The following is a 110,839-nucleotide window of genomic DNA, read 5'->3' as shown; positions in this document are numbered from 1 at the left end:
GCCCGCCCTGGTCCGCGCCGCCGCCATCGAGCAGAGCACGGTCGAGGTCATCGGCGTGCGGGACCCGCAGCTCGGCGCCCAGCTCGCCGTCGCCGACCAATTCGGCTTGTTCAAGGAGCAGGGGCTGGAGGTCACCATCCGCTGGACGCAGTCGGCGGCCGACACGCTGACGATCATGGGTGGCGGCTCGGCCGCGATCGGCGTCGGCGGCAGCTTCACCCAGGTGGTGTTCGGCGGCCAGAAGCTGCCCATCCGCACCATCACCGCGCTGGCCGACATCGCCGAGACCCAGGGCTTCGTCCTCAGCCCCGGCGTCAAGCTGGCCTCGCCGAAGGAGCTGGAAGGCAAGAGGCTCGCCTTCACCCAGGGCAATTCCCAGGTGGTGCTGCTGGCCAAGCTCGCCGACATGTTCGGCTTCGACCAGTCGAAGATCACGCTGGTGAACATGAACCAGTCGGAAGGCGTGGTCGCCGCCAGCAAGGGCGATGTGCATGGGCTCCTCGGCTGGCAGCCCAACCTGTTCCGCCTCGTCGCCATGGGCGGGACGATGTACTGCACCGGCGGCACGCTCTACACCACCGGCGCCCCGCAGGTGATGCCGGAGGACAGGAAGCCGCTCTACAACCACTCCACGCTGATGGCGACGAATGAGTGGATTGAAGGCAAACCGAACACCCTGGCCGCGCTGCTGCGCGCCCTGCTGAAGGCAACCAGCATCATCAACGATGACCGCGCCCGGGCGATGACGGCACTGCAGCGCGTGCTCCGCGTCGATGCCGAGGCGCTGACGGTGATGGTGAACGCCAACAAGTATGCGCTCGGCATCACCCCCTCGCTCGTCGCCAGCCACAAATTCCAGAGCGAATGGGCGATGAACATCAAGCGCATCCCGGCCGCGCCGGCACCCGAGGACTGCTTCGCCACCAGGATCCTCGAGCTGGTCGACCCCGCCCTCGTCACCTGGAAGCCCGCCGTATGAGCATCACCCGCCGCCTGCTGCTCGCCGCCCCGGCCCTCATCATCCCGCCGACGCTGGCCCATGCCGCGCCGGAGGAGAAGGAGTTCGAATTCCTCGGCGTGCGGGACCCGCAACTCGGCATGCAGCTGGCCGTCGCCGAGCATTTCGGCCTGTTCCGGGAGGAGGGCATCAACCTCACCTTCCGCTGGCAGCCCTCGGGCGGCGACGTGCTGACGGTGATGGGCAGCGGCTTCCCCATCGGCGTCGGCAGCCAGTTCGGCCAGATCGCGCTGGCGGCGCAGGGCGTGCCGGTGAAGATCCTCTGCGGCCTGGCCGACATCTCGGACACGCAGGGCATCGTGCTCGGCCCGAACACCAAGGTCGGCGCCGACCTCAAGGCGCTGGAGGGCCGGCGCGTCGCCTTTACCCAGGGCAACAACAGCCCGCTGATGTTCATGAAGCTGGCCCAGCGCTTCGGCTTCGACCACACGAAGATCCAGATGATCAACATGAACCCGAGCGAGGGCGTCATCGCCGCCTCGAAAGGCGATGTCGACATCCTGCTCGCCTGGCAGCCCTTCCTCTACCGCCTCACCACCATGGGTGGCAGCCTCTTCGCCACCGGCGGCGCCACCTACTTCACCGGCAGCAAGGTCGCGCTGCCGGAGGACGAGAAGCTGCTCTACTCCCACTCCGTCATCCTGGCGCATCAGAGCTGGATCGACGGCAAGCCGAACACCCTTGCCGCGCTGCTGCGGGCGCTGATCAAGGCCGATGCCCGCTTCAAGGCGGACCGGGCCGGCGCCATGGTCGCGCTGCAGCGGGTGCTGCGGATCGAGCCGGAGCCGCTCAAGGTGATGACCGAGGCCAACCGCTACGGCGTGCGGATCGACCAGCCGCTGGTGAACAGCTACCGCTTCACCAATGACTGGGCCGTCGGCATCAAGCGCATCCCCGCCGCGCAGAAACCCGAGGAGGGCATCAACCCCGCCATCCTCGACCAGGTGGACCGCAGCCTGGTGACCTGGAGGGCCGGCGCATGAGCGCGACCACCCTGACCCCGGACATGGCCGCCGCCGAACGGCCGCCCTCGCCCTGGCCGCGGCGCCTGGCCGATGCGGGCATGCGCTGCCTCGCCATCCTGATCTTTATCGCGATCTGGTCGGTGGTCAGCCTGGGCAACCAGTATCTCTGGAAATTCTTCAACCCGCTGCTGCTGCCGACGCCGATCGACGTGGTCCGCGCCGGCATCGAGGCGGTGCAGACCGGCGAGCTGCAGGCCAACATCGTCGCCAGCATGCGGCGCGTCATCCAGGGCTTCGGCATCGCCGCCATTGCCGGCATCGTGGTCGGCCTCGCGGTCGGCACCTGGCGGCCGCTCGAGAAGCTGGTCGAGCCGATGATCGAGCTGCTGCGCCCGATCCCGCCGCTCGCCTTCCTGCCGATGATGGTGCTCTGGTTCGGCATCGGCGAGATGTCGAAGATCGCCTTCATCGCCTATGCCGCCTTCTTCCCGGTCTTCACCACCACGGTCGAGGGCATCAAATTCGTCGATCCGGTGCTGGTCCGCGCCGCCTCCAGCCTCGGCGCCAGCCGGATGGACCTGTTCCGCCATGTCATCCTGCCGGCGGCCACACCCTCCATCATCACCGGCCTCCGCCTCGGCTTCGGCCTCTCCTTCTTCGTCATCGTCGCCGCCGAGTTCATCGCTGCCGATAGCGGCCTCGGCTACATGATCAACGATGCACGGACCTTCTTCCTCGTCTCGCAGATGCTGCTCGGCGCCGTCGTCATCGGGCTGATCGGCTTCGTGGTGAACATCCTGCTGCGCGGCGTCGAAGGCTGGCTGCTGCGCTGGCGCGTGGCGACGCGGGGTTGAAGGCGATGGATCATCCCATGCTAGTCACCGCACCCTCCGCCACGGCGTCCCGACCCAAGGTCAGCATCCGCGGTGCCGCCAAGCAGTTCGGCAAGATGGTCGCGCTGCAGGGCGTCGACCTGGAATTGCAGGAGAACAGCTTCACCTGCCTGCTCGGCCCCTCGGGCTGCGGCAAGTCGACGCTGCTCAACATGATCGCCGGCTTCGCCGAGCCGAGCGCCGGCCAGGTGTTGGTCGATGGCCTGCCCGTGAAGGGTCCCTCGGCCGATCGCGGCGTGGTCTTCCAGGAATATGCCCTGTTTCCCTGGCGCACCGCGCTCGACAACGTCGCCTTCGGCCCGATGCTGAAGGGGCGCGGCAAGGCGGAGCAGCAGGAGATCGCCCGCCGCTACCTCGCCCTGGTCGGCCTCGCCGGGCATGAGGCGAAATACCCGGGCAACCTCTCCGGCGGCATGAAGCAGCGCGTCGCCATCGCCCGGGCGCTGGCCAACGACCCCTCCGTGCTGCTGATGGACGAGCCCTTCGGGGCGCTGGACGCCCAGACCCGCGAGACCTTGCAGGAGGAGCTGCTGCGGATCTGGGAGCAGGATCGCAAGACCGTGGTCTTCGTCACCCACTCCATCTCGGAGGCCATCTTCCTCGCCGACCGGATCGTCGTCATGGCGACGCGGCCCGGGGCGGTGAAGGAGGTCTTCGACGTCGAGATCCCCCGGCCGCGCGAGCGGAGCGACCCGGAATTCGTCCGGCTCGAACGCGAGATCAAGCTGCTGGTCCGTGCCGAGGTGCAGAAGCTCGGCGTGATCTAGCGGCCCGGGGTCAGGCCAGGGGGTTAGGGCAGGGGCGCGGTCCGGTACAGCGAGACGCGCAATCCGCCATGCGGCACCGGTGGGCCGGGCGGCAGGAAGGGCAGCCCGGTCGCATGGGCCAGCCGGGACTCGCTGGCGACGAGGCCGACGCGCCAGCCGCCGAAACGGCCCAGCAGCCGCTGCCCGAGGGCCCGGTACAGCGGCGACAGCGCCGCCCTGTCGCCGATGCGGGTGCCGTAGGGCGGGTTGACGATGACGAGCCCTGGCGGCCCATCTGGTGGCCCCTGGGGCGGCTCGATCTCGCTGATGGTGCAGCGGCGGAACTCGGTGGCCTCGGCGAGGCCGGCGCGCTCGGCATTGGCGCGGCTCATCTCGATCGCCCCGGCATCGCGGTCGCTGCCGAAGCAGCGGGCGGCCGGGACGCGCTGGCTCTTCACCTCGCGCATGCGCTGCCAAGCCTCCGCATCGAAGGTGGCGAGCTGCTCGAAGGCGAAGTGGCGTGCCCGGCCCGGGTTGAGCCGGGCCGCGATCTCCGCCGCCTCGATCACGAAGGTGCCCGCGCCGCACATCGGGTCGAGCACCGGCTCGCCACCGTCATAGCCACATTGCAGCAGGAAGAGGGAGGCCATGGTCTCCCGCATCGGCGCCGGGTTGACGGCCTGCTTGTAGCCGCGCTTGTGCAGCGGCTCGCCGGAGGTGTCGACGCTGAGGGTGCAGAGGTCGTCCTCGATCCGGGCCCGCACGAGGATGCCGGCCTCCGCCGAGTGCGGCGCGCCGAGCGTCTCGCGGATGGCGGTCGCGATCCGCTCGGCCGCGGCGCCGCTGTGGTAGATGCGCGAGCCGGTGCAGGCGGCCTCGACCCGGAAAGGCACGTCCGGGCGCAGCACGCGGTCCCAGGCCACGCGCCGCGCCCGGATGTCGAGCTGCGCCAGATGGACGGCGTGGAAGGCGTCGATGCGGGCCAGGACGCGCCCTGCGCCGCGGATCCACAGATTTGCCCGCCAGACCTCGGGCCAGCCGCCCCGGATGACGACCCCGCCCGGCACCGGCCGCGGCTGCCGGAAGCCCTTGCCACGCACCTCGGCGCAGAGCGCGGCCTCCAGGCCCGGGGCCGTCGCCAGGAAGATCTCGAAGGTGTCCGGGTTGTCCGCGCGGCGGGGGGCAGGGTCCATGGCGCTCCGTGTGCCTGCCCGGTGCCGCGCTGGCAATCCGCGCGAGGATCAGGCCGGCGTCACGCCGGGCCCCTCATACCGGCACCGGCCGCGGCCGCAGGGCCTCGGGCGTGGGGATGGCCTCGAGGGCCAGCCGCCGTCGCGCCAGCCAATCGAAGAAGCCGCCGGTCGCCGCTTGCCGCGCCTGCCAGTCCCGCAGCATGGGCAGGGCGAATTCCGGCAGGCTGTCCCGCCCGGCCAGCGCCGCCTCCTCCATCCGGGCCCGGGCGGCGCGCAGCCGGCGGTGCCAGGCCTCCTGCAACCCGTGCGGCATCGCCCGCCAGCTCGCCTCCTCGGCGACGGTGATGCGGTCACCCAGGCGGCGGACGAGCAGGGGATGGATCCGCTCCAGCCCGACCGGCAGGCGGAAGCCCCCGGCCGCCGACGCCTCGACGAAGCGTCCGCGGAGGGCGTGCAGCGTGCCGTGCAACCGCCCGCCGCGCCGCAGCCGGGCGCGGAGCGCGGCGGCCTGCCGGCCCTGCGAGGGCAGGGCGGTCGCCGCCTCCGCCACCGGGTCGGCGGCCAGGGCGGCCGCCAGCGACCGCAGCGCCTCCCGCCCGATCAGCGCATGGTCCTCGATGAAGGCATGCATCGCCGCCCTTGGGCTGAGGGCATGGACATACTGGTTCCAGGCATTCGCCCGGTCGCCCTGCGCCAGCGCATAGAGGCGGAGGCCGGGCAGGGCGCCGCCGGCCCGCACCGCCCGCGCCGCCTCCGCCGCATCCCCGCCACGCAGCAGCACCGTCACCCGCACGTCCTGCGCTTCGGTGGCCTGCTGGATGGCGGCGAGGCAGCGGGCCAGGCGCAGGGCCTCGCCCCGGCTGAACAGGACGATGCTCCAGTCACAGGCATCGGCGGGGGTGGTCATCAGGTGCTCCAGGTCACGACGGTCCCTATCCTGCCACGCGAATATTGGCGAATTGCGACCAACCCAGGGCGAGGGCGGGATGCCCGGATGGCGAGGCCCCGCTGCATCTTCGCCTGCGGCACCCTATCTCTGGTGCCAAGAACGAGGAGAAACAGGATGAGCGGAACCGCAACGGAACTGGCCACCCTGGGCGGCGGATGCTTCTGGTGCCTGGACGCGGTCTATCGCGACCTCAACGGCGTCTCCAAGGTCGTGTCCGGCTATGCCGGCGGCCATGTCGAGAACCCCAGCTATGAGGAGGTCTGCGGCAAGAAGACCGGCCATGCCGAGGTGGTGCAGATCACCTTCGATCCGACCGTGATCTCCTATGCCGATCTGCTGCGGGTCTTCTTCACCATCCACGACCCGACCACGAAGGACAGGCAGGGCGCCGATGTCGGGCCGCAATACCGCTCGATCATCCTGACCCATTCGCCGGAGCAGGCGCAGGTCGCCGGCGAGGTGATGGCCGAGGTCACCGCCAACCGGATCTGGGACGCCCCGCTGGTCACCGAGGTGGAGAAGCTGGAGCGGTTCTGGCCGGGCGAGGCGGAGCACCAGGACTATTTCGCCCGCACCCCCTGGAGCGGCTATTGCCGCGTGGTGATCGCCCCGAAGGTCGCCAAATTCCGCAAATCCTATGCCGACCGCCTGAAGCGCCCGGCCGCCTGAGGAGCCCGACCATGTCCCTGTTCCGCAAGGAAACCGCCCCCGAGGCCGACTACCCCGTGCAGAAGACCGCCGCCGAATGGCGCGCCAGCCTCGCCCCCGAGGCCTATCGCGTGCTGCGCGAGCATGGCACGGAGCGCCCGGGCACCAGCCCGCTGAATGCCGAGAAGCGCCAGGGCACCTTCGCCTGCGCCGGCTGCGGCACGCCCCTCTTCGAATCGGGCACCAAATTCGAGAGCGGCACCGGCTGGCCAAGCTTCTTCGCCCCGATCGAGGGCGGTGTCGGCACCACCACCGACCGCAGCTTCTTCATGACCCGGACCGAGGTGCATTGCGCCCGTTGCGGCGGCCATCTCGGCCATGTCTTCCCGGACGGCCCGCCCCCGACCGGCCTCCGCTACTGCATGAATGGCGCGGCGATGCGGTTCGAGCCTGTTACGAAAGAGGGCTGAACCACTATCAACTTGCCATTTAGCGCGCCGCGCTGAATTCCTGGGCGTCCAGTCCTGTAAGGCGTCCCCGAATGCGGCACTTGCCCGCTGTCCTGTTCCTTGCCCTCGCCCTGCCATGCATCACCTCGGCAGGGCCCGCCCGGGCGAACCTGATCTATGTGCTGAATTCCGCGGATGCCTCCATCAGCCTGGTGGACAGCATCTCGCGGGAGGAGGTGCGGCGCATCCCGGTCCTGCGCGAGGTTCACCACCTGCTCCTCACCCCCGACCGCAAGGAGCTCATGGTCGGCGATTCGGGCGGCAACGAGCTGATCTTCATCGATCCGGCCACGGCCGAAGTCACCCGGCGCGAGCGCTTCAGCAATCCCTACCACATGGAATACAGCCCGGACGGGCAGTACCTCGTGGTCACCAGCCTGCGGCGCGACCAGGTCGACATCTACGAGGCGGCGACGCGCACCCTGCTCGCCCGGCTCAAGGTGCCGGACAAGCCGAGCCACCTGGCCTTCTCGCCCGACAGCCGCTTCGCCTATGTCACCCTCCAGGGCGCCCGGAAGCTGATGGCGATCGACCTCGCCGAGCGCAAGCCGGTCTGGTTCGCCGAGGTCGGCTCGCAGCCGGCCGGCGTCATCTGGCACAACGGCCGCCTGCTGGTCGGCATCATGGGGTCCGACCACATCGCGGTGGTGAACCCGGCCGAGGCCAGGGTGGAGCGCACCGTCTTCATCGGCCGCGGCGCCCATACCATCTTCCCGGCGCCGGATGGCCGCGCGCTCTACGTCACCAGCCGGGTGGACAGCCGCATCACCGTGCTCGACCCGGCGACGCTGGAGCCGAAGGCGCGCTGGGACATTCCCGGCGGGCCGGACTGCATCGCCTTCGACCCGGATGGCAAGCTCTGGGTCACGCTGCGCTGGGTCGCCCGGATCGCCATGGTCGATACGGCGACGGGGGCGGCGGAGACCATCCCGGTCGGCCGCTCGCCGCATGGCATCTTCGTCCAGCCGCGGCGTGAGCCGATGGCGCCCCTGCCCAGCGCGGCCGGGCCGCAGCCCCCCCGGCCAGCCACCGCAGCGAGCGAGCCGGAGGACCTCCAGGCCGAGCGCCCGATCCAGCCGGCCCGCGCCACGGCAGCCTCGTCCCCGGCGCTGGCCCCCACCCTGGCTCCGGCTGCCGCCACCCGCCCGGCTGAGCCGCCGGCCGAGGCCTCGCCCTGGTGGCGCCAATGGCTGCGCCGATGAGGCGTCGCCTGCTGCTCGGCGGGCTCGCCGGGTTGCCTGCCGCCGCCCGTGCCCAACAACCCGCCTGTCGCGGCACCGTCTACCTCACCATCGACACCGGCTGGAGCCGCGAGGCGGAGGAGATCGCCGCCATCCTCCGCCGGCGCGGGGTGCGCGCCACGCTGTTCATCGCCGACGAGCCGACCTGGCGCGGCGACCGCACGCTGGATGACAGCTGGGCACCCTTCTGGCGCGCCCGCGCCGCCGAGGGCCATACCTTCGCCAGCCATACCTGGCGCCACTGGTATTTCCGCGGCGACCCGGCACCGGGTCAGGTGCGCTACGTCAACCGCGGCGGCCAGGGCGGCGAGGTGCTCGACGGCCGCGCCCTCTGTGCCGAGTTGGAACGCCCGATCGCCCGCCTCCGCCAGATGGTCCCCGATGCGCAGGTGCTGCCGCTCTGGCGCGCGCCGGGCGGCATCACCACGCCGAACGCCATCGCGCTCGCCGCCGCCTGCGGCCTCCGCCACCAGGGCTGGACCGCCCATGGCTTCTGGGGCGATGAGCTGGACAGCGCCGCCCATCCCAATGCCACGCTCGCCCGCCGCGCCATCGCCAATACGCGGGATGGCGAGGTGGTGGTGATGCACTGGGGCATCCGCAGCCGGCGCGATCCCTTCGCCCATGTGCTGGAGGAGGTCATCACCGGCCTCCAGGCCCGGGGCTTCTGCTTCGCCACCCTGCCGCCGCAAGGCCGAGCCTGATCCATGGATGCCTTCACCACTGCCTGGGCCACCGCCACAGGCTGGCTTTTCGAGACCCTGGTGCAGCCCGCCTTCTACGCCCTCGGACTCATGGACTGGGCCGAGGACGCCTATGACTGGCTGGATTTCGGCCTCTACGGCCTGCTGACCATCGCCGTGGTCTATCTGGTCTGCCGCCCGCTCGAGGCCTGGCGGCCAGTGGAGGCGGTGGCGGACCGCCGGGCCGTGCGGACGGACATGGTCTATACCTTCCTCACGCGCCTTGGCCTGCTGCCGCTGATCGCCTTCGTCCTGCTGGCCTCGCTGCAATCCCGCTGGGAGGGCTGGCTGACCGAGACGGGCCTGCTGCCACCGACGCTGGAGGAGTTGTTCCCACCACTCCGCGCCTCGCCGCTGCTCGCCTTCCTCGTCTATGTCGTGGTGCTGGATTTCGGCGAGTACTGGCGCCACCGGGCACAACACGGCTTCCGCTGGTGGTGGGCGCTGCATGCCATCCACCACGCCCAGCGGCAGATGACCTTCTGGACCGATGACCGAAACCATGTGCTGGACGATGTGCTGGCCGCCCTCTGGTTCGGCGGCATCGCCCTGGTGATCGGCGTGCCGCCCGGCCAGTTCCCCATCATCCTCCTGGTGCTGCGGCTGGCCGAGAGCCTGAGCCATGCCAATGTCCGGCTCGACTACGGCCGGGTCGGGGAGCGGCTGCTGGTCTCGCCTCGCTTCCACCGGCTGCACCATGGCGTGCTCTCGGCGGGTGTCACAGGCAAGAATTACGCCGTGCTGCTGCCGGTCTGGGACTGGATCTTCGGCACCGCCGACTGGAACCGGGGCGCCTATCCCCGCACCGGCGCCCCTGGAACGGAGGAGGCGATGGCCACCGGCGGCTGGCTGCGCCAGCAATGGACCGGCTTCCGCCGCATGGCCCAGGCCCTCGCCGGCAGGACTGACCAATCCTGACTGGTCAAGTCGGGAATGGGCGAGCCGGATCACAAATGCCTGTGCCGATACATTGCGCTAGAGCCATGCGGCTACCAACACGGTTTATTGTCCACTTTACCTGACAAGGAGGCAGCGCCCTGAACGACCCAGTGCCCCGTGCGCCCGGCCTGCCGAGTTGGGTGCGCCCGGGCGTGGCATCGGTCATGCTCATCCTGTTCTTCGGCGCGGCTCTGCTCCCGGGGATCGGCATGGCCGCGCGCATGCTTCTCCTTCTGGTTTCGGTCGTGATGGGGGCGGCTGGCTTCGGCCTCTCCACCGGCCTCGCCGCGGCGACACTCGGCTTCGCGCTGATCCTGTGGCAGGCGATCAGGACTCCCACAGGCCTCACCCTGGAAGCGGCGATCGATGGCTTCCTCTGGTTCGCCGTCGCCAAGCTCACCGCTGCCCTGATCGCGCTGCAGCGCCGCCAGCTGCTCCGCCAAGGCATGGCGCGGCAGCAGGCGGAGCTGGCGGCCAAGCAACAGGGCCTCCTGCTCGATGAGATGTCCCACCGTATCCGCAACGACATGCAGCGGCTGATCGGTCTGCTGCAGGCCCAGGCCCGGAGCGAGCCCTCGGCCGCCCAGGCGTTGCAGCGCGCGGCCGGGCGGGTTCAGGTGCTCGGCCGGCTGCACCAGCGCCTGTCCCGCCGGGCGGAGACGGCAGTGGTCGACAGCCGCGTCTTCCTTGAGGGGCTGGTGGAGGATCTCCGTATCGGCATCGAGCCGGGGCGGCCGGTCGCCCTCACGGTGAATACCGAATCCCACCTGCTGCCGATCGCCATGGCGGCCGATCTCGGCCTGGTGGTGAATGAGCTCGTCACCAATGCGTTGAAGCACGGCTTCCCCGGCAACCGCGCCGGCGTGATCCGCGTCGCCTTCGGCCGCGATGACGGGCTCTACACCCTCGTCGTCGCCGATACCGGCATCGGCCTCGCCGCAGAGGATTCCAAGGGCGGTTCCGGCCAGCGGCTGATCCAGGCGCTGGCCGGGCAACTCGGTGGCCGCGTGGCGGCGGCACGAGGCGAGGTCGGCGGCACCCAATTCACCCTTTCCTTCCCCGTGCAGCGGACGGAGGCCGGCATCACCCTGCCGCCGGACCAGGCACCTCCCCCGCCGCTCGCCGCGACCGGCACGGATGGCCCGCCCGGCCGCTGACCGGCTGGCGCCCTGCCGCTATGCTGGCCACCTGATCCCGTCGGAGTGCCCGATGTACCGCCGCAGCCTGCCGACCCTGGCCACCAGCCCTGCCGTCCTGTCACCGGCGGCGCGGTGACCGGCGGGGCTATGCGGGGTGCAGTCCACGAAGCCTCCACCCTCACCTGAGCAACGTCCATTTGAGCAACATTCATTTGAGCAACTTCGACGCCATCATCCTCGGCGCCGGCGCTGCCGGGCTGATGGCCGCGATCAGCGCCGGGCGGCGCGGCCGGCGGGTGCTGGTGCTCGACCATGCGCCGGAGGCGGGGCGGAAGATCCTCATCTCCGGCGGCGGGCGCTGCAACTTCACCAACCTGCATTGCGCGCCGGACCGCTTTCTCTCCGCCAACCCGCATTTCGCCCGCTCGGCCCTCTCCCGCTACACTCAGGGCGACTTCATTGCCCTGGTGCGGAAGCATGGCATCGCCTTCCACGAGAAGACGCTGGGTCAGCTCTTCTGCGACGGTTCGGCCCGTGCGGTGGTGGCGATGCTGCTGGCGGAATGCGCGGCGGCCGGCGTCGAGCTTCGGCTCGGGGAGCACATCACGGCAGTGGAGCGGCCGGATGGCTTCCGCGTCTCGACCGGGCGCGGCGATGTGGCGGCGCCCGCCCTGGTGCTGGCGACGGGCGGCCTCTCCATCCCCAAGATGGGCGCGACCGGCCTCGCCCACGACATCGCCCGCCGCTTCGGCCTGCCGCTCGTCTCCCCCCGCCCTGGCCTGGTGCCGCTGACCTTCCAGGGCGCGCCGCTGGAACTCATGCGCCCGCTCTCCGGCGTCGCCCTGCCGGCCATCGCCCGCTGCGGCAAGCGGGCCTTCCCGGAGGCGCTGCTCTTCACCCATCGCGGCCTCTCCGGACCGGCCATCCTGCAGATCTCCTCCTATTGGCAGGAGGGCGCGCCGATCACCCTCGACCTGTTGCCGGGCATGGATGCGCCGGCGGTGCTGCGCGAGCGGAAGCGCGCCCGCCCCCGGGCGGAACCGAAGACCGTGCTCGCCGAGCTGCTGCCCGGGCGCCTCGCCGCCGCCCTGGCCGAGGCGCATCTGCCGACCAAGCCCATGGCCGAGCTGCCCGACCGCGCCCTCGACGCGCTCGCCCTCCAGCTCAAGCGGTGGGAGCTGCTGCCGGCCGGGACCGAGGGCTATGCCAAGGCCGAGGTGACGCTGGGCGGCGTCGACACCGCCGCGCTCTCCTCCCGCAGCATGGAGGCGAAATCGGTCCCGGGCCTCTTCGTCATCGGCGAGGCGGTGGACGTCACCGGCTGGCTCGGCGGCTACAATTTCCAATGGGCCTGGTCGAGCGGTTGGGTGGCTGGCGAGGCGCTGTGAGTGGTGCCGGATGGGCGAATTCGCCCGCGGCAGCCAGCGGTAGATGACCGATTCCGCCCGGTCCTGTCGAAGAAAGCCGGCTGAGACGCTGCGCCGCCGCTGATCCAGTACTCGCGGCGAGGAAGGCACGGCCATGATGGGCGAGCGGCAGGTCCAGCAGGAGGCGCCGGCCCATGGCTTCAGCCTGGAGGGGCAGGTTCCCGCCGACACCTCGGCACGCCAGCCTCGCCCGGCTTCGCGGAATGACCTTGGCGACGCGGCCGGTGCGGATCACGGGGCTGGAGTCCTGCAAGCGCCCGACGCGCAGCAACATCCTGCTTCCACTCGCATATCCGGCACTGCAACGGCACAGGTGGATGTCCCGGGTGAAGCGACCGCGGCCCTGGCTGAAAGCCGGCCGGCACCGAGCCGCCGCTATCGGGTTCGACCCGGATGCGGGACTCACCGCAGCTCAGGGCATGGCGATGGTACCTGAGCGCAAGGCCTCGACGCGGGTGTTTCCGAGCCTGTCGATCCCCCCTCCGCGCCGGTGCCGCAACCAGCTCGGCTTTCAAGGCTTGAGCCTGGCATCGAGAGGAGGCACGGATGGACAAACGGAGGACTGGCCCTGTGGCGTCGGGTGGCATGATGAACGGCCTTTGGGGGGCGTTCGGCATCGGCGTCCTGTCCGGGCTTCGCAGCATGTCGGGGGTGGCCGCCCTGAGCTGGGCCGCCTCGCTCGGGCGCATCCGGACCGGATGGCTTCCGCTCGGCCCTGAGGCGCGCGGCCTTGCGACGATGGCCGCTCTCGCCGAGATGGCCGGCGACAAGATGTGGTTCGCGCCCGACCGCCGCATCGCGCCATCCTTCCTGGTACGCCTCGTCCTTGGCGCAGCCGGTGGCGCGGCGCTGGCCGGGCACGGCGTATCGAGGATGGAGGGCGCCGTGACCGGCGTCGGCGGGGCTGTCGCGGGCACGCTGCTCGGCCGCGCGGCGCGGGGCGCCACAACCCGGTCCGGCCGCGACTGGGCACGCGCGCTCACCGAGGACGCCCTGGCGGCCGGCCTCGCCGTGGCGCTTGTCCGCTCCACGATGGGCCCAGGCAGGCCCTAGGTCGAGGCGGTACCCTTCGATGGCAGGTGGCGCCGTGTGGAGGACCAATCGGTGACGGTTAAGGCGCCCGAATTCAGCGTGGCGCCGCAGGGTGCCGGTGATGACGCGCCCGGGGCGACGGCTGCCTTCCCCTATGACCGCATGACCGTGGAGCGCTTCCGCGAGGCCTTCCCGCGGGCACGCTGGCGCGACGACCTGGGGGCCTGGTTCGTACCGGGTGCGCGGGCGGAACGGCGCCTGACAGCATGGATGGGCCGCGAATGGTCGGGTGTGCTGGCCTATGCCGACCAGCGTGGCCGCGACGCCTTTGCGTTCGAGCCGATGTCCAGCCCCTATCTGGAGGTCGCCGACGGCTTCGTGGTCAGGACGCCGTATTCCCGGGCGGTCATCGCCGAGTTGCGAGCCGTGCCCTGGGCCCAATGGGACCCGGCGCTGAAGGCCTGGCGCGTGCCCTTCCGCTCCGTCGAGGAGTTGCGCAGGCGCTGGCCCGCCATCGAGGAGGCAGCCCGGCTGGCCGAGCCCGAGGAGCGCCGGAAGCGGGAGGAGAGCCGCAAGGCCTCTCCGGAGCACGCGGAGAGGCGAGCCGAGGCCGCCGAGCGCCGCCGCCGGCGCTATCCCGTGCCCGAGGACGCGCAGCCGCCGCTCGGCCGCGTGCTGATGACCCATGCGGGATGCGTGATGTTCGAGGCCATCAACGGCGAGCTTGCCGAACCGGAGGTCGCCGCACGCTTCTACCCCGGTGTCACGGCCGGATCCGCCGTGCTGATCTGGGCAGCCTGGCGCAGGCCGAGCCATGCCGAGTTGGTCCAGGCCTGGCCCGCGCACACACCGCCCAGCCCGTCCGACTTGGCGCGCGGCTGGTGGCAGCCGACGATCGAAGTGCTGCGGGAGGAACGCCGCAGGGCTGCATCCCTGGAGCGTGCGAAGGCGACGCTTCGCGCCAGGCAGCAGTAAGCTCGGCCTGAAACATCACCCATCGGCCGAAGACACCGACCCTTTACGAAGCGGCCCGGCTCCGCCGGGTTGAGTGCTCCGGATTCCCGGTACGCAGCATGCAGAGCGTCCTGGCTGCCGCGTCCCGCCCTCCTCGGTCAGAAGGCTTGGGTGCGCCCTGTCCGCCTTCAGGACGTCGGTCACACTCAGCCGACGGCCAGGAAGGCCGCCAACCGCCCATCCCGAGGGGCGGCCAGCCTCATCCGCCAAATCCCGACAGCAGCCAGTCCGCCGCCGGCTTCAGCACCAGCCCCGCCAGGGCGGTCAGCCCCAGCGTCTTCACCACCCCGAGCTTCATCCGGAACAGCGCCACCGCCGCCAGCAGGGCGAGCAGCAGGGCCAGGGAATCGAGGCTCGCCGGGACCGGCACCTCGAGCCGCATCGGCCCGACCGGCACCTCGAGGATCACGCCGAACAGCACGCGCAGCCCGAACCACAGCGCGAGGTTGGCGATGACGCCCACCACCGCCGCCGTCACCGCCGCCAGCGCGCCCTTCAACCGCGCCACGTCGTGCAGCCGCTCGACATAGGGTGCGCCGAGGAAGATCCAGGCGAAGCAGGGCGCGAAGGTAGCCCACACCACCAGCAGCGCCCCCGGCACGCCGGCCGCCAGGTAGCCGACGAATTGCAGCACCAGGATCAGCGGCCCGGGCGTCGTCTCGGCCAGCCCGAGACCCGCCAGCATCTGGTCGGCCGAGAGCCAGCGGTAATGCTCCACCGCCTCCTGCGCCACATAGGCAAGTACCGCATAAGCCCCGCCGAAGGTGACGATCGCCATCTTGGAGAAGAACCAGGCGAGGTCACCATACAGGCCGCCCGCATTCATCAGCAGCGCGACCGGCCAGACCCAGAGCGCCAGCGCGATCAGCCCGGCCCGCCGCGCGGCGCCGCCCAGGCGCATAATGCGGTCCGGCTCCGCCGCGAGCAGCGCATCGAGCAGGGCAGGGGGGCCATCCTGCGGCCGGCCATGCCCACCCCCGGCGAAGGCCGCCGGCATCGCCAGCCCGATCAGCGCCGCGCCGAGCACCACGACGGGAAAGGGCAGGCCGAACAGGAACAGCGCCGCGAAGGCCGCCACCGCCAGGGCCCAGGCCACGGCACCCTGCAAGGCCCGCCGCGCCACGCGCAACAGCGCCTCCACCACGATCACCAGCACCGCGCATTTCAGTCCGAAGAACAGCGCGGCGATCAGCGGCACCTCGCCGAAGCCGACATAGATCGCCGAGAGCGCCAGCATCACCAGGGCGCCGGGCAGGATGAAGAGCAGCCCCGCAGCCACCCCGCCGCGCACGCCATGCATCAGCCAACCGAGATAGGTGGCGAGCTGCTGCGCCTCCGGCCCCGGCAGCAGCGTGCAGAAATTCAGGGCATGCAGGAAGCGTGCATCGGAGATCCAGCGCCGCTCCTCCACCACCTCCCGGTGCAGCAGCGCGATCTGCCCGGCCGGACCGCCGAAGGAGAGGCAGCCGATGCGGAACCAGACGCGCAAGGCTTCGGCAAAGCTGGGGAAGGGGAGGGAGGTCATGCGGCCGTTTAACAGGCCGGCTTCCCAACGAGAACCGGGGAAGGCACCGCCTTCCCCGGACCTCATCCGCCAGGCCATAGCCCAGCCTGGGCGGGTCTTTCTAGGCGACGCTCGGGGTGCCGTCGGCCAGCGGGTCGTTGGCCGCCGGGGAGGAGGCCATGACCTGCTCGGTCTGCGCGCCGCCATCCGGCCGCGGCGGCGCGAGCATCGGCTCGCCACCCAGCGGCTCGGACTTCATCGGCTTGAACTGACTCTTGCCGTCGAGCGAGGCCCCCTCGGTCCAGCGCCCGGCCGGCACCTGCCCGTCGATGCGATGGCCGAAATAGGCGTAGGAGAACTGCTGCGCCTCCTGCTCCTGCGGGAAGCTGTTCGGGATCGGCAGCTGCTCCTGCATGCCGCCCAGCTCCTCGATCACCGCCAGCCATTGCTGCTGGTGCATGGTGTCGCGGGCGATGAGGAAGGAGAGCATGTCCTTCATCCCCGCATCGTCGGTCATGTTGTAGAGCCGCGTCGCCAGCGCCCGCCCGGTCGCCTCGGCCGCGACGTTGGCATACATGTCGGCGGCGATGTTGCCGCTGGCATAGACATGGCTCGCATTGAACGGCACGCCGTTGCAATTCTCAGGCGTCGCGGCGAGGCCGGTCGAGAGGATGTGGCGCAGGTTCATCCCGCCCAGCACCGCGCCGGCCATCGGGTCGGCCGCAGCCTCCTCCTGGAAGGAAAGCGGCGCGCCCTCGAGGTTCAGCGCGACGGCGGTGGAGAGCATCTCGATATGGCCGATCTCCTCCGTGCCGGTGTTGATCAGCATGTCACGGTACTTCTTCGGCCCGCGGCTGCCCCAGCCCTGGAACAGGTACTGCATCATCACGCGGATCTCGCCCTCGACACCGCCGATCGCCTGCTGCAGGGCACGGGCGAATTGCGGGTTGGGGCGCTCGACGCGAACAGGGTATTGCAGCTTGCCATCGGTATAGAACATGCAGGGACCTCCAGGTGGGTGGTCCCTGTCGAACCGGTGGCACCGTCCCGGGTTCGGGCCGAAGCCGGCAACGAGCCCCGATACTCCACAATCCGTGAAGCCGTGCCGGGTACTGTACGGTTTGAGTCTATCGCCTGGCTTGCAAAGGATATCCCCGATGACGAAGGACGAGTTGACCGCCTGGGCGATGGCCAATGGCTGGGTGATGATCGCCGGCAACCCCAGCCTGACGAAGCCCTCCTCACCGAAGGAGGCCATCGTGCGGATGGTGATGAAGGCCACCGTCGTGCATATCGAGGTGAAGAAGCCCGCCGGCAAATGGGAGAAATTCACCGGCGAGAGCTACGGCAAGGTCACCGCGGATGCCGAGACCGGCATGCCCCTCGGCCTCGGCCTAGACACCATCCCCGGCTTCCGCATGCTGATGCAGGAGAACCGGGACCGCGCCGTCTTCGCCCGGATGACGGGGAAGGGGTAGGCGCTATTCCGCGCTCGCCGCATCCAGCGCAGCGACCTGCGCCGGGCTGAGGCTGAGCGACGCGGCCTTCACCAGCTCCTCCAGCTGGTCGAGGCTGGTGGCGCTGGCGATCGGCGCCGTCACCACCGGCTTCGCCAGCAACCAGGCAATGGCCACCTGGGCGGGCGTGCTGGCGGTCTCTCCCGCCACGGCGTCCAGCGCATCGAGCACCCGGAGCCCGCGTGACGTCAGGTACTTGCCCATATTGGCGCCGCGCTTGCTCTTCCCGTAATCCGCCTCGGAGCGGTACTTGCCGCTGAGGAAGCCGGCGGCGAGGGCGTAGTAGTTGATCACGCCGATCCCTTCCGCCTGGCAGAGCGGGCCGAGCGCCTCCTCGAAGACCTTGCGGTCCATCAGGTTGTAGAGCGGCTGCAGCGTCTCGTAGCGCGGCAGTCCGAGCTTCGCGCTCGTCTCGAGCGCCAGCTTCAGCCGCGGCGCGGTGTAGTTGGAGGCGCCGATCGCCCGCACCTTGCCCGCCTGGACGAGATCGGCGAAGGCGCCGAGCGTCTCCTCCAGCGGCACCGTCTCGTCATCCTTGTGCGCCTGGTAGAGGTCGATCACGTCGGTCTGCAGGCGGCGGAGGCTGGCATCGACCTCCCGCATGATCCAGTCGCGGGACAGGCCCTGATCGCCCGAGCCCATCTTCATCCCGACCTTGGTGGCGATGACGACCTGGCTGCGCTTGCCGCCTGCCTTCAGCCATTCGCCGATGATCGTCTCGCTCTCGCCACCCTGATGGCCCGGCGCCCAGGCGGAATAGACATCCGCCGTGTCGATGGCGTTGAGCCCGACCTCCACCAGCCGGTCGAGCAGCCGGTGGGACTGGGCCTTGTCGATGGTCCAGCCGAAGACATTGCCGCCGAACATCAGCGGCGGGGCCTTGATGCCGGACCGCCCGAGGCTGCGCTGCTCCATCACCCGTCTCCCGTATTCCAGGAGGAGAGGATGGGCGCGCCCGGGCGCCCCGGCAATCTCAGCCCTTCATCAGCCCGGCCGCCGTCAGCGCCTTGCGGATCACCCCGTTCGGGTCGATCGAGTCGAGCCGGACGCCGCCGAGGGTGAAGGGCTCCTCGGCCTCGGGCGCCTGATGGGCGTCGGGAACCGGCCGTCCGTCCGGGTCGATCGTCGCCCGTAGCTTCGGCACCGGCAGCCCGAAGAACTCGGCGATGGCCCGGGTGGAGGAGACCCCGGTCGCCAGGAAATAGGGTCCGGCCCGGCCGATGCCGTCCGAGCCCAGCGGCACGCCATGCGCCATGCCGGCGACGGTGTGGTGCTCCAGCACGACCTGCCCGCGGGCGTCGCTCCAGGCGAGCGCCCGGTGCGCCCCGCTGCCCGATGTCACCGGCGCCCCCGTGGTGCCGTGCACCGCCGACCATTGCCGGACGAGCTGCTCGGCAACCGCCGGGCGTACCGTGGTATCCGCATCGCCCTGCCAGATGGAGACGCGCGGCCAGGGCCCGCGATGCGGCGAGGCGGCCCTCACCAGCGCCGCCCAGTCCGCCGCCGGGCGGGGCTTGCCGGTGGCCATCGCCTCGAAGGCCTCCGGCATGCTGGTCGCCGCGCCATAGGGCAGGCCGGCGATGATGGCACCGGCCGCGAAATCCTCCGGATAGGTGGCGAGCAGGTTGGCCGCCATCCCACCGCCGGCCGAGAGGCCGGTGACGAAGACCCGCCGCTGGTCGATCCCCCGCGTCGCCACCATATGCGTGATGGCGGAATGGATGGAGGCCACCTCGCCCTGGCCGCGCGTGCTGTCGCCCGGCTCGAACCAGTTGAAGCAGCGGTTCGGGTTGTTGGCCTGGCGCTGCTCCGGCAGCAGCACGGCGAAGCCACCCTCGGCGGCGAGCGCGGTCCAGCCGCTGCCCGCGGCATAGCCGGCAGCGGATTGGGTGCAGCCATGCAGGGCGACCACCAGCGGCGCCCCCTGCGGCAGGTTGTCCGGCAGATAGGCCCACATGCGGAGCGCGCCGGGATCGGCGCCGAAGCCGGCCAGCTCGACCAGCTCGCCCGCCTCCGTGGAGGCTTCGGCGGCGGCATTCATCCGGGACCGCTGCTGGCGCACCAGATCGGACAGGCGGCTGTGTATCTGGTTCAAGGCGGTTCCTTTCGGGAGGGGAAGCGGATAGGTCCGCTCCCGTTGCAGACCCAAGCGTGCCGAGGCATCCGGGGTTTCGCTGCACTGCAACATAAGGTCCGAAAGGGTCCCATTCCAGGCCGGAACGCGAGATGGTCATGAACGTTAAGGGAACACCAACCAGGGGACTTCCCATGACAGACAACCCGAAGACCGATCCCGAGCCCGGTTCCAACACCATCAAGGACCCGGATGACTGGACGACGGGCGACGAGGCGATGACCGGCGCCCAGGCCAGCTACCTCAAGACCCTCAGCGAGGAAGCAGGCGAGGAATTCGATCCGGAGATGACCAAGGCCGACGCCTCCCGCCGCATCGACGAGCTCCAGGCCAAGACCGGCCGCGGCAAGTAGCCTCCCCTGCTTGTCCCGAGGCATCCCCCCATGCTTAAGCAGGGGGGATGACCCCGGACAGGCCCCCGACCAGCCGATGACCCCGCTGAATGCGCGACGGCTGGCGAATTTCCGCGCGAACCGGCGCGGCTGGTGGTCCCTCTGGATCTTCGCCGCGCTCTTCCTTGTCACCCTCTTCGCCGAATTCATCGCCAACGACCGGCCGCTGGTCGCGCATGTCGATGGCCATTGGTTCGTCCCCGTCCTCACCGACTATGCCGAGAGCGATATCCTCCCCGACGGCCTCCCCACCGAGGCCGACTGGCACGACCCGGAGCTGGTGCGGGGGATCGCGGGGCGCGGCGGCTGGATGCTCTGGCCGGCCATCCCCTATTCCTATGCCACGGTGGTGCGCGACCTCGGCCAGCCCGCGCCTTCGCCACCCTCCGCCCGCAACTGGCTCGGCACCGATGACCAAGCGCGCGACGTGCTGGCCCGCGTCATCTACGGCTTCCGCATCTCGGTGCTGTTCGGCTTCACCCTGACCATCGCCGGCTCCGTCCTCGGCATCGCCGCCGGCGCGGTGCAGGGCTTCTATGGCGGGGCCGTCGACCTGCTCTTCCAGCGCTTCATCGAGATCTGGTCGGGGATGCCGCAACTCTTCCTGCTGATCATCCTCGCCAGCATCATCCAGCCGAGCTTCTGGATCCTGCTCGCCTTCCTCCTCGCCTTCTCCTGGATGGGGCTCACCGGCGTGGTGCGGGCCGAATTCCTGCGCGGCCGCAACCTCGACTATGTCCGCGCCGCCCGCGCCTTGGGCGTGTCGGATACGCGTCTCATGGCCCGCCATATCCTGCCGAATGCGATGGTGGCGACGCTCACCTTCCTGCCCTTCACCCTCTCCGGCAGCGTCACCATCCTCGCCAGCCTCGACTTCCTCGGCTTCGGCCTGCCGCCCGGCTCGCCCTCGCTCGGCGAGCTGCTGAGCCAGGGCAAGAACAACCTCCAGGCGCCCTGGCTTGCCTTCACCGGCTTCGTCGTCCTCGGCGGCGTGCTGACCCTGCTGATCTTCGTCGGCGAGGCGGTGCGGGATGCGCTCGACCCCCGCAAGCTGCCGGGGGGCGGGCGATGACGGCGCCGCTGCTCTCGGTCGAGAACCTCTCCATCGCCTTCGGCCCGCGCCTCGTGGTGCGCGACGTCTCCTTCGCCCTGCATCCGGGCGAGACCTTGGCCCTGGTCGGGGAGAGCGGCAGCGGCAAGTCGCTCTCGGCCCTTGCGGCGCTCCGCCTGCTGCCAGCGGCAGCCAGGATCACCGGCGGCCGCATCACCCTCGACGGCACCGATGTGCTGGCGGCCAAGGAGGCGGCGCTGCAGCGCCTGCGGGGCGGCGTCGCCGGCATGGTCTTCCAGGAGCCGATGACCTCGCTCAACCCCCTGCACGGCATCGGCCGCCAGGTGGGCGAGGCGATCACCCTGCACCAGCCCCTCGCTGGCGCCGCGCTCCATGCGCGCGTGCTGGAGCTGCTGCGCCAGGCCGGCCTGCCCCGTGCGGAGGAACGGCTGGGCGCCTATCCCCACCAGCTCTCCGGCGGCCAGCGCCAGCGGGTGATGATCGCCGCCGCGCTCGCCAACAACCCCAAGCTCCTCATCGCCGATGAGCCGACCACCGCGCTCGACGTCACCATCCAGGCGCAGATCCTGGAACTGCTGGCCGACCTCAAGGCGCGGCTCGGCATGGCCATGCTGCTCATCACTCATGACCTCGCCATAGTCCGCCGCCATGCCGACCACGTGGTGGTGATGCGCGACGGCGAGGCGGTGGAGCAGAACACCGCCGCCGCCCTCTTCGACGCCCCGCAGCACCCCTATACGCGCATGCTGCTGGCGACCCAGCCGGGCGGCCGCCCCGCGCCCGTCCCCGCCGCCGCTCCGGTGGTGGCGGAGGTGGAGGATCTCCGCGTCCACTTCCCGATCCGCCGCGGCCTGCTGCGGCGCGTGGTGGGCCATGTGAAAGCCGTCGATGGCGTCTCGCTGGCCGTACGGGAGGGCGAGACGCTCGGCCTGGTGGGCGAGAGCGGCAGCGGCAAGACGACGCTCGGCCTTGCCCTGCTGCGGCTCGAGGGCAGCCAGGGCGCCATCCGCTTCGAGGGGCGGGAGCTCCAGCCGCTCTCCGGCCGTGCCCTCCGCCCGCTGCGCCGGCGGATGCAGGTCGTCTTCCAGGACCCCTATGGCTCGCTGTCGCCCCGCCTCTCCGCCGGCGAGATCATCGGCGAGGGGCTGGAGGTGCATGAGCCCGGCCTCACCCGCGCCGCCCGCGACATGGCCGTCGCCAGCGCACTGGAGGAGGTGGGGCTCGACCCCGCCATGGCCGCCCGCTACCCGCATGAGTTCAGCGGCGGCCAGCGCCAGCGGATCGCCATCGCCCGCGCCCTGGTGCTGAAACCCCGCCTCGTCGTGCTCGACGAGCCGACCAGCGCGCTCGACGTCACCGTCCAGGCCCAGGTGGTGGAGCTGCTGCGCGCGCTGCAGGCGCGGCACCGCCTGGCCTATCTCTTCATCAGCCACGACCTGCGCGTGGTGCGCGCCCTTGCCCATCGCATCATGGTGCTGAAGGACGGAAGGGTGGTCGAGCAGGGCGAGGCGGAGCAACTGGCCACCGCCCCGCGCGAGCCCTATACCCGCGCGCTGATGGCCGCGGCGTTCGATTTGCGCGCCTCCGGCACGACCGACTTACGCGCCGAGGCAGGGGCATGACGGATCTTCAGAAGCTGCAATCCCTGCTCGATGCGGGGCAGGTGAAGCTTGGCGTGCATATCCGCCGGATGAACTCGCCGGGCAGCCCGGTCTATCGCGCGATGGAGAATGTGGCGCCGGCCGCCATCATCCTCATCCTCTCCTTCGGCAGCACCATGCTGGTGCATTTCTATCTCGGCGCCGTGGTGCTCGCCATCGGCTGCTGGTGGTGGCTGATGAGGCACCTGCCACGGGTGAAGGACGGGGTCTTCGACCGCACCGCCGCCTTCGTCCTCGCCGAGGAGCGCAATTTCGACTTCTGGTGGTCGCAGGGCGTGCTCAGCCTCTATGCCCGCCTGCCGGGCGGCGAGGAACGTGCCGCCACCATGCGCCAGGACTGGCGCGCCTGGATCCGCGCCCTGCCCGGGACGCTCGAAACCCTACCCCCCGATCGCCGCAAGGACGGAGACTGAGACATGGCCGTGCTGCTCTCGACCAAGGCCTCCACCATGGAGGATTGGCGCGATGCCCTGCTCGAGGTCGACCCAAGCCTCGAGATCCGCCTCTTTCCGGAGGCCGGCAACCCGGCCGAGATCGAGGCCGCCGTCTGCTGGACGGCGCATGACCTTGGCGAGCTGCGCCGCTACCCCAATCTGAAGCTGCTCGTCTCCATGGGCGCGGGCGTCGACCACCTGATGCGACCGCCAGGGCCGCCGCCGGGCGTGCCGGTGGCGCGGCTGGTCGACGAACGGCTGACCCAGGGCATGACCGAATGGGTGCTGCTCAACGTGCTGCGCTTCCACCGGCAGGACCCGGAATACCGGGCGCAACAAGCCGCGCGGGTCTGGAACGAATTGCCGGCGCCGGACACCGCGCGCCGCCGCATCGGCATCCTCGGCCTCGGCGCGCTGGGCGGGGATGCAGCGCGGGCGCTGGTGGCGCTCGGCTTCCCGGTGATGGGCTGGTCGCGCCGGCCGAAGCAGGTGCCGGGCGTCGAGGCCTTCCATGGCGAGGATGGCCTCGCCGCCATGCTGGCCCGCAGCGACATCCTTGTCTGCCTGCTGCCGCTGACGCCCGAGACGCGCGGCCTGCTGAATGCCGATCGCCTCGCACTGCTGCCCCGTGGGGCCTACCTGCTGAACTCGGCCCGCGGCGGCCACATGGTCGCGGCGGATGTCCTCGCCGCGCTCGATAGCGGGCACCTCGCCGGCGCCGCCCTCGATGTTTTCGAGCCGGAGCCGCTGCCGCCCGAGCATCGCCTCTGGGCCCACCCCCAGGTCGTGCTCACGCCGCATGCGGCCAGCATCACCATCCCACGTAGCGCGGCGCCTCAGGTCGTCGAGAACATCCATCGGGCGCGCGCGGGCCTCGCGCCCAACAATCAGGTCGACCTCACCGCCGGCTACTGAGCCGGCGCGCCGTCAGCCGGCCTTGCGATTCTCGCGGGCCGGCTCGGCATTGGCGGCCTCGTTGGCGGCCGGCATCTCATGCGTCTGGGTCTCGGCCTCGGACATGATCTGGCGCATGTCACGCAGGAAGGCGGTGCCCTTCAGGGTGCGCTGCACGATCACGCTGCGGCGGTCCATCGGATCCACCTTGCGGCGGGCCAGGTCGAGTTCGCCGAGGCGGTCGAGCGCCCGGGTGATCGCCGGCTTCGAGACATTGAGCTCGGCCGCCAGACCACGGACCGTGTGCGGGCCGTCCGTCAGGTAGACCGTCAGAAACACGCCGAGCTGACGCGCCGAAAGATCGGGGCCGTCGCGCCGGACCAGGGCGACAACCGTGTCCCGCAGAATGCCGACCAACTGGTCGGGGTTGCTCTGTACCGCCATTGCTCCAATCCCCTTGCCCATCATGGGCCTTTGAACACTGCCGGCGAGGAGGCCGTAACCTGCCGAACCGGAGCAGACACTCGAAGAAGCACTACGAATTCGATAACGCTTTCCCGCTCATGTATCAGAGCGGATGAACCTTGAAAGTTTCCCCATCATCTCGTTTTCGTTACCGGCCCAGCCCCCTTTGCATGGCCGAACAGAGCCGAGATCCCGCCTGCCAAGGCTCGTAAAGCCTGAGCTTCCCCCCCTTCCGGCCGTCCGGGGCGGTTTGCGTCGTTCCATCCGTAGAGGTCCAGATGGACCCAGCGGATGCCCTTTGGCACGAAACGCTGCAGAAACAATGCAGCAACGATGGCCCCGGCCATTGGCCGCGATGAGACGTTACTGATGTCCGCTATCGTACTGTCGAGCCATGAATCGTAAACAGCGTGCAAAGGCATCCGCCACAACGGATCGTGTGCGGATAGCCCTGCAGCCAGTAGCGTTTCCGCGAGCGCATCATCCGCGGTGAAGAGAGCCGGCAGATCAGGCCCCAGCGCGGCCCGCGCGGCGCCCGTCAGCGTCGCGCAATCGACCAGCAGGTCTGGCTCCCGCTCAGCCGCGAAGGCCAGCAGGTCGGCCAGCACCAGCCGCCCCTCGGCATCCGTGTTGCCGACCTCGACGCTGATGCCGGCACGGGTGCGCAGCACGTCCATCGGCCGGAAGGCGGTGCCGGAGACGGCGTTCTCCACCGCGCCGACCAGCACCAGCAGCCGCACCGGCAGGCGGGCGCGCATCACCATCTCGGCGACGCCCAGCACCACGGCGGCGCCGCCCATATCCTTCTTCATCCGCAGCATGCCGCTCGGTGGCTTCAGGTCGAGCCCGCCGGTGTCGAAGCAGACGCCCTTGCCGCAAAGCGCCACCAGCGGCGCGCCCGGCTCGCCCCATTCCAGCATGGCGACTCGGGGCGACCTTGGGCTGCCCTCGCCGACCGCGGCGAGGGCGGGGAAGCCTTCGGCCAGCGCGGGGCCCTCGACGATGGTGCAGGCCGCGCCATGCGCCCCCGCCAGGGACTGCACCGCCTCGGCAAGCTCCGCCGGGCCGAGCAGGTTGGCCGGCATGTTGATGAGGTCCCGCACCCGGATGCTTGCCTCGGCGGTGGCGATGGCGCCCTCCGTCCCGTCAGGCGGCACCAGCCGGGCCGGCGCCCGCTTCGGCGCCTTGAACCGGCTGAAGCGATAGGCGCCGAGGCACCAGCCGAGCACGGCCTCCTCGGCCATGCCCGCCGGCTCCGCCAGCCTCCAGGTGCTTCCGGCCGGCAGGGCCTGGGCAAGCCCGCCGAAGGACCAAGGCGTCACCGGCCCGTCGCCCAGGCCGAGCACTGCGCCTGCGATCCCGCCCTCGCCGGGCAGCAGGACCACCTCCTGCGCCCGGGCAGCGAAGCCCGAGGCCCGGAGGAAACCACTCGCCGCCGTTGGCAACCGCTCGAGCAATGCGCCGAGCCCGGATGGCCCAACGCAATGCAACAGCATCGCATTCACATCTGGCACTGCGAGGCAGTCCTGCATCGATCAGCGGCTCTCCCGAGGGGGGGCGACACGTCTGGCGCGAAATCCTGCAACCCCGGCGTGTAGCCCGGCGCTAAGGTGCCCCGCTTATCGAGCCATGTCCAGTAAGTCGCGACAGGTGAGTAACGACATTGGTTTCGACCGGTCAAGGTTGCGTCGCAAGCGCCGCCAGCTGCGCGCGAATGACGTCCGGCGGGCAGGGCGCCTCGGCCGGCACCAGCGCCGCCCAGTCGGCGACGCCCGGCAGCCGGCCGGGGTTGCGCCGGATCAGCTCGGTCTTGAGGAAAGGGTAGCCGAGGCACCGGATCAGCGCCGCCCAGAGATGATGCGTCGGGTTGAGCGGCTGCTCCGCCAGCAGGGCCGCGCGCTCCTCCGGCGCCATCGCCTCCAGCCCACGCAGCAGCGGGTGCGAGGCGGCCAGCAGCGCCCGCTCCGCCGGATCGGCCAGCACGGCGCCGACCAGCCGCCGGTAGCCGAACAGCGCCGCGACGCGATGGCCGCGCCCGCGCATCCAGCGGGCGAAGCGCAGCTCCCCGCGCTGTACGACCAGCCATTTCGAATGGCTGATCCGCATCATGCCGAGGAAATGCTGCAGGTCGGCCACCGCCGCCTCGCCGCGCGAGAGCAGGAAATAGCTCTGCAGATGCGGCCCGCCCTGGATGCTCTCGGTCATCCCGAACACCCCGGCACCGCCCGCGCGCATCGCCGCCAGCACCGGCCCGAGTGGGCGAATCGGCCCCAGCACGCTGTCATTCGCCAGCAGCACCTCCTCGGCGGCCGGCCAGCGCCGCGCTGCCTCCGGCGCCAGGTCGCGCCAGGCACCGAAATCGAGGCCGAAATTCCGCCGCTGCGCCACCAGCGCCGCCCGCGCCCGCACCGCCTGCCAGTCCGCCTCCGGCACCGCGGCGGCCATGGTGACGAAGACCACGGCGAAGCCCTCCGCTGCCAGCGCCGCCACCTGCCGCAGCACCATCTCCGAAACCCGGCCGGAGGCAGCGTAGTGGACATAGAGCGCGACGCTCCGCGCCCCCGGCCGCGCATCCTCGCCCGGCTCCAGCCGCAGCAGCGGCGGCGGGCCCGGCCGCCAGCCGCGCCAGGCATCGCGCGGCAGGCTGCGCGCCACCTCGAACCCCACCTCCGCCACCCGCCATGCCAGCCGCCGCCAGGTGCCGGCGGTGCTGTAGCCATGGATGGCGCGGCGGAGACCGGGGGGCTGCTCGCTGAGATCCGTCAGCCGGTAGGGCTCGATGGGCATGAAGTCGGGCAAATCCTGAAGGAGGCGGCACCGGGCCTTGGACGGGCCGTGGCCCGGTGCCAAGAAGGCGCCGTTTCGCACGCTTCGCCTCGAAGGACCACGGAATGCCCCAGCTCCCCCTGCACGCCTTGCGGCGCCTCTGGCGCCGGCTGTGGGGGATGTTGCCGGCCTCGGCCCTGCCGTTCCGCCTCCGTCTCAGCGGCCTGGTGCGGCGGGGGCTGCGGCTGGCCCCCTGGCTGGCTCGCGATATCTTGCACGACCCGGATGACCCGGTGACCTACCGCGCCTGGCTGGCGCGCCACCATCCGCCGCCGGACCGCGCGGCCATCGCCGCCCATATCGCCGCCCTGCCGGCGCGGCCGCTGATCTCGGTCGTGATGCCCGTCTACAACGCCCCGGCGGCGCATCTGCGGGAGGCGATCGAGTCGGTCCGCGCCCAGCTCTATCCGCACTGGGAGCTGTGCATCGCCGACGACGCCTCGCCGGCCCCGCATGTCGCCCGCCTGCTCGCCGAGGCGGCGGCCGGGGACGCGCGCATCCGCTGGGTCCGGCGCGAGCGGAACGGCCATATCTCCGCCGCCACCAACACCGCGCTCGGCCTCGCCGGCGGCGAGTTCGTCGCCCTGATGGACCATGACGACCGGCTGCCGGAGCATGCCCTCTATGCCGTCGCGGCCGAACTCGCCGCCCATCCGGATGCGGTGCTGGTCTATTCCGACGAGGACAAGCTCGATGCCCGGGGCGAGCGCTACGGCCCCTATTTCAAGCCGGATTTCGACCCGGACCTGCTGCTGCAGCAGAACCTCGTCTCCCATCTCGGGGTCTTCCGGCGCGACGTGCTGATGGCGGTCGGCGGCCTGCGCGAAGGGTTCGAGGGCAGCCAGGACCACGACCTCGCCCTCCGTATCGCGGCGGCCTGCGGCCCGGCCCGCATCCGCCACATCCCGCACATCCTCTATCACTGGCGCCAGGCGGCCGGGGCGGAGAGCTTCTCCCAGACCGCGCTCGACCGCTGCGCCCGGGCCAGCCACCGCGCCATCACCGAGGCGCTGGAACAGGGCCGCCAGGGGCAGGCCCCCCTGCCGCGGCTCGAGCCTGCGCTGCCCGGCACCAGCTACTGGCGCTTGGTCTGGCCGCTGCCGGAACCGGCGCCGCTGGTCTCCGTCATCATCCCGACGCGGGATGGCGCGGCGTTGCTGGAGGCCTGCGTCGCCGGCCTGCTCGGCCGCACCGACTATCCGGCGATCGAGGTGCTGATCGTCGACAATGGCAGCACGGCGCCCGAGACCTTCGCCCTGTTCGACCGGCTGCGCGGCGATGGGCGGGTGCGCATCCTGCCCGCGCCCGGCCCCTTCAACTACTCGGCCCTGAACAACCGCGCCGCGGCCGAGGCGCGCGGCAGCGTCCTGCTCCTCCTCAATAATGATGTCGAGGTGATCGGCCCCGGCTGGCTGCGGGAGATGGTCTCGCAGCTGCTGCGGCCGGGGGTGGGCGCGGTCGGGGCCCGGCTGCTCTATGCCGATGGAAGGCTGCAGCATGGCGGGGTCGTGGTCGGCCAGGGCAGCGTCGCCGGCCATTACCTGCCGCTGGCGGAACGCGACGCCACCGGCCATGTCGGCTCGCTGATCCTGGCGCGGGAGGTCTCGGCCGCGACCGCCGCCTGCCTTGCCGTGCGGCGGGAGGCCTTCGCGGCGGTCGGCGGGCTGGACGAGGCGGCCCTGCCCGTCGCCTTCAACGACATCGATCTCTGCCTGCGCCTGGGCGAGGCCGGCTGGCGCCTGCTCTGGACGCCCTTCGCCGAACTCTACCACCGCGAATCGGCGACGCGGGGCGAGGACGTCACCCTTGCGAAGGCCCGGCGCTTCGCCGGCGAAATCGGCCACATGCAGCAGCGCTGGGGCGCGCGGCTGCACCGCGACCCTTTCGCCAACCCCAATCTCGACTTCAGCCGCCCGATGCCGGTGCTGGCGGCCAGCCCGCCCCGCTTCAGCCCCTGGATGGGCTGAATTCGCCACCCGTCGCCGCGAGCCACTCGGCGACGGCGGCGACCGAGGGCAGCACCAGCGTCCCGGCCGGCGCCCGCGCCGCCTCCGCCGCATCCACCGTCGCCAGGATGCGGGTGCCGATGCCGGCGGCGAGCGCCGCCTGCATGTCGCTCGCCTTGTCCCCCAGCATGAGCGAGGTGCCGAGCGCGATCCCATGCGCCGCCGCCGCGTCGAGCAGCATCCCGGGCCCCGGCTTCCGCCGCGCCGAGTCGCGCCGGTAGGGGCCGAGCCCGTGCCCGGGATGGTCGGGGCAGAATTCCACCGCGTGCAGCGGCGCGCCCTGACGGGCGAACTCATCGCCCATCCACCGCATCAGCCGGTGGAAATCGGCCTCGTCATAGAAGCCCCGGCCGATGCCCGACTGGTTGGTGGCAACCACCAGCAGCAGGTCCCGCGCCACCGCCAGCCGGGCGAGGGCGAAGATGCCGGGGACGAACTCGACCTGCTCCGGCCGGTGCACGTAGCCATGGTCGACATTGATGATGCCGTCGCGGTCGAGGAACAGCGCGCGGCGCATGGTCAGGCGGCGGCGGGCGCGCCGAGAACCTCGTCGACGGTGCCGTCCTGCGCGATGCGGCCGGAATCCAGCCGGATGACGCGGGTGCACCACTCGCGGACGATGCTCATGTCATGGCTGGCGAGGACGAGGATCTCCGCCTTGCTGACCAGGGCCTCGAGCTTGGCCCGGGCGCGCTGCATGAATTCGGCGTCGCCGGCGAGGAACCACTCGTCCATCAGCAGCACCTCCGGGTCCATGACCGTCGCCATGGCGAAGGAGAGGCGGACCGCCATGCCGGCCGAATAGGTCCGCACCGGCACGTCGAGAAATTCGGCGAGACCGGAGAATTCGCCCACCTCCTCGGCCAGCGTGCTGCTCTCGGCCTCGCTCAGCCCGCGGAACAGGCCGCGCAGCACGATGTTCTCGCGGCCCGTGGCATTGGGGTCCATCCCGGCGCTCGGGTCGATCAGCGCGCCGATGGAGCCGGCGACCTCGAGCCGGCCGGCGACGGGCTCGTAGACCCCGGCCAGCGTCCGCAGCAGGGTGGTCTTGCCCGCGCCGTTATGGCCGATGAGGGCGACCCGCTCGCCCGGCTGGATGCGGAAGCTGAGGTCGCGCAGCGCCGAGACCACGATGCGGCTGGCCTCGTCCTGGCGCAGCCGCAGCGGCGAATTGGCGAGGATGCGCTTCTTCAGGGAGCGGGCGCCCAGATGGTAGAGCGGGAACTCGATGGTCACCGCCTCGGCATGGATATGGGGCATCGGAGGTCAGACCCAGAAGGCGATGCGGCCGCGGAAGCGGATGAAGAAGGCCAGCGCGATGCCGGCCATCGCCGCGGTGTAGACCACCGCCGCCACCCAGACGGTGGCCGAGGCGCCGCCCTCGACCAGCGGCCCCCGCACCGTCTCCATCACCGCATAGAAGGGGTTGAGTGGCAGCCAGGCGGCGCGGGAGGGCTCCAGCAACTCCGGCTTCCAGATCACCGGCGAGAGGAAGAAGGCGAGCTGCATCACGCTGCCGACGATCGGCGGGATGTCGCGGAAGCGGGCGCAGAGCATGCCGAGGAACAGCGCCAGGGCGCAGGCATTGATCCCGAGCAGCGCAAGCCCCGGCAGGGCCTGCCAGGCCTCCCAGCCCGGCCAGGCCCCGGTGGCGAGGAAGACCGCCAGGATGATCGGCAGGTTATGGGCGGCGATGACCGCGTTGCGCCAGACGCAGCGCAGCACATGCACCGTATAGGGCAGGGGCAGCTGGCGGATGATGCCCTCGGCGCTGGTCAGGCTGGTGCAGGCATCGGTGACGATGGCGTTGATGGTGTTCCAGACGATCAGGCTGACCGCGATGAAGGGCAGGTACTCCGCCAGCGACATCTTGAAGAGCGAGGAGTAGAGCAGGCCGAGGCCGCCCACCATCGCCGCCGTCGACAGCGTCAGCCAGAAGGGGCCGAGCACCGAGCCGCGGTAGCGGTTGCGGATGTCGAGCGAGGCGAGCGCCACCGACAGGCGCACGCGCCGGAGGCCCGTGGCGATGTCGCCGAGCGCCGCCGCGATGCGCCGCGGGCGGCTGGCATCAAACACATACAGGGCCCCGGGCTGCGGCCCGGATATGGCGGATCCATCTGGCATGGTGGGGCCTATAGACCGGATATCCCGCCCACCGCCAGCACGACACCCGCTCAGTCGCCCTTTGAAACAAGCAAGCCCCGGCTTGTGCACAGTATTGCGATGGCAAAGCGGTCTTGCCTGCGGGCCGGACGAACGTGTAGGGCTAGTTTTCCAGGACGCTAGTCGTCCGCCAGGTCTTCGGGGCAAGCCTGGGGTCCATGCCGTGGGGACGGCAGGGGTCCGTGGGGGGCAGGCTTCGGGTACCCGGTGGTCCCAGACCCGGTGGAGCGAATGGGGATGCCCAAGGGGAACAGGACATCGCGCGGGATCGGCTGCGGCGAGGCAGGGCGCATGATGCGCCTGGCCCGGCCGGCCCTGACCCTCTCGATGTTGGCCATGCTGGCCGCATGCGGTCAGCAACAGACGACGACCAAGCCGACGACCGGCCATGTGGCGGTCACGCATGGCAGTTACAACCGCCCTTCGACCTATAATCCGCCCGGCCCGCCGGGCGACCCGTGGGGGCCCTATATCCGCCAGGCCGCGCGGCGCTTCGACGTGCCGGAGCGCTGGATCCGCGAGGTGATGCGCCAGGAATCCGGCGGCCGCACCGGTGCCACCAGCCCGGTCGGCGCCATGGGGCTGATGCAGGTCATGCCCGGCACCTATCGCGAATTGCAGGCGCGCTACGGGCTCGGCGACGACCCGTACCACCCCTATGACAGCGTCATGGCCGGCACCGCCTATATCCGGGAGATGTACGACCTCTACGGCTCGCCCGCCTTTCTCGCCGCCTATAATGCAGGGCCGCGGCGGCTCGAGGACTATCTCTGGAACAGCAAGGGCCTGCCGGCCGAGACGCGCAACTACGTCGCCCGCATCGGCCCCAACATCGTTGCCCATCACCCGAGCCGCCGCGTGGCGCCGGAGATTTACGCCGCGGCCGAGATCCCGCTCCACATCCCGGCCGGCCCGCGCCGCATGGACCAGGCGACGATGCTGGCGCTGCGCGAGCAGCGGCAGTCGGTCGATCCGGGCGTGCAGCTGGCGCGGCTGCCCTCCGGCCCGGTCGTCCGGATGGAGCCGATCCCGGATGGCAGCACCTATGCGCAGGCGCCTGCGCCGGCGCCCGTCCAGCTCGCCTCGCTCGACAACAGCGCGGTCGTCCGGATGGAGCCCATTCCGGACGGTTCGACCGCCGAGGGCGCGGCCCGGCTGGCGGAGTCCGAGTCGCGCGCCGCGGCGGCGGAGCCGTTCCCGATACAGGCCGCCCTGCCGGCCCCGCCCAGCGCGCCGCGTGAGATGATGGCGGCGCCCATGCCGCGCCCGCCGGCCACGGCGCCGCAGCGCCCGGCTTTCCTCGCCGCGGCCAATGCCGCCCCGGCGCCCCGGGCCGCGGCGCCCAGCGCGCCCCCGCCAAACCAGCCGATGCTGGTCCGCGGCTTCGGCGGCCTGGTATCGACGGCGAATGCCAGCCCGCTGCCGGTCTCGCTCCGGCCTGGCGCCATCCGCCCGGCACCGGTACCCGGCGCCTGGGCCGTGCAGGTCGGCGCCTTCGCCAGCGAGAACCTGGCCCGCAGCGCTGCCAATGCGGCCCGCGAAACCGGCGGCGGCCGCGCCCAGGTGCAGCCTGTTGCGTCCGGGCGCAACAAGCTCTACCGCGCCCGCGTCACCGGCCTGTCCCAGTCCTCGGCGCAGGCGGTCTGCGAGCGCCTGCGGCGCAACGGCGCCTGCATGGTGCTCTCGCCCGATGCCCAGAGCTGACGCGCAGGGCTGACGCCGGAGATGAAGTGAAACCCGGCCGGCCTGGCCGGGTTGACCGCGTTGGCCCTGACGGCCGGAGGCTCCGGCCGCCCGGCTTTGGGAGGTCACGCATGCCAAGCCCCGATCCCGAATTCCTCTCCCTCCTGGCCACCGGGCTGCCGCCCGGCGACGGCCCCGACGACGACGACGACGACGACGACGACGACGAGGATGACGAGGACGAATTCGACGAGGACGAGGACGAGGAAGACGAGGACGAATTCGACGACGAGGATGACGAGGACCTCGACGACGAGGACGACGAGGATGACGACGAATTCGACGAGGATGACGACGAGGCCTGACCGCCGCTGACCGGCCCCCCTTGCCGTTCCCGCCTGCCTCGCTCAGGCTGCGGGCAACTCGGTACCAAGGGGGAAAGTTCGGGAATGTCTGCAGCTGTCGCCGCGCCGTCGGCGCTTTCGGGCTTCGCCTCCCTCGATCCCCTGGTGCGGCCCCGCTCCGTCGCCCTGATCGGTGCCTCGGACGAGCCGGCCCGCATCGGCGGCCGGCCCATCGCCTATATGAAGGAGCGTGGCTTCGCCGGCGCGATCTACCCGGTGAACCCGAAGCGCACGACCGTCCAGGGCCTGCCCGCCTTCGCCTCCATCGCCGACCTGCCCGAGGCGCCCGACGTCGCCATCATCGCCGTGCCCTCGGCGCTGGCCATCCCGGCGCTCGAGGAGCTCGGCGCCAAGGGCTGCCGCGCCGTCATCTGCTTCACCGCCGGCTTTGCCGAGATGGACGAGAAGGGCGCCGTGGAGCAGCAGCGGATGACCGAGGTCGCCCGCCGGCACGGCATCCGCCTGCTCGGGCCCAACTGCCTCGGCGTCTTCAACGACGCCATCCGCTTCTACGGCACCTTCACCGCGAGCTTCGAGAAGGGCTGGCCCATCCCCGGGCGCATCGGCATCGCCTCGCAGTCCGGGGCCTACGGCACGCATATCTTCTCGGCGGCGCTCGACCGCGGCATCGGCACCCAGGTCTGCATCACCACGGGCAACGAGGCCGAGGTCTCGCTCGGCGATGCGCTGGGCTGGATGGCCCAGGCGCCCGAGGTGGACGTGATCTGCGCCTATGCCGAGGGCATCCGCGACCGCGACCAGTTCCTCGCCGCACTCGACCTGGCGCGGCGCAACCGCAAGCCGATCGTGATGATGAAGGTCGGCCGCAGCCAACTCGGCGGCGCCGCAGCCCAGTCCCACACCGCCTCCATCGCCGGCGACGACGCGGTGACCCAGGCGGTGCTCGACGAGTTCGGCGTGGTCCGGGCGCGGACGACGGAGGAGATGCTCGACATCGCCTATGCCGCGACGCGCCGCATCTACCCGGCCCGCAACACCCTCGGCGTGCTGACCGTCTCGGGCGGCGCCGGCGTGCTGATCTCGGACGCCGCCGAGGCCGCCGGCCTGCCCATGCCGCCCATGCCGGAGGAGGCGCAGGCCAGGCTCCGCGCCCTCATCCCCTTCTGCGCCCCGCGCAACCCGGTCGACTGCACCGCCCAGGTGACCAACGACCTGAAGCTCATTTCCACCTTCGCCGAGAGTGTCGCCGTCGATGGCGGCTACGCCTCCATCCTCTCCTTCTGGTCGCAGACCGCCGCCGGCCGCAGCCTCGGGCCCAAGCTGCACCAGGAGATGCGCGCCGTCCGCGAGGCCCACCCGGACCGGCTCTGGGTGATGTCCATGCTCGCGCCCAACAAGGTGCGGGACTACGAGGCGGATGGCTGGCTCTGCTTCGAGGACCCGTCGCGCGCCGTCGTCGCCATCGAGGCGATGGGCCGCTTCGGCGCCGCCTTCGCCAAGGCCGAGGCCTCCTCGCCCGAGATCCCGCTGCCCCAAGTCGAGCTGCCCGCCACCACGCCGAGCGAGGCGGTGGCCAAGTCGCTGCTCGCCGGCGCCGGCATCCCCGCCGTCCCCGAGCATGCGGCGCCCGACAGCGAGGCCGCCGTCGCCGCGGCCGAGAGCATCGGCTACCCGGTGGTGCTGAAGATCCTCAGCCCCGACATCATCCACAAGAGCGAGATGGGCGGCGTGCTGCTCGACATCGCCGATGCCGGCCAGGTGCGCCAGGGCTTCGCCACCCTGCTCGACCGCGCCCGCCACCACGCCCCGGCGGCGCGGATCGAGGGCGTGCTGGTAGCGAAGCAGATCAAGGGAGCCGTCGAGATGGCGCTCGGCGTCTTCCGCGACCCGGTCTTCGGCCCGGTGGCGATGGTCGGCCTCGGCGGCATCTTCATCGAGGTGCTGAAGGACGTCGCCTTCCGCCGCTGCCCCTTCGACACAACGGAGGCGGAGCGGCTGATCCGCTCGCTGCGCGGCTTCCCGCTGCTGGACGGCGCACGCGGCCGGCCGAAGGCGGATGTCGCGGCGCTCGCGGGGGCGCTCTCGGCCCTCTCCGCCTTCGCCGTCGCCGCCGGGCCGCGCCTCGCGGGGGTGGATGTGAACCCGATGCTGGTCCTGCCGGCGGGGCAGGGCTGCTACGCCGCCGATGCGGTCATCGAGCTTCAAGGGGGGAGCCACTGAGATGCCAATCAACTACGACCAGCTGATGAACTACCCCATCCCGGAGGTCCGCCAGACCCTCCGCTGGCAGGATGTCGCGCTCTATAATTTCTCCATCGGCCTCGGGCAGGACCCGATGGACGAGCAGCAGCTCGACTTCGTCTATGAGTCGCGGCTGAAGGTGATGCCCTCCATGCCGGTGGTGCTCGCCTCCCCCGGCTTCTGGGCCCGCAATGCGGATACCGGCCTTGTCTGGCAGCAGATCCTGCATGGCGAGCAGGGCCTTATCCTGCACAAGCCGCTGCCGACCGAGGGCGAGCTGATCGGCCGCTCCCGCATCACCGGCATCGTCGATCGCGGCGAGGGCAAGGGCGCCCTGATGTATTCCGAGCGCGAGATCCTGGATGGGAAGACGGGCGAGCGGCTCGCCACCACCACCTCCACCAGCTTCCTCCGTGGCAATGGCGGCTTCGGCGGCCCGTCCGGCCCGGTGAAGCAGCCGCATCCGGAGCCCCAGAGGGCGCCCGACATCACCCTCGACATGACGACGCGACCGGAGCAGGCGCTGGTCTACCGCCTCAACGCCGACCTCAACCCTCTGCATATCGACCCGGAGGTGGCGAAGCAGGCCGGCTTCCCCCGGCCGATCCTGCATGGGCTCTGCACCTTCGGCACGGTCTGCCACGCCCTGCTGCGGGCGATGTGCGGCTACGACACCACGAAATTCGGCGCGATGGACCTGCGCTTCTCCTCGCCCGTCTTCCCCGGCGAGACCATCCGCACCGAGATCTGGCAGGAGGAGGGTGGCGCCGCCTTCCGCGCCCGCGTGGTGGAGCGGGACAAGCAGGTGATCAGCAACGGGCGCTTCCGCTTCGCCGCATGATGGGGGCATGGGAAGGCGGGCCGGTGGTGGTCTTCGATACCGAGACCACGGGCTGCACCAATGGCGACCGGGTGGTCTCGCTCGGCGCCGTCCGGCTGGATGCGGCGCTGGAGCCGGAGGCGACGCTGCACCTCGCCTTCGCCCCCGGCATGCCCTGCCATTGGGGCGCGATCCGCGTGCATGGCATGTCGGATGCCTTCCTCGCCGCCCACCCGCCCTTCGCCGAGCACGCCGCGGAGGTCGCCGGTTTCTTCGGCGGTGCCGCCGGCTGCGCCCATAACCTCGCCTTCGACCGCCGCATGCTGGGCGGCGAGTTCGAGCGGCTGGGCCTGCCACGGCCCTGGGCGGGCGAGTTCTGCACCATGCGCGGCTGGCGGCGGGCCTTCCCCGGCCATCGCGCCGGCCTCGCCCAGGCCAGTGAGACCTGCGGCCTCGGGCGCGAAGGCAGCCTGCACGGCGCGCTGGAGGATGCCTGGCTGGCGGTGCAGCTGCTGCGCCACCTGCACGGGCTGGCGCCGGTGCCGATGCGGCTGCACGGCATCACCAACAGCCCCTGCCTGGACGCCCTGGCCGCGGAATGAGCCGCCACCGGGGGCTGGACCGCCGGCCCCGGTGGCGGTAGTCCAATCCACCCCCGGGAGGGACAGGGATGATCAACAAGATCGTGCAGTCGGTGGCCGAAGCTCTGGCCGGCGTGAAGGATGGCTCCACCGTGCTGATCGGTGGCTTCGGCAGCGTCGGCCAGCCCGATGTGCTGATCGAGGGCCTGATCGAGCAGGGCGCGAAGGACCTCACCATCGTGCTGAACAATGCCGGCTCGGGCCGCATCGGCGTGGCCAAGCTGATGGACCAGGGCCAGGTGCGGAAGATCATCTGCTCCTTCCCGCGCAGCAAGGACCCGGTGGTGTTCGAGACCCTCTACCGCGAGGGCAAGATCGAGCTGGAACTGGTCCCGCAGGGGACGCTCGCCGAGCGCATCCGCGCCGCCGGCGCCGGCATCCCCGCCTTCTTCACCGCGACGGCGGCCGGCACCCTGCTGGCCCGCGGCAAGGAGAGCCGGGAGTTCGACGGCAAGACCTACGTCATGGAACGCGCCCTCAAGGCCGATCTCGCCCTGGTCGAGGCCTGGGAGGCGGATCGCTGGGGCAACCTCGTCTATCGGGGCTCGGGGGCCAATTTCAACCCGATCATGGCCATGGCCGCCGAGCTGACCGTCGCCCAGGTGCAGCACATCCGCGAGCTTGGCGAGCTGCATCCGCATATGATCGGCACGCCCGGCGTCTATGTGAACCGCGTGGTCCAGGTGGACCGCGGCGGCGACTGGCTGAAGCCCGAGCAGGTCTGAGGAGGAAGCGATGCCCTTCAACCGCGACCAGATGGCCGCCCGCCTTGCCGATGACGTGCCGGAAGGCTGGTGCGTCAACCTCGGCATCGGCATGCCGACCATGGTGGCCAACCATGTCCCGCCGACGCGGGAGGTGATCTTCCAGTCGGAGAACGGCGTCATCGGCATGGGCCCGGCGCCGAAGGAGGGCCAGGAGGATCCCTGGCTCATCAATGCCGGCAAGCAGCTCATTACCCTCGCCAAGGGTGCGAGCTTCGTCGGCCATGCCGACAGCTTCGCCATGATCCGCGGCGGGCATATCGACCTCTGCGTCCTCGGCGGCTTCGAGGTGGCGGAGAACGGCGACCTCGCCAACTGGGCGACCAGCGAGAACGACACCGCGCCCGCCGTTGGCGGCGCCATGGACCTCGCGGCCGGTGCGAAGCGCCTCTGGGTCATCATGGAGCACACGACGAAGGACGGCCGTCCGAAGATCGTCGAGCGCTGCGGCTACCCGCTGACCGGCCTCGCCTGCGTCAACAGGGTCTACACCAACCTCGCCGTGCTCGACGTGGTGGAAGGAAAGGGCTTCGTAGTGCGCGACCTGGCGCCGGGCGTGACGCTCGAGGAGGTGCAGGCCAAGACCGGCGCCACGCTGCACACCCAATGAGCGCGGCGCTCAGCGGCGAGGACCGCGCCGAATCCATCCGCATGATCCGGGACAGCGCCGCCGCGGTGGCGCCCCCAGGTGGCGACATGAAGCGCGTGCGCGACCTCCGCTTCCAGACCCCAGGGTTCGACCCGGCGGTGCTGCGGCAGATGGGCGAGATGGGCTGGATCGGCCTCCGCCTGCCGGAAGCCGCCGGCGGCGCCGGCCTCGGCCTCGGCGAGGCCTGCGCGCTGGCCGAGGAGCTGGGTGCCGCCCTGGTGCCGGAGCCGCTGATCCCGGCGATGCTCACTGGCTCGCTGCTCGCCGCCGTCGGCGCCGGCCCGCTGGATCGGGTGCTCTCCGGCGAGGCGCTGGTGCTGACCGCCTGGCAGGAGCGGCCCGATACGCTCGATGTGCCCGGCAGCCCCGATGCGCCCCGCCGCTTCCTGCCCATGGCGGCCGGCGCCGCCTCCTTCCTGCTGCCGGTCCGCGAGGGCGGCCGCATCGCCCTCTACGAGCAGCAGGCCGGCGCCGGGCTGACGACCGAGCAGACCCAGGATGGCGGCCATCTCGGCACGCTGGAGCCCAGCCTCGCCACGGCCACCCGCATCGCCGACGACATCGGCGAGGCGCTGTCGCTCGCCCTCGACGAGGCCGCGCTGCTGACCAGCGCCTACCTCCTCGGCGGCATGGACCGCGCCTTCGCCATGACGCTCGACTACCTGAAGACGCGCCAGCAATTCGGCAGGATCATCGGCACCTTCCAGGCCCTGCAGCACAAGGCCGCCGATGTGCGGATGCAGATCGCGCTGACCCGCGCCAGCATCGAGGCCGCGGCCGCGACGCTCGATGACGGCGCCACCGGCGATGCCCGCCGCGCCGTCATCTCCCGCGCCAAGGCCCGCGCCGCCGCCTCCTCCATGCTGGTGACGCGCGAATGCATCCAGCTCCATGGCGGCATCGGCTACACCGACCAGTACGATGTCGGCCTCTATTTGCGGAAGGCGATGGTGATGGCCAACCTCTACGGCAGCGCCGCGCTCCACCGCCGCCGCTTCATGGCCGTGAGCCCGGAGGTCGAGGAATGAGCGAGCCCATCATGCGGGTCGTCTCGGAGCGCGAGGGCGGCGTCCTCGTCCTGACGCTCGACCAGCCGGCGCGGCGCAACGCGCTCGCCATGCCGCTCCGCGTGCAGATGATCGAGGCGCTGCGCGCCGCCCAGGGCGACAAGGCGACCCGCGCCATCGTCGTCACCGGCGCCGGCGGGCATTTCTGCTCGGGTGGCGACATTTCCGGCATGGACGTGAACTCGGCCATGGAAGGGCGCGAGCGCATGCGCCTCTCGCATGAGCTGATCCGGCTGATGGTGCTCGGCAGCGTCCCCGTCGTCGCCGCCATCGAGGGCTATTGCGTCGGCGCCGGCCTCTCCATCGCCTGCGCCTCCGACACCGTCGTCGCTGCCGAGGACGCCCGTCTCGCCGCTGGCTTCGGCAAGATCGGGCTGATGGCCGATCTCGGCCTCCCCCACACCCTGCCGCTGCGGGTAGGGCAGGGGAAGGCCCGCCAGATCCTGCTCTACCACAACCAGATGACGGCGACCGAGGCCGAGCGCATCGGCCTCGTCGATCATGTCGTGCCCAAGGGCCATGCCCTTGCCACCGCCATGGAGCGGGCCCGCTTCCTCGCCGAGCAGGCGCCGGCGCCGATGGCGCTGACCAAGCAGATGCTGGGCGAGGGCCTCGACCGCGCGCTGGAGCAGGAACGCCACTTCCAGTCGACGCTGTTCCTCACCAAGGATTTCGCCGAAGGCCGCGCTGCCTTCCTCGGCAAGCGCACGCCCGCCTTCAAGGGAGACTGAGCCGATGGACGCCATCCGCATCCCCGCCCCGGCCGAGCTCGACGCGCTCGAGGACGAGCATTTCCGCCAGGTGGTCCGCGCCTTCCTGCACGAGAACTACCCCGACGACCTGCGCAACCCGCCGAAGCGCCTCCATTGGGACGAGAACCGCCCCTGGTACATGAAGCTCGCCGAGCGCGGCTGGCTCTGCCCGGGCTGGCCGAAGGAGCATGGCGGCCTCGGCCTCTCGCCCGCCAAGCAGATCATCCTCACCGAGGAGTATGAGCGCTACGGCGTCGCCCGCACCAACGACCATGGCATCGTCATGCTCGGCCCGCTGGTCATCAAGTACGGCACGGAGGAGCAGAAGGGGCGCTTCCTGCCGAAGATCCTGACCGGCGAGCATATCTGGTGCCAGGGCTACTCCGAGCCCAATGCCGGCTCCGACCTCGCCGCGCTGCGCACCGAGGCGGTGCTCGACGGCGACGAGTATGTCGTCAACGGCCAGAAGATCTGGACCACCCTGGCGACCGACGCCAACTGGATCTTCCTCCTCGTCCGCACCGACAAGCAGGCGAAGAAGCAGGAGGGCATCTCCTTCCTCCTCGTCGACATGAAGACGCCCGGCATCACCGTCCGGCCGATCATCAACCTCGAGATGCATGACGAGTTCTGCGAGGTCTTCTTCGACAATGTCCGCGTGCCGAAGGAGAACCTGGTCGGCCAGCTCAACAAGGGCTGGGACATGGCGAAGGCGCTGCTGGGCTTCGAGCGCATCTTCCTCGGCTCCCCGCGCCAGTCCGGCTATGCCCTCTCGCGCCTCAAGATCCTCGCCGAGCGCATGGGCGTCTGGGAGGATGCCGAGTTCCAGGACCGCTACGCCCGCCTCCGCCTCGAATTCGAGGACCTGAAGGCGCTCTACGGCACCTTCGTCGAGAAGCTGAAGCGCGGCGAGAGCCTCGGCGCGGATGTCTCCATGCTGAAGATCCTCCAGACCGAGCTGTTCCAGGCCATCACCGACACCATGCTCGAGATCGCCGGCGAGAATGCCGGCCTGCTGGAGCCGATGGAGGGCAACCGCGACCTCAATATCGGCGGCCTCTTCATCCAGGCCCGGCCGGCCACGATCTATGGCGGCTCGAACGAGATCCAGCGCAACATCCTGGCGAAGAACGTGCTCGGCCTGCCCGGCTAGAGCAAACTCCGATCAGGTGGAATCACCTGATCGGAGTAATTTGCTCGACCAAACAATGAGCTGGAGCATGATCCACGATCATGCTCCAGGCTTGGAAAGCCGGATCGTTTCAACTAGAGACATGGCGGTCCAGATGACAGGATCGCCATGTCCGCGCCCCTCGATCGCCGCCCGCTGCCCCTGCTGCCCGCCCTTGTCTTCGGCTCCCGCTGGCTGCAGCTGCCGCTCTACCTGGGCCTGATCGTCGCCCAGGTCGTCTACGTCCTGCTCTTCATGAAGGAGCTGTGGCACCTGGTCAGCCACGCCCACAGCTTCGGTGAGCAGGACATCATGCTGATCGTCCTCGGCCTGATCGACGTGGTGATGATCTCCAACCTGCTCATCATGGTGATCGTCGGCGGCTACGAGACCTTCGTCTCCCGCCTCAACCTGGAGGGCCACCCGGACGAGCCGGAATGGCTCAGCCACGTCAATGCCGGGGTGCTGAAGATCAAGCTGGCGATGGCGATCATCGGCATCTCCTCCATCCACCTGCTGCGCACCTTCATCGCCGCCAGCAATCTGGGCACGGAGCGCAGCACGACGACGGAGGCCGGCATCATGTGGCAGGCCATCATCCATGCATTGTTCATCCTCTCGGCGATCGGCATCGCCGCCGTGGAACGGCTGTCGCATATGACGGCCGCCCGGGAGCATCACTGAACCTCGCCGGCGGGATCCGGGCCGAACCGGGTGCCTCAAAGCCCGAAAGGAAAGGTCTCCGCCCCACCGCCCGCCGGCACCGGGGCCAGCGGCGTCACCGCGCTGGTCTCGGCGAACCAGAGGAAGGCGTCGAACTGGTCGGGCAGCACGGCATTGAAGTAGTGGCTGCGCCGCTCCGTCTCCGGCCGGTAGATCACGCCGATCGCCCGCTCCAGCCGGGGCTCGTGCAGCGCCTCGCGCAGGGCGGTAGCGCGGAGGTCGAGCAGGGCCCGCGCCGGCAGCCCGGCCTCGCGCAGCAGCGCCTCATGGCTGCCGGCCAGGGCGGGGCGCACGGCCTTCACCCGCATCGGCCCGCCCCAGTCATCCGCGGCGGCAACCGTGCCGCGATCCGTGCCGAAGCCGATCAGCGCCGCCTCCGTGCCGAAGGCGGTGCGGCAGAGCTCGCCGATATTGAACTCGCCCTGCCAGCCCATCTCGGTCGCGGCCGCATTGCCGATATGGCTGTTATGCGCCCAGACCACGGCCTTCGCCCCCGGCCCGCCATGGTCGAGCAGCGCGCGCAGCGTCTCGAACATGTGCCGGTCGCGCAGATTCCAGCTTTCCGTGCCGCTGCGGTACATCAGCCGGTAGTACTGCTCGGCTGACCGCACCACCCGGGCATTCTGCCGGGCATCGAACAGCGCCTCCGGATCGTCGCGGCCGAGCCGTTCCTCCAGCAGCGCGTTGAGCTGGGCGAGGACCGCCGCCTCGCAGGGGTCGCGGTCGCTGAAGAGCACAGCGCGGCCATAATCCTCCGGCTCCGCCTGCCAGGGGCTGAGGCAGCCATAGCGCCGTCGCGCCGCTCGCGCCGCCTCCGGGTCGTGCTGGTCGAGATAGGCCAGCACCCCCTCGATCGAGCCACTCAGCGAGTAGATGTCGAGCCCACGGAAGGCCACGCGGCCTTCGGGCGGCAGGGCGGCGTTGTGGGCGCGAAGCCAGGTGGCGAAGTCCCGCATCTCGGCATTGCGCCACATCCAGCTGGGGAAGCGGGCGAAGGGCGCACCATCGGCCGGTGGGCCGGGCCGGTCCCGCACCCAGCGGTCGAGCTGCGCCGCATCCGGCCAATCCGCTTCGACCGCGACGATGGTGAAGCCATGCCGCTCGATCAGGCGGCGAGTGATGGCGGCGCGGGCGCGGTAGAACTCACTGCTGCCATGCGTCGCCTCGCCCAGCAGCACCACGCGCGCCGCCGCGAAGCGGTCGATGCAGGCGCCGAAGCCGGCATCCTCGATCGGCGGCAGGGGCTCCGCCGCCGCGGCCAGGGCGGAGGTTTCGGTCTCCGCCATGGCGCTCAGGGTTCCTGGTTGCTGCGGCCGCTGGCGCCGCCGGTCACGCCGCCCGCGCCGCCGGCCCCGCCACCGCCCATGGCACCGTCATTGGTGGTGTCAGGGTCCCAGTCGGGCGGTCCGCCCTCGGCGAAGCTTGGCACGTGGCCCTTCACCGTCTCGGTCGCCGGCTTGACGGTCTCGTCCGGCACCTTCTTGCCTTCGTCCTGCGCCATCTTGTCCCCTCTGGCCGTGTTCATTCAGGTGAACAGGCGAAGGGCCCGCCCGGTTCAGGGCGGGAGGCGCAACATACGGGCGGTTATTGCACCTCGCGCCAGGCGCTCTTCAGGTCGCCGAGGAAGCGGGCATATTCCCGCGCCTTGCTCTCCGGGTCCGGCAGGCGGAGCAGGTAGGAGGGATGGACGGTCGGGAAGACCGGCAGCCCGTCCTCGCTCTTCACCACCTCGCCCCGCACCTTGGTGATGGCGAGCGGCTTCCCCGTCAGCGCGCGCAGCGCCGTGGCGCCGAGCGAGACCACCAGCCGTGGCCCGACGATCTCGATCTCCCTGCGCAGGAAGGGCCGGTAATGGGCGATGTCACCCGCATCCGGGCTCTGGTGCAGGCGACGGCGCCCCGTCGGCTTGAATTTGAAATGCTTCACTGCGTTGGTGACATAGGCCTCGGCACGGGGGATCCCCGCCTCCTCAAGCGCCCGGTTGAACATCCGCCCGGCCGGCCCGACGAAGGGGCGGCCGGCGATATCCTCCTCATCCCCCGGCTGCTCGCCGACGAACAGGAGCGCAGCGCCGATCGGCCCCTCGCCGAACACCGCCTGGGTGGCGTGCTCGGCCAGCGGCCCGCGATCGGCCAGAACCTCGGCGCGGAGGGCGGCGAGGGCGGCGGTGGGGTCCTGGGTGAACAGATCGGCTGGCATGGGCGCCTCAACGTCCGCCGCCAGCACCCGTTGCCGCCGCGGGGCCGGTGGCGTCGCCCCGCGCGCCACCATCTCGGCGACGCGGCGCGGGGCTTCCGCCATGAGGCGGGGGATGTCCCGCGCCTCGGGCAGGTTGCGCCAGTACCGCACCGGCATCTCCGCCCGCATGGCAGCGGGCTTGAGGCGGGCGGGGTTGAAGATGCTGGCGAAATAGGCCCGCCAGAGATCCTCCTTCGCATCCTCGGCCGGCGCATCGGTGCGGCGCCCGCCAGGGCCGATGCGCAATTCCTCGCCATCCCAATGGGCACTCGCCTCCGGCGTGAGGATGGACCAGCGCATCCCGGCGAAGCGGCGGATGAAGAAGCCCGCCTCGGCTTCCAGGATGTGGTGCTCCGGCTCGAACCAGGCGACGAAGCGGGGGCCGTCCTCGCCGGCCAATTCGCGGAAGCGGACGAAGGCGTGCATCTTGTGGGCATCCCGCCGCACCGCCTTGGCCATGGCATGGGCGCGGAGGACATCCGGGTCCACCGCCACCTGCATCAGCCCGGCCTCGCCCCCGGCGATCCGCCAGAGGATGCGGTAGAGCAGGGCGAAGCGCTCCGGGTCGCGGTGGCGGATCGCCACCTCCGCCAGCTCCGGGAAGGCCCGCGGCACGGTGATGCCGTCCCGCCGCGGCGATGGCGCCGGCGCCGCCTCATCGGCGAAGAGGCCGGCCGATTCGCCCCGGAGATGCCAGGCGACACGCTCCGGCGGCACCTCGGCCGCCAGCAGCCGCCGCGCCTCGGCCCGCCAGGCCTCGAAATCGGCCGGGCCAGGGAGGGCGATGCCGATCACAGCAGGGCCAGCTGCACCGGCCGGGCCGCCCGGGCGAAGCCGGTCCGCGGCGCCACCAGCGCCCGCAGGTCGAGCTGGTCCGTCACCCGGGGCCGGTGGTCCTCGGTGACGAGGAAGGGCAGCAGCTTCGCCAGCGGCAGCCGCAGCCGCGCCAGGTCCTCGCTGCGGATGCTCCGGTGCCGCCGCGCTGTCAGCAGCCGATCGACCGTCTTCGCGCCGAGGCCGGGGACGCGCAGCAGCCGGTCCCGCGGCGCCCGGTTCACATCCACCGGGAATTCACCCCGGTGCCGCAGCGCCCAGGCGAGCTTCGGGTCGATGCCGAGGTCGAGCATGCCGCCCTCGCCACCCGCCATGATCTCCTCGAGGGTGAAGCCGTAGAAGCGCAGCAGCCAGTCCGCCTGATACAGCCGGTGCTCCCGCACCAGCGGCGGGGCCACCGGCGGCAGCAGGCGCGAGGCATCGGGGATCGGCGAATAGGCCGAGAAATAGACCCGCTTCAGCCCGTAGCTGCCGTAGAGGTTGGCCGTAGTCCCGAGCACCGCCCGGTCATCCGAGGCATCGGCGCCGACGATCATCTGGGTGCTCTGCCCGGCCGGGGCGAAGCGCGGCGCCGGCGCCCGGCGCTCGGTCTTCCGCGCCTCCTTCGCCTCCTCGATGCGCAGCCGCATGCGGCCCATCGCGCGGCGGATCTCGGACAGATCCTTCTCCGGGGCGAGCGCCTTCAGCGCCCCCTCCTGCGGCAGCTCGATATTGATGGAGAGCCGGTCGGCATGCCGCCCCGCCTCGGCCAGCAGCTCGGGCGAGGCATCGGGGATGGTCTTCAGGTGGATGTAGCCGCGGAAGCCATGCTCCTCCCGCAGGATGCGCGCGACATCGACCAGCCGCTCCATCGTGTAGTCGGGCGAGCGGATGATGCCGGAGGAGAGGAACAGCCCCTCGATGTAATTCCGCCGGTAGAAGTCGAGGGTCAAATCGACCAGCTCCCGCACCGTGAAGCGGGCGCGGGGGACGTTGCTGGTCGCGCGGTTGATGCAGTAGGCGCAGTCATAGATGCAGGCATTGGTCAGCAGCACCTTGAGCAGCGAGATGCAGCGACCGTCCGGCGCATAGGCATGGCAGATGCCCATGCCCTCCGTGCTGCCGAGGCCACCCTCCCGGCTGTCCCGCTTCTCGCTGCCGGAGGAAGCGCAGGAGGCGTCATACTTCGCCGCATCGGCGAGAATCTCGAGCTTGCGGCGCAATTCCATGGCGAATCTCCCGTTCGATATATGTTCCGGAATTGCTGCGTCGCAAGCGCCGAATGAACCTTTCCGGGTCCGCGCGGTTAAACCGCCGATGATGCACGCCCTCCGCCCCGCCCTGCTCGTCCTCGTCCTGCTCGGCGCCCCCGCGGGCTTCCATCCCGCCATGGCCCAGCCGGCCGCCTTCCTCACCCCGGACCAGCTCGCCACCGTGCTCCGCGCCCGCGGCTTCAGCGACCTCGAGGGGGTGGAGCGGGAGGACGATACCTTCCGCATCGCCCGCGCCATGCGCTATGGCGAGCGGGTCGAGAATCTCCGCATCGACGCCGCGACCGGCCTGCCGCGCGAGCAGCCGCCGCTGACCGAGAACCAGGCCCGCGAGCTGCTCCGCGCCCGTGGCTTCAACGAGGTGACGGAGCTCGGCCGCGAGGGGGATGCCATCCGCCTCCGTGGCGTGCGGGAGGGCACCCCCAGCGAATTGACCGTCGATGCGCGGACCGGGGCGGTGCGGCAATAGCGCGCCACCCCATCTCCCGCCTGTGACACAGGCCTTCATCAACCGCATCGGCACGGCAGTTCCGCGGCACGAGGTGCATGAGGCGTTCCGCCTCTTCGCCGGCCGGCAGATCACCGAACCCCGCATCCGCACCGCCTTCGCCCGCCTCGCCGAGCGCTCGCAGATCGAGACGCGGCATTCGGTGCTGGAGGCGGAGGCGGATGCCAGCGGCACGGTGGACGGTTTCTACCGGCTCGATGCCTTCCCCGGCACCGCCGCCCGCATGGCCCGCTACGAGGCGGAGGCGCCGGCCCTGGCCGAGGCCGCCTGCGAGGCGATGGGCCTCGCGGAGGAGGGGCCGCGCATCACCCATCTCGTCACCGCCACCTGCACCGGCTTCGCGGCGCCCGGCCTCGACCACTGGCTGATCCGCCGCTACGGCCTGCCGGGCCATGTGGAGCGGAGCATGGTCGGCTTCATGGGCTGCCAGGCCGCAATCAACGCCTTGAAGCTCGCCCACCACATCGTCCGCAGCGAGCCCCGGGCACGGGTACTGGTGCTGAACCTCGAACTCTGCACGCTGCACCTGCAGCCTTCGAGCGAGATCGAGCAGCTGCTCTGCTTCCTGCTCTTCGCCGACGGCGCCAGCGCCGCGCTGGTGACGGCGGAGCCGCAAGGCATCGGCATGGATGGCTTCCACGCCGCCCTCATCCCCGAGGCCGCCGACCAGATCACCTGGCGCATCGGCGATGGCGGCTTCGACATGACGCTCTCGGGTTTCGTGCCGCTCACCCTGGCCCGTGCCCTGCCAGAGGAGGCCGCCGCCATCCTGGCCGGCGAGGCGGTGGATGCCTTCGACCTCTGGGCCGTGCATCCCGGCGGGCGCAGCGTGCTGGATGCCGTCATCCATGGGCTGAACCTGCCGGACCATGCGCTCGATGTCAGCCGCGCGGTGCTGCGCGAGCATGGCAACATGTCCTCCGCCACCGTCATGTTCGTGCTGCAGCGGATGATGGCGGCACCGCGCGGCCAGCGCGGCTGCGCGCTCGCCTTCGGCCCCGGCCTCTCGGCCGAGACCATGCGCTTCCGCATCGCCTGATGCGCGAGCGCAGCGCCGCCGCCGAATGGATGGACGACGCGGCGGCGACCGAGGCCGAATTCGCCTCCGCCCTGCGCGACCTCGCCCGCATCAACCGGATGAGCCTCGCCTACCGCCCGACGCTGCGCTGGCTCGACGCGTTGGTGGCCGAGACAGGCACGCGGCAGCTTTCCGTGCTCGATATCGGCTTCGGCGGCGGCGACATGCTGGCCGCCATCGCCCGCTGGGGCGAGCGGCGCGGCGTGGCGGTGGAACTCGTGGGCCTCGACCGCAGCCCCTGGGCCGCCCGCTATGCGGGCGCGGCCGGCATCCCGGCCCGCTTCATCACCGCGGACCTCTTCGACCTGCCGGAGGCGGAGCGGTTCGATGTGGTGCTGTGCAGCCTCTTCACCCATCACCTGCGGGATGCGGAGCTGGTGCGCTTCCTGCGCTGGCTGCCCGGCCGGGCGCGGCGGGGCTGGCTGATCTCCGACCTGCACCGGCACTGGCTGCCCTGGGGCTTCGTCTGGGGCGCCGTCCGGGCGCTCAGGATGGACCCGATGGTGGTGCATGACAGCACCGTCTCCATCGCCCGCGGCTTCACCCGCGCCGATTGGCAGCGGCTGCTGGCGGAAGCCGGCGTCGCGGCGGAGATCGCCTGGGCCTTTCCCTTCCGCTGGATCGTCTCCGGCCGTGGCTGAGATCGCCGTCATCGGCGCCGGGCCGGCCGGCTGCGCCGCGGCGATCGCGCTGCGCCGGGCAGGGCGGGAGGTGGTGCTGCTGGAGCGCAGCGCCGCCCCGCGCGAGAGCGTCTGCGGCGAATTCTTCGGCCCCGACGCCGCGGCGGCCCTCGCCACGCTCGGCATCGACCCGGCCGCGCTCGGCGCCATCCCGCTGCGGCACCTCCGCATCGGCCATGGCGCGCGGGAGAGCACGGCTGCGCTGCCCTTCGACGCCTGGGGCCTGGCCCGGCGGCGGCTGGATGGCGCCTTGCAGTCGGCGGCCGGCCCGGCGCTGCGACGGGGCGTCACCGTGCTGGGCGCCCAGGCCGAGGGCGGGGGCTGGCGCCTCCGCACCAGCGCGGGCGAGGTCTCCGCGCGCCGGGTGGTGCTGGCGACCGGCAAGCACGCGCTGCGCGGCTTCCCCCGCCCGGCCTCGCCCTGGATGGGGCTCAAGCTGCATCTGGCCGATGTCCCGATCGAGGCCGCGGTCGCCCTGCTGCCCTGCGCCGGCGGCTATGCCGGGCTGCAGCCGAGCGAGGCGGGCGGCGCCAATCTCTGCGCCGCGCTGCGCCAGGCGCCCGGCGACCTGCTCGCCACCATCCGCGCCGGCTCCGCCCTCGCCGCCCGGCTGCTGCGCGATGCCCGGCCGCTCTGGGCGCGGCCCCTGGCGGTGGCGGGCGTGCCCTATGGCTGGCGCCATGCCGGGGAGGGGCCGCCCGGTTTCTACCGCATCGGCGACCAGGCGGCCGTGATCCCGAGCTTCACGGGGGAGGGGATGGCGCTGGCCCTGCAATCGGGCCTCGCCGCGGCGGAGGCGATCCTGGCGGGGCGGGAGGCGGCGGAATTCGGGGCCGCCTGGCGCCGCCGCCATGCCCGTCCGGTGCTGCTCGCCGGGCTCGGCGCCCGGGTGCTGCAGGGCTGGCCGGCGGGCTTCGCCGCCGCCGCCCCGCTGCTCGGCCCGGCCTTCGCGCGGGCGACGCGGCTGTGAGGCAGCGCCTGCAGGCGCTGCCCCCTGCGGCGCCTCAGTCGATGCTGAGCTTCAGCCGGCCCACCGTGTCCCGCTCATAGGCCACCCGCTCGCGGGCGAAGGCGAGGTACTCGCGCGGGCCGAGATACTCGTTCGGCAGCTCCCACCGCTTCATGATCGCCTGGCTGGCCTCATCCTCGAAGGCCTTCTTCAGCGTGCGGTGGAGGATGTCGACCACCTCCGGCTCCATCCCCTTCGGCCCGGCGAGGCCGTAGGGCGAGGTCACGCTCATCCCGTAGCCGAGCTCCTTCAGGGTCGGCACCTCGGGGAAGCTCGGCAGCCGGTCCGGCGTCCAGGCGGCCAGCAGGCGGAGCTCGCCGGTCTCGACCTGGGGCCGCCAGGACTGGCTGTCGGCGACGATGTCGATCTGCCGGCCGAGCAGGGCGGTGACGCCCTCCTGGCTGCCGCGCATCGGCACATGCGTCATCTCGGCCCGCTCGCGGGCGAGAATGTCCTCCATCGCCAGGTGGTTGGTGGTGGCGATGCCGCTGGTCGAGAAGGTGAGGCGGCCCGGGGCGCGGCGGGCGGCCTCCATCAGCTCGGCATGCGTCCGCCACGGGCTGTCGCCACGCACCGCGGTGCCGAAGACGAAGCCGGTGAGCTGCATGATGTAGGTGAAATCCGTGACCGGATCCCAGGTCGCCTGCCGCGTCAGGAAGGGGTGGCGGAGGATCGACAGGTGGTGGTGGGCGATGGTGTAGCCATCCGGCCGGGCCTGCTGGATCAGGAACATCGCGGCGCGGGTGCCGCGCGCGCCGGCCATGTTCTCGATGATGATGGGCTGGCCGAGATCCTTCACCGCGATCTCGAACATCTGCCGGTGCAGCGCATCGAGCGAGCCGCCCGGCGGCCAGGGGATAAGGCAGCGGATCTGCCGGTTGGGGAAGCGCCCCTGGCCGAGCGCCGGGGCGGCCAGCAGGCCGCTCGCCGCGCCCAGCAGGGCGCGGCGGGTGGATGCTATTGTCATTGTTTCCTCCCTCCGTCCCTGCTCAGCCGTCGAGCGAGAGGTTCAGCCGCTTGACCATCATCTTCTCGTACTCGACGCGCCTGGCGACGAAGTCGCGGTAGTCCGCGGTGTTCCGGTAGACCAGGGGCATGTCGAACTGGGTGCGGATGCGCTCGTTCTCGGGGTCGAAGAGGGCGGCCTTGAAGGCATCGTGCAGCACCCGCACCACGCCCTCATCCATCCCCTTCGGCCCGCTGACCCCATAGGGTGAGGTGACCTCCATGTCGTAGCCGAGCTCCTTCAGCGTCGGCACGGAGGGGAAGCGCGCCGCCCGCTCGGCGGTCCAGACCGAGAGGGCGCGCATGGAGCCGGCCTCGACGAAGGGGGCCCAGGCGCTGCTGTCGCAGACCATGTCCACCTGCCCGGCCAGCGCCGCCGTCACCCCCTCGTTGGAGCCGCGGAAGGGCACATGGGTGATCTCGACCTTCTCCTGCTCCAGGATGGTCTCCATCGCCAGGTGGTTGCTGGTGCCGATGCCGCTGGTGGAATAGGTCAGCTTGCCCGGGTTGGCGCGGGCATAGCCAATCATCTCGGCCCAGGTCTCGAAGCGGCTATCGGCCTTGATGGCGGTGCCGAAGAGCCAGCCGGTGAGGCCGATGATATGGGTGAAATCCTTCACCGGGTCCCAGAGCGGGGTCTTCATCATCCAGGGCCGCCGCAGCACCGAGAGGTGCATCTGGGTCAGCGTATAGCCATCCGGCCGGGATTGCTGGGCGACCGTCATCGGGCCGAGCGTCCCGCCCGCCCCCGGCTTGTTCTCGATCACCACCGGCTGGCCAAGCGCCTTGCTGGCGATCTCCCCCATGGAGCGGAGCTGCGCATCGGCCGAGCCACCCGCCGGCCAGGGGATGACGAGGCGCAGCGGCCGGTCCGGGAAACGTCCCTGGGCGAGCGCGGGGGTGGCAAGTCTCGGGGCGGCGAGGCTGGCCGCGGCGAGCGTCAGCGCCCCGCGGCGGGTGATGGATGGCATTCCTGGTGCTTCTCCCGGTGGTCTTGCTTCAGTCGATCCGCAGCTTCAGCCGCTGCGCCATGGTCTTCTCGTACTCGGCCCGGCGGGCGATGAAGCTGCGGTAGTCCTCAGTATCGTAATACTCGAGCGGCATGTCGAACTGCGCCCGGACCGTTGCATTGGCCGGGTCGAAGAGCGCCGCCTTGCAGGCATCATGCAACACGCGGACGACGCCCGGGTCCATCCCCCTCGGCCCGGCCAGGCCATAGGGGGAGGTCACGACCATGTCGTAGCCCAGCTCCTTCAGGGTCGGCGCCTCGGGGAAGCGGGGCGACCGCTCGGCCGTCCAGACGCAGATCAGCCGAAGCTGCCCGCCATCCACCAGCGGCGCCCAGGCGGAGCTGTCGGCGACGCTCATCACCTCGCCGGACGCGACCGCGACCGCCGCCTCGTTGGAGGCACGGTAGGGGACGTGCACCAGCTCCAGCTTCTCGCGCGATGCCAGCTCCTCCATCGTCAGGTGGTTGGTCGTGGCGATGCCGGAGGTGGTGTAGGTCAGCCGCCCGGGGTTGGCACGGGCATAGGCGAGGTAGTCCGCCCAGGTCTTGATCGGCCCATCCGCCTTCACCGCGATGCCGAACATCCAGCCGCACAGGCCGATGATATGGGTGAAGTCGTTCACCGGATCCCAGGGCGGGGTGCGGGTGATGAAGGGCCGCCGCACGATCGACAGGTGCATCTGGCTGATCGTGTAGCCGTCAGGCCGCGCCTGGGTCGTCAGATGCATGGCGCCCATGGTGCCGGAGGCGCCGGGGCGGTTCTCCACCACCACCGACTGGCCGAGCGCCCGGCCGGCGATCTCCGCCAGCGAGCGGAGCTGCGCATCCGCCGAGCCACCCGGCGGCCAGGGGATGATGAGGCGGATGGGGCGGTCAGGAAATCGCCCCTGGCCGGATGTTCCCTGGCCCAGGGCCGGCGCCGCCAGCGCTGCTCCGCCCAACGCCATCCCACCCAGGGCCAGCGCATCGCGCCGGCCGAGCCGTGTCCCTTCGAATCCCATGGTCGTCGTCTCCCGTCCGTGCGGGCCGGTTATGCCTCCGGCCCCTTTTCGTTGCCGCTTGAGTGTGACGGGTGGGCGCGGGCAGGGGAAGCGCTTTGCCACAGCGGCCAGCCGCCACGTTGCGGGGGCGAAGGAGTGCCTCATGGATGCCGGAACGATCGCCGCCCCCTTCGACGCGGCTGCCGACCGGCGCCGGAGGATCCTCGCCTTCATCGGCGCGCAGCCCCTCTTCGGCGCCCTCTCGGACCGCATCGGGCGGCGCGGCATGCTGCTCGCCTTCGGCGCGCTCGGGGCGCTGATAACCGTGCTGCTGCTGACGGCCATCGGCCGGGCCGGCTCGCCGCTCACAGCGGGGCTGCTGGTGCTCCCCTGCTACACCTCGATCAGCGGGCTGGTGAAGGCGGAGCTCCTCGGCGAGGTCCGGGCGCTCGGCGTCGGCCCGCCCTATGCGGTCGCCAACGCGCTGTTCGGCGGCACGGCGGAGTATGTCGGCCTCTGGTTCAAGTCGGCCGGGGCCGAGAGCGGCTTCTTCGCCCTTGCCCTGGTGACGGCCTGGTTCATGCCGGAGACCCGGGTGGAGAGCCACCTGGCGCGGGAGCACGGCCGGGCCTGACCGCCCCGGCAGGCACCCGCGCGGTGTGAAGGGACGGACCGTGCCGGGCTGCCCCGCGCCGCCGCGACTTGCACTGCGGCCCGCCCCGGGCCAGTTTCCGCCCCGAATTCCCGGCCCGAGGACCCCCTATGCCCGACAGCTTCGACCTCATCGTCATCGGCTCCGGCCCCGGCGGCTATGTCTGCGCCATCCGCGCCGCCCAGCTCGGGCTGAAGACGGCCTGCGTGGAGAAGCGGGCGACGCTCGGCGGCACCTGCCTCAATATCGGCTGCATCCCCTCGAAGGCCCTGCTCCAGAGCAGCGAGAATTTCGAGGAGGCCGCCCATAAGCTGGCCGACCACGGGGTGATCGTCGACGGGGTGAAGCTCGACCTCGCCAAGATGCAGGCGAGGAAGGGCGAGGTGGTCTCGGCCAACGTCAAGGGCGTCGAGTTCCTGTTCCGCAAGAACAAGGTCACCTGGCTGAAGGGCGCGGGCAGGATCACCGCCCCCGGCCAGGTCGAGGTCAATGGCGAGACCTATTCCACCAAGGCCATCGTCATCGCGACCGGCAGCGACAGCACCCCGCTGCGCGGCGTCGAGGTGGATGAGAAGCGCGTCGTTACCTCGACCGGCGCGCTGGAGCTGGACAAGGTCCCCGGCCATCTCGTCGTCATCGGCGGCGGCGTCATCGGCCTCGAGCTCGGCTCGGTCTGGAAGCGCCTCGGCGCCCAGGTGACGGTGATCGAGTTCCTCGACCGGCTCATCCCCGGCATGGATGCCGAGCTCGCCAAGCAGGCGGAGCGGACCTTCGGCAAGCAGGGAATGAAGTTCCGGCTGAAGTCGAAGGTGACGGCGGCCAGGCAGGATGCCGATGGCGTCACCCTGACCGTCGAGCCCGCCGCCGGCGGCACCGCCGAGGAGATCAAGGCCGATGTGGTGCTGCTCGCCATCGGCCGGCGCCCCTATATCGAAGGGCTCGGGCTGCAGGAGGTGGGCGTCGCGCTCGACGAGCGCGGCCGCGTCGTCACCGACGGGCACTTCGCCACCAACATCCCCGGCATCTACGCCATCGGCGACTGCATCGCCGGCGCCATGCTGGCCCACAAGGCCGAGGAGGAGGGCGTCGCCGTCGCCGAGATCCTCGCCGGCCAGGCCGGCCACGTGAATTACGGCGCCATCCCGGGCGTCGTCTACACCTGGCCCGAGATCGCCTCGGTCGGTGCCACCGAGGAGGAGCTGAAGGCCCAGGGCATCGCCTACAAGGTCGGGAAATTCCCCTTCACCGCCAATGGCCGCGCCCGGGCGATGAACGACACGGAAGGCTTCGTGAAGATCCTGGCCGATGCAAAGTCGGACAAGGTGCTGGGCGCCCATATCATCGGCCCGGATGCCGGCACGCTGATCGCCGAGATGGCGCTGGCCATCGAGTTCGGCGCCAGCGCCGAGGATGTGGCCCGCACCAGCCATGCCCATCCCACGCTGAACGAGGCGGTGAAGGAGGCGGCGCTGGCCGCCGACGGACGGGCGCTGCATATCTGATCCTTGCATGGGTGATGCCGGTGCGCCGCTGATCGGCTACCCTCCCCCCAAAGGGAGGGTAGGCCATGGCCGTGAAGCAGCGCACCGGAGCCCAGGACGCCTTCATGCGATGGGCCCTGGCCCGCATCCTCGGCACGCCGGGGCACCCGCTCGAATTCCTGGTCGATCCAACGACCAAGGACTGGCATTCCCGTCTCGGCTCCCGCCACCGGAAGGCCCTGAGGAACGAGCATGTCCCGCCCGTCCAGGCCGGCCACCTGGTCAGCTTCCATGGGCTGGAGGAGGCCGCCCATGAGCGGCTGGCCCTGCAGGATGCCGACGACAACCAGGAGCAGAACTACACCATCGAGACCGGCGGCCGCCGCGGCATCGTCTTCGCCACCGCGGTCGAGATCGGTGGCGTGCCAGTGGAGCTGCGCACCGCCCGGATGTGGGAGAATGTCGGCGTGCTGAAGCCGCCCGGCACCGTCGCCGCGGCCTCGCCGCATCCGGGCTGGGCGCTGTCCGGGTGAGGCGGCGCGCCGCTTGCCCCGAATCGCCGCGCCGGCCGATCCTCAGCCAGTGATCAAGTATATCGGCTCCAAGCGGGCGCTGCTGACGCAGATCCTCTCGGCCATCGGCGCGGCCGTGCCGGCGGGCGCGACGGTGGCCGACCTCTTCTCCGGCACCGCCCGGGTCGGCCATGCGCTGAAGGGGGCCGGCTACCGGGTGCTGGCGAATGACCACAACGCCTATGCCCACACACTCGCCATCTGCTACGTCCAGGCCGATGCCGAGCGCTGGGCGGAACCCGCCACCCGGCTGCTGGCCGAGCTGCAGCGCCTGCCGCCGCGCGCCGGCTGGTTCACCGAGACCTATTGCGTCGCCGCCCGCTACTTCCACCCCGACAACGGCGCCCGCATCGAGGCGATCCGCGAGGCGATCGCCGGCCTCGGCGCCGAGCCGGAGCTGGAGGCCATCCTGCTCACCTCCCTGCTCGAGGCCGCCGACCGGGTGGACAGCACCGCCGGGCTGCAGATGGCCTATATGAAGCAATGGGCTGCCCGCGCCCGGAACCCGCTGGCCCTCCGCCTGCCCGCTCTGCAGCCCCGCCCGGCGGCGGGCCCCTGCGCCGCCTTCTGCGAGGATGCCGAGGCGGTGGCGGCGCGGCTCGATTGCGACCTCGCCTATCTCGACCCGCCCTACAACCAGCATTCCTACCTGCGGAACTACCATGTCTGGGAAACGCTGGTGCGCTGGGATCAGCCGGAGGTCTATGGCATCGCCAACAAGCGCACCGATTGCCGCACGCGGCGCTCCGCCTTCAACAGCCGCCCGGGCATCGGCCCGGCGCTCAATCGGACCATCGCCGCGCTGCGCTGCCCGACCGTCGTCGTCTCCTTCAACGACGAGGGCTACCTCGGCCGCGCCGCGCTGGAGGCGATGCTGCGCCCGCGCGGCCCGCTGCGGGTGATCGAGATCCCCTATGGGCGCTATGTCGGCGCCAAGATCGGCATCCACAATCCGAAGGGCGAGAAGGTCGGCACGGTCGGGCGGCTGACCAATACCGAATACCTCTTCGTCTCCGGCGAGCTGGCCCTCGCCCTGCCGCCGCAGGCTGCCTGATGGCCCGCTGGCGGCAGAATCCCACACCGTCCGGGCAGCAGAGGCCCGTGCCCTCCTGGCGACGCAAGGTGGCAGGCTTTTCCCTACTGACGCTCGGCGTCGCCGGGATGGTGTTGCCGATCCTGCAAGGGATGCTCTTCCTCGCGCTGGGCCTCTTCGTGCTGCGCGACCAGTATTCCTGGGCGCGGCGCGGCATGGAGAAGCTCTCTAGCCGCTGGCCCCGCCAGGTAGGGCAGGTGGAAGCGCTGGAAGGCCGGCTGATCGGCTGGAGCGAGCGCCAGGGCGAGAGGTTGCGGCGGCTGCTGCCCCGCTGACGAGGCAACGGCCGGACGAATTCCCGGCCTGTTCGCTTGGCGCGGCCCTCAACCTGGCCGAGAAGCCTGCATGGCGAATTTCCGGACCGACTCGCGCTTCGTGGCCATCCTGCTCGGCATCGGGCAGACCCTGGCCTGGGCCACCAGCTACTATCTCCCCGCGCTCCTGGCGCCGGTGGTGGTCGCCGACCTGCAGGCCGACCCGGTCCTGGTCTACGGCGCCTTCTCGCTCGCCCTGCTGATCTCGGGCTTCATCGCCCCACGGGTCGGACGGACCATCGAGCGGCTTGGCGGAAGGCCGGTCCTGCTCGCCTCCTCCCTCACCATCGGCACGGGGCTTGCGCTGCTCGGCCTGCTGCCGGGGCTGGCGGGCTGGTTCCTGGCCTGGGTCGTGCTCGGCATCGGCATGGCACTCGGCCTCTACGAGGCGGCCTTCGCCACGCTCGGCATGCTCTATGGCCGGGCGGCGCGGCGGGCGATCACGCTGGTGACGCTGTTCGGCGGCTTCGCCAGCACCATCGGCTGGCCCGTGACCGCGGCGCTGCTGCCGGCACTCGGCTGGCGCGGCACCTGCTTCGCCTATGCCGCGGTGAACCTGCTGCTGGTGCTGCCGGTCTATGCCCTGCTGCCGCGCACCGGCTCGGCGGCGGAGGGGCCGGCGGCGGCGGCCGATGCGGGCGAGATCCCGCTGCCCGCCGATTGGGTGCGGCGCAGCTTCCTGTTCCTCGCCGCCTTCTTCACCCTGCGGGCGCTGATCAGCACCACCATGTCGGTGCAGCTGCCGGCCGTCCTCGCTGGGCTCGGCCTGCCGATCGCCGCGGCGGTCGGGGCGGCGGCGCTGATGGGGCCGGCCCAGGTAGGGGGGCGGCTGCTGGAATTCACCCTCGGCAAATCGGTGCATCCGCTGCGCGTCGCCTGGCTCGGCGGCGGGCTGCTGCCGCTCGGGGCGCTGCTGCTGGTGGTCGCCGGGCCGGCGGCGGCGGTGCCCTTCGTGCTGCTCTATGGCGCGAGCAACGGCATCATCACCATCTGCCGGGGCGCGGTGCCGCTGGCGCTGTTCGGGCCGCGCGGCTACCCGGTGCTGATGGGCAAGCTGGCGACACCCGTCCTGCTGGCGCAGGCGGCGGCGCCGATGCTCACCGCCCCGCTGGTTGCCAGCCTCCCGGCCACCACCGTGCTGGGCCTCGCCGGCCTGGTCGGGCTGGCCGCCATGGCCTGCCTGCTGCCGCTGCGCGCAGCCCCGCCGCGGAGCCTCGCGGGCCTGCAGGCGCCGGGGGGCTGACGGCCCACAACCAGGCCTGGACGGCGCCAATGCTTATGTTACCTAAGGTACCGGAGGACCGGCCGGATGCCCGAGAGTTTCGACGAGTATGTTTCGCTCGGCAGCGACTGCGAGGTCGGGTTCCAGATACGTCGTATCCTTGGCCGGGACAGTTCCACCTTCTGCAACTGGAACGTCACCAGCGTCTCGACGCTGGAGCGCCTGCTGGCCAACCGCTTCGACGGCGTGCTGCAGGACGGCAACATCGATGTCCACGGCGACGGCTTCATGCTGCTCGACCGCGGCTATGACTACAAATTCCATTCGCCCTTCGAGGGCTACGACTTCCGGGCGGACCCGGACTACGATACCAAATGGGCCGACTACCTGGACAAGGCCCGGTACCTCATCGACAAATTCCTCCGCCTCCGCCCGGCGGAGCATCGCACCGCCTATTTCTACAAGGTGGAGCCCGTCGAGGAGCTTGCCACGGTCCGCCGGCTACTGCCGTTGGTCCGCCACCATCTGGGCGAGATCCACGGGGCGTCCCATTTCGAACTGATTGCTGTGATGGCACAGGACCGCGCTGAGGCGCCCTGGGGCGAGGAGCGCATCCACAACCGCTATGTCCGTCGCATCGCGCCATGGGACGATGCGACGGATGGGCACGTCTCCTCCTGGGACCGGATCTTCCGGGAATTCCCCCACAAGGAGGCGATGCGCCTATCCGGCTACTGAGCCGCGGCGAACCGCCTCCGCCTTGCCCTCGGGCCGCCGGGCGCGACCGAGCGCGATCCAGGCTCCCGCGCAGCCGACCAGCGTGGTGGAAAGCAGGCCCCAGGCCAGCAGGATTCCGAGCGTCTGCCATAACCACGCCGTACCCATCTGCCCGAACCAGCCGAGGGTCGTCAGCACAAGGGTCGGGACGGCTTGGCCAAGCATGGGGGGTGCTCCTGGCGTTTCTCCGGCCCCATTGGTATATTGCACGCGAAGTCGTGACAAGTATTGCTGCATATTACAAGGCGTCCATTCCGCCTGCGGCTCGGCCTTCGCCGGGCGTGACCCCGAAGGCTGCCCGGAAGGCCGCGCCGAAGGCCGGGGCGCTGGCATAGCCGACCGCCGCCGCCGCACGGGCCGGCGGCACCCCGCGCGCGAGCAGCACCGCCGCCTCCGCCAGGCGCAGCATCTGCCGCCAGCGGCCGAAGCTCATCCCCGTCTCCTCGCGGAACAGGCGGGTGAGGGTGCGCGGGCTGGCGCCGCAATGCCGCGCCCAGTCCTCGAGCCCGAGCGGCTGCGCCGGCTCCGCCTGCAGGGCCGCGGCCAGGCGGCGCAGCCGTGCATCCCGCAGCACCGGCAGGCCGAGCGGCAGGCGCGGGGCACGGGCGATCTCATCGAGGATCAGCGCCGCGAGATGGCCGCCGCGCCCGGCGGGGTCCCATTCCAGCGGCTCGGCGCAGGCGGCCAGCACCAGCTCCCGCAGCAGGGGGGAGACGGCCATCACCGTCACCGTCCCCGGCCCCGCCAGGGCCGCATCGGCGCGCAGGAAGAGCGCCCGCATGGCGACCGGCCCCTGCATCGCCGTGACATGGGGGACGGCGGCCGGCATCCACAGCGCCCGGCCGGGCGGCAGCACGAAGGCCGTGGTGTCGGTCGAGATCCGCATGACCCCGCGCGTCGCATAGAGCAACTGGGCCCGGGCATGGGCATGGCGCGGCACGCTCTCGCCGTCGCGGTAATCCCGGGTGAAGCCGGCGAGCGGCCGGTCCACCGCATCCTGCGGCAGGTCGCGCCGGGGCGCTTCCGGGAATTGGCCGGATTTCGACAGGAATTGGCCAGCCATCGTCATCCGGCCAGGGTAATTGGCCAGGACGGTCCAGGAAACGGAAAACCGCCATGCATGACCCCGCCGCACGGCAGATCGCCTTCGTCAACATCGCGCATGTCTTCACCCATTACGGCCTGCTGATCCTGGCGACCGCCGTGCTCGGCATGGTGGACCAGGCGCCGGCCGCCTTCGGGCAGGAATACGGGCCGATCCTGGCGCTCGGCACCGGCATGTTCGTGCTCTATGGCCTCGGCTCGCTGCCGATGGGCTGGCTCGCCGCCCGCTTTGGCCGGAAGGCCATGATGACCGGCTTCTTCCTCGGCACCGGCGGGGCGATGATGCTGGCCGGCCTCGCCGACCGGCCGCTGACCCTTGGCCTGGCGCTGGCGCTGATGGGCGCCTTCTCCGCCATCTACCATCCCATCGGCACGGCGATGCTGGTGGAGGCCGCCGCCGCCGCGCCAGGCGGCAAGGTCGGCCGCGCGGTCGGCATCAACGGCGCCTTCGGCAATATGGGCGTGGCGCTGGCCCCGGTGGTGACGGCGCTGGTCGCCGCCCGGCTGGGCTGGCACTGGGCCTTCGTGCTGCCGGGTGCGCTTTCCGTCCTGGTCGGCCTCGCCTGGCTGCGCGAGCCGGCCTTCGATGCCGCCCGCGCCGCGGCCGGCGCCAAGCCCTTCCCCGAGATCCCGGCCGCCGTGGTGCGCCGCGCCGTCACCGTGCTGCTGACCATCGCCGCCATCTCCGGCCTCGTCTTCAATGCCTTCACCCTGCTGATCCCGAAGCTGATGGAGGAGCGGCTGGCGGACTCGCCGGACCTGCTGCCGGTGGTCGGCATGCTGGCCTTCCTGGCGACCCTCTGCGGCGGGGTCACGCAGTTCACCGTCGGGCGGATGATCGACCGCTACACGCTGAAGCGCGTGTTCCTCCCCCTCGCCCTGGTGCAGCTGCCCTGCCTGGCACTGCTCTCGGTGGTGCAGGGCTGGCTGGTGCTGCCGCTGGCCGGGCTGATGGCCGCCTCCATCTTCGGCCAGGTAACGGTGAACGAGACGATGACGGCGCGCTACGTGGCGCCGGCGCTGCGGGTGAAGCTCTATTCCATCCGCTTCACCATCGGCTTCCTCGGCGCCGCCGCGGCCTCGCCCCTGATCGGCCTGCTGCACGAGGCAACGGGCGGGCTGGCGGCGGCCCTGCTGGTGCTGGCCGGATTCGGCGCCGTGACCTTCCTCTGCGCGCTCGCCTTCCCCGACCGGCCGGAGGAGCTGCAGCCGGAGCTCTGGGCCCAACCCCAAGCCCAGGCCGGGCTGGCCCCGGCCGAATAGGCGCATTTGCTTGAGACGGCGGGGCGCATCAGCTAGCGTCCGCCCGTTGTCGATAACGAAGGCGTGATGATTTGCGCCCTGCGGAGTACCCGATGTCCGAATCCCCGCCCGAAGCCTGGATCCGTGCCGTTGTTCCCGGCCAGAGCTTCGTCGATATCGGCGGCATCGGCGAGTGGTCCTGCAACGAGCGCGTCAGCGGCGCCATCAATGCCGGCGCCGGCCATGTGGCGATGGCCGATATCCAGCCCTTCACCTCAGACTACTGGACCTTCTTCCACAACAAGATGGCCGGCATCGGCATCGACCGCAGCCAGTACGACTGCCACGAGCGGGTGGACATCACCCGCTCCGACCTGCCGGAGCAGCTGCCGCGCTTCGACGTGCTGCACTCCACCGGCATCCTCTACCACGTGGCCGATCCGGTGACGGCGCTCTACAACCTGACGCGCATCACCGGGCAGTGGCTCATCACCAACACCGTCATCATGCCGGCAAGGGTGGAGAACGAGTTCGGCACCATCGAATGCCCGGACGGCATGGCCTTCCTGCTGCCCGCCATGTCCGAGCCGCAGCGCGACATCATGCGCCAGCACTACAAGACCAAATTCGGCTGGAGCATCGACGACACCGCGCCACGCCCCCAGCAGACCGGCGCGATGATGCCGCACCGCACCGAGCAGGGGCTGAGCTGCTGGCCCTATTGGTGGCTGCTCAGCATCCCCGCCTTCCGTGCCCTGGTGAACGTCATGGGCTTCGCCGTCCGCGACGAATACACCTGGGAGGACCACGCCCATTTCCTGCTCTGCGAGCGCGTGGACCCCATCAAGGACTGAGGCCCCTCAAGGACCGGAGGTTGACCGCCGCCCACGCGGCGGCGACCCTTGGGGCATGACCATCCTCAGCGGCCCCATCCTCTCCGGCAAAGCCCGCCTTGCCGGGATCCTCGGCTGGCCCGTCGCCCATTCCCGCTCACCCCGCCTGCACGGGCTCTGGCTTCGCCGCCATGGCATCGACGGCGCCTACCTGCCGTTGCCGGTGCGGCCGGAGCGCTTCGCGGATTCGGTGCGGGCGCTGGCCGATCTCGGCTTCCGCGGCGCCAATGTCACCATCCCGCACAAGGAGGCCGCCTTCGCCGTCTGCGACATGGTCGAGCCTTCGGCGCACCGCGCGGGCGCGGTGAACACGCTGGTCTTCGAGGATGGGCGCATCCGCGGCTCCAACACCGATGGCTATGGCTTCCTCGCCAATCTGCGGGAGGCGGTGCCGGGCTGGCGGGCGGAGGCGGGCCCGGCCGTCCTGCTCGGCGCCGGCGGCTCGGCCCGCGCCATCGCCGCCGCCCTGCTCGATGCCGGCTGCCCCCGGCTCACCCTGGTCAACCGCACGCCCGCCCGCGCCGAGGCCCTGGCCCGGACGCTCGGCGGGCCGATCGAGATCGCCGACGGTGTCCCGCCCGGGGATGCGCTGCTGCTGGTCAACACCACATCCCTCGGCATGCAAGGCCAGCCGCCCCTCGAACTCGACCTCGCCCCGCTGCCGGCGGGCGCCGTGGTCGCCGACATCGTCTATGTCCCGCGCGAGACGGGGCTGCTCGCCGCCGCCCGGGCACGCGGCCTCGCCGCCGTCGATGGGCTCGGCATGCTGCTCCACCAGGCCCGCCCCGGCTTCGCCGCCTGGTTCGGCACGGAGCCGGTGGTGGATGACGAGTTGCGCGCCTTCGTCGGCGGGGACATCCCGGCGCGATGAAGGTCCTCGGCCTCACCGGCAGCATCGGCATGGGCAAGTCCACGGCCGCCAACACCTTCCGCCGCCTCCATGTCCCCGTCTTCGACGCGGATGCCGCCGTCCACGCGCTGCAGGCGCGTGGCGGCCGCGCCGTCGCCCCGATCGGCGCCGCCTTCCCCGGCACGGTGCGGGACGGCCGGGTGGACCGCGAGGCGCTGCGCCGCGCCGTGCTCGGCAACGGCCCGGCACTCACCCGGCTCGAGCGCATCGTCCACCCGCTGGTCCGCGATGCCGAGCGGCGCTTCCTCGCCGCCGCGCGGCGGCGGGCCGAACCCCTGGTCGTCCTCGACATCCCGCTGCTCTACGAGACGCGCGGAGAGGGGCGCTGCGACCTGGTGGTGGTGGTCTCCGCCCCCGCCGCGGTGCAGCGCATCCGCGTCCTCCGCCGCCCCGGCATGACGGAGGAGCGGCTGGCCGCCATCCTCGCCCGGCAGATGCCGGACCGTGAGAAGCGCCGCCGCGCCGACCGGGTGGTGGAAACCGGCCTCTCGCGCCACTTCGCCCAACGGGCCATCCAGGCCCTTGTCCGGGAGATCCGCGCCGCATGAGGCAGCTCGTCCTCGATACCGAGACCACCGGCCTCGACCCCGCCACCGGCGACCGCGTCATCGAGATCGCGGCGATCGAGCTGGTGAACCTGATGCCCACCGGCGCCACCTACCACACCCTGCTCGACCCCGAGCGGGACGTGCCGCCCGAGAGCACCAAGGTCCACGGCTTCACCGCCGAGATGCTGCGGGGCAAGCCGAAATTCGCCGAGGTGCTGGAGGGCTTCCTCGGCTTCCTCGGCGACTCCCCGATCGTCGCCCACAACGCGCCCTTCGATTTCGGCTTCCTCGATGCCGAGCTGGTCCGCGCCGGCCGGAAGCCGCTCGACCGGGCGCGGATGGTCGACAGCCTGGCGCTCGCCAAGCAGCGCTATCCCGGCATGCCGAACAGCCTGGATGCGCTCTGCCGCCGGCTGAACGTCGATAACTCCATGCGCACCAGCCACAATGCACTGCTCGACGTGAAGCTGCTGGCCCAGGTCTATCTGGAGCTGATGGGCGGCCGCCAGCCGGGCTTCGTGCTGGCGCTGAACATCGGCGGCGGCACCAGGGCGCTGGAGGGGCTGAACCGCCCCCGCACGCCCCGCCTCGTCACCCCGACCGAGGCGGAGCTCGCCGCCCATGCGGAATTCCTGAAGAAGGTGAAGGAGCCGCTCTGGCTCCAGCCGCCCTTCGCCGCCGGAACCTAGCGAGGCCGCGCGGCGTCTTCCTGGCTTCAGCGCCAGCCGGAGAGGCCGCCCATGCCCGCGATCCCGAACGCCGTCACCGTCATCACCGGCGCCTCCTCCGGCATCGGCAAGGCGACGGCGCTCGCCTTCGCCCGCGAGGGTGCCCGGCTGGTGCTGGCCGCCCGCCGGCCTGAGGCGCTGGAGGACACCGCCCGCGCCTGCCAGGCCCTTGGCGCCGAAGCCATCGCCATACCGACCGATGTCAGCGACGAGGCACAGGTCGAGGCCCTGGCCCGCGCCGCCATCGAGCGCTTCGGCCGCATCGATGTCTGGTTCAACAATGTCGGCACCGGCGTCTTCGGCCCCTATTGGGAGGCGGCCTCCGGCCTGCAGCGCAAGGTCGTCGAGATCAACCTGATCGGCACCATGCAGGGCAGCGCCGCCGCCCTGCCGCATTTTCTCCGCCAAGGGGGCGGGGTGCTGATCAACATGTGCTCCATGGGCGGCTGGTCGCCGACGCCCTTCGCCGCCTCCTACGCCGCCAGCAAATTCGGCATCCGCGGCTTCAGCGCCAGCCTCAGGCAGGAGCTGACGGGCCATCCCGGCATCCATGTCTGCGCCGTCTTCCCCGCCCTGGTCGATACGCCCGGCCTCTCCCGCGCCGCCAATGTCTCCGGCCGGGCGCTCGATCCGAAGGCGCTCTACCTCACGCCGGAGGCGGTGGCCGAGGTGGTGCTGCGCCTCGTCCGCCGCCCGCGGGCCGAGGTCTCCGTCGGCTGGCCGGCCTCGGCCGCGCGCCTCGCCTATGGGCTGGCGCCGGGCCTGACCGAGACGGCGACGGGCGCCCTGATCCGCGCCGCCCTGCGCCGCGCCCGCCGCGTGCCGCGGACCGAGGGTGCGGTCGCCCGGCCGATCGCCAAGGGCACCGGTACGCGCAGCGGCAAGCCCGTTCCCCATGCCCGCGGCCCGAGCCTCGGCAGCCTCACGCTCGGCGGCCTCGGCCTGCTGCTCGGGGCGGAATTGTTGAGCCTGGCCCTGGCGCGCCGCAGCTAGGGGGTTAACCTTCCTCCCGGGACGAAACGGGAGGACATGAATGGCCCAGCTCCAAGGCAAGGTCGCGCTCGTCACCGGCGCGGCCGCCGGCATCGGCGCCGCCTGCGCGGCGACCCTGGCGCGGGAGGGGGCGCGGGTCCTCCTCACCGATCTCGACGATGCCCGTGGCGAGGCCATGGCCGGCCGCATCCGCGAGGCCGGGGGCGAGGCCCACTACCTTCACCAGGACGTCACCGACGAGGCCCGCTGGGCCGAGGTGGTGAAGGAGGCCGAGACCCGCTTCGGCCGGCTCGACGTGCTGGTCGCCAATGCCGGCATCGCCATCCTGAAGCCGCTGCTCGAGATGTCGCTCGAGGAATGGCGGCGGCAGATGGCGGTGAATGTCGACGGCGTGTTCCTGTCGGTGAAATACGCCATCCCGGCGATGAAGCGCGCCGGAGGCGGGTCGATCATCCTGCTGTCCTCGGTCGCCGGCATCCGCGGCTCGGCGGGGCTCGCGGGCTACTCGGCCAGCAAGGGCGCGGTGCGGCTCTTCGCCAAATCGGTGGCGCTGGAATGCGCGCGGGACAACATCCGCTGCAACAGCGTCCATCCCGGCATCATCGATACCGAGATCTGGGACAAGATGCCGATCGGCCCCGGCGGCCGGAACGCCCCGCTCGATGCCCGCGCCATCGCCGCCGCCAGCGTGCCGACCGGCAAGCTCGGCACGCCGCAGGACATCGCCAATGGCGTGCTCTTCCTCGCCTCGGACCAGTCCAGCTACATCAACGGCTCGGAGCTGGTGATCGATTCCGCCCAGACGGCGGGGCGCGTCGGCAGCCTCAGCCCGAACTAGCCTGCGCGATATGGCGGAGGCGCCCGACGCCCTCCGCCACCGCGGCCTGCAGCAGCCATGCATCGCCGCCCCAGGCCAGCAGGCGGAAGCCGTCCTGCCAGGCGCGCTCCGCCTCCGCCGCCCCGGTCACCAGCCGGCCGAGGCCCTTGCCGTGCCGCTGCGCCGCTGCGCAGACGCGCCGCGTCGCCTCGCGGAAGGCCGGGTGGTCGAACTCACCCGGGATGCCGAGCGAGGCGGAGAGGTCGAAATGGCCGACCCAGAGTGCATCGACGCCGTCGAGCGCGGCGATCGCCTCCGCCTGCTCCACCCCCTCGGCGGTCTCGATCATCAGCACCAGCACGGTGCGCTCGTTGGCCGCCGCCAGCTTCGCCGCCGCCGGCCCGGCGCGGTAGTTGTCATGCGCGATCTGCAAGGCGACGCCGCGCCGGCCCTGCGGCGGGTATTTCAGCGCGGCGACGGCCGCCTGCGCCACCTCCAGGCTGCCGACCAGCGGCAGCATCACCCCCTCCGCCCCCACATCGGCGATCCGGGCGATGTCATGCGCCTCGCGCGAGGGCACCCGCACCAGCGTCGGGATGCCGCCCGCCTCCAGGTAGCGCAGCGCGGACTTCACTGTCTCGGTCGAGAAGCCGCTATGCTCCATGTCGAGGAAGGCGAAGTCGCATCCGGCCCCGGCCAGGATATGGCCGATCCCCGGCGTGACGAATTCGACGAGGAAGGTTCCGGCGGCGAGCCGGCCCGACTGCACCAGGGACTTCAGGCTTTGCGGCATGGACTTCTCCTCCCGGTTTGCCCAGAACGGGCCCGCGTGGCTTACTGACATTTCAGGGTAGTGTCCTGCCCGTGAAGCCCGTGGATCTACCCACGGGCTTCACGGACGAGCAGGCCACTGGAAACAATGGCTAGTGGCCTGAGATCGAGATCCAGCGGATTTCGAGATCAGGACAATAGGGGAGAAGGCCAGTCTATGCCCGAAGCGCCGATGCCGCTGGCGACGGAGAGGCCCGACCGGGCGGTGGACTACTCGCCCCCCGTCGGCGATGAGGTGAAGACCACCACCTGCTACATGTGCGCCTGCCGCTGCGGCATCCGCGTCCACCTCAAGGACGGCCGCATCCGCTATATCGAGGGCAACCCGGACCACCCGGTCAACAAGGGCGTGCTCTGCGGCAAGGGCAGCGCCGGCATCATGACGCAGTACTCGCCCGCCCGGCTGCGCGCACCGCTGAAGCGCGTCGGCCCGCGCGGCTCCGGCGAGTTCGCCGAGATCTCCTGGGAGGAGGCGCTCGAGACCGCCACCGGCTGGCTGCGCCATGTCCGCGCCACCGATCCGCGCGGGCTCGCCTTCTTCACCGGCCGCGACCAGTCGCAGAGCCTGACGGGCTTCTGGGCCGCGCAATTCGGCACGCCGAATTTCGCCGCGCATGGCGGCTTCTGCTCGGTGAACATGGCGGCCGCCGGCCTCTACTCCATCGGCGGCAGCTTCTGGGAATTCGGCGAGCCGGACTGGGACCGCGCCAAGTACTTCCTGATGTTCGGCGTGGCCGAGGACCATGACAGCAACCCGATCAAGATGGGCCTCGCCAAGCTGAAGGGCAGGGGGGCGAGGTTCGTCTCCATCAACCCGGTCCGCACCGGCTACTCCGCCATCGCCGACGAGTGGGTCGGCCTCCGCCCCGGCACCGACGGGCTCTTCGCGCTCGCTATCGCGCATGAGCTGCTGCGCACCGACAACATCGACCTCGACTTCCTCGCCCGCTACACCAACGCCTCCTGGCTCGTCATCCGCAACCCGGGCGGCGAGGATGACGGCCTCTTCGCCCGCGACGAGAACGGCAAGCCGCTCGCCTGGGACCGCGAGCGCGGCGCCATCGACGCCTCGCTGGTGGACCTCTCCGCCGTCATGGCCGGCGAGTTCACCCTGCCCGATGGCCGTCGCGCGCAGCCCGTCTTCCACCTCCTGGCCGAGCGCTACCTCGCCCCCGAATACGCGCCCGAGGCTGTGGCCGAGCGTTGCGGCATCGACGCCGCGCGCATCCGCCGCATCGCCGCCGAGATCGCGGATGTCGCCTTCAACCAGGCGATCACCCTCGACCAGCCCTGGACCGATGTCTGGGGCCGCCGGCACGAGACGATGACGGGCCGCCCCGTCGCCTTCCACGCCATGCGGGGCATCTCCGCGCACAGCAACGGCTTCCACAGCTGCCGCGCGCTGCACCTGCTGCAGATGCTGCTCGGCGCCGTCGATACCCCCGGCTCCTGGCGCTACAAGTCACCCTTCCCGCGGCCGATCCCGCCCGGCCCTGGCCCCGCCGGCCGCGGCGCGAAGCCGAACACGCCGCTCGCCGGCAACATCCTCTCCTTCCCGCACGGGCCGGATGACCTGCTGGTCGATGACGCGGGCAACCCGCTGCGCATCGACAAGGCCTTCTCCTGGGACGCGCCGCTCGCCCTGCACGGGATGATGCACACCGTCATCGGCAATGCCGGCCTGGGCGACCCGTACAAGATCGACACGCTCTTCATGTTCATGGCCAACATGGCCTGGAACAGCGCGATGAACCCCGGCGAGGTCATCCGCATCCTCACCGAGACGCAGGCGGATGGCAGCTACACCATCCCCCATGTCATCTACTCGGACGCCTATTTCTCCGAGACCGTGCCCTATGCCGACCTGATCCTGCCCGACACCACCTATCTCGAGCGCTGGGACTGCATCTCCATCCTCGACCGGCCGATCGGCAGCGCCCATGGCGCGGGCGATGCCATCCGCCAGCCGGTGATCAAGCCCGACCGCGACGTGCGCCCCTTCCAGGATGTGCTGATCGAGCTCGGCGCCCGCCTCGGCCTGCCCGCCTTCACCAGGCCGGACGGCACGGCGAAGTTCAAGGACTACCCCGACTACATCGTGAACCATGAGCGCATGCCCGGCGTCGGCCCGCTCGCCGGCTTCCGCGGCACGGATGGCAGCAAGAAGGGCGTCGGCGAGCCCAACCCCGACCAACTCCAGCGCTACATCGAGAATGGCTGTTTCTGGCGCGACCACCTGCCGCCGGAGCAGGGCTACTACAAGCACGCCAACAAGGCCTATCTCGAGCAGTCGAAGGCCATGGGGCTGATGGGCAAGTCGGACCAGATCGTCATGCAGATCTGGTCGGAGCCCCTGCAGAAATTCCGCCTCGCCGCCGAGGGCCATGGCGCGAAGCAGCCCCCCGACCGCCTCCGCGAGCGCATCCGCACCTATTGCGACCCGTTGCCCATCTGGTACCCGGCACTGGAGCATGAGGGCCAGGACCTGAACCGCTTCGACCTCTCCGCCATCACCCAGCGGCCGATGGCGATGTACCATTCCTGGGGCTCGATGAATGCCTGGCTGCGGCAGATCCTCGGCGCCAACAAGCTCTACATGGCCCGCAGCCGCGGCACCGCGCTCGGCCTCGCCCAGGATGACTGGGTCTGGGTCGAGAGCCGCGCCGGCCGCCTCAAATGCCAGGTCTCGCTGATGGAGGGCGTGAACCCCGACACGGTCTGGACCTGGAACGCCATCGGCAAGCGCGCCGGCGCCTGGAACCTGGAGGAGGGCAGCCCGGAATCGACCCGCGGCTTCCTGCTCAACCACGTCATCAGCGAGTGGCTGCCGGCCCAGGGCGGCTTCCGCCAGTCCAACGCCGACCCGGTCACCGGCCAGGCCGCCTGGTACGACCTCCGCGTCTCGGTGACGAAATGCGCCCCGGGCGAGGAGGGCATCACCAGCCCGCACCCGGACGCGCCCGCCCTGCCGCCGCATATGCCGGCCCGCCCCGACATCCTCCGCTATTCGACGAAGGCAACCCCGTGACCTGCCTGCCCGAGATCACCCCAGGCCAGAAGCAGCTTGGCCTCGTCATCGACCTCGACACCTGCGTCGGCTGCCAGGCCTGCGCGACGAACTGCAAGGAGTGGAACGCCTCCGGCCATAGCGGCCCGCTGCCGGACCTGAAGCCCTATTCGGCCGGTGCCGAGGGCGTCTGGTTCAACCGCGTCCACAGCTACGAGGCAGGCGAGGGGGAGGCGGGCCGCACCGTCCACTTCCCCCGCTCCTGCCTGCATTGCGAGACGCCGGATTGCGTCACCGTCTGCCCGACCGGCGCCTCCTACAAGCGCATCGAGGACGGCATCGTCCTCATCGACCACGACATCTGCATCGGCTGCGGCCTCTGCGCCTGGGCCTGCCCCTATGGCGCGCGCGAGATGGACGAGGACGAGGGGGTGATGAAGAAATGCACCCTCTGCATCGACCGCATCTACAACGAGACCATCCCCGAGGCGCAGCGCCAGCCCGCCTGCGTGCTGACCTGCCCGACCAGCGCCCGCCATTTCGGCGACCTGGGCGACCCGGAGAGCAAGGTCAGCAAGCTCGTCGCCGAGCGCGGCGGCCAGCCGCTGATGCCGGAGCTCGGCTACAAGCCGGTCAACAGCTACCTGCCGCCGCGCAACCGCAGCAGCGCCGCGGCGCAGCCCGAGGAAGCCTCGCCGACGCCGATGGACATCAAGAACCCGCTGCTGCGCTGGATGGACAAGGTGCTCACCCGGTGAATCCCGCCCCCTCCATCGTCTTCTTCACCACCGCCTCAGGCGCGGGCTACGGCCTGCTCTTCTGGCTCGGCCTGCTGCGCCCGCTGGGGCTGGTCGCGATGAGCCCCATGGCGGCGCTGGTCGCGCTGGTGCTGGCGCTGGTGCTGATCACCGCTGGCCTGCTCTCCTCGACGCTGCATCTCGGCAACCCGAAGCGTGCCTGGCGGGCCGTCTCGCAATGGCGCTCCTCCTGGCTGTCGCGCGAGGGCGTGGCGGCGATCCTCACCTACATCCCAGCGCTGCTGCTCGGCCTCGGCCTCTGGGTCGATGCGCCGGCACTCGCCCTCATCGCCGGGCTGCTCGCGGCCGCCGGCGCCTTCGCCACCGTCTATTGCACGGGGATGATCTACGCCTCGCTGAAGCCCATCCGGCAATGGCACCACCCGCTGGTCGTCCCCGGCTACCTGGCGCTATCGGCCTTCAGCGGCGCCGTGCTGCTGGCGATGCTGGCCGCCTTCTCCGGCAGCGGCGCGGTGCCGGCGCTGCTCGCCATCCTCACCGGTGCTGCCGCGCTGCTGCTGAAGCGCGCCTACTGGCAGGCGATCGACACGGCCCCGCCCATAGCCACCATCGAGAGCGCGACGACGCTCGGCTTCATCGGCAAGACCCGCCCGCTCGATCCGCCGCATACCGAGCAGAACTACCTGCTGCGGGAGATGGGCTTCCGCATCGCCCGCAAGCACGCCACGAAGCTGCGCCTCATCGCCCAGCTCGGCGGCTTCGCCCTGCCGGCGCTGCTGGCGCTGCTGGCGCTGCTGGCCGGCGGCACCGCGGCCGCCCTGGCGCTGACCCTCGGCGCCATCCTTGCCCTGGCCGGGCTGCTGGTGGAGCGCTGGCTGATGTTCGCCGAGGCCACGCATACGGTGACGCTGTACTACCGGGGGAGCTGAGCCTCACCCGGCGGTCTCGCCGATCATCCGGCGGAAGCGCAGCAGGGCGAAGGCGAAGAGGGCCGCCGCGATCGCCAGCAGCGCGGCGAATTGTGGCCAGACCACAGGGAGGCCCGCGCCCCGGTACAGGATGGCCTGGGCCAGTGCGACGAAATGCGTCGTCGGCGCCAGCTGCATCACCCATTGCACGCCCGCCGGCATGCTCTCGAAGGGCGTCATCCCGCCCGAGAGCATCATCAGCGGCAGCAGGATGAGGATCAGCAGCAGGCCGAATTGCGGCATGGACCGGGTGACGGTGCCGAGCACGATGCCAAGGGAGGTGGTGGCGAGCAGGTGCAGCGCCGCACCCGCCAGGAAGAGCGGCACAGAGCCGCCGACCGGCACCGCCAGCAGCCCCTGCACCACCAGGAACAGCGAGGCGGTGGCGGCGGCGAAGACCACCAGCCCCATCGCCCAGATCTTGCCGATCATGATCTCGAAGGGCGTGACCGGCATGACGAGCAGGTGCTCGATCGTGCCATGCTCGCGCTCGCGGATCAGCGCCGCGCCGGTCAGCACGATGGACAGCATGGTGATGTTGTTGATCAGCTGGATGATGGCGCCGAACCAGCTCTTCTCCAGCTGCGGATTGAAGCGGGCGCGCAGCACGAGATCGACCGGCGGCACCTCCCCGCCGCGATAGCGCTGCGCGAAGGCCTGCACCTCCTGCATCACCATGGTCTGGACATAGCCGCTGCCGGAGAAGGCCTGGGTCATCCGCGTCGCATCCACGTTGAGCTGGATGGCGGGGTTGCGGCCGGCGAGGAGGTCGCGCTGGAAATTGGGCGGGATGTCGAGGGCGAAGGTGTCGAGGCCCGCATCCATCCGCGCATCCATCTGCGCCTGGGTGATCATCACCGGCGGCAGGAAGGTGGGCGGGTAGAAGGCGGCGGCGATCCGTGCCGAGAGCGGCGAGCGGTCCTCGTCCACGATGGCGATGGTGGCGCGGTTCACGGCGGAGGGCATGGCGGCCGCGCCGGTATAGATGGCAAGGGTGAAGGCATGGCCGATCAGCACCAGCATGATCGGGTCGCGCAGCAGGCTGCGCAGCTCCTTCACCCCGAGATGCAGCGCATTGGCGAGGGTCGCGGGCAGGCGCATCCTCACCGCTCCTGCTTGCGGAGCAGCAGGGTGCTGAGGCCGAGCAGCACCACCACGGAGATCGCCAGGGGCAGGAAGGCCGGTTGCAGCTCGGCGAAGCCAAGCGCCTTGGAGAAGGTGCCGCGCGCGACGGTGACGTAGAAGGCGGTGGGGAAGACCTGCCCGATGAGCGCCCCGGCACCCTCCAGCGAGGAAACCGGGTCGATCACGCCGGAGAATTGCATCGCCGGCAGGATGGTGAGGATGGCTGTCCCGAAGACCGCGGCGATCTGGCTGCGCATGAAGCTCGAGATCAGCAGCCCGATCGCCGTCGACGCCCCGACATAGAGGAAGGTCGCGGCGGCGAGCGCCGGGAAGCTGCCGGTGAGCGGCACGCCGAACAGGGTGACGGCCAGCAGCACGAGCAGCAGGAAATTCACCATCGCCAGCGCGACATAGGGGATCTGCTTGCCAAGGAGGAATTCCAGCCGGGTAACGGGGCTGACATAGAGGTTGACGATCGACCCCAGCTCCTTCTCCCGCACCACGCTGAGCGCGGTGAGGATGGCCGGGATCAGCATCAGCAGCATGGGGATGATGGCCGGCACCATGGCGACCAGGCTGCGGATGCCCGGATTGTAGCGGAAGCGCGTCTCGACCGTGGCGAGGCTCGCCGTGCCGTTGCGGCCCGGCGCCTCGGCCGCCTTCACCTGCAGCCAGTGCTGGTGGATGCCCTGCACATAGCCGCGCACCGTCTCGCCCCGTGCCGGCATGGCCCCGTCGATCCAGGCGCCGACCTGCACCGGCCGGCCGCGCGCGATGTCGCGGGCGAAGCCGGAGGGGATCTCGACCGCCAGGCTCAATTGGCCGGCGCGCATGCGGCGGTCGAGATCCGCATAGTCGAGGATCGGTGCCCTCTCCCGGAAATAGGGCGAGCCGGCGAGGTGGAGCGCGTAATTCTGGCTTGTCACGGTCTGGTCGCGGTCGAGCACGGCGAAGGAGAGGTTCTCCACATCCATGTTGATGCCGTAGCCCATGACGAGCATCAGCAGGATGCTGCCGAGCAGCGCGAGGGTGGCGCGCACCGGGTCCCGCTGCAGCTCCAGCGCCTCGCGCCGGGAATAGCTCAGCAGCCGCCGCAGATCGAAGCGCCGGTGCCGGGCGGGCATGGCGGGCCCGGTGGGGGGAGGGACCGCGGCAGGCCCGGGCAGGGCGGCGGGCGCCCCGCCCTTGGCCGCCGCCTCCTCGAGATAGCCGATGAAGGCCTCCTCCAGCGTCGCCGCCCCGCGATCGGCGCGGATCCGCTCCGGCGTGTCGCTGACCAGCACGCGCCCGGCATGCATGAGCGAGATGCGGTCGCAGCGCTGCGCCTCGTTCATGAAATGGGTGGAGATGAAGATCGTCACCCGGTCCTCGCGCGACAGCGCGACGATGCTGCGCCAGAAGGCATCGCGCGCCACCGGATCGACGCCCGAGGTGGGTTCGTCGAGGATCAGCATCTCCGGCCGGTGGATCATGGCGACCGCGAGCGACAGGCGCTGGCGCTGGCCGAGCGGCAGGGCATCCGGCAGGGCATCGAGGATCGCGCTCAACTCGAAGCGCTCGGCCATGTCCCGCACGCGGCCCGGGATCTCGGCCGGCGGCAGCCGGAACAGGCGGGCATGCAGCTCGAGATTCTGTCGGACGGTCAGCTCCGCATAGAGCGAGAAATTCTGCGACATGTAGCCGACCCGGCGGCGCGTCTCCATGTTCCGCGGGTCGACCGCCTCGCCGAACAGCCGGGCCTCGCCCTCGGTGGCGGGCAGCAACCCGGTCAGCATCTTCATCGTCGTCGTCTTGCCGCAGCCATTGGAGCCGAGGAAGCCGAAGATCTCGCCACGCGGGATGCGGAAGCTCACCTGGTCGACGGCGGTGAAGCCGCCGAAGCGCATGGTGAGGCCGCGCGCCTCGATCGCCGCCGCATCCTCGCCCGCATCGCGGCGCGGCGGCACGGTGACGGGCTGGTGGCCCGCCCGCGCCGCCTCCGGCAGCAGGCGGATGAAGGCCGTCTCCAGGCTCTCGCTGCCGGTGCGCTCCAGCAGCGCCCGCGGCGCGCCGGCATCGAGCACGCGGCCGGCATGCATCGCTGCCAGCCAGTCGAAGCCTGCCGCCTCCTCCATATAGGCGGTGGCGACCAGCACGCTCATGCCCGGCCGGCCGGCGCGGATGCCGCCGATCAGGTCCCAGAACTGCCGGCGCGAGAGCGGGTCCACGCCGGTGGTCGGCTCGTCGAGGATCAGCAGGTCCGGGTCGTGGATGAGCGAGCAGCAGAGGCTGAGCTTCTGCTTCATGCCGCCGGAGAGCTTGCCGGCCGGCCGGTCGAGGAAGGGGGCGAGGCCGGTGCTCTCGGTCAGCAGCGCGATGCGCCGGCGCCGCGCCGCGCGGTCATGCCCGAAGAGCCGGCCGAAGAAGTCGATGTTCTCGGCCACCGACAGGGTCGGGTAGAGGTTCCGCCCGAGCCCCTGGGGCATATAGGCGATGCGCGGCCCCGCCACCTCGCGGTGGCGCGCCGCGGCCATGTCGCCGCCGAGCGCCGTCACCCGCCCCGCCTGCACCGCGCGGGCGCCCGCGATCAGCGACAGCACGCTCGACTTGCCGACGCCGTCCGGCCCGATCAGCCCGGCCATGCAGCCGCCGGGGATGTCGAGCGAGACGGCATCGAGGGCAATGCGCCGGCCGTAGCGGAGGCTCACCCCCTCCAGCCGCGCAACGGGTGCCCCCATCGGCTCGCCCATCGGCCCACCGGCAGCGGCCAGGCTCATTGCGGCACCCGGACCTGCAGGGAGTCGGGCCAGGCCGCCCCGGGGTCCGTCCGCACATAGGCCATGCCGGGCAGCCCGGTCTTCACGTCGCGGATGTGCCGGCGCAGCAGCTCCGGGCTGATCCGCGCCCGGATGCGGAACATCAGCTTCTGTCGCTCCTCGGCGGTCTCCACCGTCTTCGGCGTGAACTGCGCCACATCGGCGACGAAGGAGGCTGCGGCCGGGATGACGAACTGCGGCACGGCATCCAGCACCAGCCGCACCTCCGTCCCCATGCGGACGCGGCCGGCGGATTCCGTCGGCAGGAAGAAGGTCATGTAGACGTCGCCGAGATCGACGAGGTTCAGCACCCGCCCCCCGGCCTGCACCACCTCACCCGGCTGCGCCACGCGGTACTGCACCCGCCCCTCCCGCGGCGAGCGCAGCGTGCTGTCGTCGATATCCACCTGGATGCGCTCGATCGAGGCGCGGACCGCCTCGACCTCGGATTCGGCGCCGACCACCTGGGAGCGGGCGGCGCTGATCGCCGCCTCCGCCCCGGCGATCTGCGCCCGCGCCGCGTTAATGGCGGCCTGGCCGCCCTGGAAGGCCGCGCGGTCGTCATCCAGCCGCTGCTGCGGCGCCGCACCGCGCGGGGCGAGTTCCAGCGAGCGGTCCAGCCGGTGCCGGGTGGCGTCCAACTCGGCCTCCCGCTGGGCGAGCAGGGCCTGGGCGGTCGCCCGCTCGGCCTCGCGCTGGGTGACCAGGCTCCGCGCCGTCTCGATGGCGATCTGCGCACGCCGCAGCTGGGCCTCCGCCTCGCGCCGCTGCGCCTGCAGCACATCGGTGTTCATGACGGCGAGCACCTGGCCGACCTGGACGAAATCGCCCTCGTTCACGCGGATCTCGGCGATGCGGCCGGCGGTCTTCGCCGCCACGTCGATCTCCACCGCCTCGATGCGGCCATTGCCGCTGGCGATGCCGGCGGGAAGCCCCGCGGGGCGCAGGGCCTGCCAGGCCAGGTAGCCGCCGCCGGCCAGCGCCAGCACGAGGATGGCGATGAGGAACCGCTTCAGTGCCCTGACTCCATCATGGTGGCGCCGAGGTCTATAGACCAACCGGTCGGTCGATCTTGATCCCGATCAAGCAGGTGGATCAATCTGGGAGACGGCCGTCGCCGAGCTTTCCCCAGCCGATCTCCCCAGCCGGCCATCGCCCAGGATGGAGCCTTGGACAACCAGACCCGATCGCGCCGGACCCGGGCCCTCGTGCTGGAGGCGGCGCTGGCCGTCATCCAGCGGGACGGGCCCGGCCGCCTGACCCTCGATGCGGTCGCCCGTGAAAGCGGGCTGAGCAAGGGCGGCCTGATGCACCAGTTCCGCACCAAGGAGGCGGTGGTGCGCGCCCTGCTCGACCATCAGATCGCGTATTTCGAGGCCTTCGGGCGCGACCTCCTGCTGGAGGCCGGAGCCGATATGCCGGAGCCCAGGCTCGCCGCCGAGATCGCCACGGCCCGCGAGACGGCCGGCATGCGGCGCCCGGTCGCCCTCGCCATCCTGGGCGCCTCGGCCAGCGACCCGGCCCTGCTCTCCGCCGTGCGCGACAAGGCGGCGCAGAAGCTCGAGACCCTGCGTGCCGAGGCGGCGGACCCGGATCTCGCCACGATCCGCTGGCTGGCGGCGCGCGGCCTCGCCCTCTCGGTCCTGCTCGGCATCTGCCCCATGGCCCCCGAGGAGCGGGAGCGGCTGTTCGCGCGCCTGCTCGACCCGGGCCGCTGGCAGGCCCCGCCCGCCCCGTGACGCCGGGCCGGGCTCGGCGTCAGGCCCAGCGTCCCTCCCGCCGCAGCACCTCGACGACATGGCGGGCGACCATCCCCTCCTCATCCGTCGGGATGACATGGACGGGCAGCCGGCTGCCATCGGCGCTGATGCGCGGCGCATGGGCCGCGTTCCGCGCCTCGTCCAGCACGACGCCGAGCCAGGCGCAGCGCGCCGCGATCATGGCGCGGACCGGCGCGGCATTCTCGCCGACCCCGGCGGTGAAGACGATGCCGTCCAGCCCGCCCATCGCCGCCGCCAGGGCGCCGAAGGCCTGCGCCGTGCGGTCGGCGAAGTAGTCGAGGGCGAGGCGCGCGCCCGGCGCCGGGCTGGCCAGCAGCTCCCGCACATCCGCGCTGATGCCGGACAGGCCAAGCAGCCCGCACCGGTGGTAGAGCAGGTGCTCGATCGCCGCCGCACCCATCCCGTCCCGGCAGAGATGCAGCACCACCCCGGCATCGAGCTGCCCGGGCCGCGTGCCCATCGGCAGCCCGTCGAGCGCGCTGAAGCCCATGGTGCTCTGCACGCTGCGGCCATCGACCATGGCGCAGGCCGAGCAGCCGGAGCCGAGATGGGCGACGATGACGCGCCCCCGCGCGATCTCCGGCGCCACCTCCGGCAGCCGCCCCGCGATGTACTCGTAGGACAGGCCATGGAAGCCGTAGCGGCGGATGCCCCGGGCATGCAGCGCCTCCGGGATGGCGAAGCGCCGCGCGAGGTCCGGCATGGTGGCGTGGAAGGCGGTGTCGAAGCAGGCCACCTGCGGCAGCTCCGGCCGCCGCCGCAGGATGGAGCGGATCGGCGCCAGGTTGTGCGGCTGGTGCAGCGGCGCGAGCGGCGACAGCGCCTCGAGCGCCGCCAGCACGGCGGCATCGGCGAGCACCGGGGCGGTGTAGTCCGCACCGCCATGCACCACGCGATGGCCGATGGCATCCGGCGGCCCGCCCATCGCGCCCACCAGCCAGCCGCCGATGGCCGCCTGGGCCTCCTCCACCTCATCGGCCTCCTCGGGACGGAAGCCGCGATCCTCCAGCACCGCGCCCGCGCCGTCCCAGGCCAGCAGGCGCGGACGCGCCGAGCCGATGCCCTCCAGCCGGCCCTTGAAGCGCCGCGTCAGCCGCCCCTCCGCCGTGGCGTCGTAGAGCTGGAACTTGATGCTCGAGCTGCCGGCATTGAGCACGAGGATGGTGCGCCCCGTCACGGCCTCGGCTCCGTGCCCTGCACCATCGCGCCGCCGGCCCGGGCGGCGAGGTGGCGGGCATAGAGCGCGGCGACGGCGCAGGAGGCGAGGCGCGTGCGCTGGCTGTCGGCCCGGCTGGTCAGGATGATCGGCACCCGCGCCCCGAGGACGATCCCGGCGGCATCCGCCCCGGCGAGGAAGGTGAGGTTCTTCGCCAGCATGTTCCCCGCCTCCAGATCCGGCACGACAAGCACCTGCGCCCGGCCGGCGACCGGCGAGACGATGCCCTTGATCGCCGCGGCCTCCGGGCTGATCGCGTTGTCCATGGCCAGCGGCCCGTCCAGCACGCCGCCCTCGATCTGCCCGCGATCGGCCATCTTGCAGAGCGCGGCCGCCTCGATCGTGCCGGGGATCTTCGGGTTGACCGTCTCCACGGCGGAGAGGATGGCGACGCGCGGCGGGCCGAGCCCGAGGCCGCGATGCAGGTCGATCGCGTTGCGGATGATGTCGGCCTTGGTCGCCAGGTCGGGCGCGATGTTGACCGCCGCATCGGTGATGAACAGCGGCTCCGGGTAGCGCGGCACGTCCATGATGAAGACATGGCTGATGCGCCGCTCGGTGCGCAGCCCCTCCTCCTTGGCGACGACGGCGGACATGAGCTCGTCGGTATGCAGGCTGCCCTTCATCAGCAGCGCGGCGCGGCCCTCCCGCACCAGCGCCACGGCCCGGGCCGCGGACGCATGGCTGTGCGGCGTATCGACGATCTCATGCCCCGCCAGGTCGAGCCCGGCCTGCGCGGCGACCGCCGCGATCCGCGCCCGGGGGCCGACCAGGATGGGCTGCAGCAGCCCCTGCTCCGCCGCCTCCAGCGCGGCGCCCAGCGACGCCGCGTCGCAGGGATGGGCGACGGCGCAGGCGATCAGCGCACCGCCGGCGGCGCGGGCGATCAGGCGGTCATAGGTCGGACGGTGGCCGGCCGGGCCGGCCGCCATGTTCACCGCATTCGGCTCGGTGCCGCTCATGACGGGGCGCCCTGCCGTGCGCGGCGCCGGGGTGGCGCCGCCCGCACCGCCGAGCGGATGAGGCGCCCGATCCGCTCCAGCCGCTCCTGCCCCGCCGGGCTCAGCGGGCCGGCCGCCAGGGCGATCGCGGTGAGGGCGGCCAGCCCCTCCTCCACCGCCGCGGGGGTGGCACCCCGCAGCATCCGCGGCAGGGCCGCCAGCGCCGCCTCCTCATCCAGCGTGAGCAGCAGCAATTCCCGCCGCAGCATCGCCTTGAACTCGGCCAGCGACAGGTCGAGGCCATGCGAGGCATGGACCCGGCGCAGCATGTCGAAGGACCGCTGGTCCGCCACGCGCTCCTGCAGGCTGACATACATCAGCCCGCGCAGCATCGCCTCCCGCAGCCCACCCTCCGCGACGCTGGCGCGGATCTCGGCCACCCGGCGCCCGACCAGGGCGATCTGCTCAGGGTCCCGGCCGGGCCGCTGCCGTGGCGGCGCCTCCCGAGCCCCGAGGCCGAGCAGGGATTGCAGCAGCGGGTTGCCATAGACCGTGAGGAACACGCCCTCCGTCAGCAGGTCCCGCGCATCGCGCCAGGCATCGAGGCCACGCTCCATGGCCCCGGAGACGGCCGTCTCGATGGCGAGGAAGGGGTTGCCGGGCGGGACGGGCCGGCGGTTCTCCCGCACCGCCGCGGCCAGCGGGGCGACCGCCGCCATGGCCGGGTTCGCATCGGAGAAGCTCTCGTAGCGCAGCCGCAGCGGATGCATCCGGCGGCCCCATTCCGCCGCCTCCGGGGTCACCGCGGCGCGGATCCAGGGCTGGGCGAATTGCCGGTAGAGGCCGAGATTCACCTCGGACAGCCGCGCCACCGCGGCGAAGCGGCGGTCATCCTCCGGCCGCGGCTGCACGATGGCGCGCAGGTCGTCCATCCCGCGGGCCAGGAAGCGCATGCGATAGGGCAGCCCGTCCGGCCCCGGCTCATCCTCCGCCAGGATCTCCGCCTCGTAGAGGCCGGGCGGCAGCAGGTCGATGAAGTCGATGTTGGAGGCGAATTCCAGGTGCTCCTTCCGGGCCACCTGGCCGGAGACGAAGATGCCGAGATGGCCGATGCTGTCATGCAGCGCATAGACGATGGTCTGCTCGCGGGCGCGGATATCGTCGACGCTGCCATAGAGGTCGAGGATCCAGCCGAGCGCCTGGGGCGGCGGCGTGATGTTGTCGCCGCGCGAGCAGAAGACGATGATCGGCCCGCGGATGTTGCGCAGGTCGATCCGCCGGCCGTCGCGCGTCGTCATCTCGGCGTTGGAGAGGCGGTTGCCGACGAAGAGGTCGTCGGTGATCTGCTGCATCTCCCCGGCATTCAGCAGGACATAGCCGCCCCAGTATTTCTCGAATCCGAGATAGCGCGGCGCCTCCGTGTCCACCTTGCTGTAGACGGTAAAGGCCTTGGTCCAGAGCGTGTTGGCCGGGTTCAGGCTCTCGAAATTCTGCACCAGCCAGGCGCCGTCGAAAAACCCATGGCCGATATCGCCCGCCCAGGCGGTGAGCCAGGTGCCGCCCAGCATGCCGCCGGCATAGCGCATCGGGTTCATGCCCCGCCAGCCGGCCCAGTAGGAGAGGGGGGTGCCGGCGAGGAGGATCGGCCCGAACAGCTCCGGCCGCGTCGCCGCCCCCATGGCGACCTGCCAGCCCGCCTGGCAATTGCCGATCACCACCGGCAGGCCCTCCGCCTCGGGATGCAGGCCGGCCACATGCCCGACGAAGCTGGCCTCCGCCTGCATCACGTCCTCGACCGTCTGCCCCGGCTCGGGGCGCGGCAGGAAGCCGATGAAGTAGCAGGGGTGGCCGCCGCGCAGGGCGACGCCCACCTCGCTGTCCGGCTTGAAGCCGCCGATGCCCGGCCCGTGCCCGGCGCGCGGGTCGACGATGACGAAGGGCCGCCTGCGCCGGTCGGCCGGCATCCCCGCCGGCGGCAGGATGCGCGAGAGGGTGTAGTTGACGGGCCGTGGCAGGTCCCGCCCATCCATCACCGGCTCGGCGGTGAAGCCGAGGACGCTCGGCGCCGTCTCCGCCAGATGCGCGCGGTACTGGTTGCCGCGCTGGCGCAGCACGTCGAGGAAGAGGATCTGCCGCTGCCAGCAATCGAGCAGGTAGTCGGTGGCCGCCTGCCAGGGCGCCCGGGGAAGGCCGCCGGCGCCGGGGAGGGGATCGAGCATGGGGTGGGCCCTTTGGGTCAGGCGGGGCGTCAGGCCGGCTGTGGCCCGGATGCCGGGGCGGCCCAGGGGACGCTTGGCAGCGCGGTAATGTCCGGGACAGCGGCGGAACCTGGCATCCTGGTTCTCCTGCGGGTGGCCGGCTGGCGCCCGGGCGGCATCCTAATGCCTCGCCCGTCCCGCTGGCAGGGGGAGGGCGGGCTGATTCGCGCTGCAAAATAAAAACGACCGGTCGGCTCGTAAGCGCGCCCTCACTAGCACGCCGCTTGCATGCCACCCGTCAGGTCCGCCACGCTGCGGATCAGGGACGGCATAAGGGAGACGGATGATGCGACGCAGCGCGCGATGGGCCATCGCGGCCATGGCCATGGTGGCTCCCATCGGGGCCATGCCGGCGAAAGCCGCCGACATCACCATCGCGGTGGGCGGTGCCTTCACCTCGATGGATCCGCATTTCTTCGACCTCTCGCCGAACCATGCCCTTACCTGGCATGTCTTCGACCGGCTGGTGCATCCGGATGCCGACCAGCGCCCGACACCGGGCCTCGCCACCTCCTGGCGCGTCATCGACGAGCGGACCTGGGAGTTCAAGCTGCGCGAGGGCGTCCGCTGGCAGGACGGCACGCCCTTCACCGCGGACGACGTGGTTTACACCTTCCAGCGCGCGCCCAACGTGCCGAACAGCCCGACCTCCATGGGCCAGTACATCCGCCCGGTGACGCGGCTCGAGGTGGTCGACGCCCATACCATCCGCATGCACACGGCCGAGCCGGTGCCGCTGATCCCGCAGATGATGGGCAGTTTCTCCATCATCGGCCGCAAGCAGGGCGAGGGGATGAGCACCGCCGACTACAACAGCGGCAAGGCGGCGGTCGGCACCGGCCCCTACCGCCTCGTCTCGCTGGCGCTCGGCGACCGCGCCGTCTTCGCCCGCAACCCGCTCTACTGGGGCCCGGCCCAGCCCTGGGAGCGCGTCACCTACCGGATGATCACCAATGACAGCGCCCGCGTCGCCGCGCTGCAATCGGGCGATGTGGACGCGATCGACACCGTGCCGACGCGGGACGTGTCGCGCATCTCGCGCGATGCGCGCCTCACCGTCGCCTCGCGCCCCGGCCTCCGGCTGATCTACCTCTATGTCGATGCCAACCGCCCCGTCTCGCCGCATGTGACGGACCGGGACGGCAAGCCGCTGCCCGGCAACCCGCTGCGCGACGTGCGGGTGCGCCAGGCGCTCTCCGTCGCCATCAACCGCGAGGGCATCCAGCGCCAGATCATGGAGGGCTACTCGAAGCCCACCGGCCAGGCGATGCCCGAGGGCGGCATGGGCTACGATCCCTCCATCGCCGTCCCGGCCTATGAGCCGGACCGCGCCCGGCGCCTGCTGGCCGAGGCCGGCTACCCGGAGGGCTTCAACATCACCCTGCACGGGCCGAACGACCGCTACGTGAACGACGACGCGATCGCCCAGGCCATCGCCCAGATGTGGGCCCGCATCGGCGTCCGCACCTCGGTCGCCACCAGCCCGGCCAGCGTCTTCTTCACCGCCGGCGGCGTGCGCGACGAGCACAGCATCTCGCTGACCGGCTGGAGCACCTCGACCGGCGAGCCCGACACGCATCTCTCGCTGATGCTGGCGACGCCGGAGCCCGAGCGCGGCCGCGGCACCCGCATCAGGCCGAGCCACTACAGCAACCCGTCGCTCGACCGGCTGGTGGACCGGGCGCTGACGACGATCGACCAGGAGGCCCGCGAGAAGCTCTATTTCGAGGCGATCCGCATCGGCTTCCAGCAGGAGCTGGCCGTGATCCCGATCCATCACCAGGTGAACATCTGGGCGATGCGCAAGGGCATCGCCTACAGCGCCCAGCTCTCCGAGCAGACCCGGGCGATGGAATTCGCCCCCGCCCGGTAGGCGGCCGCAGGAGCGGGGCCCCGCGCCGGCACCCGCTCCTGCCCTATTTCAGCAGGCTCAGCCCGTCGAGCAGCCCGCGCAGCGCCGCCAGCCCGGCCCCGGCCGCCTCGGCATGCACCGGCCGCCCTTCGGCCTGGCCCCGGGCCGTGCCGAAGCCCACCCGGTCCTGCGCCAGCTCGGCCGGAGAGAGCCGGCCATCGCCATCATAATCCAGCCCGTCCACCACCAGCCGGGCGGCGAGCTGCCCGGCGAGCGCCCCGGCGGCGAGCGCCCCGGCGAGCTTCTCCTCCGTCACCCCCTCCTGCACCGCCAGCAGCCAGGCCATGCCGCGCGCCAGCCGGGCGAGTTCGGCCGCGCTCAGCCGGCCATCGCCCGAGACATCGGCCTGCGCCATCACCGCGCCGAGGCAGGCCGCCGTCCCGCCCCCGCCGCAGTCGGCCTCCAGATGCTCGACCGCCGCCATCACCGCGACACCCTCGCCATGCAGCGCGGCGACGGCCGGCGGCACCACGGCGCAGCGATGCCACCGGCCAACCGGCGCCTCGCCCGGCAGCCGGTCGTCCCGCGCCTTGGCCTCCGGCTCGGCCGTCTCCAATGCCTCGCCGGCGGGGCGCAGCATCAGGCGCGGCGCCTCGGGGCCGCGCCCGCTGCCGATGATCCAGCCCCCGGCCTCGCGCATCGTGGCGAAGCGCAGCAGCCGCCCCGCCGCCTCGCGCGGCACGCGCGCCGCGGCCCGCGGGGTGAGCTGCAGCATCGCATCCGGCCGGGCGCAATCGCCCCGGAACCAGGCACCCTGCAGCGCCTCCGGCACCGCTGCCGGTTGCGCCGCGGCGAGGCCCGGCGCCAGCAGGCCGAGCAGCAGGAGAAGGCACCTCATTGCAGCACCACCTCCCGCCCGGCGCAGAGATCGGTGTCGGGCAGCGCCAGCTCCCGCCCGTTGCGGAAGACGGCGACGAGATCCGCCAGGCACTGCTCCGGTCCCTCGGGCGGGGCGAAGTCCATCACCTCCCCGGCGCCGAGCACGGTCCGCCCCAGCCGGTCCGCGCCGCGCTTGTTGCCCGGCGGGTCGGCATAGAGCTCGACCACCGGCAGGCCGGCGGCATTGCGCAGCCGGATGCTGCCCGGCTGCGGCCCGCGCGGCTCGGCGGCCGGCGCCACCAGCGGGTCTATCGTCCAGCCCGGCCGCAGGGCGATGGTGCCGAGGGCGCAGATATCGATGTCGCGCCGCTCCTCCGCCGCATCGGTGTCGAAGACGATGCGGAGATCCGCCTGGCAGCCGCCCTGCAGCGTCACCGCCTGCCGCGCGCCGGGCGCGATCACCGCATCGCCCAGCACGTCCTCGCCCCAGTCGTCGGCATCGGCCGGGGAGAGGAAGGCCTGCTGCACGGTGCGGCTGAAGCCGTTGACCAGCGTCACCCGCCGCCCGCCGCTGTCGCTCACCACCGGCAGGCCGAAGCTCGCCGCTCCGCTGGCGCAGAGGTCGAGCCCGCGCTGCACCTCCTCGCGGCTGTCCTCATAGACCGCGCGCAGGTCGAAGGCGCAGCCGCGCCCGCGCAGGCGGAGGCGGAACTCGCCGCGCGCCGGGACCACCTCCGCCCCCAGCCGGTCGGCGCCCCAGCCCTCGCTGCCGGCCGGGCGGGCATAGAGCTCCCGCAGCGTCCGCCGGCCGCGGTTGCTCACCGTCGCCTCGCGCAGCGGCTGGTCCGGGTCGCCGAAGGCAAGGCGCGGGCTGCGGCAAAGGTCCTGCCGCTCGCGGATCTCCGCCTCGTCATCGTCATAGACGGCGCGGATGTCGAAGCTGCAGGCCGTGGTGCCGCGCAGGCGCAGGCGGAAGCTCTCGCCCACGGCGACGGTGGCGCTGCCCAGCCGGTCGGCGCCCCAGTCCCGCGCCCGGCCGGGCCGGCTGCCGGCGGGCGCCAGATAGAGCTCGCGCAGCACCCGGTCGGAGCCGTTCACCACCTCCACCGCGCGCCGCGGCCCGGTCTCGGCGAAGGCGACGCGCGGGTTGCGGCAGGCATCGAAGCGCCGCCGCATCTCCTCGCCGCCCTCGAAAACGGCACGCGCCTCGAAGCCGCACTCCCGCACCCGGCCGAGCGGCACGCGCAGCATGGCCCGCGGCGGCAGCACGCCGCTGCCCAGGCGGTCCGGCCCATCCCCCGCGCCGGGGCGGAAGACGTAGAGCTCCTGCAGGATGCCGTCGGTGTCGTTGGCAATGACGGCCTCGCGCGCCGGTGCCTGCTGGGCCCGGGCCGCGCCGGCGAAGGCGGGGGCGAGGGCCAGGAACGCCAGGAGGAAGGGCCGCATCGGGACTCCAGGATCGGTTCGGCCGGACGATGCCGCTCCACCACCCCTGGTTGCAAGTCCGATCGGGCCATGCTGCTTGCCCCTTCGCCCTTGCATGCGATGATGCGCGACTGAACAGGAAGCGGCGGACCCGGCAAGCGCATGCGCCTCACCCACCCCGATATCCGCCCCACCGCCGCCCCCATCCGCATCACCTTCGACGGCCAGGCGATCGAGGCCCTGCCGGGCGAGACCATCGCCGCCACCCTCTCCGCCGCTGGCATCCTCGCCTATCGCGAGACGCCCTCCGGCGCGCCGCGCGGCCTCTATTGCGGCATGGGCGCCTGCTTCGACTGCCTGGTGACGGTGGATGGCAAGGCGGGCCAGCGCGCCTGCCTGACCAAGGTGCAGGATGGCATGGCGGTGGGCAGCGCCGCGCCCGTCTCGCCCGCCCCCCTCGCCGCCGCGCCCGGGGCCATCCCGGAGCGCGACTGCGACGTGCTGGTGGTCGGCGCCGGCCCGGCCGGCCTCGCCGCCGCCGAGGCCGCCGCCGCGGCCGGCGCCCGCGTCCTGGTGCTCGACGAGCGCGGCGATGCGGGCGGGCAGTATCTCAAGCCGCTCGCCGCCAGCCATGCCCATGCCGCGCCCGATGCGCAGTTCCGCCGGGGCGATGCGCTGCGCGCCGCGGCCCGCGCCGTCGGGGCCGGGATCCTCACCGGCGCCACCGTCTGGGGCGGCTTCGCCCCGGACGAAATCGGCGCCCTGGTGGAGGGCGCCGCCACCACCTTCCGCCCCCGCCGCCTCATCCTCGCCGCCGGCGCGCATGAGCGCCCGGTGCCCGTCCCCGGCTGGACCCTGCCCGGCGTCATGACCACCGGGGCGATGCAGACCCTGGCGCGGGCCAACCGCGTCTCCCCCGGCCGCCGCATCGTCATCGCCGGCAACGGCCCGCTGAACCTCCAGCTCGCCTGCGAGCTGCTCGATGGCGGCGCCGAGGTGGCGGCGGTCGCCGAGGCGGCGCCCCGGCCCGGCTTCGCCGCCTGGCGCGACGCGCTCGGCATCCTGCGCGCCTCGCCCGACCTCGCCTGGGACGGGCTGCGCTACCTCCAGCGCCTCCGCCGGGCCGGCGTGCCGGTGCTCTGGGGCACGAGGATTCTCGGCTGCGAGGGGAGGGGGCGCTTCGCCGCCCTCCGCCTGATGACGCCCGCGGGCGAGCGCCGCATCGAGGCCGAGGCCTGCGCCCTCAACATGGGCTTCCAGCCGGAGACCGGCCTCGCCCGGGCGCTGGGCGCCGAGCACCGCTTCGCCGGCGAGCGGCTGGAGACGGTGACGGCGGAGGACGGCCGCACCTCGCTGCCCCAGGTCTTCGCGGTCGGCGACGGCGCGGCGATCGGCGGCGCCCGCATCGCGCTCGCCCGTGGCCGGCTGGCCGGGCTGGCGGCGGCGGCGGATCTCGGCCTTGCCGTGCCCGACGCGGCGCCGGCCCGCACCGCGCTCCGCCGGGCGCTCGACTTCCAGGCCGGGCTCTGGCGCCTCTTCGCCGCCCCGCCCCTCGACATCGCCGCCATCCCGGACGAGACCATCCTCTGCCGCTGCGAGGAGGTCACCGCCGGGCGGCTGCGTGCCGAGCAGGCCGCCGGGATTCGCTCGCTGGCCGGGCTGAAGAAGGCGACACGGGCGGGGATGGGCCGCTGCCAGGGGCGGATGTGCTCGGCCTCCGTCGCCCGGCTCTGCGGCGTGGCGGAGGAGGCCGGCTTCGCCGCCCCGCGCGCCCCGGTGAAGCCCGTCCCCGCCGCCGCCCTCATGCTGGAGCTGCCCGAGGGCGGCGACTGGCCGACCTTCCCGCTGCCCCACTACAACCAGTGGAACACGCGTCCGGTGGCGCCGCTGGCCGAGAGCTGCGACGTGCTGGTCATCGGCGGCGGCGCGCTCGGCCTCTCCACGGCCTACTACCTCGCCCGCGAGGGCGCCGATGTGCTGCTGGCCGAGCGCGGCGAGGCGGGCATGGCCGCCAGCACCGCCAATGCCGGCAGCCTCCATGTGCAGCTCCTCACCTACGACTTCGATGGCGAGCAGGAGACCGGCCCCTCGCTCGACCGCCTGCCGCTTGGCCCGCGCAGCATCGCCCTCTGGCGCGAGATCGCCGCCGAGGCGGGGGAGGGGCTTGGCATCCGCACCGAAGGCGGCCTGATGCTGGCCGAGACGGAGGCGCAATTCCGCTGGCTCCGCGCCAAGGTCGCGGCGGAGCGGGCGCGGGGGATCGAGAGCCACCTGCTCGGCGCCAATGAGCTGCGCAGCCTCGCCCCCTATCTGGGCCAGGACTTCATCGGCGCCGGCTTCGCCCCGGGGGAGGGGCAGATCGACCCGCTGCGCGGCACCCTCACGCTGCGCCGCCTCGCCGCCCGGTCCGGTGCCCGGCTGCGCGAGGGGGTTGAGGTGCAGGCCATCGCCCGTGCGGGGGGCGGCTTCGCGGTGGCGACGCCGGGCGGCACCATCCGCGCCGGGCGGGTGGTGAATTGTGCCGGGGCCTATGCCGGGCGCATCGCCGGCATGCTCGGCGTCACCCTGCCCGTGGTCGGCTCCGTCCAGCAGGTGATCGCGACCGAAGGCGTGGCGCCCGTCATGCGCCACCTCGTCGCCCATGCCGGCCGCCACCTCTCGCTGAAGCAGGGCGATGGCGGACATGTGCTGGTCGGCGGCGGCTGGCCGGGGGTGCTCGACGCGCATGGCGCCCCGCGCAACCTGCGCCGCTCGATCGAGGGCAATCTCTGGGTCGCCGGCCGCGTCCTGCCCGGCCTCGCCGGCATGCAGGCCATCCGCGCCTGGACCGGCCTCGCGGTGGAGGTGGACCGTGCCCCCCTGCTGGGCGAGGTGCCTGGCACGCCTGGCCTCTTCCATGCCGTCACCAGCAACGGCTACACCCTGGCCCCCATCGCCGGGCGGATGACGGCGGATGCCGTGCTGGGCCGCGCGTCCGTCCCGCCGGAGTTCACCCTGGCGCGATTTGATTGAGTAGCGAACTCAGGGAAACAGATGAGGGGCTCGAGGAGAATACCTTCTCCCCGGCTGTCCTTTTTAAGGGAGTTTGGACGGATGCAACTCGGCATGGTCGGCCTCGGCCGCATGGGCGGCAACATCGTGCGGCGGCTGCTCCGCGCCGGCCATGACTGCGTGGCCTTCGACCGCGACCCCGCCCCCGGCGCCGCCCTGGCACAGGAGGGCGCCCGCGCCGTGGACAGCCTCGAGGCCATGGTCGCCGCCCTCGCCGCCCCCCGCACCATCTGGATCATGCTGCCCAACGGCGCCCCGACCGAGGCGGCGATCGACAGCCTCGCCGCCCTCCTCTCGCCCGGGGACGTGCTGATCGATGGCGGCAATTCCATGTGGAAGGACAGCGTCCGCCGCGGCACCGCGCTGCGGGCGAAGGGGCTGCATTTCCTCGATATCGGCACCTCGGGCGGCGTCTGGGGGCTTGAGCGCGGCTATTCCATGATGATCGGCGGCGAGGACGAGATCGTCCGCCGGCTCGACCCCATCCTCGCCGCCCTCGCCCCCGGCAAGGCCGCCGCGCCGCCGACGCCGGGCTATGCCGGCGACCCGCGGCCGGAGCAGGGCTATGTCCATGCCGGGCCGAACGGTGCCGGCCACTTCACCAAGATGATTCACAACGGCATCGAATATGGCATGATGCAGGCCTTCGCCGAGGGCCTCGACATCCTCCACCACGCCGACAGCGCCGCCCTCCCCGAGGACCAGCGCTTCACCCTCAACCTCGCCGAGATCACCGAGGCCTGGCGGCGCGGCAGCGTCGTCGCCTCCTGGCTGCTCGACCTCACCGCCCAGGCGCTGGCCGGCGACCCGGCGCTGGAGGGCTTCTCCGGCCATGTCTCCGACAGCGGCGAGGGGCGCTGGACGGTCCAGGCCGCGGTCGAGACCGCCGTCGCCGCCCCCGTCCTCTCCGCCGCCCTCTATGCCCGCTTCACCAGCCGCGACGAGGACCGCTTCAGCGGCAAGGTCCTCTCCGCCCAGCGCAAGGGCTTCGGCGGCCATCTCGAGTCACCCAAGAAATGAGCCACCTCGTCCTGGTGATGGGCGTCTCCGGCGCCGGCAAGAGCACCGTCGGCAGCCTGCTGGCCAGCCGTCTCGGCGTGCCCTTCGCCGATGCCGACAACTTCCACCCGCCCGCCAACATCGCCAAGATGAGCCGGGGCGAGCCCCTGACCGACGAGGATCGCTGGCCCTGGCTCGACGCCATCGGCGCCTGGCTGGACGCGCATGCCCCGGCCGGCGGCGTCGCCACCTGCTCGGCGCTGAAGCAGGTCTACCGCGACCGCCTCCTCGCCGGCCGCCCGGCAGTGCGCCTGCTGCATCTCTCGGGCAACCCGGCGCTGATCGGCGCCCGCCAGGCTGCGCGGCCGGACCACTTCATGCCGCCGAGCCTGATGGCCAGCCAATTCGCCACGCTGGAGCCGCCCGCGCCCGGCGACCGCACCATCGTCCTCTCGGTCGAGCCGCTGCCCGAGGACATCGTGGAGGCCGCGCTGGCAGCGCTGCGCTGATGCAGGAGCAGAGCCTCGACGCCTGTTTCGAGGCCATCCGGTCCCGCCTCGCCGCCGGGGAGCCGGCGGGCAATGTGGAGGTGCTCGCCGCGGCCTGCCTGCTCAGCATGACGGCGGGACCCCGCCAGGCCGCGCTCTGGGAGGTCTTCACCGCCGCCGCCCTGACCGTCCTGCGGGACGGGGCCGCCCTCAACATCGCCGATGGGCCGGTGGAGGCCGTGGCCGCCTTCCTCGCCTCCACCCCCTTCGGGGAGATCGCCCAGCTTCGCCGCATGGACCCGCATGTCTGGGGCGTGCGCCTGCATGCGGTGCGGCGGGACGGGTGCTGGCTGGTCCTGCATGGCCGGTTCGACAGCCTGTATTTCGCCATCGGCGCGGGCACCGGGCGGCATGCCGCCGCTGGCCGCAGCCGCGATCCGGCCATGGCGGAGCGGGAGATGAGGGTGGCCCTCGCCGATATCGCCGCCGGCTTCCATGCCACCGCCAATGGCACGCCGCCGCTTCGCTTCCTCCTCGCCAATGGCCGGCCGGTCGACCAGTCCATCGTCCTTGCCCGGCTCGACCGGCTGCTCGGGGAGGTGGAGGTCGCCCCCGGCCTCGGCATCCGCCAGGACCCGGGGACGGCCTTCATCGACCCGCTTCTGCTGCCTGCCATCGCCGCCCGGCCGGATGTCGCATTCGAGCCGGGCCGGACGCTCCGCGCCGCCGCCATGGCGGAAGGCAGCTCGGTGGCGGAGGCGCTCTACATGCCGGATAGCGGCTGGCCGGAGCAGAACCTGGCCGCCCGCCGCCTGCGCGACCGGCTGCTGGCGGCCAGCCAGCCCGTGCCGCCGGACCCAGGGGAACTCCGCCTCTTCGTCTCGCTCGATTTCGAGAAACGGGTCTGGGTCGAGCAGGAGGAGGGCTTCCTTGCCCTGTTCCAGGCGCTCCGCCCGCGCGCGCCGCGCATCACCGTCTTCCTCAACGGCATGACCGGCATGGTGGGCGCGCAGGCGCCGGAGGCGCTGGCCACGGCCTTCCCCGCAATCGCCGGGCGGGAGAGGGCGGTGATGGCGCGCTGGCAGGCCGCCATGGGCGAGGGCTTCGCCCTGCACTTCCTCAACGGCCTCGACATCGCCAGCAAGGTGGCGGCCATCCGTAGCTGCGACGCCTTCGCCGCGCCAGGGGGCACCGCCGCCTTCATCGCCACCCTGGCCGGCCTGCCCGGCATCTTCTGGAGCCACCCGGCGCTGCACGGCCACTTCGCCAGCCAGCATCGCATCTTCGCCGATGCCCGCCAGATCGGCCAGGAGACGATCCGCCCGGCGCCCGAGGCCGAGGGCGTCCACCGCTATGACTGGGGCGGCGCCGGCAACCTCTCCTACGCCATGGCGCCCGCGGATTTCCTGGCCGAGGCCATGGCGCATCTCGGCCCCATCCTTGATGCCAGGGCCGGCTGAACCCCCTCAGCGCCGGTTCGCCACCGCCATCGCCGCCAGCTGGCGGGCATGCTCCGATTGATGGCGGAAATCATCCGCCAGGGCGAGCAGGGCGGCCTGCTGCGGATGCGCGTCGAGAAGCCCCGCCAGGCGACGGCACTCCTCCGACTTGTTCTTGAACCAGTCCGCATCCCAATGGCTCTCGAACCCGGCGGGCCCCGATTCGGAATCCGGCATGTTGCCTCCTGTCATCCCGAGGAGCGGGATCGGCCCTGATCAACGGCCGGGCTGCGCGAGGGTTCTGCCGGCCATTGCTGCCTTGCGGCGCGCGGGCGATTTCGCCGGACCCCTGTTTGCTCTAAGCCGGACGCCCGAAGCAGGAGCGATCCCATGAGCCTCGACCCCACCATCCGCGCCAAGCTGGAGCGGATCACCACCGCCACCATCACCACGGTCCTGCTGAAGAAGGGCCTCAGGAACATCTGGCTGCGCGGCACGCCGCCCTTCAGCCCGACGGCCAAGGGCCGGCGCTTCGTCGGCCCGGCCTTCACCCTCCGCTTCGTCCCCGCCCGCGAGGATCTGGCGACGCCCGAGAGCTGGTCCTCGCCGAAATCCACCCGCGCCGCCATCGAGGCCATGCCGGAGGGCTGCATCGTCGTCGCCGATGCCATGGGCGTCACCGATGCCGGCATCTTCGGCGACATCCTCTGCGCGCGCCTCGTGAAGCGCGGCGTCATCGCCCTGGTGACGGATGGCGCGGTGCGCGACGTCGCCGGCGTCATCGGCACCGGCCTCCCCGTATTCTGCTCCGGCGGCGCCGCCCCGCCCTCCGTCGCCGGCCTCACCTTCGTCAATTGGGAGGAGCCGATTGGCTGCGGCGGCGTCGCCGTCTTCCCGGGCGATGTGATCGTCGCCGATGACGACGGCGCCGTCTGCATCCCCGCCGCCTTCGTCGACGAGGTGGCCAATACCGGCGAGGAGCAGGAGCGCCTCGAGGCCTGGATCGTCGGCAAGGTCGAGGCCGGCGAGACGCTGCCCGGCCTCTATCCGCCGAATGCCGAGAACAAGGCCCGCTACGAGGCCGAGAAGGGGGGCTGACAGCCGGCCTGCCGCTGCGGCCCGGCCGCAGCGGCATCCTCCGCCCCTCCCGGTCCCTCGGCACGAGGCCTATCTTAGGCTCAGGCGATGGCGGCAACCCGTCGCAGCGCCCGGCGCTCACTGCTCGAACGAGGAACCGCCAATGCGAAGAATGAACGCCCTCCTGGCCCTGCCCGTGCTGGCCGTGCTGGCCGGTTGCGTCACGCCTGACCAGCCGCCCCAGGGCTACGCCACCCTGCCGCCCGATTCCGTCCAGGGCGCCGGAGACCCGACCCGCGCGGCGGTTCTCGGCACCTCCTATGCCTTCGGCAACCCCGGCACGCTGGCCGGCAACCCGGCCGCTGCCGCGCGGGCCGTGGCGAATTACGAATACCTGGCGACCGAGCTGCCCTACGGCCCGCGCTGGCGCGGCATGAACGGCCCCATCGGCCCGCTCTTCGCCGATGGTCTGCGGGAGTTGCGGCCCGCCATCGGCATCGCCCCCAATGCGCCGGCCCAGCCGGTGGTGCAGTCGCTCTACGCCGCCTCCCGCGCCATCAATGCCGGCGACCAGGCGGCGGCGGAGCGGTCGCTCTCCGGCCCCATCTTCGTCAATGGCGGCGCGGCGACGCTGCAGCGCCTCGCCAACCTGCCGCCCCTGCCGCGCGTCGCGGCGGCCACCGCGCTGGCGGCGCAGGAGCTCGACCGGCAGGACCGGCTCGGCAGCCCGCGCGGCTCGGGCGGCGACGGCGGCGGCAGCGGCGGCCGCCCCTGAGCCGAAGCCAGGCACGGGGGGCCGCGCCTTTCTTGCCGGTCCCTTGATGCCTGGCCGCAACGCCATGGCGACCCGCTCGCGCTTCTGCTAGCGGGGGCCATGTCCAGCTCCGCCCTTTCCGGTCCTGCTTCCTGGTGGCGGGACCGGCGCTACCTGGTCCTCCTCGCCCTCGGCTTCGCCTCCGGCATTCCCCTGCCGCTGACGGCCGCCACGCTCCGCCGCTGGCTGTCGGAGGAGGGGCTCTCGGTCGAGGTCATCGGCCTCACCGCATCCTTGGGCCTCGCCTACACGCTGAAATTCCTCTGGGCCCCGGCGCTCGACCAGGTGCCGCCGCCCCTCTTCCGCTGGCTCGGCCGCCGCCGCGGCTGGCTCCTCTGCATCCAGCCCGCACTGATCGCCGCCATCGCCGCCCTCGGCCTCACCACGCCGAGCGCCACGGCCTATGCCACGACCTTCGCCCTGGCGGGCCTCGTCGCCTTCCTCTCGGCGAGCCAGGATGTGGTGGTGGACGCCTACCGCATCGACCTGCTGGAGGAGCGCGAGCAGGGCTACGGCCTCGCCCTCTATGTCTGGGGCTATCGCGGCGCGCTGCTGGCCAGCGGCGCCGGCGCGCTGGCGGTGACGGAGCTTGGCGGCTGGGCTCTCGGCTACGGGATCTGCGCCCTGCTGCTCGGCATCGGCCTGCTTGCCGTCCTGCTCGGCCCCGAGCCCGCCGCGCCGCCGCGCCTGCCGGCAACCCCGGCCGGGCGGCTGCGCGCCGCCCTGGTCGATCCCTTCCTCGACTTCATGCGGCGGCGCCACTGGCTCGCCATCCTGCTCTTCGTCGTGCTGTTCAAGCTGGGCGAGGCGCTGGCCGGGGTGATGACCCAGCCCTTCTACGCCGCGCTCGGCTTCACCCGGCTCGAGCTCGCGGCCATCAACAATGTCTTCGGCCTGCTGGCGATCCTCGGCGGGGCGCTGGCCGGCGGCTGGCTGATCCGCCGCCTCGGCATCGCCCGCGCCCTGGTGCTGACCGGCTTCGGGCAGATGCTGTCGAACCTGATGTATGTCGCCGTGGCGCAGGCGGGGCACAACATCCCGCTGCTCTGGGCCCAGGTCGGGATCGAGAACTTCACCGACGGCATGGCGGACGCCGCCTTCCTCGCCTATCTCTCCGGCCTGACCAACCGCGCCTTCAGCGCGACGCAATATGCGCTGCTCTCCTCGCTCGCCGCCTTCGCCAGCCGCACCCTCGGCGCCGGCTCCGGCTTCCTGGCGCGCTGGCTGGACTGGACCGGCTTCTTCCTGATGACGACGCTGGCGGCGCTGCCGGCCATGGCCATCATGCTCTGGCTGCTCCGCCGCCTGCCACCGCAGCCGCGGCAGGCCGAAGCGGCAGCGGTTCTATCCAACCCATGAATGCATCCCATCCATCCTGCCGATTGGAATAGCCGCCGGGCCTGCCCAGCTGTTGTTGCAACGCAGCATATGGATGCAGACCCGATGGCTACCGACCTTTTCCAACCCCTGCGCCTCGGCGCGCTGGACCTGCCCAACCGCATCGTCATGGCGCCGCTGACCCGCAGCCGCGCCGGCAGCGCCGGCATCCAGGGCGCGATGAACGCCGCCTACTACGCCCAACGCGCGACCGCCGGCCTCATCATCGCCGAGGCGACGCAGATCACCCAGCAGGCGCAGGGCTATGCCTTCACCCCGGGCATCGCCAATGCCGCGCAGGTCGCCGGCTGGCGCCAGGTGACCGATGCGGTCCATGCCGCCGGCGGCCAGATCGTCCTGCAGCTCTGGCATGTCGGCCGCATCTCCCATCCCAGCCTGCAGCCCGGGGGCGCCCTGCCGGTCGCCCCCTCGGCCATCCGGCCGGAGGGCCAGGCCTTCACCGAGGCCGGCTTCCAGCCCTTCGTCACCCCCCGCGCGCTGGAGACGGACGAGATCCCCGGTATCGTCGAGGATTACCGCCGCGCCGCGCGCAACGCGCAGGAGGCGGGCTTCGACGGCGTCGAGATCCATGGCGCGAATGGCTACCTGATCGACCAGTTCCTCCGCGACGGCACCAACCAGCGGACGGACCGCTATGGTGGCAGCATCGAGAACCGCACCCGCTTCCTGCTCGAGGTGACCGAGGCCGTGACCTCCGTCTGGGGCGGCGAGCGCGTGGGCCTCCGCCTCTCCCCCGTCTCCCCGGCCAACGACATCCGGGACAGCAACCCGCAGGCGCTGTTCGACCAGGTTGTGGCGGCGCTGGCGCCCTTCAACCTCGCCTATCTCCATGTGGTCGAGGGTGCGACCGGCGGCTCCCGCGACGCGCAGGGCTTCGACTTCGCGGCGCTGCGCCAGGCCTTCCGGGGCCCCTACATGGCGAATAACGGCTATGACCTGGAACTGGCCCAGACGGCGCTGCGCGAGGGGCGGGCGGATGCCATCGCCTTCGGCCGGCCCTTCATCGCCAACCCGGACCTGGTGGAGCGCCTCCGCACCGGCGCCCCGCTGAACGCGCCGGACACCAAGACCTTCTATGGCGGCGACGAGCACGGCTACACCGACTACCCGGCGCTGACGCAGAAGGCGGCGTAAGGCTGGGGGCTAGCCCAGAGACCAACCGGGGGGGCAGGCGTCCCCCCCCGGGCCCCGGCGTCAAATGACGCTTGCGCAACGGGTCGGGTGAGGGTATAGGAAGATATCCTCAAAACGGCCCGTGCTGATCGGGCAGGATGAAGTCGCCCGCTGTCAGGTGGTGGATTCCGGTCAGCTCGATTTCCTCGTAATAGGTCGCTGGCTTCTCCGGCGGGTCATCCACGTTGCGAAAGCCGTTGGGCGCCGAGATCTTGATGATCGTGTTCCCGCCTTCGATGTCGTAGCGCGCCTGCATGGCGTAGCTCACCACGAAGTCGCCCGTGCCCAGGAACAGCCCCGCCGGCTGCCCCGAGGGCGGGGCGTGATGGTTGTAGTAGCCCGATATGTCGATCACGTCCTGCCCGTGACGGAAATCCCGGATGATGTCCCGCTGCCCGGGCCCGACCGCGGTGTCCCGCGTCGCGCCGGCATTGCCCAGGTAGCCGAACAGGAACACGTCCCGCCCCGCGCCGCCGGCCAGCATATCGACCCCGGTGCTGCCCTGCAGCGTATCCTGCCCGGCGCCGCCCTCCAGCAGGTCGTCGTTCGGGCCGCCCCGGATGAAGTCGTCGCCCGCGCCGCCGAACAACAGGTTCGGGTCGGCCGTCATCAGCTCGGGATCATGGCCCCGGCCGGCGCCATAGCCCATGATCGAGTCGTCGCCGGCGCCGCCGAACACCGTGTTCGCGCCGTAGCCCGCCAGGACGGTGTCGTTCCCCGCGCCGCCCAGGATGAGGTTGTTGCCCGGACCGGGCGTGCTGCCCTGGAGTGGCCCGAACTCCCACTGTTCGAAAGGCTCCGCCAGGAGAAAGTAGTTGTCGCCGGCGATGAAGTCATGGCCAGCCCCACCGAACAGGGCATCACTCCCCGCCCGCCCGAAGATGACATCATTGCCCTGGTGACCGAGGATGAGGTCGGTGCCGATTGTGCCGCGCAAGGTATCATCGGCTCTTGAGCCGGGAATGAACGACATTCTGGTGTTTCCTCTTGCCGGAGAGATTCACCCTCCGGTCGAGGATTGGACACCTTCACCCGTGGCCAGTCACGAATTCCCGGAACAAGGAGTCGTTATTTTGGATGGCCAACAGGAAACTTGTTTTGTTTTTTGCAGAAGCCGGCGTGCCGACCCGGGGAGGGCCGAAGGGCCTTTAACTCCTAAAATCCTCAAACGAAGATCGCACAACCAAGCCCGATCAAGGGCTTGGCTGTATCCGCCGGGCGGGGAATTGAGCCGGTTTGAGGCGCCCCACCCCAGCTTCAGCTGTTCCTGAGCGCCACGGTGAAGGGTGCCTCGGTCTTCGCCGTGATCTCCTCCAGCGTGACCTCGGGCGCCAGCTCCACCAGCTTCACCTCGGTCTCACCCTTCCGGGCGATCTCGAACACCCCAAGCTCGGTGATCACCATGTCCACTACGCGGGCGCCGGTCAGCGGCAGGGCGCACTCGCGCAGCAGCTTGGGCTTGCCGCCGGCGGTATGCTCCATCAGCACCACCACCTTCTTCACCCCGGCGACGAGATCCATCGCGCCGCCCATCCCCTTCACCATCTTGCCGGGGATCATCCAGTTGGCGAGGTCGCCATTGGCCGCCACCTGCAGGGCGCCGAGGATGGAGAGGTCGATATGCCCGCCGCGGATCATGGCGAAGCTGTCGGCCGAGGAGAAGTAGCTGCTCGTCGGCAGCTCGGTGATCGTCTGCTTGCCGGCATTGATGAGGTCCGGGTCCTCGTCGCCCTCATAGGGGAAGGGGCCGAGGCCGAGCATGCCGTTCTCGCTCTGCAGCTGCACGTTCATGCCGGAGGGCACGTGGTTCGCCACCAGCGTCGGGATGCCGATGCCAAGGTTGACGTAGAAACCGTCCTCGAGCTCCGCCGCCGCGCGGGCGGCCATCTGGTCACGGGTCCAGGGCATTGTCTGTGCTCCTTACGCCAGCACGCGCTTGCGCGTGGTGCGCTGCTCGATCCGCTTCTCGTATCCGGCGGGGCATTCGATCATCCGCTTCACGAAGATCCCCGGCGTGACGATGTGGTCCGGGTCGATGTCGCCCGGCTGCACCAGCTGCTCCACCTGCGCCACCGTCATGCGCGCCGCCGTCGCCATCATCGGGTTGAAGTTCCGCGCCGTCTTCCGGTAGACGAGGTTGCCCTCGGCATCGCCCCGCCAGGCATGCACGATGGAGAGGTCGGCGACGAGGCCGCGCTCCATCACATAGGTCTCGCCGTCGAACTCGGCGGTCGGCTTGCCCTCGGCCACCTTCGTGCCGACGCCCGTCTTGGTGTAGAAGGCGGGGATGCCGGCGCCGCCGGCGCGGATGCGCTCCGCCAGCGTGCCCTGCGGGTTGAACTCGATCTCGAGCTGCCCGGCGAGGTACTGCTCGGCGAAGGTCTTGTTCTCGCCGACATAGCTGCTGATCATCTTCCGCACCTGCCGCGTCTGCAGCAGCAGGCCAAGCCCCGCATCGTCGATGCCGGCATTGTTCGAGACGATGGTGAGATCGCGCACGCCGCTGTCGCGGATCGCCTCGATCAGCAGGGAGGGGATGCCGCACAGGCCGAAGCCGCCGGACATGATCATCATGCCGTCGCGCAGGGTGCCCGCCAGGGCCTCCTTCGCATCGCGGTACACCTTCCCCATGGGCATCAGCTCCCTGTCGGCTGTGGATAATCCGGCCGCAACCTAGCCCGCCATCGCCCCGGGTGGAAACACCCGGAGGCGTGAATCGCCGGCATGCCTGCGCGAAGGGGTGCCATGAAGGAGGGTGGGAAAGCGGCCCTGCCGGGCCGATGCGATGGGCCGCAAGAAAGCGCAGCCGGGGGCTTGCGCGCCCCGCGGGCCACAGTTATACCGCGCCACCTTCCTGGGGGGCCATAGCTCAGTTGGGAGAGCGCTTGAATGGCATTCAAGAGGTCGGCGGTTCGATTCCGCCTGGCTCCACCAGTTTAGAACCGCCTCCGACCATGGACGAAACCGCTCTGCGGTGTCCCTGGTCGGAGGCGGTTTTCGTTTGAGGCGAGCCACCGGCGATCCCCGGCGCGACCCTTCGATCCGCAGAGCTTGCCGGAGCTGCGGCCCTATGCGGCCGCGAAGCCAGGCGGAGCCTGCGGCGTTCCCTGGGCTGTTTCGAAGGACAGGGAATCGATGCAACAGGATGAGCAGCTGCCTGCGGCCGCGGGCGATGTCGCGCGAGCCTATCCGGAACTCTACCGGGCCTATGCCGCGCTCGGCGAAGCCTGCGCGAAGGCGGGCCCGATCGAGGGTGAGGCGTTGCGTCTGGTGAAGCTGGCCCTCGCCATCGGTGCCTCCTCCGAAGGCGGAGTCCACTCCCATTGCCGCCGTGCGCTGGAGGAGGGCGTATCGAAGGACGCGCTGAAGCAGGTGGCGCTGCTGGCGGTCCCGACCTTGGGGTTCCCGCGGGCCGTCGCCGCCCTGACCTGGATCGAGGATGTCACCGAGAGTAAGCCGGAACCCGCCTCACGCTGACACCCGTCAGGCGGGCGGCGCGTATCGGTCCGGGCCAGGGCTCAAGGCGGCAGGGGCGAGACCCCGATGACCGGGCCATGCAGCAGGAGGAGGGCGAGCCATAGCAGCATCGCCGCCGCCAGTCGCGGGATGGAAGGGCGGCCGAGCGGATGCCAGCGGCCCGAGAGCAGTGCCGCGGCCGGCCAGAACGAGGTGCGTGCGGCCAGCCTCGCCCATTCCTCCGCACCGATCTGCCGTCGTCGGCGCCGGTCGATGGCCCACATGCCGAGAAGCGCGAAGCCCGCGAACCCGCCGAAGAGCAGCCCATGCGCGAGGTCGCCATTCGGCACCGCATGGGACCCGGCCCAGAGCGCGATGGCCCAGAGCAGCGGGTGCCGGGCCAAGCCAGCGACGCCCGGATGCTCCGGGTCGAAGCCCAGGGCGCGCCCGCCGAAGGAGAGCGGATTGGGTGCGCCTGTCCCGCAGACCACCAGCAGGCAGGTCAGCGGCATGGCGATGTTGGGCACCCAGTATTGCCAGGGTGCCATGTCCCAGAGGGCGATATAGGGCGCCCGTCCGGCCGCCAGGACCAGCCAGGCCAGCACGGCGAGGGAGGCGAGGCTGTAGAGCGCGAGATAGGCCCTCTCGCCCAGGGCGGTGACGAGCGGGCGGCGCAGCGCCGGTCGAGCGGGCAGGGCATGGGAGAGCAGGAAGACCACGAAGGCGCCGGCGAACTCGCCCCAACCACCCATGCTCAACACCTCAGCTCTGGCCCATGGTTGGCGTGGTGCGGGTTCCGATCAGGACGATAGAGTCGCCATCCGCCCCTTGGCTGGCAAGGCAAGAGGGATCAGCCCCATCTCCAGGCTGCGGGCGATGCGGCGGGCACGCTCGAGCATATGCTCCGCGCCTTCGGGCGAGAGGCGATCACGCGCCGTCTGTTCAAACAGGGCAAGCCATCGGGCGAAATGCGCCGGCGTCAGGGCGAGGTGCGCATGCGCCCGCATGGGTTGCCCATGGTAGTCGCCGGTCATCAGCGCGACCGAGCCCCAGAAGCGGGTGAGGGTAGAGATGTGCCCCTCCCAATCCGTGACGACCGCGAAGGCCTGACCGAGCAGCGGGTCCGTGCGCGCGGCGCCGTAGAAGGTGCGCAGGAAAGCTTCGATTGCGGCCGGGTCCAGTCCGGTGCGGGCGATGATCTCCTGCGTCAGGACCGCACGTCGTTCGGGGGTTTCAGGAATGGCGTTCAAACTCGTGTCTCCGATACCAGTTACCGTCGCGCAGTAATGTGGTATCGTCAATGCAAGTTTAGGGGTTCAGCCTTGCGCCTGCTCGCCTCCACCGATGTTGCCCTGCGCGTGCTGATGCGCCTCGCCGCCGAGCCCGGCCGGCTAAGGACGGCCGAGGAACTGTCGCAGGAAGTCGGCGCTCCGCGGAACCACCTGCACAAGATCATCCAGGATCTGGCTGCGGCAGGGCTGGCGCGGACGCTGCGTGGTGCCCATGGCGGCGTGATGCTGGCATGCCCTGCCGCGGAAATCCGTATCGGCGCCGTGGTCCGCTGGATGGAGGAGGGGCAGGCGCTGGTCGAGTGCTTCCGGCCCGATGGCGGCGCCTGCTGCCTGGCGCCGGACTGCCGGCTCCGCGCCGTGCTCGCCCGGGCGCGCGCGGCCTTCCTCACCGAACTCGACGGCACGACCCTCGCCGACTGCCTGCCAGCTCGGCCCACGCCGCCATGGCCGCAGGAGGCGGTGGGCGGCGCCCGCACCTGACAGCCAAACCCGGCAGCGGCGGCTGCTCAGGCGAGCCTGGTCCGCCGTCGCTCTGACAGGTCGATGACCGTGGCGTTCGGCTCCTCGGGCGCGAGGACGACGGTGCCGTCCGGTGCGGCGCGGTCGATATGGAAGAAGGTCACATGCGTGGCGACGACCTTCGGCATAACCCAGGGTGACTCCACCTGGAGGCCCGATGGCGTCCGCGCCGTATCCGGCCTGGCGAAATGGTTGGCGGCGTAGAGGCGCGCACGACGCTCGTCAGCCGCCATGACGTAGCAGGGACCACGATAGGTGCTGGCCGACCAAGCCTCTGCCTGGTGGGATTGCGGAACGGGTGTCAGGCCGAAGAGGGGCATGGCGCGAAGAACCTAAAAGGTGATCATCGATTAGTGATCCTCGCTCGATCTCCTCGCTCGGTCCTTAACAAACATCCCATTCTGGCCCGAAACGCACAGAATTCCGGCACTTAAACAGACCAGGCGGCGATGCTGCCGGATCGATGTTACGTCGAAGTGAAGCTGGGACGTATGGTCGATTTGTGCGCCGCAGCGTCATTCTATCTCCGGTTTAACATGGAGTAGAGCAATGCAAGCGGAGCGGCAGAAGCGGTTCCATGGCTATGTGAAGGTCGAGGTGCAGGGCCGGTCGCCGCGCCGCTGGATCTGGGCCATCTACCGCACCGATTCCGAAACGCTGGTTCTGCGCTCCGATGCCAGCTTCTCCTATGCGGAGGATGCCTGGAAAGACGGCCAGGGCGCACTCGGCCGCCTTGAAGCAGGCGAGGAGCTGGTCTCCGGGACCATGCGCCTGGCGGCTTGATCGAAAGGTAGGGAAAGTCTGGTGCCGACACCCAGGATTGAACTGGGGACCTACTGATTACGAATCAGTTGCTCTACCGCTGAGCTATGTCGGCAACGCAGACGGGCGCTGAATAGCCGCGCCCGCCCGCCACGGCAACACCCTATTCGGCGCCTCAGCCGGTCACGGCCTGCAGAGGTCCGCTCAACGCCTTGGCACCGGGCGCCGGCGCTGCTTGCTCCGCCACCGGCTCCGCCGTCCAGATGACGCGCCCGGCAGTATCGCAGGCGGTGCAGACCGGCGCCCAGGCGCGTTGCTCCGCGGCACAATGCCCACAGCGCCAGCGCGGCTCCGGCCGGGCCGTGGCGGCTTCACGCAGCCAGCGTGCCTGAGCGGCACGGGCCTCGGCGGTTTCGCCGTGCTCAGCCTCCTCCAGCTCGGCCAGCATCAGATAGGCGCGCCGGTCCGTCGTGCCCGACTTTACCACCGCTTCCAGCGCGCCCCGTGCGCGGCCGGTGAGCCCGGCCGTCAGTGCCACCCTCGCCAGCAGCAGCCGGCTCTCGGATGCGGTCGGGTTGCGGCGGATCAGCATCTCGACGCTCTTCACCCGTGTCAGCGGGTCCGGGTCGTCAGCCAGATAGGGTTCGGCAAGGTCCGGGTGGGGCGAGGCCGCCCAGGCATCCTCCAGCACGCTCCTGGCGCGACGCGGGCTGCCCTCGGCCCGCAGCCGCCGCGCATGGGCGATGGCAGCCGGCGCGAAGCCGGGATCGGCCTGGAAGGCCTGCCGCTCCAGCTCGGCCGCCCTGGCCGCATCGGGCTCCTGCCCGGCGGCGGCGAGGGCGAGCGGCGCGCGTGGCGCATCGGCCGGGGCAAGGCTCAGCGCCTCGCGCCAATTATGGGTCTGCAGGGCGAGCTGGGCACGCTCCTCGCGCAGCCAGGCGGCACCGGGTTGGACCTGCTCGGCCTCCTTGGCGAGGGCGAGGGCGGCATCCCAGTCGCCGCGCGCCATCGCCTGCCGCAACAGGCCGCGCAGCCCGATGAAGCGCGCATCCTCGCGCTCGGCGAGCTGGCGGAACACCGCCGCGGCGGCCTCGTCATGCCCCGAGAGGCGCTCCGCCTCGGCGGCCAGCAGCAGCGTCTGCGGCGTATCGCCGAGCAGCTTGCGGGCCTTCCGCACCTCGAGCCGCGCCGCTTCCGCGGTGCCAGCCGAGAGCGCGACCAGCGCCCGGGTCAGTGCCGCGTCGCCATCCTGGCGATGCCGCCAGGCGCGGCGGTTGCGCAGCCGGCCCGGCCAGCGCCGGATCGCCCCGATCAGGCTGAGGATGCCGTGCAGGACGAGGAAAGTGACGCAGAGGATCAGCAGGGCGATGGGGAAGCTGGTGCCGATCCAGGCTTCCCCCACCTTGATCTCGACCGTCCCACCCAACTCGGCCAGCCACATGGCCACGGCGATCCCGATGCCGAGAAGCAGCAGGATCCAAATCGCGCGGGCCATCGGCTCAGCCCGCCGCCAGCTGGCGCAGGGCCGCGCGCGCCGCGAGCAATGCGCGGGCCTGGTCGGCCCAACCCTGCATCGCGGCACGGGCCGGCGGTGGCAGCTTGTCGATGTGCTGCAGGCTCATCTCGATATCCCCGGCTTCCAGCGCGCGCCGGGCGCGCTCGATCTCGGCCTCCGCGGCATCGCCCCAGACCACCTGGTCGCCACGGCGGATCGTCACCAGCCCGCCGAGGCGGGAGAGGGCGCTGTCCACCACGCCGGCGCGGCTGCCATCCGGCTGCATCGCGGCGTCGGAGGCGGCGCGGGCCGCCTTGGCCGCGTCCTCGAAGGACAGGCGGAGCGAGGATTCGGTCGGCGGCGCGGTGCCGGCGAAGCGAGCCAGCGCCTGCGGCGGCTGATCGATGCGGCCGAGTGCCTCGCCGAGCGGCTGGCCGGCCGTGAGCGCGCCGCGCAGGCTGTCCACGGCGGCGAGCCGGCTGGTCCGGCTTTCGATGGCCTGCAGCCGCTGCTGCGCCGCCTCGAGCGCCGCGACGCGGCCGCCAAGCGCCGACTCCAGCGCGCCGATGCGCTCGCCAAGCGTGCCCTCCAGGCCGGCGACTCGCTGCCCGACCGAAGCCTCAAGCGCCGCGACTCGGTCCTGCACCGCCTTGTCCTGCGCCGCGAGGCGTCCCTCGGCGGCGCGCGCCTGATCCTGCAGGCGGCTGTCGAGCGCCTGGCCCTGCTGCTCCACCCGCTCGGTCAGCCGCTCGATGCGGCCGGACAGCCCCTCCACCGCATCGCGTGGAGCGAAGGCGGCCGGGTCGATCGTGGGCTTCGCCTCGAGACCCTGCAGCCGGCGCTCCATGGCGTTGTCGCGCTCCGCCGCCTGGGTGCCGGCGCGCTCGGCGGCGGCCACCTGCTCGGTCACGCCCGCGAGGCGGGTTTCAAGCGGCCGCGTGTCGCTCGCCACCGGCCGCTCCTCCAGGCTGCGGATGCGTGCCTCGAGCGGCTGCACCTGCTGGATGCGGCCGTTCAGCGCGCCGACCTCGCCGCGCAGCCCGTCGAGCGCGGTCAGGCGCTGCTCGATCTGCGCCACCCGGGCCGAGTCGACATTGTTGTCGGTCGAGGAGCGCGGCGTGACCAGCAGCCACCACACCGCCACCAGCAGCACCAGGCCGCCCACGCCGATCACGACGGCCGCCGGATCGACGCGGCCGCTCAGGAGGGGGCGAGGGGCTGGCTGGTCCAGCGGCGAATTGCGCGGCGTGGGCGGTGGGCTCGGCGGGGGAGGTGTCGCAGGGCGCGGGGGCGGCGGCATGGATGCCTCTACAGTCGGCTGGCCGGAGGTTGTTGCCGCCGGCGTTGCCGCAGGAGGGAGGGAGGCGGGGCTTGCCGCCGGCGCTTCGCCCGATGGGCTCGGCGGCCGGCTTTGCGCGGCGGCGCGTGGCGCCTTCGGCTTGGGGTCGGGGGCTTTGCTCATCGTATCGGTAACCTGGGTCCGAGCAGTTGCAGAAGCGAGTCCTGGTCGGGCCGGTCGGCAATACGCACAGCGCGCCACGCCAGGGGTGCGGGTGCTGCTTGTAGCGCCGCCGCGACCCTGGGGCTTAGCGCCAACGCCGTGATCGACGCGGCGGTTTCGGCCAGCCCAGCCTCTTGGATCAAGGAGATGGCACAATGGACCGAGCGGGGCGAGAAGAACAGCGCAGCAACGACCTGCCCGGCCGCCAGCGCCTCCCGCGCCGGGGCGGGCAGGGTATCGGCCGGCGCCGCGGCATAGGCAACCCGGCGTTGCACCCGGAACCCCTCTTGCCGCAAAGCCAGCGCCACCTCCCTGCCATAGCCGGCCCCGACCGCGAGCAGCAGCGGCCCTGCCAGGGGATCGAGCCGTGCAGCCGCCAGTTGCGCCAGCGCCGCCGCATCGCCGCCGGCGGCCTCGACCTTCACGAAGCCGCTATGCCGCGCCTCGGCGGCCGTCGCCTCGCCAACCGCGAGCACCGGCAGCGTCGCCGGCAGCGCATCGGGGCGAAGCGCACGGGCGGCGGCGCGGCTGGTCAGCAGCAGGGCCTGCACCCGGGCCGGCGCGGCAATGGGGCGCGGCGCCAGCTGCAGGGCGGGCGCCAGCACCGGTACCCAGCCGAGCGCCGCGAGGCGGCGCCCCGTCTCCTCCGCCCCCGGCTCCGGCCGGGTGACGAGAACGGAGCGAGGCTCAGGCAAACAGGTCGGCCGGGCTGTCGGCGCGCAGCTCCTCGCCGAGCGCGGTGCCGAGCCGGGCGGCATCGGCGGCCTCGCCGGTGACGGAGCGCTTCAGCAGGAAGCTGCCATCCGGCCGCGCCACCAGCCCGGTCAGGTGCAGCGCCCCGGTCGGCAGCAGCCGGGCATGGCCGCCGATCGGCGTGCGGCAGGACCCATCCAGCGCGGCGAGCAGCGCCCGTTCCGCCCGGCTGACCGCCGCCGCGGCGCGGTCCTCGATGGCCGAGAGCAGTTCCAGCAGCTCGGCATCCGCGCTGCGGCAGGTGATGCCGACGATGCCCTGGCCGGCGGCCGGCACCATCGCCTCGGCATCCAGCACCACGCCCGCCTCACGCTCGAGCCCCATGCGCTTCAGCCCGGCCAGCGCCAGGAAGGAGGCGGCGAATTCCCCCGCCCGCACGCGGCCGAGGCGGGTCTGGATGTTGCCGCGGATGATCCCGCAGCGGAGGTCGGGCCGGGCATGCAGGATCTGCGACTGGCGGCGGACGGAGGCGGTGCCGATCACCGCCCCGGCTGGCAGGCAGCCATAAGGGTCGGCCGGGTCCGGCACGCCGCAGCCGGCACCGAGCACGATCGCATCCCGCGCATCCTCCCGCGCCAGGGTGCAGGCCAGGCTGATGCCGGCTGGCAGCTCGGTCTCCAGGTCCTTCAGGCTGTGGACGGCGAAATCTACCCTTCGGTCCAGCAGCGCCTCATGGATCTCCTTGGCGAAGAGGCCCTTGCCGCCGATATCCGCCAGGGCCCGGTCCTGGATGCGGTCGCCCGAGGTAGCGATCACCCGTTCCTCGAAAGCCTCGGCATTGCGCAGCACCGGGCAGAAGCGGGTGATGATCGACAGGAAGTGCCGTGTCTGCCACAGCGCCAGCGGCGAACCCCTGGTGCCGACGCGGAGTGGCAGGGCGCGGCCATGGCGCGGGACCTTGGCGAAGGTATCGTCGAGCGGCATCGCGGCGTCATAGAACCGCCGCGGATGAGGGGAAAGTGCGGATGGATGTTTCGGCCGCGGTGCTGGGCCTGGAATCGAGTTGCGACGAGACGGCGGCGGCGGTGCTGCGTGCCGACGGCACCATCCTCGCCGAGGCCGTGCTCAGCCAGCTTGAGGAACACGCGGCCTTCGGCGGCGTGGTGCCCGAGATCGCCGCCCGCGCCCATCTGGAGCACCTGCCCCGTCTCGCCGCCCGGGTGGTGGCGGAGGCTGGCCTCGGCTTCGGCGACCTGGCCGGTATCGCCGCCACCTCCGGCCCCGGGCTGATCGGCGGGCTGATCGTCGGCGCGAGCCTGGGCAAGGGGCTGGCCATCGCCCATGGCCTGCCCTTCGTCGCGGTGAACCACCTGGAGGCGCATGCGCTGACCGCCACCCTGCCGGGGCTGGTCGAGGGCGGGGCGCGCTTTCCCTACCTGCTCCTGCTGCTGTCGGGCGGGCATTGCCAATGCGTGGCGGTCGAGGGGGTGGGGCGCTACCGCCGGCTCGGCACCACGCTCGACGACGCGGTGGGTGAGGCTTTCGATAAGTCGGCCAAGCTGCTCGGTCTGCCCTGGCCCGGCGGGCCGGCGCTGGAGCGGCTGGCGGCCCTGGGCGACCCGGCGCGCCACAAGCTGCCGCGCCCGCTGTTCGGCCGGGCCGGCTGCGACTTCTCCTTCAGCGGGTTGAAGACGGCCGTCGCCCATGCGGTGGCGAAGCACCCGCCCGGCGCGTTGCCGGCGCAGGACCGCGCCGACCTCGCCGCCGGCTTCCAGGCCTCGGTGGCGGCGGTGCTGGCCGACCGGGGCCGGCATGCGCTCGACATGCTGCCGGGCGCGACCGCGCTGGTCGTCGCTGGTGGCGTCGCGGCCAATGCGGCGATCCGCGCGGCGCTCGGCCGGGTTGCTGCGGAGCGCGGCCTGCCGCTGGTGGCGCCGCCCATCCGGCTCTGTACCGACAATGCGGTGATGGTGGCCTGGGCCGGGATCGAGCGGCTGCGGCGCGGCCTCACCGACCCGCTCGGCCATGCGCCGCGGCCGCGCTGGCCGCTCGACCAGCTCAGCGGGTAGGGCATGGCCCCGGGGGGCAATGCTCAGGGCGATGCCGGTCCGGCCTGCGCCCGCGCCGCCCGGCGCAACGGGCCGAGATTCTCGGTCGAGACGACCCGTGTGGCCGGCAGGCTGATCCGGCATTCCAGCCCCTCCGGCGGCCAGTGCAGCGCCAGCGCCCCGCCGAGCTGGCCGCGCAGCACCGCCTCCAGCATCCGCGTGCCGAAGCCGCGCCGCCCGCCGGGCTCCTTGACCCGTGGGCCACCGCGCTCAATCCAGTCGAGACGGAGCTGCTGCTCCGGCCCGGCCGGCCCTTCCAGCCGCCAGGTCAGGCTGATCCGTCCTTCCGGCACCGAGGCGGCGCCATGCCTCGCCGCATTGGTCGCCAGCTCATGCAGCACCATGGCGAGTGGCTGCACCGCGCCGGCGGCGATCGCCAGGGGTGGTCCTTCGAGCCGTGTACTTCCGGGTGGGCAGAGGGCCAGCTCGCGCTCGGCCAGCATGCCGAAATCGGCGCCGACCCAACCCTCCTCCGCCAGGAGGGTATGCGCGCGGGCCAGCGCCGCCACCCGTGCCTCCACCGCCGCCATGTAGGATTCCGGCTGGTCCCGCCGGGTGAGGCGGAGGACGGACTGCACCACCGCCAGCACGTTCTTGGCCCGGTGGTCCACCTCCCGCGCCAGCAGGATGCGGCGCTGCTCCGCCTCGCGCCTCTCGCTCACGTCGCGGGAGATGCCGGAAAGGCGCACGACCCGGCCGCTGACCGGGTCACGCTGCGTCACCGCACCCTGGGAGGCGACCCAGGACCAGCCCTCGGCCGGCAGGCGGCGACGCACCCGGAATTCGGCGGCAAAATCCCCCGCCTCCCCGGCGATGACCTCCTGCAGCCGGGCCAGGACCTGCATGCGGTCCTCGGGATGCACGGCATCCACCCAGTCGGTGAGGGTGAAGCTCGGGGCCGTCGGCGCATCCACGGCCTCATCGGTGCGGCTGATGCGGGTGCCACGATCGGCCACCGGGTCGTATTCCCAACTGGTGAGGCGGGCCGCGGCGACCGCGAGGCGGAGCTTCTCCTGCCGCTCGGCCAATTCAGTGAGGGCCTGCCGGCGCTCATGAACATCCTCGACGAGGCCGACCCACTCCGACCCGGCGCGGACCGCCCGGCAGCGGACCCAGTGCCAGGCGCCGGCCGCGGTTCGCAGCCGGAATTCGATATCGATCGGCTCACCCGATCGCCGCGCCCCGGCCCAGGCGTGAGTAGTGCGGGCCTGGTCGGCCGGATGCAGCATATCAAGCCAGCCATCGCCGCGCAGCGCCGCCTCCGCCTGCCCGGTGAGGGTGGCCCAGCCCTCGGCCTCGAGCACCCGGCCCTCTGCATCGCCACGCCACAGCATCAGGGAACCGGCCTGGGACAGGGCTTGCCGGCGCCGCTCGGTTTCATCGAGCCGGGTCAGGGCCTGGTCTCGCTCGGCCTCGACGGTAGCGTGGGCCCGGCAGAGGCGATCGGCCCACCAGCCGAGCCAGGCGGCGAGGCCGAGCCCCAGGCCGAGAAGCAGCGCCACCGTCAGGCCGAGCCGGCCGAAGGCTCCGGCGGCCGAGGGCCGGTCCTGCGGCAACTCGGCCGTGAAGGCGCCGGCCACGGCAGGGGCCCATACCACCAGCCGCGCCGGCCCGTTCTGCTGACCGGCCGCTTGCGGGGTGCGATCGAAATGAATGGCGATGCCGGGGAATTGGCTGGCGAGCTCCTGGATCCCCCTCTCCAGCCCGGCCCGGTCATCCGGCGTCAGGGTCGGTGATTCAGCAAGGGCGCGGAGCCCGGCCTCCAGGCGTGCCAAGTCTCCCCCAGCCCGGAGACGCGCCGACTCGCCCGCATCCCAAAAGAGGGTTGCAGCCAGAGGGAGCGCGACCGCGGCCAGGACCACCGGGAACAGCGCGCGAAAATTAGGGGCTCCGCGGTTCAACGATATCTTCGACGCGCGCTGGTTGCATGAAACGGGCGGCACAATGATGGATCATGGTGGCGCCGTGGTCCGTAAGGTCCCTGATTGCCGGTCAACAGATCGGGAGCGGGCCGGCATGCCGGCCGGCAACCCGGGCCCGCAGGCCGGCGTTGCCCCCGCATTCAGGGCCAGGAGCGACAGGGATGGCGGATAGCGTGAGGCTGGCAGCGGCGGATGTGGCGGCGACGCCCTTCGTCATTCCCGGCGCGGAGGGCGAATTCCGCATCCAGGTGCTGAACGAGGATACGGCGCGCGGCGTCGTCACGACCATCGTGCATATCCCGCCCGGTGGGCGCATCCCGGCCCATTCGCATACCAAGGGTGCCGAGATGCATTATGTCCTCAGCGGCGACCTGATCGATGGCGGCGAGCGCCTCGGCCCCGGCGCCTTCCTCACCCATCCGGCCGGCATGGTGCATGGGCCGCATGAGAGCGAGGGCGGTGCCCAGGTGCTGACCGTG

Annotated in this window: 109 protein-coding genes and 2 tRNA genes (2 of these 111 cut by a window edge); 68 read left to right on the top strand and 43 right to left on the bottom strand. The window is 71.5% G+C overall.

The features are described from left to right. The 4 genes in view from BLR02_RS17175 to BLR02_RS17160 are tightly spaced (at most 17 nt apart) and all read left to right on the top strand, a layout consistent with a single transcriptional unit that may run on beyond the window. A protein-coding gene (locus BLR02_RS17175) for an ABC transporter substrate-binding protein (protein ID WP_090664049.1) crosses the window boundary here: on the top strand, positions 1–979 show its 3' portion. The gene continues 53 nt to the left of window position 1, outside the view; only the last 979 of its 1,032 coding nucleotides appear in the window; its start codon lies off the left edge, out of view; its stop codon occupies positions 977–979. Next, entirely contained in the window at positions 976–2,001 is a 1,026-nt protein-coding gene (locus BLR02_RS17170) for an ABC transporter substrate-binding protein (RefSeq protein WP_176849636.1), read from the top strand. The genes BLR02_RS17175 and BLR02_RS17170 overlap by 4 nt, the downstream gene beginning before the upstream one ends. Continuing rightward, entirely contained in the window at positions 1,998–2,837 is an 840-nt protein-coding gene (locus BLR02_RS17165) for an ABC transporter permease (protein WP_090664047.1), read from the top strand. The genes BLR02_RS17170 and BLR02_RS17165 overlap by 4 nt, the downstream gene beginning before the upstream one ends. 17 nt (positions 2,838–2,854) lie before the next feature. After that, the gene (locus tag BLR02_RS17160; protein ID WP_090664046.1) at positions 2,855–3,643 is read left to right on the top strand and encodes an ABC transporter ATP-binding protein; all 789 of its coding nucleotides are present in this window, start codon (positions 2,855–2,857) and stop codon (positions 3,641–3,643) included. A gap of 23 nt (positions 3,644–3,666) precedes the next feature. On the opposite strand, the gene BLR02_RS17155 is transcribed toward BLR02_RS17160, so the two are convergent. Further along, positions 3,667–4,815, bottom strand: coding sequence for a THUMP domain-containing class I SAM-dependent RNA methyltransferase (locus tag BLR02_RS17155; protein WP_090664045.1), 1,149 nt, complete (start codon positions 4,813–4,815; stop codon positions 3,667–3,669). Between the two features lie 73 nt (positions 4,816–4,888). Next, entirely contained in the window at positions 4,889–5,722 is an 834-nt protein-coding gene (locus BLR02_RS17150; protein WP_090664044.1) for a hypothetical protein, read from the bottom strand. A 156-nt stretch (positions 5,723–5,878) separates the two neighbouring features. On the opposite strand from BLR02_RS17150, the gene msrA reads away from it, so the two are divergent. The 9 genes from msrA to BLR02_RS17105 all read left to right on the top strand — a co-directional run bounded on the left by msrA (position 5,879) and on the right by BLR02_RS17105 (position 14,417). After that, positions 5,879–6,433: a peptide-methionine (S)-S-oxide reductase MsrA gene (msrA, locus tag BLR02_RS17145; protein WP_090664043.1), complete on the top strand. Its 555-nt coding sequence runs from the start codon at positions 5,879–5,881 to the stop codon at positions 6,431–6,433. An 11-nt stretch (positions 6,434–6,444) separates the two neighbouring features. Next, positions 6,445–6,882 (top strand): peptide-methionine (R)-S-oxide reductase MsrB, encoded by a 438-nt coding sequence (gene msrB / locus BLR02_RS17140; RefSeq protein ID WP_090561124.1) that lies wholly within the window; start codon positions 6,445–6,447, stop codon positions 6,880–6,882. 71 nt (positions 6,883–6,953) lie between these two features. Then, the gene (locus BLR02_RS17135) at positions 6,954–8,123 is read left to right on the top strand and encodes a YncE family protein (protein ID WP_090664042.1); all 1,170 of its coding nucleotides are present in this window, start codon (positions 6,954–6,956) and stop codon (positions 8,121–8,123) included. Then, positions 8,120–8,866 carry a polysaccharide deacetylase family protein gene (locus BLR02_RS17130; protein WP_218127979.1) on the top strand — a complete coding sequence of 249 codons (747 nt, stop codon included), beginning with the start codon at positions 8,120–8,122 and terminating at the stop codon, positions 8,864–8,866. Before BLR02_RS17135 ends, BLR02_RS17130 begins: the two co-directional genes overlap by 4 nt. A 3-nt stretch (positions 8,867–8,869) precedes the next feature. Then, a complete protein-coding gene (locus tag BLR02_RS17125) occupies positions 8,870–9,823 on the top strand; it encodes a sterol desaturase family protein (protein WP_090664040.1) in 954 nt (317 codons plus the stop codon). A gap of 242 nt (positions 9,824–10,065) precedes the next feature. Beyond that, on the top strand, positions 10,066–11,001 hold the full coding sequence (locus BLR02_RS17120) for a sensor histidine kinase (RefSeq protein WP_176849635.1): 936 nt from the start codon (positions 10,066–10,068) through the stop codon (positions 10,999–11,001). Between the two features lie 194 nt (positions 11,002–11,195). After that, positions 11,196–12,371 carry a BaiN/RdsA family NAD(P)/FAD-dependent oxidoreductase gene (locus BLR02_RS17115; RefSeq protein WP_176849634.1) on the top strand — a complete coding sequence of 392 codons (1,176 nt, stop codon included), beginning with the start codon at positions 11,196–11,198 and terminating at the stop codon, positions 12,369–12,371. Between the two features lie 624 nt (positions 12,372–12,995). Beyond that, on the top strand, positions 12,996–13,463 hold the full coding sequence (locus BLR02_RS17110) for a hypothetical protein (protein WP_218127978.1): 468 nt from the start codon (positions 12,996–12,998) through the stop codon (positions 13,461–13,463). Between the two features lie 51 nt (positions 13,464–13,514). Beyond that, positions 13,515–14,417: a hypothetical protein gene (locus BLR02_RS17105; protein WP_090664066.1), complete on the top strand. Its 903-nt coding sequence runs from the start codon at positions 13,515–13,517 to the stop codon at positions 14,415–14,417. Positions 14,418–14,655: 238 nt separating this feature from the next. Here the strand turns inward: BLR02_RS17105 and chrA are convergent, their stop codons facing one another. Together chrA and BLR02_RS17095 are read right to left on the bottom strand one after the other, a co-directional pair. Continuing rightward, positions 14,656–15,981: a chromate efflux transporter gene (gene chrA / locus BLR02_RS17100; RefSeq protein WP_090664038.1), complete on the bottom strand. Its 1,326-nt coding sequence runs from the start codon at positions 15,979–15,981 to the stop codon at positions 14,656–14,658. A 100-nt stretch (positions 15,982–16,081) separates the two neighbouring features. Beyond that, positions 16,082–16,960, bottom strand: a complete 879-nt coding sequence (locus BLR02_RS17095; protein ID WP_090664037.1) for a manganese catalase family protein — start codon at positions 16,958–16,960, stop codon at positions 16,082–16,084. Between the two features lie 157 nt (positions 16,961–17,117). On the opposite strand from BLR02_RS17095, the gene BLR02_RS17090 reads away from it, so the two are divergent. Beyond that, positions 17,118–17,438: a hypothetical protein gene (locus tag BLR02_RS17090; protein ID WP_090664036.1), complete on the top strand. Its 321-nt coding sequence runs from the start codon at positions 17,118–17,120 to the stop codon at positions 17,436–17,438. Between the two features lie 3 nt (positions 17,439–17,441). On the opposite strand, the gene BLR02_RS17085 is transcribed toward BLR02_RS17090, so the two are convergent. Both BLR02_RS17085 and BLR02_RS17080 read right to left on the bottom strand, forming a co-directional pair. Continuing rightward, positions 17,442–18,392, bottom strand: coding sequence for an aldo/keto reductase (locus BLR02_RS17085; protein ID WP_176849633.1), 951 nt, complete (start codon positions 18,390–18,392; stop codon positions 17,442–17,444). Positions 18,393–18,450: 58 nt separating this feature from the next. Next, a complete protein-coding gene (locus BLR02_RS17080) occupies positions 18,451–19,572 on the bottom strand; it encodes an extracellular catalytic domain type 1 short-chain-length polyhydroxyalkanoate depolymerase (RefSeq protein WP_245704830.1) in 1,122 nt (373 codons plus the stop codon). Between the two features lie 173 nt (positions 19,573–19,745). Here BLR02_RS17080 and BLR02_RS17075 point away from each other — a divergent pair, with 173 nt between their 5' ends. From BLR02_RS17075 to BLR02_RS17055, 5 genes are all read left to right on the top strand, one after another. After that, positions 19,746–19,964: a DUF3072 domain-containing protein gene (locus BLR02_RS17075; RefSeq protein ID WP_090561133.1), complete on the top strand. Its 219-nt coding sequence runs from the start codon at positions 19,746–19,748 to the stop codon at positions 19,962–19,964. Positions 19,965–20,040: 76 nt separating this feature from the next. Then, complete coding sequence (locus BLR02_RS17070) at positions 20,041–21,075, top strand: ABC transporter permease (RefSeq protein ID WP_090664034.1); 1,035 nt, start codon at positions 20,041–20,043, stop codon at positions 21,073–21,075. Continuing rightward, complete coding sequence (locus tag BLR02_RS17065; protein WP_090664033.1) at positions 21,072–22,697, top strand: ABC transporter ATP-binding protein; 1,626 nt, start codon at positions 21,072–21,074, stop codon at positions 22,695–22,697. The genes BLR02_RS17070 and BLR02_RS17065 overlap by 4 nt, the downstream gene beginning before the upstream one ends. Continuing rightward, positions 22,694–23,149 (top strand): hypothetical protein, encoded by a 456-nt coding sequence (locus BLR02_RS17060; RefSeq protein WP_090664032.1) that lies wholly within the window; start codon positions 22,694–22,696, stop codon positions 23,147–23,149. Before BLR02_RS17065 ends, BLR02_RS17060 begins: the two co-directional genes overlap by 4 nt. Positions 23,150–23,152: 3 nt before the next feature. Beyond that, a complete protein-coding gene (locus tag BLR02_RS17055; RefSeq protein ID WP_090664031.1) occupies positions 23,153–24,085 on the top strand; it encodes a 2-hydroxyacid dehydrogenase in 933 nt (310 codons plus the stop codon). A 12-nt stretch (positions 24,086–24,097) separates the two neighbouring features. Here the strand turns inward: BLR02_RS17055 and BLR02_RS17050 are convergent, their stop codons facing one another. The 3 genes from BLR02_RS17050 to BLR02_RS17040 all read right to left on the bottom strand — a co-directional run bounded on the left by BLR02_RS17050 (position 24,098) and on the right by BLR02_RS17040 (position 27,316). After that, entirely contained in the window at positions 24,098–24,508 is a 411-nt protein-coding gene (locus tag BLR02_RS17050; protein ID WP_090561138.1) for a MarR family transcriptional regulator, read from the bottom strand. 155 nt (positions 24,509–24,663) lie between these two features. Continuing rightward, on the bottom strand, positions 24,664–26,061 hold the full coding sequence (locus tag BLR02_RS17045) for a leucyl aminopeptidase family protein (RefSeq protein WP_090664030.1): 1,398 nt from the start codon (positions 26,059–26,061) through the stop codon (positions 24,664–24,666). Positions 26,062–26,206: 145 nt separating this feature from the next. Continuing rightward, positions 26,207–27,316 carry a rhamnan synthesis F family protein gene (locus BLR02_RS17040; RefSeq protein ID WP_090664029.1) on the bottom strand — a complete coding sequence of 370 codons (1,110 nt, stop codon included), beginning with the start codon at positions 27,314–27,316 and terminating at the stop codon, positions 26,207–26,209. Between the two features lie 104 nt (positions 27,317–27,420). On the opposite strand from BLR02_RS17040, the gene BLR02_RS17035 reads away from it, so the two are divergent. After that, entirely contained in the window at positions 27,421–29,322 is a 1,902-nt protein-coding gene (locus BLR02_RS17035; RefSeq protein ID WP_090664028.1) for a glycosyltransferase family 2 protein, read from the top strand. On the opposite strand, the gene BLR02_RS17030 is transcribed toward BLR02_RS17035, so the two are convergent. Genes BLR02_RS17030 through BLR02_RS17020 form a run of 3 tightly spaced genes read right to left on the bottom strand, consistent with a single transcriptional unit; the run spans position 29,303 to position 31,437 of the window. Next, positions 29,303–29,878, bottom strand: coding sequence for a D-glycero-alpha-D-manno-heptose-1,7-bisphosphate 7-phosphatase (locus BLR02_RS17030; RefSeq protein WP_090664027.1), 576 nt, complete (start codon positions 29,876–29,878; stop codon positions 29,303–29,305). The genes BLR02_RS17035 and BLR02_RS17030 overlap by 20 nt on opposite strands. A 2-nt stretch (positions 29,879–29,880) precedes the next feature. Next, positions 29,881–30,621 carry an ABC transporter ATP-binding protein gene (locus BLR02_RS17025; RefSeq protein WP_090664026.1) on the bottom strand — a complete coding sequence of 247 codons (741 nt, stop codon included), beginning with the start codon at positions 30,619–30,621 and terminating at the stop codon, positions 29,881–29,883. A gap of 6 nt (positions 30,622–30,627) precedes the next feature. Next, positions 30,628–31,437: an ABC transporter permease gene (locus BLR02_RS17020; protein WP_245704829.1), complete on the bottom strand. Its 810-nt coding sequence runs from the start codon at positions 31,435–31,437 to the stop codon at positions 30,628–30,630. A 378-nt stretch (positions 31,438–31,815) separates the two neighbouring features. On the opposite strand from BLR02_RS17020, the gene BLR02_RS17015 reads away from it, so the two are divergent. The 11 genes from BLR02_RS17015 (at position 31,816) to BLR02_RS16965 (ending at position 42,361) form a co-directional block, all read left to right on the top strand. Beyond that, a complete protein-coding gene (locus BLR02_RS17015; protein ID WP_090664024.1) occupies positions 31,816–33,228 on the top strand; it encodes a lytic transglycosylase domain-containing protein in 1,413 nt (470 codons plus the stop codon). 110 nt (positions 33,229–33,338) lie between these two features. Beyond that, entirely contained in the window at positions 33,339–33,572 is a 234-nt protein-coding gene (locus BLR02_RS17010) for a hypothetical protein (protein WP_090664023.1), read from the top strand. A gap of 84 nt (positions 33,573–33,656) precedes the next feature. Then, positions 33,657–35,792, top strand: coding sequence for an acetate--CoA ligase family protein (locus BLR02_RS17005; protein WP_090664022.1), 2,136 nt, complete (start codon positions 33,657–33,659; stop codon positions 35,790–35,792). Between the two features lies 1 nt (position 35,793). Next, positions 35,794–36,654 carry a MaoC family dehydratase gene (locus tag BLR02_RS17000; protein ID WP_090561147.1) on the top strand — a complete coding sequence of 287 codons (861 nt, stop codon included), beginning with the start codon at positions 35,794–35,796 and terminating at the stop codon, positions 36,652–36,654. Continuing rightward, positions 36,654–37,235, top strand: a complete 582-nt coding sequence (locus BLR02_RS16995; protein ID WP_218127977.1) for a 3'-5' exonuclease — start codon at positions 36,654–36,656, stop codon at positions 37,233–37,235. The genes BLR02_RS17000 and BLR02_RS16995 overlap by 1 nt, the downstream gene beginning before the upstream one ends. Before the next feature lie 68 nt (positions 37,236–37,303). Then, entirely contained in the window at positions 37,304–37,999 is a 696-nt protein-coding gene (locus BLR02_RS16990; protein WP_090664020.1) for a 3-oxoacid CoA-transferase subunit A, read from the top strand. A gap of 10 nt (positions 38,000–38,009) precedes the next feature. Then, positions 38,010–38,648, top strand: coding sequence for a 3-oxoacid CoA-transferase subunit B (locus BLR02_RS16985; RefSeq protein ID WP_043340922.1), 639 nt, complete (start codon positions 38,010–38,012; stop codon positions 38,646–38,648). Beyond that, the gene (locus BLR02_RS16980; RefSeq protein WP_090664019.1) at positions 38,645–39,715 is read left to right on the top strand and encodes an acyl-CoA dehydrogenase; all 1,071 of its coding nucleotides are present in this window, start codon (positions 38,645–38,647) and stop codon (positions 39,713–39,715) included. Before BLR02_RS16985 ends, BLR02_RS16980 begins: the two co-directional genes overlap by 4 nt. Beyond that, positions 39,712–40,485 (top strand): enoyl-CoA hydratase/isomerase family protein, encoded by a 774-nt coding sequence (locus BLR02_RS16975; protein ID WP_090664018.1) that lies wholly within the window; start codon positions 39,712–39,714, stop codon positions 40,483–40,485. Before BLR02_RS16980 ends, BLR02_RS16975 begins: the two co-directional genes overlap by 4 nt. 4 nt (positions 40,486–40,489) lie before the next feature. After that, positions 40,490–41,659, top strand: coding sequence for an acyl-CoA dehydrogenase family protein (locus tag BLR02_RS16970; RefSeq protein WP_090664017.1), 1,170 nt, complete (start codon positions 40,490–40,492; stop codon positions 41,657–41,659). A gap of 147 nt (positions 41,660–41,806) precedes the next feature. Beyond that, on the top strand, positions 41,807–42,361 hold the full coding sequence (locus BLR02_RS16965) for a TIGR00645 family protein (protein WP_090664016.1): 555 nt from the start codon (positions 41,807–41,809) through the stop codon (positions 42,359–42,361). 35 nt (positions 42,362–42,396) lie between these two features. On the opposite strand, the gene BLR02_RS16960 is transcribed toward BLR02_RS16965, so the two are convergent. The 4 genes from BLR02_RS16960 to BLR02_RS16945 form a co-directional block, all read right to left on the bottom strand. Next, positions 42,397–43,686 carry an erythromycin esterase family protein gene (locus tag BLR02_RS16960; RefSeq protein WP_090664015.1) on the bottom strand — a complete coding sequence of 430 codons (1,290 nt, stop codon included), beginning with the start codon at positions 43,684–43,686 and terminating at the stop codon, positions 42,397–42,399. 5 nt (positions 43,687–43,691) lie between these two features. Beyond that, positions 43,692–43,901, bottom strand: a complete 210-nt coding sequence (locus BLR02_RS16955; RefSeq protein WP_090561155.1) for a hypothetical protein — start codon at positions 43,899–43,901, stop codon at positions 43,692–43,694. A gap of 83 nt (positions 43,902–43,984) precedes the next feature. After that, entirely contained in the window at positions 43,985–45,433 is a 1,449-nt protein-coding gene (locus BLR02_RS16950) for a UdgX family uracil-DNA binding protein (protein WP_090664014.1), read from the bottom strand. Beyond that, entirely contained in the window at positions 45,430–46,680 is a 1,251-nt protein-coding gene (locus BLR02_RS16945) for a putative DNA modification/repair radical SAM protein (protein WP_090664013.1), read from the bottom strand. Before BLR02_RS16945 ends, BLR02_RS16950 begins: the two co-directional genes overlap by 4 nt. 88 nt (positions 46,681–46,768) lie before the next feature. Here BLR02_RS16945 and BLR02_RS16940 point away from each other — a divergent pair, with 88 nt between their 5' ends. From BLR02_RS16940 to BLR02_RS16925, 4 genes are read left to right on the top strand one after another with little or no spacing between them, the layout of a single operon-like run. Then, positions 46,769–47,191 carry a hypothetical protein gene (locus tag BLR02_RS16940; protein ID WP_090664012.1) on the top strand — a complete coding sequence of 141 codons (423 nt, stop codon included), beginning with the start codon at positions 46,769–46,771 and terminating at the stop codon, positions 47,189–47,191. Between the two features lie 22 nt (positions 47,192–47,213). Further along, complete coding sequence (locus BLR02_RS16935) at positions 47,214–48,269, top strand: type III polyketide synthase (protein WP_090664011.1); 1,056 nt, start codon at positions 47,214–47,216, stop codon at positions 48,267–48,269. Next, positions 48,269–48,949: a methyltransferase domain-containing protein gene (locus tag BLR02_RS30490; RefSeq protein ID WP_090664010.1), complete on the top strand. Its 681-nt coding sequence runs from the start codon at positions 48,269–48,271 to the stop codon at positions 48,947–48,949. The genes BLR02_RS16935 and BLR02_RS30490 overlap by 1 nt, the downstream gene beginning before the upstream one ends. Beyond that, the gene (locus tag BLR02_RS16925) at positions 48,942–49,958 is read left to right on the top strand and encodes an NAD(P)/FAD-dependent oxidoreductase (protein WP_176849631.1); all 1,017 of its coding nucleotides are present in this window, start codon (positions 48,942–48,944) and stop codon (positions 49,956–49,958) included. The genes BLR02_RS30490 and BLR02_RS16925 overlap by 8 nt, the downstream gene beginning before the upstream one ends. 34 nt (positions 49,959–49,992) lie before the next feature. Here the strand turns inward: BLR02_RS16925 and BLR02_RS16920 are convergent, their stop codons facing one another. From BLR02_RS16920 to BLR02_RS16910, 3 genes are read right to left on the bottom strand one after another with little or no spacing between them, the layout of a single operon-like run. Further along, positions 49,993–50,964 carry a Bug family tripartite tricarboxylate transporter substrate binding protein gene (locus BLR02_RS16920; protein ID WP_090664008.1) on the bottom strand — a complete coding sequence of 324 codons (972 nt, stop codon included), beginning with the start codon at positions 50,962–50,964 and terminating at the stop codon, positions 49,993–49,995. Positions 50,965–50,986: 22 nt separating this feature from the next. Further along, on the bottom strand, positions 50,987–51,973 hold the full coding sequence (locus tag BLR02_RS16915; protein ID WP_218127976.1) for a tripartite tricarboxylate transporter substrate binding protein: 987 nt from the start codon (positions 51,971–51,973) through the stop codon (positions 50,987–50,989). A gap of 28 nt (positions 51,974–52,001) precedes the next feature. After that, complete coding sequence (locus BLR02_RS16910) at positions 52,002–53,012, bottom strand: tripartite tricarboxylate transporter substrate binding protein (protein ID WP_245704828.1); 1,011 nt, start codon at positions 53,010–53,012, stop codon at positions 52,002–52,004. A 142-nt stretch (positions 53,013–53,154) separates the two neighbouring features. On the opposite strand from BLR02_RS16910, the gene BLR02_RS16905 reads away from it, so the two are divergent. From BLR02_RS16905 to BLR02_RS16875, 7 genes are all read left to right on the top strand, one after another. Continuing rightward, the gene (locus BLR02_RS16905) at positions 53,155–53,625 is read left to right on the top strand and encodes an MFS transporter (protein WP_090664007.1); all 471 of its coding nucleotides are present in this window, start codon (positions 53,155–53,157) and stop codon (positions 53,623–53,625) included. Positions 53,626–53,753: 128 nt separating this feature from the next. Further along, positions 53,754–55,145, top strand: a complete 1,392-nt coding sequence (gene lpdA, locus BLR02_RS16900) for a dihydrolipoyl dehydrogenase (RefSeq protein WP_090664006.1) — start codon at positions 53,754–53,756, stop codon at positions 55,143–55,145. Positions 55,146–55,210: 65 nt separating this feature from the next. Next, positions 55,211–55,657, top strand: coding sequence for a polymorphic toxin type 5 domain-containing protein (locus BLR02_RS16895; protein ID WP_090664005.1), 447 nt, complete (start codon positions 55,211–55,213; stop codon positions 55,655–55,657). A 49-nt stretch (positions 55,658–55,706) separates the two neighbouring features. Beyond that, positions 55,707–56,750: a DNA adenine methylase gene (locus BLR02_RS16890; protein WP_090664004.1), complete on the top strand. Its 1,044-nt coding sequence runs from the start codon at positions 55,707–55,709 to the stop codon at positions 56,748–56,750. Between the two features lie 68 nt (positions 56,751–56,818). Next, positions 56,819–57,064 carry a PGPGW domain-containing protein gene (locus BLR02_RS16885; RefSeq protein ID WP_176952721.1) on the top strand — a complete coding sequence of 82 codons (246 nt, stop codon included), beginning with the start codon at positions 56,819–56,821 and terminating at the stop codon, positions 57,062–57,064. Between the two features lie 70 nt (positions 57,065–57,134). Beyond that, positions 57,135–58,346 (top strand): MFS transporter, encoded by a 1,212-nt coding sequence (locus BLR02_RS16880; RefSeq protein WP_090664003.1) that lies wholly within the window; start codon positions 57,135–57,137, stop codon positions 58,344–58,346. A gap of 66 nt (positions 58,347–58,412) precedes the next feature. Beyond that, the gene (locus BLR02_RS16875; RefSeq protein ID WP_090664002.1) at positions 58,413–59,063 is read left to right on the top strand and encodes a DUF1796 family putative cysteine peptidase; all 651 of its coding nucleotides are present in this window, start codon (positions 58,413–58,415) and stop codon (positions 59,061–59,063) included. Here the strand turns inward: BLR02_RS16875 and BLR02_RS16870 are convergent. Both BLR02_RS16870 and BLR02_RS16865 read right to left on the bottom strand, forming a co-directional pair. Continuing rightward, positions 59,049–59,267, bottom strand: a complete 219-nt coding sequence (locus tag BLR02_RS16870; protein ID WP_090561170.1) for a hypothetical protein — start codon at positions 59,265–59,267, stop codon at positions 59,049–59,051. The two genes, BLR02_RS16875 and BLR02_RS16870, sit on opposite strands and share 15 nt — an antisense overlap. A gap of 73 nt (positions 59,268–59,340) precedes the next feature. Continuing rightward, a complete protein-coding gene (locus BLR02_RS16865; RefSeq protein WP_090664001.1) occupies positions 59,341–60,165 on the bottom strand; it encodes an AraC family transcriptional regulator in 825 nt (274 codons plus the stop codon). Positions 60,166–60,218: 53 nt separating this feature from the next. Here BLR02_RS16865 and BLR02_RS16860 point away from each other — a divergent pair, with 53 nt between their 5' ends. The 7 genes from BLR02_RS16860 (at position 60,219) to BLR02_RS16830 (ending at position 66,358) form a co-directional block, all read left to right on the top strand. Beyond that, entirely contained in the window at positions 60,219–61,469 is a 1,251-nt protein-coding gene (locus BLR02_RS16860; RefSeq protein ID WP_090664000.1) for an MFS transporter, read from the top strand. A gap of 92 nt (positions 61,470–61,561) precedes the next feature. Then, on the top strand, positions 61,562–62,302 hold the full coding sequence (locus BLR02_RS16855) for a class I SAM-dependent methyltransferase (RefSeq protein ID WP_090663999.1): 741 nt from the start codon (positions 61,562–61,564) through the stop codon (positions 62,300–62,302). A 55-nt stretch (positions 62,303–62,357) separates the two neighbouring features. Continuing rightward, the gene (locus BLR02_RS16850) at positions 62,358–63,212 is read left to right on the top strand and encodes a shikimate dehydrogenase (RefSeq protein WP_090663998.1); all 855 of its coding nucleotides are present in this window, start codon (positions 62,358–62,360) and stop codon (positions 63,210–63,212) included. Then, positions 63,209–63,799, top strand: coding sequence for a dephospho-CoA kinase (gene coaE / locus BLR02_RS16845; RefSeq protein ID WP_090561175.1), 591 nt, complete (start codon positions 63,209–63,211; stop codon positions 63,797–63,799). The genes BLR02_RS16850 and coaE overlap by 4 nt, the downstream gene beginning before the upstream one ends. After that, entirely contained in the window at positions 63,796–64,488 is a 693-nt protein-coding gene (dnaQ, locus tag BLR02_RS16840; protein ID WP_090561176.1) for a DNA polymerase III subunit epsilon, read from the top strand. Before coaE ends, dnaQ begins: the two co-directional genes overlap by 4 nt. A gap of 51 nt (positions 64,489–64,539) precedes the next feature. Further along, entirely contained in the window at positions 64,540–65,520 is a 981-nt protein-coding gene (locus tag BLR02_RS16835) for an SDR family oxidoreductase (protein WP_090663997.1), read from the top strand. 40 nt (positions 65,521–65,560) lie between these two features. After that, entirely contained in the window at positions 65,561–66,358 is a 798-nt protein-coding gene (locus tag BLR02_RS16830) for an SDR family NAD(P)-dependent oxidoreductase (protein ID WP_090663996.1), read from the top strand. Here the strand turns inward: BLR02_RS16830 and BLR02_RS16825 are convergent. Further along, positions 66,345–67,130, bottom strand: coding sequence for an HpcH/HpaI aldolase family protein (locus tag BLR02_RS16825; RefSeq protein WP_218127975.1), 786 nt, complete (start codon positions 67,128–67,130; stop codon positions 66,345–66,347). The genes BLR02_RS16830 and BLR02_RS16825 overlap by 14 nt on opposite strands. A 195-nt stretch (positions 67,131–67,325) precedes the next feature. On the opposite strand from BLR02_RS16825, the gene BLR02_RS16820 reads away from it, so the two are divergent. The 3 genes from BLR02_RS16820 to BLR02_RS16810 are packed head-to-tail and all read left to right on the top strand — an operon-like array spanning position 67,326 to position 71,862. Then, positions 67,326–70,196 (top strand): molybdopterin oxidoreductase family protein, encoded by a 2,871-nt coding sequence (locus tag BLR02_RS16820; protein WP_245704827.1) that lies wholly within the window; start codon positions 67,326–67,328, stop codon positions 70,194–70,196. Further along, complete coding sequence (locus tag BLR02_RS16815) at positions 70,193–70,933, top strand: 4Fe-4S dicluster domain-containing protein (protein WP_090561180.1); 741 nt, start codon at positions 70,193–70,195, stop codon at positions 70,931–70,933. Before BLR02_RS16820 ends, BLR02_RS16815 begins: the two co-directional genes overlap by 4 nt. Beyond that, positions 70,930–71,862 carry a dimethyl sulfoxide reductase anchor subunit family protein gene (locus BLR02_RS16810; protein ID WP_090663994.1) on the top strand — a complete coding sequence of 311 codons (933 nt, stop codon included), beginning with the start codon at positions 70,930–70,932 and terminating at the stop codon, positions 71,860–71,862. The genes BLR02_RS16815 and BLR02_RS16810 overlap by 4 nt, the downstream gene beginning before the upstream one ends. Positions 71,863–71,865: 3 nt before the next feature. Here the strand turns inward: BLR02_RS16810 and BLR02_RS16805 are convergent, their stop codons facing one another. From BLR02_RS16805 to BLR02_RS16795, 3 genes are read right to left on the bottom strand one after another with little or no spacing between them, the layout of a single operon-like run. Beyond that, positions 71,866–73,002 carry an ABC transporter permease gene (locus BLR02_RS16805; protein ID WP_090663993.1) on the bottom strand — a complete coding sequence of 379 codons (1,137 nt, stop codon included), beginning with the start codon at positions 73,000–73,002 and terminating at the stop codon, positions 71,866–71,868. 2 nt (positions 73,003–73,004) lie between these two features. Then, positions 73,005–75,782 carry a ribosome-associated ATPase/putative transporter RbbA gene (gene rbbA, locus BLR02_RS16800; protein ID WP_281201075.1) on the bottom strand — a complete coding sequence of 926 codons (2,778 nt, stop codon included), beginning with the start codon at positions 75,780–75,782 and terminating at the stop codon, positions 73,005–73,007. Beyond that, positions 75,779–76,879 carry an HlyD family secretion protein gene (locus tag BLR02_RS16795; RefSeq protein WP_090663991.1) on the bottom strand — a complete coding sequence of 367 codons (1,101 nt, stop codon included), beginning with the start codon at positions 76,877–76,879 and terminating at the stop codon, positions 75,779–75,781. Before BLR02_RS16795 ends, rbbA begins: the two co-directional genes overlap by 4 nt. Positions 76,880–76,990: 111 nt before the next feature. On the opposite strand from BLR02_RS16795, the gene BLR02_RS16790 reads away from it, so the two are divergent. Next, positions 76,991–77,560, top strand: coding sequence for a TetR/AcrR family transcriptional regulator (locus BLR02_RS16790; protein ID WP_090663990.1), 570 nt, complete (start codon positions 76,991–76,993; stop codon positions 77,558–77,560). Between the two features lie 19 nt (positions 77,561–77,579). Here BLR02_RS16790 and BLR02_RS16785 read toward each other — a convergent pair whose 3' ends face one another. The 3 genes from BLR02_RS16785 to BLR02_RS16775 are packed head-to-tail and all read right to left on the bottom strand — an operon-like array spanning position 77,580 to position 81,978. Continuing rightward, positions 77,580–78,779, bottom strand: coding sequence for an acetate/propionate family kinase (locus tag BLR02_RS16785; protein ID WP_090663989.1), 1,200 nt, complete (start codon positions 78,777–78,779; stop codon positions 77,580–77,582). After that, positions 78,776–79,780 (bottom strand): phosphate acetyltransferase, encoded by a 1,005-nt coding sequence (locus tag BLR02_RS16780; protein WP_218127974.1) that lies wholly within the window; start codon positions 79,778–79,780, stop codon positions 78,776–78,778. Before BLR02_RS16780 ends, BLR02_RS16785 begins: the two co-directional genes overlap by 4 nt. After that, positions 79,777–81,978: a DUF3141 domain-containing protein gene (locus BLR02_RS16775; RefSeq protein ID WP_090663988.1), complete on the bottom strand. Its 2,202-nt coding sequence runs from the start codon at positions 81,976–81,978 to the stop codon at positions 79,777–79,779. Before BLR02_RS16775 ends, BLR02_RS16780 begins: the two co-directional genes overlap by 4 nt. Before the next feature lie 385 nt (positions 81,979–82,363). Between BLR02_RS16775 and BLR02_RS16770 the strand changes: the two genes are divergently transcribed. Further along, positions 82,364–83,890, top strand: a complete 1,527-nt coding sequence (locus BLR02_RS16770) for an ABC transporter substrate-binding protein (protein WP_245704826.1) — start codon at positions 82,364–82,366, stop codon at positions 83,888–83,890. A 43-nt stretch (positions 83,891–83,933) separates the two neighbouring features. Here the strand turns inward: BLR02_RS16770 and BLR02_RS16765 are convergent, their stop codons facing one another. Together BLR02_RS16765 and BLR02_RS16760 are read right to left on the bottom strand one after the other, a co-directional pair. Next, positions 83,934–84,767: an EF-hand domain-containing protein gene (locus BLR02_RS16765; protein WP_090663986.1), complete on the bottom strand. Its 834-nt coding sequence runs from the start codon at positions 84,765–84,767 to the stop codon at positions 83,934–83,936. Further along, positions 84,764–86,194 (bottom strand): hypothetical protein, encoded by a 1,431-nt coding sequence (locus BLR02_RS16760; RefSeq protein ID WP_090663985.1) that lies wholly within the window; start codon positions 86,192–86,194, stop codon positions 84,764–84,766. Before BLR02_RS16760 ends, BLR02_RS16765 begins: the two co-directional genes overlap by 4 nt. A 141-nt stretch (positions 86,195–86,335) precedes the next feature. On the opposite strand from BLR02_RS16760, the gene BLR02_RS16755 reads away from it, so the two are divergent. The 4 genes from BLR02_RS16755 (at position 86,336) to BLR02_RS16740 (ending at position 92,171) form a co-directional block, all read left to right on the top strand. Beyond that, entirely contained in the window at positions 86,336–89,185 is a 2,850-nt protein-coding gene (locus BLR02_RS16755) for an FAD-dependent oxidoreductase (RefSeq protein WP_090663984.1), read from the top strand. 81 nt (positions 89,186–89,266) lie between these two features. Beyond that, a complete protein-coding gene (gene gnd / locus BLR02_RS16750) occupies positions 89,267–90,244 on the top strand; it encodes a phosphogluconate dehydrogenase (NAD(+)-dependent, decarboxylating) (RefSeq protein ID WP_090663983.1) in 978 nt (325 codons plus the stop codon). After that, entirely contained in the window at positions 90,241–90,732 is a 492-nt protein-coding gene (locus BLR02_RS16745; protein WP_090561192.1) for a gluconokinase, read from the top strand. The genes gnd and BLR02_RS16745 overlap by 4 nt, the downstream gene beginning before the upstream one ends. Beyond that, complete coding sequence (locus BLR02_RS16740) at positions 90,732–92,171, top strand: hypothetical protein (RefSeq protein ID WP_090663982.1); 1,440 nt, start codon at positions 90,732–90,734, stop codon at positions 92,169–92,171. The genes BLR02_RS16745 and BLR02_RS16740 overlap by 1 nt, the downstream gene beginning before the upstream one ends. A gap of 6 nt (positions 92,172–92,177) precedes the next feature. On the opposite strand, the gene BLR02_RS16735 is transcribed toward BLR02_RS16740, so the two are convergent. Then, complete coding sequence (locus BLR02_RS16735; RefSeq protein WP_090561194.1) at positions 92,178–92,387, bottom strand: hypothetical protein; 210 nt, start codon at positions 92,385–92,387, stop codon at positions 92,178–92,180. Positions 92,388–92,540: 153 nt separating this feature from the next. Between BLR02_RS16735 and BLR02_RS16730 the strand changes: the two genes are divergently transcribed. The 4 genes from BLR02_RS16730 (at position 92,541) to BLR02_RS16715 (ending at position 96,573) form a co-directional block, all read left to right on the top strand. After that, a complete protein-coding gene (locus BLR02_RS16730; protein WP_090663981.1) occupies positions 92,541–93,248 on the top strand; it encodes a ribonuclease activity regulator RraA in 708 nt (235 codons plus the stop codon). Positions 93,249–93,390: 142 nt separating this feature from the next. Next, positions 93,391–94,002 carry a hypothetical protein gene (locus BLR02_RS16725; protein WP_218127973.1) on the top strand — a complete coding sequence of 204 codons (612 nt, stop codon included), beginning with the start codon at positions 93,391–93,393 and terminating at the stop codon, positions 94,000–94,002. 99 nt (positions 94,003–94,101) lie between these two features. Beyond that, positions 94,102–95,400, top strand: a complete 1,299-nt coding sequence (locus BLR02_RS16720; RefSeq protein ID WP_090561197.1) for an AmpG family muropeptide MFS transporter — start codon at positions 94,102–94,104, stop codon at positions 95,398–95,400. Between the two features lie 84 nt (positions 95,401–95,484). Then, positions 95,485–96,573, top strand: coding sequence for an alkene reductase (locus tag BLR02_RS16715; RefSeq protein ID WP_143018177.1), 1,089 nt, complete (start codon positions 95,485–95,487; stop codon positions 96,571–96,573). Between the two features lie 109 nt (positions 96,574–96,682). Here the strand turns inward: BLR02_RS16715 and BLR02_RS16710 are convergent, their stop codons facing one another. The 3 genes from BLR02_RS16710 to BLR02_RS16700 form a co-directional block, all read right to left on the bottom strand. Further along, on the bottom strand, positions 96,683–97,585 hold the full coding sequence (locus tag BLR02_RS16710) for a calcium-binding protein (protein ID WP_090663979.1): 903 nt from the start codon (positions 97,583–97,585) through the stop codon (positions 96,683–96,685). Between the two features lie 284 nt (positions 97,586–97,869). Then, positions 97,870–98,520: a CoA transferase subunit B gene (locus BLR02_RS16705; RefSeq protein ID WP_090561200.1), complete on the bottom strand. Its 651-nt coding sequence runs from the start codon at positions 98,518–98,520 to the stop codon at positions 97,870–97,872. A 12-nt stretch (positions 98,521–98,532) separates the two neighbouring features. Beyond that, positions 98,533–99,243 (bottom strand): CoA transferase subunit A, encoded by a 711-nt coding sequence (locus BLR02_RS16700; RefSeq protein WP_090663978.1) that lies wholly within the window; start codon positions 99,241–99,243, stop codon positions 98,533–98,535. Between the two features lie 227 nt (positions 99,244–99,470). Here BLR02_RS16700 and BLR02_RS16695 point away from each other — a divergent pair. Both BLR02_RS16695 and BLR02_RS16690 read left to right on the top strand, forming a co-directional pair. Beyond that, positions 99,471–99,546, top strand: a tRNA-Ala gene (locus BLR02_RS16695). A 201-nt stretch (positions 99,547–99,747) separates the two neighbouring features. Further along, positions 99,748–100,089 (top strand): carboxymuconolactone decarboxylase family protein, encoded by a 342-nt coding sequence (locus tag BLR02_RS16690; protein WP_090663977.1) that lies wholly within the window; start codon positions 99,748–99,750, stop codon positions 100,087–100,089. Positions 100,090–100,130: 41 nt separating this feature from the next. On the opposite strand, the gene BLR02_RS16685 is transcribed toward BLR02_RS16690, so the two are convergent. Both BLR02_RS16685 and BLR02_RS16680 read right to left on the bottom strand, forming a co-directional pair. Continuing rightward, on the bottom strand, positions 100,131–100,820 hold the full coding sequence (locus BLR02_RS16685; protein ID WP_090561203.1) for an NnrU family protein: 690 nt from the start codon (positions 100,818–100,820) through the stop codon (positions 100,131–100,133). A gap of 48 nt (positions 100,821–100,868) precedes the next feature. Then, entirely contained in the window at positions 100,869–101,318 is a 450-nt protein-coding gene (locus BLR02_RS16680; protein ID WP_090663976.1) for a group III truncated hemoglobin, read from the bottom strand. 72 nt (positions 101,319–101,390) lie between these two features. Between BLR02_RS16680 and BLR02_RS16675 the strand changes: the two genes are divergently transcribed. After that, on the top strand, positions 101,391–101,840 hold the full coding sequence (locus BLR02_RS16675; protein WP_090663975.1) for an RrF2 family transcriptional regulator: 450 nt from the start codon (positions 101,391–101,393) through the stop codon (positions 101,838–101,840). 26 nt (positions 101,841–101,866) lie between these two features. Here BLR02_RS16675 and BLR02_RS28740 read toward each other — a convergent pair whose 3' ends face one another. Continuing rightward, positions 101,867–102,199 carry a hypothetical protein gene (locus BLR02_RS28740; RefSeq protein ID WP_143018176.1) on the bottom strand — a complete coding sequence of 111 codons (333 nt, stop codon included), beginning with the start codon at positions 102,197–102,199 and terminating at the stop codon, positions 101,867–101,869. 229 nt (positions 102,200–102,428) lie between these two features. Here BLR02_RS28740 and BLR02_RS16670 point away from each other — a divergent pair, with 229 nt between their 5' ends. Further along, complete coding sequence (locus BLR02_RS16670) at positions 102,429–102,662, top strand: hypothetical protein (RefSeq protein ID WP_090561207.1); 234 nt, start codon at positions 102,429–102,431, stop codon at positions 102,660–102,662. 19 nt (positions 102,663–102,681) lie between these two features. Here the strand turns inward: BLR02_RS16670 and BLR02_RS16665 are convergent. From BLR02_RS16665 to hemC, 5 genes are all read right to left on the bottom strand, one after another. Continuing rightward, a tRNA-Thr gene (locus BLR02_RS16665) sits at positions 102,682–102,756 on the bottom strand. 60 nt (positions 102,757–102,816) lie between these two features. Then, the gene (locus tag BLR02_RS16660; protein WP_090663974.1) at positions 102,817–104,136 is read right to left on the bottom strand and encodes a heme biosynthesis HemY N-terminal domain-containing protein; all 1,320 of its coding nucleotides are present in this window, start codon (positions 104,134–104,136) and stop codon (positions 102,817–102,819) included. A 4-nt stretch (positions 104,137–104,140) separates the two neighbouring features. Beyond that, complete coding sequence (locus BLR02_RS16655; RefSeq protein ID WP_143018175.1) at positions 104,141–105,436, bottom strand: COG4223 family protein; 1,296 nt, start codon at positions 105,434–105,436, stop codon at positions 104,141–104,143. Between the two features lie 158 nt (positions 105,437–105,594). Further along, positions 105,595–106,332, bottom strand: a complete 738-nt coding sequence (locus BLR02_RS16650) for a uroporphyrinogen-III synthase (protein WP_176849628.1) — start codon at positions 106,330–106,332, stop codon at positions 105,595–105,597. Further along, positions 106,325–107,314 carry a hydroxymethylbilane synthase gene (gene hemC / locus BLR02_RS16645; RefSeq protein ID WP_090561211.1) on the bottom strand — a complete coding sequence of 330 codons (990 nt, stop codon included), beginning with the start codon at positions 107,312–107,314 and terminating at the stop codon, positions 106,325–106,327. The genes BLR02_RS16650 and hemC overlap by 8 nt, the downstream gene beginning before the upstream one ends. Before the next feature lie 41 nt (positions 107,315–107,355). Between hemC and tsaD the strand changes: the two genes are divergently transcribed. After that, positions 107,356–108,399 (top strand): tRNA (adenosine(37)-N6)-threonylcarbamoyltransferase complex transferase subunit TsaD, encoded by a 1,044-nt coding sequence (gene tsaD, locus BLR02_RS16640; RefSeq protein ID WP_090663972.1) that lies wholly within the window; start codon positions 107,356–107,358, stop codon positions 108,397–108,399. Positions 108,400–108,422: 23 nt separating this feature from the next. On the opposite strand, the gene BLR02_RS16635 is transcribed toward tsaD, so the two are convergent. Beyond that, entirely contained in the window at positions 108,423–110,213 is a 1,791-nt protein-coding gene (locus BLR02_RS16635) for a PAS domain-containing protein (RefSeq protein ID WP_090663971.1), read from the bottom strand. A gap of 308 nt (positions 110,214–110,521) precedes the next feature. Between BLR02_RS16635 and BLR02_RS16630 the strand changes: the two genes are divergently transcribed. After that, positions 110,522–110,839, top strand: the 5' portion of a protein-coding gene (locus tag BLR02_RS16630) for a cupin domain-containing protein (protein ID WP_176849627.1). It continues 48 nt past the right edge of the window; 318 of the gene's 366 nt are visible here — the first part of the coding sequence; it begins with the start codon at positions 110,522–110,524; its stop codon lies beyond the right edge, outside the window.

It is taken from the genome of Belnapia rosea, from assembly GCF_900101615.1.
Classification (GTDB): domain Bacteria; phylum Pseudomonadota; class Alphaproteobacteria; order Acetobacterales; family Acetobacteraceae; genus Belnapia; species Belnapia rosea.
The sequence above is the reverse complement of the archived record's forward strand: the minus strand, read 5'-3'. Positions and strand labels throughout refer to the sequence as shown.

Coding starts and splice junctions, on each gene's coding strand:
- BLR02_RS16880 (WP_090664003.1), top strand. CDS start 57,135: ATGGCGAATTTCCGGACCGACTCGCGCTTCGTGGCCATCCTGCTCGGC.
- BLR02_RS17095 (WP_090664037.1), bottom strand. CDS start 16,960: ATGTTCTATACCGATGGCAAGCTGCAATACCCTGTTCGCGTCGAGCGC.
- BLR02_RS16940 (WP_090664012.1), top strand. CDS start 46,769: ATGATGCACGCCCTCCGCCCCGCCCTGCTCGTCCTCGTCCTGCTCGGC.
- BLR02_RS16655 (WP_143018175.1), bottom strand. CDS start 105,436: ATGCCGCCGCCCCCGCGCCCTGCGACACCTCCCCCGCCGAGCCCACCG.
- chrA (WP_090664038.1), bottom strand. CDS start 15,981: ATGACCTCCCTCCCCTTCCCCAGCTTTGCCGAAGCCTTGCGCGTCTGG.
- BLR02_RS17065 (WP_090664033.1), top strand. CDS start 21,072: ATGACGGCGCCGCTGCTCTCGGTCGAGAACCTCTCCATCGCCTTCGGC.
- BLR02_RS17120 (WP_176849635.1), top strand. CDS start 10,066: ATGCTTCTCCTTCTGGTTTCGGTCGTGATGGGGGCGGCTGGCTTCGGC.
- BLR02_RS16735 (WP_090561194.1), bottom strand. CDS start 92,387: ATGCCGGATTCCGAATCGGGGCCCGCCGGGTTCGAGAGCCATTGGGAT.
- BLR02_RS17000 (WP_090561147.1), top strand. CDS start 35,794: ATGCCAATCAACTACGACCAGCTGATGAACTACCCCATCCCGGAGGTC.
- BLR02_RS16720 (WP_090561197.1), top strand. CDS start 94,102: ATGTCCAGCTCCGCCCTTTCCGGTCCTGCTTCCTGGTGGCGGGACCGG.
- BLR02_RS16835 (WP_090663997.1), top strand. CDS start 64,540: ATGCCCGCGATCCCGAACGCCGTCACCGTCATCACCGGCGCCTCCTCC.
- BLR02_RS16965 (WP_090664016.1), top strand. CDS start 41,807: ATGTCCGCGCCCCTCGATCGCCGCCCGCTGCCCCTGCTGCCCGCCCTT.
- BLR02_RS30490 (WP_090664010.1), top strand. CDS start 48,269: ATGCGCGAGCGCAGCGCCGCCGCCGAATGGATGGACGACGCGGCGGCG.
- BLR02_RS16725 (WP_218127973.1), top strand. CDS start 93,391: ATGCGAAGAATGAACGCCCTCCTGGCCCTGCCCGTGCTGGCCGTGCTG.
- BLR02_RS28740 (WP_143018176.1), bottom strand. CDS start 102,199: ATGCCCCTCTTCGGCCTGACACCCGTTCCGCAATCCCACCAGGCAGAG.
- BLR02_RS16780 (WP_218127974.1), bottom strand. CDS start 79,780: ATGAGCGGCACCGAGCCGAATGCGGTGAACATGGCGGCCGGCCCGGCC.
- BLR02_RS17025 (WP_090664026.1), bottom strand. CDS start 30,621: ATGCCCCATATCCATGCCGAGGCGGTGACCATCGAGTTCCCGCTCTAC.
- BLR02_RS17170 (WP_176849636.1), top strand. CDS start 976: ATGAGCATCACCCGCCGCCTGCTGCTCGCCGCCCCGGCCCTCATCATC.
- BLR02_RS16710 (WP_090663979.1), bottom strand. CDS start 97,585: ATGTCGTTCATTCCCGGCTCAAGAGCCGATGATACCTTGCGCGGCACA.
- msrA (WP_090664043.1), top strand. CDS start 5,879: ATGAGCGGAACCGCAACGGAACTGGCCACCCTGGGCGGCGGATGCTTC.
- dnaQ (WP_090561176.1), top strand. CDS start 63,796: ATGAGGCAGCTCGTCCTCGATACCGAGACCACCGGCCTCGACCCCGCC.
- BLR02_RS17015 (WP_090664024.1), top strand. CDS start 31,816: ATGATGCGCCTGGCCCGGCCGGCCCTGACCCTCTCGATGTTGGCCATG.
- BLR02_RS17090 (WP_090664036.1), top strand. CDS start 17,118: ATGACGAAGGACGAGTTGACCGCCTGGGCGATGGCCAATGGCTGGGTG.
- tsaD (WP_090663972.1), top strand. CDS start 107,356: ATGGATGTTTCGGCCGCGGTGCTGGGCCTGGAATCGAGTTGCGACGAG.
- BLR02_RS16985 (WP_043340922.1), top strand. CDS start 38,010: ATGCCCTTCAACCGCGACCAGATGGCCGCCCGCCTTGCCGATGACGTG.
- BLR02_RS16865 (WP_090664001.1), bottom strand. CDS start 60,165: ATGGCTGGCCAATTCCTGTCGAAATCCGGCCAATTCCCGGAAGCGCCC.
- BLR02_RS16770 (WP_245704826.1), top strand. CDS start 82,364: ATGCCGGCGAAAGCCGCCGACATCACCATCGCGGTGGGCGGTGCCTTC.
- BLR02_RS17030 (WP_090664027.1), bottom strand. CDS start 29,878: ATGCGCCGCGCGCTGTTCCTCGACCGCGACGGCATCATCAATGTCGAC.
- BLR02_RS16715 (WP_143018177.1), top strand. CDS start 95,485: ATGGCTACCGACCTTTTCCAACCCCTGCGCCTCGGCGCGCTGGACCTG.
- BLR02_RS16910 (WP_245704828.1), bottom strand. CDS start 53,012: ATGGGATTCGAAGGGACACGGCTCGGCCGGCGCGATGCGCTGGCCCTG.
- BLR02_RS17005 (WP_090664022.1), top strand. CDS start 33,657: ATGTCTGCAGCTGTCGCCGCGCCGTCGGCGCTTTCGGGCTTCGCCTCC.
- BLR02_RS16760 (WP_090663985.1), bottom strand. CDS start 86,194: ATGCGGCCCTTCCTCCTGGCGTTCCTGGCCCTCGCCCCCGCCTTCGCC.
- BLR02_RS16990 (WP_090664020.1), top strand. CDS start 37,304: ATGATCAACAAGATCGTGCAGTCGGTGGCCGAAGCTCTGGCCGGCGTG.
- BLR02_RS17130 (WP_218127979.1), top strand. CDS start 8,120: ATGAGGCGTCGCCTGCTGCTCGGCGGGCTCGCCGGGTTGCCTGCCGCC.
- BLR02_RS17070 (WP_090664034.1), top strand. CDS start 20,041: ATGACCCCGCTGAATGCGCGACGGCTGGCGAATTTCCGCGCGAACCGG.
- BLR02_RS16745 (WP_090561192.1), top strand. CDS start 90,241: ATGAGCCACCTCGTCCTGGTGATGGGCGTCTCCGGCGCCGGCAAGAGC.
- BLR02_RS17155 (WP_090664045.1), bottom strand. CDS start 4,815: ATGGACCCTGCCCCCCGCCGCGCGGACAACCCGGACACCTTCGAGATC.
- lpdA (WP_090664006.1), top strand. CDS start 53,754: ATGCCCGACAGCTTCGACCTCATCGTCATCGGCTCCGGCCCCGGCGGC.
- BLR02_RS16860 (WP_090664000.1), top strand. CDS start 60,219: ATGCATGACCCCGCCGCACGGCAGATCGCCTTCGTCAACATCGCGCAT.
- BLR02_RS16960 (WP_090664015.1), bottom strand. CDS start 43,686: ATGGCGGAGACCGAAACCTCCGCCCTGGCCGCGGCGGCGGAGCCCCTG.
- BLR02_RS17055 (WP_090664031.1), top strand. CDS start 23,153: ATGGCCGTGCTGCTCTCGACCAAGGCCTCCACCATGGAGGATTGGCGC.
- BLR02_RS16870 (WP_090561170.1), bottom strand. CDS start 59,267: ATGCTTGGCCAAGCCGTCCCGACCCTTGTGCTGACGACCCTCGGCTGG.
- BLR02_RS16660 (WP_090663974.1), bottom strand. CDS start 104,136: ATGGCCCGCGCGATTTGGATCCTGCTGCTTCTCGGCATCGGGATCGCC.
- BLR02_RS16850 (WP_090663998.1), top strand. CDS start 62,358: ATGACCATCCTCAGCGGCCCCATCCTCTCCGGCAAAGCCCGCCTTGCC.
- BLR02_RS16955 (WP_090561155.1), bottom strand. CDS start 43,901: ATGGCGCAGGACGAAGGCAAGAAGGTGCCGGACGAGACCGTCAAGCCG.
- BLR02_RS17060 (WP_090664032.1), top strand. CDS start 22,694: ATGACGGATCTTCAGAAGCTGCAATCCCTGCTCGATGCGGGGCAGGTG.
- BLR02_RS16805 (WP_090663993.1), bottom strand. CDS start 73,002: ATGCGCCTGCCCGCGACCCTCGCCAATGCGCTGCATCTCGGGGTGAAG.
- BLR02_RS16895 (WP_090664005.1), top strand. CDS start 55,211: ATGGCCGTGAAGCAGCGCACCGGAGCCCAGGACGCCTTCATGCGATGG.
- BLR02_RS16830 (WP_090663996.1), top strand. CDS start 65,561: ATGGCCCAGCTCCAAGGCAAGGTCGCGCTCGTCACCGGCGCGGCCGCC.
- BLR02_RS16995 (WP_218127977.1), top strand. CDS start 36,654: ATGGGGGCATGGGAAGGCGGGCCGGTGGTGGTCTTCGATACCGAGACC.
- BLR02_RS16915 (WP_218127976.1), bottom strand. CDS start 51,973: ATGCCATCCATCACCCGCCGCGGGGCGCTGACGCTCGCCGCGGCCAGC.
- BLR02_RS17085 (WP_176849633.1), bottom strand. CDS start 18,392: ATGGAGCAGCGCAGCCTCGGGCGGTCCGGCATCAAGGCCCCGCCGCTG.
- BLR02_RS16975 (WP_090664018.1), top strand. CDS start 39,712: ATGAGCGAGCCCATCATGCGGGTCGTCTCGGAGCGCGAGGGCGGCGTC.
- BLR02_RS16700 (WP_090663978.1), bottom strand. CDS start 99,243: ATGGGGAAGGTGTACCGCGATGCGAAGGAGGCCCTGGCGGGCACCCTG.
- BLR02_RS17045 (WP_090664030.1), bottom strand. CDS start 26,061: ATGCAGGACTGCCTCGCAGTGCCAGATGTGAATGCGATGCTGTTGCAT.
- BLR02_RS16755 (WP_090663984.1), top strand. CDS start 86,336: ATGCGCCTCACCCACCCCGATATCCGCCCCACCGCCGCCCCCATCCGC.
- msrB (WP_090561124.1), top strand. CDS start 6,445: ATGTCCCTGTTCCGCAAGGAAACCGCCCCCGAGGCCGACTACCCCGTG.
- BLR02_RS16685 (WP_090561203.1), bottom strand. CDS start 100,820: ATGGGTGGTTGGGGCGAGTTCGCCGGCGCCTTCGTGGTCTTCCTGCTC.
- BLR02_RS17125 (WP_090664040.1), top strand. CDS start 8,870: ATGGATGCCTTCACCACTGCCTGGGCCACCGCCACAGGCTGGCTTTTC.
- BLR02_RS16690 (WP_090663977.1), top strand. CDS start 99,748: ATGCAACAGGATGAGCAGCTGCCTGCGGCCGCGGGCGATGTCGCGCGA.
- BLR02_RS17050 (WP_090561138.1), bottom strand. CDS start 24,508: ATGGCGGTACAGAGCAACCCCGACCAGTTGGTCGGCATTCTGCGGGAC.
- BLR02_RS17035 (WP_090664028.1), top strand. CDS start 27,421: ATGCCCCAGCTCCCCCTGCACGCCTTGCGGCGCCTCTGGCGCCGGCTG.
- BLR02_RS16765 (WP_090663986.1), bottom strand. CDS start 84,767: ATGAGGTGCCTTCTCCTGCTGCTCGGCCTGCTGGCGCCGGGCCTCGCC.
- BLR02_RS16820 (WP_245704827.1), top strand. CDS start 67,326: ATGCCCGAAGCGCCGATGCCGCTGGCGACGGAGAGGCCCGACCGGGCG.
- BLR02_RS17135 (WP_090664042.1), top strand. CDS start 6,954: ATGCGGCACTTGCCCGCTGTCCTGTTCCTTGCCCTCGCCCTGCCATGC.
- BLR02_RS16670 (WP_090561207.1), top strand. CDS start 102,429: ATGCAAGCGGAGCGGCAGAAGCGGTTCCATGGCTATGTGAAGGTCGAG.
- BLR02_RS16855 (WP_090663999.1), top strand. CDS start 61,562: ATGTCCGAATCCCCGCCCGAAGCCTGGATCCGTGCCGTTGTTCCCGGC.
- BLR02_RS17165 (WP_090664047.1), top strand. CDS start 1,998: ATGAGCGCGACCACCCTGACCCCGGACATGGCCGCCGCCGAACGGCCG.
- BLR02_RS16825 (WP_218127975.1), bottom strand. CDS start 67,130: ATGCCGCAAAGCCTGAAGTCCCTGGTGCAGTCGGGCCGGCTCGCCGCC.
- coaE (WP_090561175.1), top strand. CDS start 63,209: ATGAAGGTCCTCGGCCTCACCGGCAGCATCGGCATGGGCAAGTCCACG.
- hemC (WP_090561211.1), bottom strand. CDS start 107,314: ATGCCGCTCGACGATACCTTCGCCAAGGTCCCGCGCCATGGCCGCGCC.
- BLR02_RS16980 (WP_090664019.1), top strand. CDS start 38,645: ATGAGCGCGGCGCTCAGCGGCGAGGACCGCGCCGAATCCATCCGCATG.
- BLR02_RS17010 (WP_090664023.1), top strand. CDS start 33,339: ATGCCAAGCCCCGATCCCGAATTCCTCTCCCTCCTGGCCACCGGGCTG.
- BLR02_RS17150 (WP_090664044.1), bottom strand. CDS start 5,722: ATGACCACCCCCGCCGATGCCTGTGACTGGAGCATCGTCCTGTTCAGC.
- BLR02_RS16905 (WP_090664007.1), top strand. CDS start 53,155: ATGGATGCCGGAACGATCGCCGCCCCCTTCGACGCGGCTGCCGACCGG.
- BLR02_RS16945 (WP_090664013.1), bottom strand. CDS start 46,680: ATGGAATTGCGCCGCAAGCTCGAGATTCTCGCCGATGCGGCGAAGTAT.
- BLR02_RS17160 (WP_090664046.1), top strand. CDS start 2,855: ATGCTAGTCACCGCACCCTCCGCCACGGCGTCCCGACCCAAGGTCAGC.
- BLR02_RS16740 (WP_090663982.1), top strand. CDS start 90,732: ATGCAGGAGCAGAGCCTCGACGCCTGTTTCGAGGCCATCCGGTCCCGC.
- BLR02_RS17110 (WP_218127978.1), top strand. CDS start 12,996: ATGATGAACGGCCTTTGGGGGGCGTTCGGCATCGGCGTCCTGTCCGGG.
- rbbA (WP_281201075.1), bottom strand. CDS start 75,782: ATGAGCCTGGCCGCTGCCGGTGGGCCGATGGGCGAGCCGATGGGGGCA.
- BLR02_RS16920 (WP_090664008.1), bottom strand. CDS start 50,964: ATGACAATAGCATCCACCCGCCGCGCCCTGCTGGGCGCGGCGAGCGGC.
- BLR02_RS16775 (WP_090663988.1), bottom strand. CDS start 81,978: ATGCTCGATCCCCTCCCCGGCGCCGGCGGCCTTCCCCGGGCGCCCTGG.
- BLR02_RS17040 (WP_090664029.1), bottom strand. CDS start 27,316: ATGCCCATCGAGCCCTACCGGCTGACGGATCTCAGCGAGCAGCCCCCC.
- BLR02_RS16730 (WP_090663981.1), top strand. CDS start 92,541: ATGAGCCTCGACCCCACCATCCGCGCCAAGCTGGAGCGGATCACCACC.
- BLR02_RS16875 (WP_090664002.1), top strand. CDS start 58,413: ATGCCCGAGAGTTTCGACGAGTATGTTTCGCTCGGCAGCGACTGCGAG.
- BLR02_RS16970 (WP_090664017.1), top strand. CDS start 40,490: ATGGACGCCATCCGCATCCCCGCCCCGGCCGAGCTCGACGCGCTCGAG.
- gnd (WP_090663983.1), top strand. CDS start 89,267: ATGCAACTCGGCATGGTCGGCCTCGGCCGCATGGGCGGCAACATCGTG.
- BLR02_RS16705 (WP_090561200.1), bottom strand. CDS start 98,520: ATGCCCTGGACCCGTGACCAGATGGCCGCCCGCGCGGCGGCGGAGCTC.
- BLR02_RS17075 (WP_090561133.1), top strand. CDS start 19,746: ATGACAGACAACCCGAAGACCGATCCCGAGCCCGGTTCCAACACCATC.